Genomic DNA, 115,343 nt, shown 5'->3' with positions numbered 1-115,343 from the left:
ATGGAGCGCATTGTCCGCTGCGCGATGGACTGCAATATTCATGACGAAATAATGGCTATGCCAATGGGCTACGAAACGCTGATCAGCGAGCTGGGCGGCAGCCTCTCCGGCGGGCAGAAACAGCGTTTGCTGATTGCCCGCGCGCTCTACCGGCGGCCTAATATTCTCTTCCTGGATGAGGCAACCAGTCATCTGGATCTGGCTAACGAGGCGCATATCAACGCTTCGGTGGCGGCGCTAAAGATCACCCGCATCTTTATCGCTCATCGGCCGTCGACCATTGCCAGCGCCGATCGGGTAGTGGAGCTATAAGTTTGGGCTTCGTCAGAAGCGCTGAAAGCGCGGCGGCCCTCTCCGGCCGCGCCTAAATCAGTTTTTCTGAAAAGGCGTACTTAATCAGATCCGATGTGGACTGCAGCAGCAACTTGCGCATAGCGTTATATTTTTGCGTGGAAACCGTGCTGACGCTGCGCTGGCGCAGTTTAGCGATATCGCTAAGGCTGTGTCCCTGAGCGATTTTTCGAATCACCTCCACTTCCGCCAGGGTCAGCCTGTCCTTCGCGGCCGTTTTCTCCATCGGCGTGAGCAAGCGGCGTATGCCTGAGGAGATATAGGGCTGCTTGCCTTCCGCAAACAGATGCGTCAGCGCGCTGGTCAGCTCTTCGCCTTCATCATATTTACTGACTACGCCTGCGACCGGGTATTTTAATATTCCCTGTAAAATTGCTATGTTGCGCTGCGAAGTTAATATAATCAATTTTAGCGTTGGAAATTTCTGCGTAATACTTTTGATCTTCTCAATGCCGTCAAAAGAAAAATCGGCGCTTCCGCATGAATATTCGGTAATAAGTATATCGACCGGCTTAGCGGCAAGGCTCTGCATAAGAAGAACGCCTTCAATCGGGAAAGTGACGATCTCCGCCTGCGCAGAGAAGCAGGCGAGATAATCCCTTTCGGATCGCATTATAAAAGGGCTCTCGTCCGATAATGCTATTTTATATTTTTTCATCTAACGTCCCTTTAGTGAGCAAATTTAAAATATCATTGGCTTTCAACGCGGTAATTTAAAAACGGCCAGGCGTTTCGCTACTGATAGCTAATGGTCCAGGTTACCAGGCTGTTTGCCGTGCCGGCGGTTATCTTTTCGCCTGTCTGATAGTAGCGGGCGTAAAACGGTACTTTTATCATCGGCGAAGAGAGCGGAAAGGAAGCGACGCTGAAAGGCGTGCCTGACACCACAGGCTCTTTATCACCATTTAAAAGCTGCACGCCGACGTTGGCCGCACGGCTGTTTTCCGTCAGCGCGAAGACGCCTTTGTCTGCGAAACCCGGCACCGGCGTGCCGTTAAATTGCATCATGACGTCGAAAGAGCCGGAAAGCAGCGCTTCGCAGTTGAGCGTCAGGGCGAAAGCCGTCGTCGTGCCGGTAGCCCCCATGCCTGCTCCCAGGCCGTGCCGGCTCAGGGAATGGCTTCCCAGCGTTACCGTCAGATTGTTCATGCCGACCGTCGAGCAGGTTTCGTCCCTGACGGTAATGCCGGCGTGAGTATTCACGGCATAGAATTTCAGATCTGTACCGGCCGCTTCCGAACCAATATCAAAAATATTCAGTTTTTCCCTCGCAGCGGGTTCAGTCATGGAAGTGGAGGTTTTCACGATTTGAAAAGGCACGCTCAGCGTTACCGTATTGCAGAAGCTTTCGGCCTCACCGTTTGCGCAGGCGCCGACCCGTTTTCCCGTAGCGATAGTTTCAACATTGGTGCCCAGGCTGCCGCCGTAGCCGGTATAAAGCGTCAGGCCGTAACCCAGCTCGCCGCTTTCAATCTGCTTACGCTTGAAATAGAGCTCAGCAGCCCTGTCGCCGTAGCGCTGCGGATCGTTCAGCCTGCAGCGCAAAGCGATATTCATATTGCCGCTATAGAGCACGGTGCCTGGCGGAATCCCGGCGGAAAGATAGAGATTAAGCGAGCTGAAATCGAGCGCCGTATCCGTATCAGTTTTACTGCAATCCAGCCTGAGATCGTCTGCGGCCTGCGCGCCAGCCGCTGCCAGGCAGCAAAGTAGCGCCATCGTCGCTTGTCGTTGTCGTCTGGTCAAAATAGTCCCTCGATCGTTGCAATATCCCTTTGTCAGGCCGACTAAGGATTAGCGGTTCGTTCCTGAACACACTGCTTACTGAACTGCTCCAGCCTGCTGCTTTCTGACTTCTCCAGCTCGCTGGCGGTCAGAGTAATGCTGCAGCTGCTCTTCTGGCTACGCCCCCAAACGACCAGGAGTCTGGCCTGATCTTTATCGAGGCGGAAGTAAAGCTGGCCGCCCTGCATAACCGTGGCCAGCGAGCGGCCCTCTTCATCCTTAACTTCTGCGCCAAAGGGCAATGGGCTGCCGTCGGCCAGCGTGGCCCGAAGTAAGACAGGGCGGCCCGATACCGATTTATAACTCACTTTCATGATGGCGCCCTCAACGGGCACCACGCGCTGCGAGGTCTGCGTCAGCTCCACGTCGGCGGAAATGCCTTTAGGGTCCAGGCTCAGCTCGTTTATTTTGTAGGGCATAAGGTTGGGAACAATGGCGTGACCGCCGCTGTCCAGCACGATATCGGGATAGCCTGAAATCGTGGCGCCTTCCGCATGTTCCGCACTGACTACTGCCAGCGTGGTTGTCTGATAAGCGCTGAGCGTGAGACTATCCGCCATCAGCACCATTGAGCCGCTGAGGCCGCCGGAAGCGGAATAATAACCGTCGCCCTGGGTATAGGCCATCTGCATCGAAGTCCAGGGGCTACGGTAACTGCCGCTGAAGTTGCCGGCATAGTTATTCGTGCTATCTCTGCTTACGCCAACGTTATAGGAATACTGACTGGCGCTGCCCAGGGTGCCATGAATTGAGCTTTGCGCTCGGGTTCCCTCGCGGGCGTGAGTTGCAGAGCCGCTGAAATAGTGGTGCTGGCTTTGCGACAGGCCGCCAAGCGGTATGGAAAAATCCACGGTAAAGGTCGTTTCCGCCGCTTCGAGGGCATAGAAAACCCGTCTTGCGCTCAGGTTGTAGAGCACCCGCTCGATATGGCCGCCGTAGCCCAGCTGAAATTGGGTGTTGGTGCCGCCTTTGCGCCAGTAACTTTGCCGGTAAGCCGAGGCGTAAAAGCTGCCGTAGCGGGTGCCTAACGGCTGGGTGAAGGTAAGCGCAATCCGCTCTTTAACGGGGGTGTGCTCGTAGTCTTCGCGGCCTCTTTTTACGTAGTTATTAATATGGATCGCATCGTTATAGCTGAAGTAGCCAGCCGAGGAGCGGGAAAACGTCAGGGAAATATCGGTTTCGGTAGCGGCGACTTTTTTGTTCCAGCTGGTGCGGAAATTGAGCCCTCGTTCTTTTTTGTCGCCATATTCGGTGCGCGCGCCGGTCATGTCGACGGAAAAGGCGCCAATCGGCAGGCCAACTGCGGCGCCCAGCAGCAGAGAAGTCGCGTTATCGGTGGCCTGAACGCCGCTATAGCCGGTAAACGCATTACTGATGCCATGCTGTACGGTGGCCTGAAAAATTTTGGGCTTATACACCAGGTTATCGATGCGCGAAACGCCGGCGGTAAGCGAGTAAGAGGACATACCGGGCCGTTTGAGTCCGGCTAAAGAGGTATAGGGAACAGAAAAATATTTTTCCCTGCCGTCCGCCTCTTTTATCGTTACGTTTAAATCGCCGCCGTAGCCGGTGGGATAGAGATCGTTGATAACGAAGGCGCCTGGCGAAACGGTGGTTTCGTAAAGTTTCGTGCCGTTCTGGCTGACGGTGACCTGAGCGGTAGAGTCAGCCACGCCGCTGATTTGCGGCGCGTAGCCGCGTAAGGAATCGGGCCACATCTGCTCGACGCTTGAGAGCTGCACACCGCGAAACGCAAGCGTGTCGAACAGCTCGCCGGTGGTATTTCCTTCACCGAGCAGCAGGCGTGATTTTAGCGGCGGAATATCTTTCTGAATATAGGTGGCGATACCTTCGTAATAACGGTCGTTAGCCGACTGATTTTGCCAGTTAAAGGAACCCTCGTGGCGAAACATCCAGCCGTAAAAATTCAATCCCAGTAGCGTTCTGGCATAGGCGGAGTCATATTGCAGGTTTGGGGTAACGGAGCGGTAAGCGTTGGCGTTGTAGCTGAAATTTAACGCGTTCGCGCCGGTTTCCCACATTTCGGGCGCGACAAAGCCGCGAGCGTTGCGAACCAGACTGGCCTGGGGCAGCGTGATATCCATGCGCAGCTCGGCGGTATTCAGCTGCATTTTGCCTGTATCGAACAGCTCTGCGAAAGAGACGCAGTTTTGCTCATCGGCGACCGCCTGCTGTTTCTCCTCCGACAGCGCTTCTTTCAGCGGAAGCTTGTTCAACAGGCGCCCCGGAAAACAGGTTTTAACGCCGTCGGCAGCCTGAATCACCCTGATTTCCTCCATGCCGAAGCGCTCGCCATTGAGATAAATATCCAGGCTATAGTTTCCCGGATCGACAGGGTTTCCTTTCGAGAAGCGGGAAAGATCGCTATTCAGGCCGGTCATCCCTTTTAAAAAGGAGGCGTTAAAAGTGGCGCGGTCGGGCTCGTCAGCATAAATCTGCCGTGAAAGAAGCAAAGCGAAAAGCATCAGGCAGGCAGCGCCGCCGGCTGCTTGTTTTCCCTCGAAGCTGATCATTTTTTTATCCTTAACAAAGGCTTCTTTTACAGGTATCGGGCGAAGAGCGATATTAGTGTGAAAGCGTGGTCTCTACCTTCCTGGCGCTACCGTAATCATCAATGTAGGTGTACTCGATCTTATCCTGCGCTTTTAAGCTTTTAACCTTGCCGAGCGTAAACGTCTGCGATTCACCGGGAGCGATCATTAGCCCCTTAACGCTGCTGTAGGTTTTACCGGTCGCATCCCTGACGGTAACGGAGGCAACGTTTACGTGATAAGGAGAGCGGTTATCGCCGGAAAGCGTATTGCCGTTGCCGTTTTGTCGCCAGACGATATTTTTGGCCGCGAGATTAGCGTCTTCGCTATTCATACCGCGCGGGCGATAAAATATCTTTATTCTGCTTCTGATCGCCATCTGCAGCTTGTTTTTATCGGCGGTACTCTCATCGGTTGGCGGAATATCCAGCACGTTCAGCCAGAAAACTGACTCTTTATCGGCAGGCAGATTATCACCGGTAAACATAAGCCGCAGCGTCTGACTGCCGTGCGCTTCTATCCTGGAAACCGGCGGCATCAGGACAAAGGGAACGCGAATTTCATCCAGCGGCTGGTTCGCATCGCCACTATCAATCCAGCTCTGCACCAGCGCAGGCAGAACGCCTTTATTTTGCAGACGTACGGTAATCTCCTTTTCACCAGCCGGATAAATAACGCGCGTACCGGTAATGGTTACGCTGGCTAAAACAGGTGTTATCGTTAATGACGCGATAAAAATAGCGATAGCGGGTTTAATAACTGACAGCATAAAGGTTCCGTTAAATGGGGGAGGATCTCCCCCATTGTTTTCAGACTATCAGAGATAGGCAATAGAGTAGGTAACGGAAGTGGTCACCGTACCTGCCGTAGCTGCGCCAGTCGCGTAGTAACGGGCGGTATAGCTTAAAGAAGCATTTCCATTAGCATCAATTACCGCTGCAGAAGAGGAATCAGCTTGCTGGGCGTCACCTGCTTTAATGACTTTATTATTAACATCCACTAACTCCAGAGCAACGTTCGTTGCGTTACCGTTATTAATGAGTCGGCCATTCTCATCTACGGTGCCGCCTGCTTCAAAGAAAGCATAAGCGCCATCTTTGGTAAGATCACAATTAGCCAGGTCAATTGTAAAAGGCGTTTCACCTGCGGTGGTGCCGGCAGTGGCCAGCTGAGAAGTGGCTACGGCAGGCAGGTCAACAGTAAAGTCGCTGCTACCGGCAGGATTGACTTCGCAGGTTTGGTTGATGACTTCACCATTGAAAGTAATTGTACCGTCAGAGGCGCTGGCGTTAAAAGCCGTCAGTGCAGCGATTGCGGAGAGAGTAGAGATGAGGGTCTTTTTCATATTCATATACCATCCTTTGTTAATTAAGTTAAATAACGCGATAAAGGGCGTCAGCCTGTTTTACAAAAAACAGCTCTTACTGCCGGCGAAAAAATTATTTAAACAGTATGAGGTGACCAATATTACCCAAAGTGATGAATATATAAAAAACGTGCGGGAAGTAAAAAGCGCAGCACGCAAGTTGATCTACCAATAATTTATAGAGTTATTGCTGTTTTTACCAAAAGCGTCTTATTTATGATTTGTATAAATTAGCATCCGTTTAATAATGCACAGACATTACCTTCAGGTAAGCGGCATTTAAATCGTAAAACATCCATTATTTAACCTGAGTGATAATTAAATTTAATTTTTAGTAATATTCCGAACTCTTTTAACTTGCAAAAGAAAAGTTAGTTTAATTTTTACTTAATAGAAGAAAGGAAGGGGATTGAGCAATTGCGATAAAGGAAGAGTGACGGCGCCCGTTTCAGGGCGCCCTGGCAGGAAGTTATTTACCGATACAAAAACTGGAGAAGATGCGGCCCAGCAGATCATCGGAGGTGAACTCGCCGGTGATCTCGCTTAAGCAATGCTGCGCCACGCGCAGCTCTTCCGCCAGCAGTTCGCCCGCTTTAGCGCCCAGCAGCTGCTCCTTGCCCTGAAGTAAGTGAGTGGCTGCTAGCTCCAGCGCCTGAAGATGGCGTCGACGTGCCAGGAAGCCGCCTTCGGTATTGCCGGCAAAGCCCATCGCCGCTTTAAGGTGGTCGCGCAGCACGTCGATGCCTTCACCGGTACGTGCCGAAAGGCGAATAAGTGAGTGATTGTTCACTTCTGTTATTCCCAGCGTTTCGCCGGTAGCATCCGCTTTATTACGTACCACGGTAATCGGCAGGCTGGCGGGCAGTCGGGCGATAAAGTCCGGCCATATTTCCGCCGGCTCCGTTGCGTCTGTGGTGGTGCCGTCGACCATAAACAGCACGCGGTCGGCCTGCTCGATTTCGTGCCAGGCGCGCTCAATACCAATCCTTTCCACTTCGTCGCCCGCTTCGCGCAGGCCAGCGGTATCGATAATATGCAGCGGCATCCCGTCGATATGAATGTGCTCGCGCAGCACGTCGCGTGTGGTGCCGGCAATATCGGTGACGATCGCCGCTTCTCGTCCAGCCAGCGCGTTCAGCAGGCTGGATTTTCCGGCGTTAGGCCGACCGGCGATAACAACTTTCATGCCTTCACGCAGCAGGCTGCCCTGACGCGCCTCCGCGCGCACGCCGTCCAGCTCGGCGATAACCTGATTGAGCTGCGCTTCGATTTTGCCGTCCGACAGAAAATCGATCTCTTCATCCGGGAAGTCGATTGCCGCTTCCACATAGATTCGCAGGTGAGTGAGCGCTTCCACAAGCGCGTTGACCCGCAGCGAAAAGGCGCCCTGTAGAGAGTTCAGCGCCGAACGGGCCGCCTGCTCTGAACTGGCGTCAATCAGATCGGCGATAGCTTCGGCCTGCGCCAGGTCGAGCTTGTCGTTAAGGAAAGCGCGCTCGGAAAACTCGCCGGGACGCGCGATGCGCAGACCGGGAATAGCCACAATGCGTTTGAGCAGCAAGTCCAGAATGACCGGGCCGCCGTGGCCCTGCAGTTCCAGCACGTCTTCGCCGGTAAAGGAGTTCGGGCCAGGGAACCAGAGCGCAATCCCCTGATCCAGCGTGCTGCCGTCGGCGTCGCGAAAGGGCAGATAGTCGGCGTAGCGGGGCTTCGGCAGCTTACCCAACAGCGTCTGGGCCACCTCGGCGGCTTTGGAACCGGAAACGCGCAGAATGCCCACGCCGCCGCGGCCTGGCGGCGTCGCCTGGGCGACGATAGTCTCGCTATGACTCATGTTCGACTCTCTTTTTAAGGCAAAAAAATAAGGCGGTCATTGACCGCCTTACATAATAACGATTGTCCGCGCCGTTGGCGACGGAGCGCCCGTTAAGCTTTCTTCTTGTCGCGGCTGTGCAGACCGCGTTTTTCCAGCCCGCGGTAGATCAGCTGCTGCTGCAGAATGGTCACCAGGTTGCTGACGATGTAGTACAGCACCAGACCAGACGGGAACCACAGGAAGAACACGGTGAAGATGACCGGCATAAAGGTCATGATCTTCTGCTGCATCGGGTCGGTCACGGTGGTTGGCGACATCTTCTGGATGAAGAACATCGTCACGCCCATCAGGATCGGCAGGATGTAGTACGGGTCTTGTGCAGACAGGTCATGGATCCACAGCGCAAACGGTGCGTGACGCAGTTCGATGGAGCCCATCAGCATATAGTAGAGCGCCAGGAAGATCGGCATCTGGATAACCAGCGGCAGACAGCCGCCCAGCGGGTTCACTTTCTCCGCCTTATACAGCGCCATCATCTCCTGACTCATACGCTGCTTGTCGTCGCCTAAGCGCTCGCGCATCGCCTGAATCTTCGGCTGCAGCATACGCATTTTCGCCATCGAGGTGTACTGCGCTTTGGTCAGCGGGTACATGATGCCGCGCACGATAAAGGTGATAACGATAATGGAGAAGCCCCAGTTACCGATAAAGCTGTGCAGGAACTTCAGCAGCTTAAACAGCGGCTGCGAGATAAACCATAGCCAGCCGTAGTCGACGGTCAGGTCCAGATGCGGCGCGATAGCGGCCATCTTATCCTGAATTTCCGGGCCGACCCACAGCGTGGCGTTGAGGTTCTGCTGCGCGCCTGGCGCAACGGAAACCGGCGAGGATTTATAACCGACAGCGGCGACGCCATTACCCAGATTGCTGGTGTAAAGCGTGTTGGCGCCGTTAGTACGAGGTACCCAGGCGGTAGCGAAGTACTGCTGCAGCATAGCGACCCAACCGTTGTTGGTGCTGACGTTCAGGTTCTCGTTATCGCTGATTTTGTCGAACTTGTACTTTTCGTAGTTGGTTTCGCTGCTGGAGTAAGCCGCGCCACGGAAGGTGTGCAACGCAAAGTTGTTGCTGCCGGTATCGCGGTGCTTAGGCAGATCGATAGTCTGCTTCAGCTGACCGAACATCGCCACTTCCAGCGGTTGCTGCGTGGTGTTGTTGATCTGGTAATCCACGTCGATAGCAAACTCGCCGCGCTTCAGCACAAACGTCTTGGTATAGGTCGCGCCGTTTTCCGCCGTGAAGGTCAGGGGAATACGCAGCTCGCTCGCGCCATCGGCCAGCTCGAAGCTCTCCTGGGTCGCGGTGTAGAGAGGGCGCGCGCCGTTGGCCGGGTTATCCGGGCCGTTGCGTCCGGTCAGGCCGCTCTGTGCCTGATAGAGAAAGCCTGGCGTGGTTTCCAGCAGCTGGAAAGGCTGTGAAGAACCCAGCTTGTCCGGGTAGGTCAGCAGCTGCGCCTGTTCAATATCGCCACCGCGAGTATTGATCTGTAAAGACAGGACGTCAGTCTTAACGGTGATCGTTTTGCCCTGGCCGCTGGCGGGTACACCCTGGTTTGCGGCATCACCGGCTGCTGTCGTGTTTTGCGTGGTCTGGGTCTGCAGAGGCTGCGGAGCGTGGTCCGTCTGCCAGGCTTGCCAGATCATAAAAGACACGAACAGAAAAGCGATGAGAAAAAGATTGCGTTGCGAATCCATCGTTAATGTTCTCAGTTATCGTCGGTTTTTGGCGGCACCGGATCGTCGCCACCCGGGTTCAAAGGGTGGCATTTTAATACGCGTTTCGTCGTCAACCAACTGCCTTTTACCATGCCAAACCTGCGCAATGCCTCAATACCGTATTGCGAGCAGGTTGGATGGAACCGACAGTGGGGCCCTAAAAGCGGACTGATAACGCGTTGATAAACGCGTATCAGCGCGATCAGGAGCCGCGAGCCAGGCGACAGTGACGACGCCACATCTTCTCCAACGCTTCCATCAGCGCCTGGTTATCCAGATCGGCCACGCCTTTTTTCGCCACCACTACAAAATCCATAGCGGGCAGGTCATGCTGACGCAGGCGAAAGCTTTCGCGGGTCAATCGCTTGATCCGGTTGCGTTCATGCGCGCGCTTGACATGTTTCTTGGCGACGGTAAGACCGATGCGGGGATGCCCCAGCGAGTTCAGGCGGCCGAGGATGGTGATTTGCGGCGTACCGGCTCTTTGTGGCTGCTGGAAGACGAAAGTGAAATGAGTGGGAGTTAACAAACGTAACTCCCTGGGAAATGCGAGCTTAACCACTCAGCGGTTAGCTTTTATTACTTAGAAACGGTCAGACGTGAACGGCCTTTAGCACGACGACGTGCCAGAACCTGACGACCATTTTTTGTTGCCATACGAGCACGGAAACCATGTGAACGGTTGCGCTTCAGTACGGACGGTTGAAAAGTGCGTTTCATGGCGATTTCTACCTAAACTTGGAAAATTTCACTTATTGACGCGCTTGAAAGGTTCGAAAACCGACCGACGCCTCAGTGTATCTTTAATAAAGAGGCGGGATTGTAATAATTGTACAGTCCGGAGTCAATTTACTTCGCTTTTAAAGGCGCGTCTGGTATCCCGTTCGACCGCAAAACCAGCCGGTACGGGCCAGAGCGCAACACGCCGGGGCAGGAATTATACGGGGTCTGGGCTAAAGCGCAAGGATCGTTCAGGATCTTCAGCCGATCTTATTACAAGGCAGTTTCTTAAATAACGTGACGGCGCCTTAAATTTTTAGCTAATGCGAAGGATCCTGCATGTCTTTTGAGCGCGAACGAGTAAACTTGTCCCTGCGCGCTTTGCCCTGTGGATAAATTGGAACAAAACTGTGTAGAAAGTGAAGATCTCTGCGACGCTTTGCGCTATGATCCGCCCTTCCGTTAGCGATCCTCCGGGTCAGTCAGCGGCGGAGAAACCGCGGACAGCGGTTCGTATGTGCGTCATCTGCATGCGTCAACAATGATGAATTTATCGCTTCAGCGCCTTTTTTCTTATCGAATATTTTCGAGTGGAGTCCGCCGTGTCACTTACGCTTTGGCAACAGTGTCTTGCCCGTTTGCAGGATGAACTACCTGCCACCGAATTCAGCATGTGGATACGTCCGCTGCAGGCTGAATTGAACGACAACACGCTGGCCTTGTATGCACCAAATCGCTTTGTGCTCGATTGGGTTCGTGATAAATACCTTAATAATATCAACGGCTTGCTTAATGAATTCTGCGGAGCCGATGCGCCTCTGCTGCGTTTCGAAGTCGGCAGCAAGCCGGTGACGCGGCCGGTCAGCCAGCCGGTGATGAGCAACGCCAGCGCGCCGCCGGCGATGAACCGACCGGCGCCGGTACGTCCAAGCTGGGACAGCATGCCCGCGCCGGCGGAGCTTTCCTATCGCTCGAATGTTAACACCCGGCACAACTTCGATAACTTCGTCGAAGGTAAATCCAACCAGCTGGCGCGCGCGGCCGCTCGCCAGGTCGCGGACAATCCTGGCGGCGCCTACAACCCGCTGTTTCTTTACGGCGGCACCGGCCTGGGGAAAACTCACCTGCTGCACGCTGTGGGTAACGGCATTATGGCGCGCAAGCCCAACGCCAAAGTGGTCTATATGCACTCTGAGCGTTTCGTGCAGGATATGGTGAAGGCGCTGCAGAACAACGCGATTGAAGAGTTCAAGCGCTACTACCGTTCGGTGGACGCGCTGCTGATCGATGACATCCAGTTTTTCGCCAATAAAGAGCGTTCGCAGGAGGAGTTTTTCCATACCTTCAACGCGCTGCTGGAAGGCAATCAGCAGATCATTCTGACTTCGGATCGTTATCCTAAAGAGATCAACGGTGTCGAGGATCGTCTGAAATCCCGCTTCGGCTGGGGCCTGACGGTGGCGATCGAGCCGCCGGAACTGGAAACCCGCGTGGCGATCCTGATGAAAAAAGCGGATGAAAACGATATCCGCCTGCCGGGCGAGGTCGCCTTCTTTATTGCCAAGCGTCTGCGCTCTAACGTGCGCGAGCTGGAAGGGGCGCTGAACCGCGTGATCGCCAACGCCAACTTTACCGGCCGCGCTATCACCATCGATTTCGTGCGCGAAGCGCTGCGCGATCTGCTGGCGCTGCAGGAGAAGCTGGTCACCATCGACAATATCCAGAAAACGGTGGCGGAATATTACAAAATCAAGGTAGCCGATCTGCTTTCCAAGCGGCGTTCGCGCTCCGTCGCGCGTCCTCGCCAGATGGCGATGGCGATGGCGAAAGAGCTGACCAACCACAGCTTGCCGGAAATCGGCGATGCTTTCGGGGGTCGTGACCACACTACGGTGCTGCATGCCTGTCGTAAAATCGAACAGCTGCGTGAAGAGAGTCACGATATTAAAGAAGATTTCTCAAATCTAATCAGAACATTATCTTCCTGACGCTATGAAATTTATTGTTGAACGTGAGCACTTACTTAAACCCTTGCAGCAGGTCAGCAGCCCGCTGGGCGGCCGCCCGACGCTGCCCATCCTCGGCAATCTGCTTTTACAGGTTAACGACGGCAGCCTGCTGCTGACGGGAACGGATCTGGAAATGGAGATGGTGGCCCGCGTCGCGCTGACGCAGGATCACGAGCCGGGCGCGACCACCGTGCCGGCGCGCAAGTTTTTCGATATCTGCCGCGGCCTGCCCGAAGGCGCGGAGATCACCGTGGTGCTGGATGGCGAAAGAATGCTGGTGCGCTCCGGCCGCAGCCGTTTTTCCCTCTCCACGCTGCCCGCCAGCGACTTCCCGAACCTGGATGACTGGCAGAGCGAGGTAGAATTTACGCTGCCGCAGGCGACAATGAAGCGCCTGATCGAAGCTACGCAGTTCTCTATGGCCCATCAGGACGTGCGTTACTACCTGAACGGTATGCTGTTCGAAACGGAAGGTGAAGAGCTGCGCACCGTCGCTACCGACGGCCATCGTCTGGCGGTCTGCTCCATGCCGGTAGGCCAGTCGCTGCCGAACCACTCGGTGATCGTGCCGCGCAAGGGCGTCATTGAGCTGGTGCGCCTGCTGGACGGCGGCGAGACGCCGCTACAGGTGCAGATCGGCAGCAATAATATTCGCGCGCACGTCGGCGACTTTATCTTTACCTCCAAGCTGGTGGATGGTCGCTTCCCGGACTATCGTCGCGTGCTGCCGAAAAATCCGGACAAAACGCTGGATGCTGGTTGCGATCTGCTGAAGCAGGCTTTCTCCCGCGCGGCTATTCTCTCTAACGAGAAGTTCCGTGGCGTTCGCCTCTATATCAGCGAAAATCAGCTGAAAATCACCGCTAACAACCCGGAGCAGGAAGAGGCGGAAGAGATTCTGGATGTCACCTATGGCGGCACCGATCTCGAAATCGGTTTTAACGTCAGCTACGTGCTGGACGTGCTTAACGCGCTGAAGTGCGAGAACGTGCGCCTGTTGCTGACCGACTCCGTTTCCAGCGTGCAGATCGAAGACGCGGCCAGCCAGAGCGCGGCCTACGTCGTGATGCCAATGCGCTTGTAACGGCGCAGTTTGACCCCATATAGCAGTAAGGCGCGTCGCGTTATGGCGCGCCGTTTGGGGTCTGTTATCGGGTATACTCTGCCCTGTCTCCGTCACGCCCCGGATGTGTTCTGAATGGCTTTAACCCGCCTGCTTATCAAAGATTTTCGCAATATCGAAAACGCCGATCTGGCGCTGGCGCCCGGCTTCAATTTTTTGGTCGGCGCCAACGGCAGCGGCAAAACCAGCGTGCTGGAAGCGATCTACACGCTCGGCCACGGCCGCGCCTTCCGTAGCCTACAGGCGGGCAGAGTGATCCGCCACGACCAGGACGCTTTCGTGCTGCATGGCCGCATTGAGGGCGCGGAGCGCGAAACCACCGTCGGCCTGACCAAAAACCGCGCAGGCGACAGCAAGGTGCGGGTTGACGGCACCGACGGCCATAAGGTGGCCGAGCTGGCGCAGATGCTGCCGATGCAGCTGATCACGCCGGAAGGCTTCACGCTGCTTAACGGCGGCCCCAAATACCGGCGCGCCTATATCGACTGGGGCTGTTTCCACAACGAACGCGGCTTTTTTACCGCCTGGAGCAACCTGCGGCGGCTGCTGAAGCAGCGTAACGCGGCGCTGCGCCAGGTGACGCGCTATCAGCAGATCCGCGCCTGGGATCAGGAGCTGGCGCCGCTGGCGGAACAGATCAGCCAGTGGCGCGCCGCCTATAGCGAAGCCATCGCCGAAGACATCACCGCCACCTGCGCGCAGTTTCTGCCGGAGTTTGCGCTGAACTTCTCCTTCCAGCGCGGCTGGGATAAAGAGACAGACTATCGCGATCTGCTGGAGCGCCAGTTTGAGCGGGATCGCGCCTTAACCTATACCGCCAGCGGCCCGCACAAGGCGGACTTTCGCATTCGCGCCGACGGCACGCCGGTGGAAGATTTGCTGTCACGCGGCCAGTTAAAGCTGCTGATGTGCGCCCTGAGACTGGCGCAGGGTGAGTTTCTCACCCGACAGAACGGGCGACGCTGCCTGTATCTGATAGATGATTTTGCCTCCGAGCTGGATGAGACGCGGCGCCAACTGCTGGCCTCGCGCTTAAAAGCCACGCACGCCCAGGTTTTCGTTAGCGCTATCAGCGCTGAGCATGTGTTCGATATGGCTGACGAAAAGGGCAAGATGTTCCACGTGGAACAGGGTAAAATAGCGGTTCAACCTGAAGATTAAACGAGCGAGAAACGTTGATGTCGAATTCTTATGACTCCTCAAGTATCAAAGTTCTGAAAGGGCTGGATGCGGTACGCAAGCGCCCGGGTATGTATATCGGCGATACGGATGACGGCACCGGTCTGCACCATATGGTATTCGAGGTTGTGGACAACGCCATCGACGAAGCCCTCGCAGGTCACTGTAAAGACATTCTGGTCACTATCCACGCGGACAACTCGGTTTCCGTACAGGATGACGGCCGCGGCATTCCGACCGGCATTCATGAAGAAGAAGGCGTTTCCGCTGCGGAAGTGATCATGACCGTGCTGCACGCGGGCGGCAAATTCGATGACAACTCCTATAAAGTTTCCGGCGGTCTGCATGGCGTAGGCGTTTCGGTTGTTAACGCCCTGTCGGAAAAGCTGGAGCTGACTATCCGCCGTGAAGGCAAAGTGCATCAGCAGGTCTACGTTCACGGTGTGCCGCAGGCGCCGCTGCACGTGACGGGCGAAACCGATCTGACCGGTACGCGCGTGCGCTTCTGGCCAAGCCACGAAACCTTCACCAACGTTACCGAGTTCGAGTATGAGATCCTGGCGAAACGCCTGCGCGAGCTGTCGTTCCTGAACTCCGGCGTCTCTATCAAGCTGGAAGACAAGCGCGACGGCAAGAACGATCACTACCATTACGAAGGCGGCATCAAGGCGTTTGTGGAGTACCTGAACCGCAACAAAACGCCTATCCATCCTAACGTGTTCTATTTCTCCACCGAGAAAGACGGTATCGGCGTGGAAGTGGCGCTGCAGTGGAACGACGGTTTCCAGGAAAATATCTACTGCTTCACCAACAATATCCCGCAGCGCGACGGCGGTACGCACCTGGCCGGCTTCCGTGCGGCGATGACGCGTACCCTGAACGCCTATATGGATAAAGAAGGCTACAGCAAGAAAGCGAAAGTCAGCGCCACCGGCGACGATGCCCGCGAAGGCCTCATCGCCGTGGTATCCGTCAAGGTGCCGGATCCGAAGTTCTCCTCACAGACCAAAGATAAGCTGGTTTCCTCCGAGGTAAAATCGGCGGTGGAGCAGCAGATGAACGAGCTGCTGGCGGAGTACCTGCTGGAAAATCCGGGCGACGCTAAAATCGTGGTCGGCAAAATTATCGATGCGGCTCGCGCTCGTGAAGCGGCGCGTCGCGCACGTGAGATGACTCGTCGTAAAGGCGCGTTGGATCTGGCCGGCCTGCCGGGCAAGCTGGCGGACTGTCAGGAACGCGATCCGGCGCTGTCGGAAATCTACCTGGTGGAAGGGGATTCCGCAGGCGGTTCCGCCAAGCAGGGCCGTAACCGTAAAAACCAGGCGATCCTGCCGCTGAAGGGTAAAATCCTGAACGTGGAAAAAGCGCGCTTCGACAAGATGCTCGCCTCGCAGGAAGTCGCGACGCTGATTACCGCGCTGGGCTGCGGCATCGGCCGCGATGAATATAACCCGGACAAGCTGCGTTACCACAGCATCATCATCATGACCGATGCGGACGTGGACGGCTCGCATATTCGTACGCTGCTGCTGACCTTCTTCTATCGTCAGATGCCGGAAATCATCGAGCGCGGTCACGTCTATATCGCGCAGCCGCCGCTGTATAAAGTGAAAAAAGGCAAGCAGGAGCAGTACATCAAGGATGACGAAGCGATGGATCAGTATCAGATCGCTATCGCGCTGGATGGCGCAACGCTGCACGCCAACGCTGATGCGCCTGCGCTGGGCGGCGAGCAGCTGGAAAACCTGGTTGCCGAGTTCAACAGCACCCGCAAGATGATTAAACGCATGGAGCGCCGTTATCCGCTGGCGCTGCTGAATTCGCTTATCTACCATCCGACGCTGAGCGACATCTCCGCTGAGGCGCCGGTTCAGCAGTGGCTTGACGAGCTGGTGGCGCGCCTGAACGAAAACGAGCAGCACGGCAGCACCTATGCGGGCGTAGTGCGTGAGAACCGCGAGCTGCATATTTTCGAGCCTGTGGTGCGTATCCGTACTCACGGCGTTGATACCGACTATCCGCTGGACAGCGAATTTGTCTCCGGTGGCGAATACCGCAAGATCTGTACGCTGGGCGAGAAGCTGCGCGGCCTGATCGAGGAAGACGCCTATATTGAGCGCGGCGAGCGCCGTCAGCCGGTCGCTAACTTCGAGCAGGCGATGGACTGGCTGGTGAAAGAGTCGCGTCGCGGCCTGTCGGTACAGCGCTACAAAGGTCTGGGCGAAATGAACCCGGAGCAGCTGTGGGAAACCACCATGGATCCGGACAGCCGCCGCATGATGCGCGTAACGGTGAAGGATGCAATTGCCGCCGATCAGCTGTTTACCACGCTGATGGGCGATGCGGTCGAGCCGCGCCGCGCCTTTATCGAAGAAAATGCGCTGAAAGCCGCCAATATCGATATCTGACGGCTTCTGAAAACCGGGCGCGTCCCCGGTTAAAAACACAAGGCAGATCTTTCGATCTGCCTTTTTTAATTTTTGTGCGGTGTGCAGTCTTTATAAACGTACTGATAAAACTCGCTGTTGTTGTTGATCCCCAGCTTGCGCATGATGGCGCGTTTATGGGTACTGATCGTTTTGACGCTTAGCTGGGTCACACGGGAGATATCAGTCAGCGACAGGCCTTGCTGAATATATTTCAATACCATTGTCTGCTGCCTGCTCAACATATTGTCCCGAGGCAGGCGGTGAGGCTGAAGGTGCGAAAACGGCGACGGTGGGAAAAGCGCGGAGGTTTGACTACTGAACAGGCTGGCAAGCCGCGTTGCCGCTTCCTTTTTACTTAAGCTGATATGATGTTCTGGCCGCCAGCTCCGTTTGCCTCTGCGATACTGCGCCGCCAGGAAAATGGTGACGACACGATCCTGATTTCCCGGCCCGTTGAGGTGGCCAAAACCCCACTCTTTCTCCTCCAGCGTATCGGTAATAACGATATCCGGCAGCAGTAGCGACTGGTTTTTCTCGGCAATCATAAATACGGGCCGACTTTTCATCTCTGGCCGCCACGCCTGGGATATCAGCTCAATCGCGCCCGAAATAAAAAACCGATCCCGGCTGACAATCATTATATTCATCGTGTTCCTCCATGAATGATGTGCCGTCAGTTTGACATGATTAATTTTAAACCACACTACCTGTGTGATTTTTTATAGCTGTTGCCTGTTATTCCGATCAAAACTAAAGCGTTGTTTCCTGTTTTCACACTACCAAAGCGCCAGGGCCGGCTGAGTTTTCAGAATATCTGGCGCCTGACATCCGGAATTAGCGGCTATGATTCGTCTGGTCACTGCTGACTGAATCGCGTTAGCATAAGAGAAACCCTTAGCCCTGAGAGGAAGTTATGGCGATAAAACTGATTGCGATTGATATAGACGGCACGTTGCTTAATCCTCAGCACGAGGTTACGCCCGCCGTCAAGCGAGCTATTGGCGCGGCTCGCGACAAGGGGATCGCTATCGTGCTGGCGAGTGGCCGCCCGTTTATCGGCGTGGAGCGCTACCTGATGGAGCTGGATCTGCAGCGGGAAGGACAGTACTGCATCACCAACAACGGCGCGCTGGTGCAAAAAGCGGCCTCCGGCGACTGCGTGGCGGAAGTGACGCTGAACTTCGACGACTACCTCTACGTGGAAAAACTGGCGCGCGAGCTGGGCGTGCATTTCCAGGCGCTGACGAAATCGCTGCTGTTCACGCCCAATAAAGACATCAGCGAATACACGGTACATGAAGCTTCGCTGACCGGTATGCCGCTGCGCTACCGTGCGGTAGAAGAGATGGATAAAACCGCCACCTTCCCTAAAGTCATGATGATCGATTCGCCGGAAAAACTGGATGAGGCGATCACGCGCATCCCGCAGGAAGCTTACGATCGCTATACCATTATGAAAAGCTCGCCTTTCTTCCTGGAAGTGCTGAATAAAAAAGTCGATAAAGGCGCGGGCGTTAAGGCGCTGGCCGAGCGGTTAGGACTTTCTCGCGATGAAGTGATGGCGATTGGCGATCAGGAGAACGACCTGGCGATGCTGAAGTTCGCCGGCACTGGCGTGGCGATGGGCAACGGTATCGACGCAGTGAAGGAAGTCGCACAGTTCGTCACCAAAACGAATATGGAAGACGGTGTGGCGCACGCTATCGAGAAGTTCGCATTGTAAAAATATATGAAAGAGTGCCGTTTGCGTCGATAAGGCATTGCAGCGTAGTCGGCACTATATAACTCCTTATAAATTGACATGTTTTAAAAGCTAATACCTGTTTGATAGTTTTATTATCTATAAATTTGTTATAGATCGACTTATTATTCTGTAATTTAAATTTTAAAAGAACAATGAATAGCTTTCTTTCCATAAGATATTCTTTATGGTTTAATGATGCTTGTTATTTAGACAGTAAGTTGTTTTTTCTGATTCTCAGTAAACATAAAAATATCTCATTAATTATGTTAAGGGGGCCATCTATGGCTAGTAAAGCAAATTTAGTTAATCTTGACGCTATGATTGTAAGAGAAGATTTTTCAGCAAAGACAGATAACGATCTAAGCTTTGAATCCATTCAGAATATAGCCATGCGTGATATAGGAATGCTTTCAAATTTATTGAGAAAACCTGATTTTCAAAGGGAGACAAATCATTGGACTCCAGAACAAGTAGCTTCATTACTAAAAAGTTTTGTTACAGGAGATTTGATACCTTCAGTAATTTTATGGAGAAGCTCCTATCTTTTTGTTATTGATGGAGGTCATAGATTAAGTGTGCTGAGGGCTTGGAAAGAAGATGATTATGGTGATGGCCAAATTTCGCAAAAATATTTTGGTAATCGGATCTCAGAAGAGCAAATGAAAATTGCTGAAAAAACTAGAAAGTTAGTTAATGAAACTATAGGGAAGTGGTCTGAAATAGAGAAAAAAATGCAAGATATAAACAATAATGAGGAAGAAAGTAAAAGGCTTGCAAATGTTTATATTCGTGCATTACAGGTGCAATGGGTAAAAGGTGATTCCGATAAAGCTGAATCCTCCTTTTTTAATATAAATAAAAAAGGAACTCCGCTTGATGAAGTTGAAGAAACCTTACTCCGACATAGAAAAAAACCTATATCAATTGCGGCTCGGGCTATAATAAGAGCTGGTAAAGGGCATAGATATTGGTCTTCATTTTCTAGTGATAAAACTAAAAAAGTCGAAGAAATAGCATCGAAGCTTAATATGTCTTTATTTGACCCTGATATAAAATCTCAAATAAAAACTTTAGACCTTCCGTTAGGAGGATCTAGAGGTGTTAGACTAGCTTTAGATATTCTAATTGATCTAATATCGATTGCAATATGTAAAAATGACCTATATCAAAAAGAGTTATCACAGCAGAGCGAAGACCTAGATGGGCAAGAAACTGTTAATGTTTTAGAAAAAACGTTAAAGTTAATTAATTGGGTTACTGGCAATAATAAGGGGAGCTTGGGATTGCATCCTGCAGTTTATTTTTATAGCTCAACTGGCAGGCATGTTAATCCGATGTTTCTCGGTACAGCTTATGTAATAGCTAAAAGACTTAGATTTAATGATAAAGACTTCTTCAAAAGGTTTACGTCTATAAGGTACAATCTTGAAAAGAGTATCATAGATAATAAACCACTTATATCAGCATTAGTAAACAGAGCTGGTCACAAGCAAAGGACGAAATTTTATAGTGAGTTGTTTGAGTCTATGATTAATGTTCTTTTAGAAAAAAAGAAGGGCGATAAAGGAAAGCTTGAGTTTTCTCTTTCTCAAAGTGATATTATAGGTTTATCTCATTTTGATGGGAGTATTCTCTCAGGTTCTAGTCTTAAAACTACAAGTAAGATAAGTGATGATGATAAAAATGCTGTTTTTATTCGTACCGCATTATCTTCATCTATACCTTGTTCTATATGTAGAGGTTATTTGGATCCGTCTAAGTCTGTATCGTACGATCACATTAGAAGAGTGCAAGATGGGGGGAAAGGTACCGCAGATAATACGCAATTAACGCACCCATATTGCAACATGGCTGTAAAGAACTAGTTTTTAAATGTTCAAAAGTACCGAAATGCGGCGCAATGCATTACCCTTAGCAGCAAACCTCGCTAAGGGTAAGCACGATGGAAAAACAGCTCACTTTCGCTCAGCGCAATCACCAGCTCACGAATATCAATATCTGGACTGCCGACAGCCACTGGCTGGTCTACGACGTGCGCAGCAGCGGCGCCACCTTCAACAGCCTGACCGTTGAACGCGTCAACCTTAGCGGCCAGACCGAAATCCTCTATCAGGCCAAAGATGGCGCCCATGTTGGCGTGATCACCGTCAGTCCGGATCTGCCGCCGCGCTACGTCTGCATTCACGGGCCGGAACATCCCGACAGCCAGTGGCGCTACGACTTTCATCATCGTCGCGGCGTTATTATTCAGAACGGGCAGGTGGAAAATATGGATGCCTGTGATATCACGCCGCCCTTTACGCCCGGCGCGCTGCGCGGCGGCTCGCATGTCCACGTTTTCAGTCCCGACGGCACCAGGCTGAGCTTTACCTATAACGATCATGTGATGCACGAGCTGGACGCGAAAGCGGATTTACGCAACGTTGGCGTTGCCGTGCCTTTGCATCCCGTTTGCCCGCCGCTGCAGCATCCGCGCGAGTATGCGGGCAGCCATTTCTGTGTACTGGTCAGCACCACGACCGTCACGCCGAAACCCGGCAGCGATGAGATCAACCGGGCTTACGAAGAAGGCTGGGTTGGCGAAGAAGGCTACCTGAAAAGCGACGGTCACCGACAGCGCTGGGCGCTGGCGTTTATCGGCGACACGCTCAGCGAAAAGGGAGAAAAAGTACCGGAAGTGTTTATTGTCGATCTGCCGGAAAAAATGGCCGATTATGCGCTGGAGGGCGAGGCGCCGTTAGCCGGCACAGCCACGACGCTGCCTGCTCCGCCGCTGGGCGTAAAACAGCGCCGTCTGACCTTCACCCACGATCGCGCTTTTCCCGGCCTGGCCTCCACGCCGCGTCACTGGCTGCGCAGCTCGCCCGACGGACGCGCCATCGCTTTTTTAATGAAGGATGACAGCGGCGTGGTGCAGCTGTGGAGCGTCGCGCCTGGCGGCGGCAAGCCGCGGCAGATTACGCAGGCCGCCAGCGATATTCAGTCCGCTTTCAGCTGGCATCCGGATGGGAAATCGGTGGCTTTTATCAATGACAACAGCGTGATGCTGTGCGATACGGGCAGCGGCAAAATGCGCCGACTCACCGCGCGCAGTGCCGAAGCGCCGCTGCCGGAAGCGGTAGTCTGCTCGCCGGATGGGCGGTATGTCGCTTATCTGCGTAACGTTGAAGGCTTTCAGCAGATATTTATTGCTGACGCGGCGTATTGATTACCAGCGGCGCGGCCTGAGAAAGATTTTCATCGGTGTGATTCAGCTGTTCGCTGCGCAACACGCGTTCACGTGGCGAATCGGCGGTTTTATCGCGGCCTGAACGATAGTAGTCCCACGGCAGCAGCAGCGTATCCATCACGGCGGAAAAAGGCAGATCGATAGCGGCCAGCGGGCGCATTACCCAACCGCTGTCGCTGTCGGCGACAATTTTGGCGCTGGCGCGCGTGCCGGGGTAGTAGCCCTGATCCGGGCCGGAATGGGACATAAAGCTGGAACAGCCGCCGGTGCCCGCCAGCGACAGGCAGGCCAGCAGGCCAGCGAAACGACTTCTCTTCAGTACCATCATATTTCTCATCCCTTCAGCGGCGGCAAAACCGCTCTGCTTATGATTGTCGGTATGCAGGGAAACCCCGGCTATTCTGCGTTAGCTGATGCATGGCGCCGACAAATTCTTCCCTGAGTGTATGACATTCACACCATATTGGTTGAAAAATTTCCTCAACGAGCCCTTGAAAGCGAGGGTGATGCCACCATTTTATGCTCAGGGTCACGAAACGTATGCCGACAGGGTACGACTTTGGGCTCTGCGATCTGTCCATTGTGGAAGGTCGTCATAAAACCTCGCTGATAATCAGGAGCTATACCATGCGTAACTTTGATCTCGCCCCGCTGTACCGTTCTTCTATCGGTTTCGACCGTCTGATCAACCTGCTGGAATCTAACCAGGGTCAGAGCAACGGCGGCTATCCTCCCTACAATGTGGAGCTGGTGGCGGAGAACCATTACCGAATTACTATTGCCGTGGCCGGATTCGCGCAGAGCGAGCTGGAAATCACCGCCCACGACAACATGCTGACCGTACGCGGCGCCCATCCTGAAGAGCAGCAGGAAAAAACCTATCTCTATCAGGGCATCGCCGAGCGCAACTTCGAGCGTAAATTCCAGCTGGCCGAGCACGTCAATGTGCGCGACGCGCGGCTGGAAAATGGCCTGCTTTATATTGACCTGGAGCGCGTGGTGCCGGAAGCGAATAAACCGCGCCGCATCGAAATTCTGAAATAAGCCCAGGCAAAACAGGAAGCCGCACTTTGTGCGGCTTTATTGTTTTGCCCGAGTGCGAAAAGGCGGACGACGACTTTTCAGCGGTTGGCCAGCGGACTAAAGGCGATATTCTTACGGGCCGCACGCTGTGCGGCCTGCTATATCAGCCTTCGCCCGACTCGCGGTGCGCGCGCTCTATCTCTTCCGCCAGAATAACGATGCCTTTCTCGATTTTCTCGCTCTCCGGCACGTAGTTCATGCGCATACACTGGTGCGTGTGCGGCCATTCATGCTCCAGCCCCGGAAAGAAAAAGTGGCCCGGCACCATTAACACGCCGCGCGCTTTCAGACGCTGATAGAGGATCTCGGTGGAAATCGGCAGATCCTTAAACCAGAGCCAGAGAAAAATCGCGCCTTCCGGCTTGTGGATAAGACAGCGATCTTCCGACAGATAGCGGCGAATAACCGCGATCGTCTGCGTAACCCGCTGCTGATAAAAAGGTTTGATCACCTCTTCGGAAAGGCGCAGCAGATCGCCACGTCGGATCATCTCGTCAGCGATGGCCGGGCCGACGCTGCCGGGCGCAAGGCTGATAATGCCATTCATATTGCCGATCGCGGAGATCACCTTCTCATCGGCGATAATGATGCCGCAGCGCGAACCCGGCAGGCCGAGCTTGGAAAGGCTCATGCAGAGAATAATATTCGGGTTCCACAGCGGACGAACCTCGCTGAAGATAATGCCGGGAAAAGGCACGCCGTAGGCGTTGTCGATCAGTAGCGGCACCTCATGCTGCTGCGCCAGCGCATCCAGCTTCATCAGCTCTTCGTCGGTGATGACATTGCCGGTTGGATTGGTTGGCCGCGAGACGCAGATCAGCCCGGTATCTTCCGTAATATGCAGCTGCTCAAAGTTAACGTGATATTTGAACTGGCCTTCGGGCAGCATCTCGATATCGGGACGGGCAGAGACAAACAGCTCCTCGTCCAGCCCCGCGTCGGCGTAGCCCAGATATTCCGGCGCCAGCGGGAACAGCACGCGCTTTTTGCGGCCATCTTCACGACGACCCGCGTAAAGATTAAATAAATAGAAGAAGGCGCTCTGGCTGCCGTTGGTCAGCGCGATATTTTGCGGCCCGACCTGCCAGCCCAACTCTTCACGCAGCAGCGTGGACAGCGATTCCAGCAGCGTGCTTTTGCCTCTTGGGCCATCGTAGTTGCAGAGCGCGTCGGCCAGTTTGCCCTGGTTATGCATCTCCTGCAGCAGCTGCTGAAAATAGTCGTTCATCGCCGGGATCTGGGCCGGATTACCGCCGCCCAACATGACCGAACCGGGCGTGCGCAAGCCTTCGCCCATATCTTCCATCAGGCGAGTAATACCCGACGCGCGCGTAAATTTGTTACCGAAAGCGGAAAAGCTCATAGCGTATTAACTGCTTATCATAGGCAAGTGAGTCTTAACCTTAACGTCAGGCCAGGCGTGATGCAACGCTGATAGCGCGGCCGCGTCGGGCAGCTCGTCAACCCGCCAAAAAAGCACGAAGGTGAATCGTTTCAACCTCTCCTGCGCTTTTTTCGTTTTTCATGTCGCTGCTCATTGCCCGTATTGGTTAACAATTTGTGACCAACTGCACGACTTCTTGATAAAAATTTCTTAAAAATCTATGAGGTGACACCAGTCACAGTCCTGAACTGGCGCGCTTTGTAGGCTGGCCGCTCTTAAGCTAAATCATTTCAGCAAGGGCGAGACAAAATGAAAAAAACAATTTTGACAGGCGTGGTGATGGCGTTAATTAGCGGCCAGGCGGCGGCGCAAAGCTGGGTGCTGACCGATACGCAGGGCGTTGAAAAGGGCGACTGGCGCATCAGCAGCGAACAGCTGAAGTTTACCGGCGAGCCTTTCAGCATTCAGCAGCAGGTGCTGCACGGCGGCAAGCAGGAAGGCACAAAGGTACTGACGCTGACCAGCAAGAACGGCCTGACCATCGCGCTCAGCCCGACCCGCGGTATGGATCTGCTGCATGTAAACGGCCATGGCGTGCGGATGGGCTGGGATTCGCCGGTCGATGAAGTGGTCAATCCAGCCTATATCAATCTGGAAAGCCGTAACGGCCTGGGCTGGCTGGAAGGCTTTAACGAAATGATGGTGCGCTGCGGCTTCGAATGGACGGGCCATCCGGTCACCAAAGATGGCCGCATCTATACGCTGCACGGCAAAGCCGGCAATACGCCAGCCTCGAAAGTGGAGGTGATTGTCGATGACAAAGCGCCGCACGAGATCCGTATTCGCGGCCTGCTGAAAGAAAATACGTTTAAAAAAGCGAAGCTGGAAACCTGGACGGAGCTGCGCTACGTGCCGGGCACCGACTCCTTTACCATTCACGATGTGCTGACCAACCAGGCCGACTACCCGCACGACTACGAGATCATCTACCACAGCAACTTCGGCACGCCGATTCTGGAAGAGAACGCTCGCTTCCTGGCGGCGGTGAAATCCGTTTCGCCGTTTAATGACTACGCGAAGAAAGGGCTGGAAAACTGGCAAACCTACGGCGCGCCGACCAAAGATTTCGATGAAATGGTGTTCAACCTGCAGCCTATTGCCGACGAGAGCGGAAAAACCGTGGCCGCCGTGGTCAACAGCAAAGGCGACAAGGGCGCGTCGATAGAGTTTGATACGCGCCAGCTGTCGGTGCTGACGATGTGGAAAAACACCGATACGTTAAAACAGGGCTATGTGACAGGTATTGAACCCGGTACCAACTACGCCTATCCGGTAACGATCGAAAAAGAGCAGGGTCGGGTGAAGCAGCTGCAGCCTGGCCAGAGCACGGAATTTACCCTGACTTATTCGCTGTTGAAGGACGCCAGCGCGGTGCAGCAGGTTGAACAGCGCATTAAAACGCTACAGGGCGACAGCAAAATCAGCGTGGAGCAAAAGCCGATCGCGACCGAATAGTTCACAGCGGGAGCGAAAAGCCAGCGCTCCCGCATTAATGAAACGCTGTTTTAAAAATAATGCTCAGTTGTTTCACTAATCCGTTTTTTCCTGATTTCGATCACGGCGTTCGCTCTTTCTCCTTCGCTATAGTGTGCGCTCGGAAAACCGGGCAGGGCTGCCCTTTCTGTTACGGAGCCTTCTGACGCGCAGTCCGCCCTCTGGCTTACAGGAGCAGTTATGATTTTGGATTCATTTGATTTAAAAGGCCGCGTGGCGCTGGTGACGGGTTGTGATACGGGTCTGGGTCAGGGCATGGCGCTGGGGCTGGCGGAAGCGGGCTGCGATATTGTCGGCGTTAATATTGTCGAACCGAAAGAAACCATTGAGCGCGTTACCGCGCTTGGCCGCCGTTTCTGCAGCCTGACTGCCGATCTCGGTAAAACAGAATGCATCGAAGGCATCGTTGAGAAAGCCGTGGCGGAATTCGGCAAAATCGATATCCTGGTCAATAACGCCGGCATTATCCGTCGTGAAGACGCGATCGATTTCTCAGAGAAAGACTGGGATGACGTAATGAACCTGAATATCAAATCCGTGTTCTTTATGTCGCAGGCGGTGGCTCGTCAGTTTATTAAGCAGGGCAAAGGCGGCAAAATCATCAATATCGCCTCGATGCTCTCGTTCCAGGGCGGTATTCGCGTCCCTTCCTATACCGCTTCAAAAAGCGCGGTAATGGGCGTAACCCGGCTGCTGGCTAACGAATGGGCGAAGCATAACATCAACGTTAACGCTATCGCGCCGGGCTATATGGCGACCAACAACACCGCACAGCTGCGTGCGGATGAAAAGCGCAATGCCGATATTCTGGAGCGTATCCCGGCGGGACGCTGGGGTTTGCCTTCCGACCTGATGGGGCCGGCGGTATTCCTCGCTTCTTCAGCTTCTGACTATATCAACGGTTACACCATCGCGGTGGACGGCGGCTGGCTGGCTCGCTAAACGCCAATAAAAAACCCCGCCTCGTCAGAGGCGGGGTTTTATCTTTTTTCGGCTATTTGGCTGGCGGGGTAAACGTCACCTTAATCGGCAGTACGCCGCGATTAAGCATCAGGTTGGCCCTCACCGTTCCGCTCACTGGCTGAGTGGAGGTCAACTGGGCGGTGTAAACATTGCCGTTAACTTTTACTTCGCTGAGACGGCTGCCAGGCAGGCCGCTGATATCGAAGTTAATTAAATCTGGCAATCCTTTTACTTTCACGGCGTTATTACGCATATCCCTGGCGACGATGGTCAGCGTAATGGCGCTGACGCCGTCGGCTGGCGCGCTGCTTGAACTAACGGTAAAAGAGGAGTTGTTTACCGTCGGGTAACCCGCGTAGAAATAAACAATGATCGAACTTTTATGGCCGTCGATAGTGGCATCCACTTCCCAGCCGCCATCATGATTGCTGGTGGTGTCGAAACGCGCGGCGCCGTACTGATCCAGCGTCACCTCAGAAGGAATATTTACGCGGCTGTCGGTTGCCGTAATCGCGACCTTTCTGTTAGCAACCGGGTTGCCGTTGCTGTCTTTTACGTAGATTTCCACTCTGCTGGTAGCCGTACCGTCTGCAACTGCGCGGCCCGTCAGGCGATGCATATAAATGGAGGTCGCCTCGCCGGCGACAAAGTTGACATCGGCTTCTTTTTGGGTTGCGCCTACCTGAGCGACAACATGGCTCAGGCCCGCTTTAGTGCTGGTCACTGGCACAGACGCCTCGCCACGATCGTCCGTCATCACGCTCTGCGTGATAACAGCGTTGTTATCCGCGCTGAAAGTCACGCTCTGGTTCGCCAGCGGATTGCCCTGCGCGTCGGTAACGACGGCTTTGACCCGATCGGCGGTTTTGCCATCGGCGACGGCGTTGTCGCTCTCCACGCTCAGGCTTGCCAGGCGTACGCTTGCCGTATCGGCCGCAATGGCGACGGTGGCGGAAGGGAAGGTCATATTGCGTGCGACCGGCGTAATCGTCAGGGTTTCAGGATGCGTACCTGCGGTAACCACGGCGGTATAGCGGCCGGCGCTCTGACGGGTAAAGCCAGAGATTTTCGCTTCGTCAGCGCCCTGGACGCTTTTGGTAACGCTAATCTCTTTTTCATTGATATCCACCGGGTTGCCCAGGCCATCTTTGACGGTTAGCGTCAGCGTCTGCTGAGCGTGGCCATCCGCCGACAGCGTACTGCTGACGGGCAGCAGTGAACTGCTGTTCACGTTGATGTTCGCTTCGGTTACCGTAATTTGCGTTTCGGTACGCTTAGAGGCGTTGCCTTTTTTATCGATCGCCACGCCGCTAAGGGTATAGCTGTTCACGCCCGTCGCATCGGCATGGTAAGCCGGCAGCACGACGCTGTAATCGGTTGGGCTGTGAGCGACGATTTTACCGCCGTTGGCGATCAGCGCGGAAGCCGACCAGTTAATACGCTCCAGGCCATATTTGCTGTTAACCGAGACGTTCAGCGTTTTTTGCTCGCCGGCGGTGCCGGTAATAAGCTTCGCGGCGCTCAGCTTGATCACTTCCTCTTTGCGATACTCCAGCACGATATTGTTATTGCGGTTGACCAGATCGTAGCGGTTGCCCGCCAGGCTGCGCAGCGTCGCTACGGCGTCGCTATCCAGCTGTTTACGCCACGGCATACCGATCTGATAGTTAAGCGACAGGCCCAGCCGCGTATCGTGCTCGCCCGCTTTGCCCTGGCGCTGCTCGGCTTCCAGCGTCAACAGCGGAACAGGCGTAAAGGTCACGCCAGCGGTAATGGCGTGCGGGTTTTTCTGGCGATTATCCTTACTGAACAGCGCCACATCGTTGCCGTAATATTGCTCGTAGTTCAGCTTTGCGCCCAGCTGCGGCAGAGCCGGCAGAAACGCCTCCGTACGGATATCCCAGCCGTTGGCCGGACGCTCTTCATAGCCGGAGAAATCTTTCGAATCTTTCCAGCTGGTTAGCCGCACGTAGCCGTTGGCGGCCAGTTTGAAAAAGTCGCGCCAGTATTCGACGCCCATGCCGGAGCGAGCGTGCTGGCGGGAAAGATCGTAATCAAAGAAAGCGTTGGCGCCTGTCATAAAGCCCTGGCCAAAGTGACGGATGCCCAGACCGAGATTCGCCTGGTTGCGATCGTCGGTGCGGTGGAAGCTGCCCTGAGTGAAGATCAGGCGATCGGCACGGTCGCTCAGCGGCAGCAGCAAATCGAACTGCGAGTTTTTCAGCGAGAATTTTTTATCCGTATCCAGCTGCACGCGCGCGGTGCCGAAACGGCTCAGCCACTGCTGCGCCTGCGCACCCGCTTCGCCTGCGGCCATATTAGCGGCGGCGGAAGCGGCGCCGTTGCCGTCGAGCGCGGAACCGGCCTGGGCGGCCAGGCTGGCGGCTTTCATCGGCAGCGTGTTGTCATTATGCCAGTGTACTTTCGGCAGCGGCGAAAGCGGCACTTCCAGCTCGTCGCCAGCCTGCAGCCGATCGAAACCGTGGGCGAAGGTGCGCAGCTGGTTGAGCTTGCGCAGCGCTTCCACGCTCATATTATATTTTTGCGCTACGCTGCTGACCGTTTCGGCCTCGCCCAGAGTGTAAAGCTGGGTACGTATAGCGACGGCATCTGCCGACGGCGCCAGAAAATGCTGCTGAGCGGCGGCAAGTACGGGCGTAAAGGCGCAGGCTACCGGGAACGCGCCCTGAATAGCCACGGTCAGCCAGGTTAAACGATGCAGCCACTGCGGTTTATTATTGACTTCAGGTTTATTTTTCATGGTTTCTTCAAATTAAATAAAAGATGAGTTCAGCCAGCGTGAGCGTGCTGTTTTCATTCAGGGGTAAAAGCCATGAATAATAAATCCGGCACTCGTAGTAGCTGGCGTCAGGAATAAATAAAGCGTTTGGTAATTACGAAATCTTTCTCCTTTTTATGGGGGGGTTATTTAGGGCAAAAGCATCCCGTCAGCATGATTAATGCCGATAAGCGGGTTTCCGAATGGGCGTAGTTATATCACAATCTTAAGTTGAAACAACGCCGGACCGGCGGCGCGGTGCAGCGAGGAAATAACGAATAAGGATCTTTACGTTTCTTTTGTTTTCTTGAAATTAAACAATTTCATTACAGTGAGGTTTCTTTTGATTCATTAAAACAGGCGAGGTGGGTTATTTATTGCCGTTTTCTTAAAGTTCTGTTTGACTTATGGTTACCTGGAATGATCAGGTCGATAACAATAACCCGCTGGCTTCTTTCGATGTGAATAGCTTGCTGGTTTAGCGGATGTTTAAAATAATAAGGGAATTTTTGCGTGGTTAAGGGGTCGGGAGGCGTGACAATAAAGCGGCCCGATAATATCGGGCCGGAAAACTTATTGGGCGACTTCAGGATTAACGCAGTTTTTTTCCACGTTGCCGCTCAGCGCGGCGATCAGGTTTTCCACCGCGTCTTTTGCCATGCCATAACGCGTTTCATGCGTGGCGGAACCGATATGCGGCAGCGCCACCACGTTCGGCATAGTCAGCAGCGGCGACTCTTTCGGCAACGGCTCTTTTTCAAACACGTCCAGACCCGCAGCGTGGATCGTCCCTTCTTTCAACGCGGCGATTAGCGCTTCTTCGTCAATCACCGGGCCGCGTCCGGCATTGATCAGCACGGCGGTGTTCTTCATTTTCGCCAGTTCGTCGCGGCCGATCAGATGGTGCGTTTGCTCGGTCAGCGGCAGGCTGATGCACAAAAAGTCAGACTCTTTCAGCAGCGTATCGAGATCGCAGTACTGCGCGTCGAAACGCTGCTCCGCCTCTTCGTGATGCTTGCGGGCGTTGTAGAGGATCGGCATACCGAAACCCAGATGCGCGCGCTGCGCCAGCGCCAGGCCGATACGGCCCATTCCCAGAATGCCCATTTTTTTATGGTGCACGTCGATGCCGAACCAGTCCGCGCCGATGCTGCCCTGCCATTCGCCTTGCTTCACGCGCTCGGCGGATTCTACCACGCGGCGCGCGCTGGCGAGCACCAGCGCCATCATGGTATCGGCCACGGTTTCGGTCAGTACGGTCGGCGTATGCATCAACAGCACGCCGCGATCGGTCAGCGCCTGAATGTCAAAGTTATCCACGCCCACGGAAACGGAAGAGGCCGCGCGCAGCTTTGGCGCTTTCTTCAGGAACTCCGCATCCACCTTGCCGCCGGAGCCCAAAATGCCTTCGGCCTGCTGAAAAGCCTCCGCGTGCTGGCTCAGGGTTTCCGGGGTCAGGCCGTTGATTTCGGTTACGTTAAAATGCTCGTCGAGCTGCGAACGCAGATCTTGCGGCAGCTTCTTATACAGCACCACAGAAGGTTTCATGCTTGTCTCCCTGTTTCGTTAAGGAACGGGCCAACCGGCCCGCGCCATTAAGCGTGTTTAGCGCCATGCGGCATCGGGGGCTGCTTATTGGCTGCTGGCTTTACAATTAGCGTCAGCCAGACCGAGATAAGCAGCGATACCCCCATAAAGATATACGAAGCGGAAGGACTGCCGGTGGCGCCGTTGAGATAACCCACCACCCAGGAGCCCAGGAAAGAGCCGAGCGCGCCCATCGCATTGATCAGCGCCATCGCGCCGCCCGCCACGTTACGCGGCAGCATTTCCGGAATAATGGCAAAGAACGGCCCGTAAGGCGCATACATCGCCGCGCCGGCGATCACCAGCAGGCTAAACGACAGCCAGAAATTATTGGCGCCTACAAGGTATGAACCTAAAAACGCCAGCGCGCCAATCAGCAGCAGCGGCCAGACAAAAAGTTTACGGTTCTGCAGCTTGTCCGAGGCCCATGAAGCCAGGATCATCGCCACGGTCGCGGCCAGGTAAGGCACTGCGGAGAGCCAGCCTGCTTCCACCATGCCCATCTGCATACCGTTGCGCAGAATCGACGGCAGCCAGAGCACGAAGCCATACACGCCGATGCTCCAGGTAAAATACTGAACGCAAAGAATAATCACGTTGCGCGAGCGGAAAGCCTCGCTGTAGTTACGCACCGCTTTAATATTTTCCTGCTCTTTCTGTAACTGCGCCGCCAGCGCCGCTTTTTCATCCTCGCTCAGCCACTTCGCCTGGGCGGGCTTATCCTGCACCATAAACCACCAGGCCACCGCCCAGATGACCGCCGGAATGCCCTCGAAAATAAACATTTCCCGCCAGCCGAAAGCGTTGATCAGATAGCCGGAAACCACCGACATCCACAGCACCGTCACCGGGTTGCCCAGAATCAGAAAAGTGTTGGCGCGGGAGCGTTCCGATTTAGTAAACCAGTTGCTGATATAGATCAGCATGGCGGGCATTACCGCTGCTTCCACCACGCCCAGCACAAAGCGGATAGCCGCCAGCGCAGGAATATTGCTGACGACGCCGGTCAGCGAGGCGCAAATGCCCCACAGCACCAGGCAGACGAATACCAGTTTTTTGACGCTGCGGCGCTCGGCGTAGACGGCGCCCGGGATCTGGAAAAAGAAGTAGCCCAGGAAGAACAGGGCGCCCAGCAGCGACGACATGCCGTGCGTGATGCCCAGATCTTCGTTGATGCCCGCAGCGGAAGCGAAGCTGAAGTTGGCTCTGTCGAGGTACGCCAGGCTGTAGGTGATAAACACGATGGGCATGATATACCACCAGCGTTTAGGCGCGATTGTCTGCTTGTTCATTGTCTGTCTCCTGGTTGGCGGCGGCCGCGCTCTGTTTTGTAGGGTAGTCGCGGCTCGTTATGATTCGGTTTGCTTCAGGAATACGCTTAATAATCGCCGAGCGTTGCGCGGGTCGGCAGCCCTTCGCTGTCGCCGCTGACCTGGATCGCCAGCGAGCCGATGCGGTTGCCGCGTTTAATCGCCTGCGGCAGCGTTTTGCCTTCCAGCAGCGCGCTGATCACGCCCACGGCGAAACCATCGCCCGCGCCAACCGTATCCACGACGTTGGCGGTGCGAATTGCTTCGACCTGGCCTTTCTCGCCTTCGGCGGTTTTATACCAGGCGCCTTCGCAGCCCGTTTTGATGATGACCGCTTTCACGCCCATCGCCAGATAAAAATCGGCGATCGCTTCCGGCTGATCGTAGCCGGTAAGGATTTTGCCTTCGCCGATCCCCGGCAGCACCCAGTCGGCGTAGCCTGCCAGCGCATTGAGCTGGGTAGCCATTTCGCGCTCGCTCGACCAGAGCACGGGACGCAGATTAGGATCGAAGGAGATGGTTTTGCCCATGCGCTTCATCTCCTGTGCCGCGTGCTTCGACAGCGCCAGCGAGCTGTCGGAGATCGCCGCCGCCACGCCGCTCAGGTGCAGATGGCGCGCCGAGCCGAAGTAGTCGCGGTTAAAGTCTTCTACGGAGAGGTGGCTGGCGGCGGAGCCTTTACGAAAATATTCCACCAGCGGATCGGAGCCGTCTTCCACGCGGGATTTTAGCTGAAAGCCGGTGGCGTAGCGCGGATCGGTGGTAACCTGGCGACTGTCGACGCCCTCTTTTTCCAGCTGCTGGCGGGTAAAGCGGCCAAAGGAGTCGTCGCCCACGCGGCTGACCCAGCCAACTTTCAGGCCGAGTCGCGCCAGACCGATAGCGACGTTCAGCTCGGCGCCGGCGATGCGTTTGGTAAAGTGTTCCGCCGCCGCCAGATCGCCGGTATCGCTGGCGATAAACATCGCCATCGCCTCACCGATGGTCACCGCGTCCAGCATGCCGTTTTCATGGGTCGTCATGATCTATACCTCTGAGAGCAGTTCAACATAGTGACGGGTGACGGCCACCAGGTCGTCGCCTTCCAGCGGGAATTCAATGCCGCGCGGCACGTCGGAAGGCAGCAGCGCCAGCGTTTCTCGCCACAGATTATCGGCGTTATCCAGCGCGATTGCGCGCCAGCCGTCGGCGGCCGATGCGGCGGCTTTCACATGCACGTAGGTAACGAAGCGCGCCAGCCGTGTCGCTGCCTGCACGGGACTGTCATCCACCCACAGCCAGTTGCCCATATCGAAGGTCATGCCGACAGGCGCGTCGTCGTTAAAATAATTTTCGATGGCCGCCAGCGTGCCGCAGTCGGTCTGGTCGTTTTCCACCACCAGCTGCAGAGGCAGATCACGCAGCGACGAACAATCGACGCCGCGCTGATAGTGGCCTAATGAATATTTTATCAGGCGCGCGTTTAATTGCTCTGCCTCGCCGAGGTGGCGTGCCAGGTTGGGATTCAGCGTGCCTTCTTCGGTAAACAGCGCTTCCGGTACGGAATAGAACGTTATCAGGCCAGCGTCGCTGATAGTCTTGCCCAGCGTGGAGAGCTGCTGCAGCTCCGCTTCGCTGAATAATTCGCGACGGATTTCAATACCGTCCGCGCCTGCGGCGGCAACAATCGGCACCACGGCCTGCTGGCCGCCCAGCTCTTTAAGACGATCGTGGCCATAGGCGGCCGTCACAATAATAATTTGGGGTTTCATCTTTTCCTCCACCCTGACGTTACAAAAACGTTAATTGGAACCGGTTCCAATGAAAAGGGGCGGCGTGCGCTTTTATGATCGCGCTCACGCTGTGAATAATTATTTGGAAATTTATTGGAAAAGCGTCACGCGGCGGTCTGGAGCAACCACCGCACGACAGAAAAGCGTGGAGATCAGGCGAACCTGGTGGAACTGCGAACAATCAGCTCGCCGGAGAAAAGCTGTTCACCGGGCGGCGATTCGTCGCCTTCAATGCGACGGATAACCTGCTCCAGCGCGGCGTAGCCGATCTGCTGCGTCGGCTGTTTCAGCGTGGTGATGCCGCCGCCGGCCAGTTCCGACCAGACCAGCTCGTCAAAACCCAGCAGGCCTAAATCTTTGCCCCAGTTCAGCTTCAGGCGACGGAAGCTGCGCGCAATCTGCAGCGTCAGCGCGCCGTTAACCGCCAGCACGGCGCAGCGATGGTGGCGATGGCGCTGCCAGAAATCGTGCAGCAGCCGATCCAGCCGTTCGCTGTCGTTGAGCGACACTTCCGCCTGTTCCGCATGGCGCTGCGGATGAAGCGCCATTGTCTCCCGGAAAGCCTTCAGGCGCTCATGGCGGGTATTCACGGTGCCCAGCGGCTCGGTGATAAACAGGATTGCCGCGAAATCCTCTTCGATCAGATGCGTGGTGACCTGCGTAGCGGCTTCATGGTTGTTCAGGCCGACCACGTCGCAGGCAAAATCGGGGATTTTGCGGTCGATCAGCACCATCGGCAGCAGCGACTGCTGCAGGTGGCTCAGCGCCTCTTCGCGCATCCCCACGGCGTTAACGACAATGCCCTCAACCTGATAGCTGCTGAGCAAATTCAGGTAGTGCTGCTCCTGATCCACTTCGTTGTTGGTGTTGCACATCAGCAGGGTAAAGCCCTGCGCGCGGCAGGCCGCCTCAATGCCGCACATCACGTCGACAGAGTAGGGATTGGTGATATCCGCGATAATCAGGCCTATTAATCTGGTGCGCCCGCGCTTGAGGCCGCGCGCCATCTGGCTGGGTCGATAGTTGAGTTCGGCGATAGCGGTTTCAATCCGCTGTTTCAGGTCGGCGGAAAGAAGATGCTGCTCGCCATTGAGATAGCGAGAAACGCTGGTTTTACCAGTATTTGCTTTTTTGGCAACGTCGCTGATTGTCGCGCGTGCGGCCTTGCGGTTCATGGCGATCCTTGAACGAGTAAAAAGAGAGCAGCCATTACTGGGCTTAAATCAAAAGATAGCGGGTAATGGCGGAAAGCGGATCCGGCCATCATAAAGCATAAAAACGTGCTCGCCCACGGTCGGGCGCACAATACAGAAAAGCCGGACAGAGGCTGTCCGGCTTCTTCAGCGTTACTGCAGCGGGCTGAGGGTGATTTCCACGCGACGGTTCTGCGCTTTGCCTGCGGCGGTGCTGTTGGAGGCGATCGGATTGTCCGGGCCCATGCCGCCGGTGCGGATACGGTTGGTCGCCACGCCCTGGCTAATCAGCGAGCTGGCCACGCTGTCGGCGCGCTGCTGCGACAGCGTCATGTTCAGCTGGCGGCTGCCGGTGCTGTCGGTATAGCCGATAATGTTGACGGCGGTTTTCGGATACTCTTTCAGCACCATCGCCACGCCGGTCAGGGTATTGGCGCCTGCAGGCTTCAGCGAGGCGCTGCTGCTGTCGAAGGTGACGTTATTCGGCATATTCAGCACGATATTGTCGCCCTGACGGGTAACGCTAACGCCGGTGCCGCGCATTTTTTCCCGCAGTTTGGCTTCCTGCACGTCCATGTAGTAGCCCGCGCCGCCGCCCAGCGCCGCGCCGGCTGCTGCGCCAATCAACGCGCCTTTACCGCGATCTTTCTTGGAGGAGGAGAGCACGCCGACACCTGCGCCCAGTGCCGCGCCCAGTCCGGCGCCGATGCCGGCCTTGCCTGCCTGGCGTTCGCCGGTGTAAGGATTAGTGGTGCAACCCGACAGGGCAATGGTGCCGCTCAAAACCAGAGCGAGAGTAACAAAACGTTTTTTCATTAATAGCGGTTCCTGAACAGCGAGAGGCAAAAATTGCCTGAAAAAAAGCGATTATGCCGTCGCCGCCGGGAAAAAAAACCGTGTCGTGCTCCTAAATTGTAAAGAGACGCTACCCGAGGTTGTCGGGATGGCGGAAACAGTTGGTAGTATGATCGACCAGCAGCCCGCAGGCCTGCATAAATGAGTAACAGGTGGTCGTACCAACGAATTTAAAGCCGCGCTTTTTCAGCGCCTTAGACATAGCGTCCGAAACCGCGCTGAAGGTCGGCGCCTGACGATAATCGCCGTAGCGGTGCAGCTGCGGCTGGTGGTCGACAAACTGCCAGATAAAGTCAGCGAAATTTTCGCCAGCCGCCGCCATTGCCAGCAGCGCGCGTGCGTTGGCGACAATGGCCGTGAGCTTGCCGCGATGGCGGATCAGGCCGCTATCCTGCATCAGCCGATCGATATCGCTGTCGTTCATCTTCGCCACCTGCTCAGGATCGAAACTGCAGAAAGCCAGCCGGTAGTTTTCCCGCTTTTTCAGCACGGTCAGCCAGGAGAGGCCCGCCATTTGCCCTTCCAGGCAGAGCATCTCAAACAGCGCATGCGCGTCGGTTATCGCTACGCCCCATTCCGTATCGTGATAGGCCAGATAGAGCGGGTCCTGAGTCACCCAGCCGCAGCGTTGCATAAGTAAAGCTCCTTCATTGACCATAAAAGTAGCGGGCGCCTTAGTCATCCCACACCTGCCTCGTTTTGATGGAAGTTGTGCTCCACCACAACAGCAGCGCCAGCAAGGCTATCGCGCCCAGCGTGGCGAACGCCGCGCCGTAAGAGTAGCGCGCGGCAATCAGGCCGGTTATGGCGGGGCTCAGGGCGGCTCCGATGCCCTGCATCAACATCACCACGCTCTGGCCCGCGTTGACATGCCCGCTGCCTCGCAGCAGGGAAACCACGTAGCCAGGCACCGCCACCCCCAGGATCCCGGCCGCAAGGCCGTCGAATATCTGCACGGGGATAACAAACAGAGGCGCAGAAAACGCCGAGGCTATCGCCGCCCGCAGCGGCAGGATCAGCAGCGCCGCCATAATAAGACGCGGATAGCCGTATTTTTCCACGCATCCTGACACATAAATCGCGACCGGCACCATGACCAGCTGCGAAATAACAACGGTCGCGGCCGCATAAAGACCGGGATTAACGGTACCGGCCATGGAGGCCGCGCGCATGCTCAACATCGGCAGCAGCGCCGCGTTCGCCAGGTGAAAAAGCAGCAGCGTCAGGCCGGTAAAAAACAGGGCAGGCTGGCGCGCCAGCTGCCACAGGCTCATCGATTCAGGGTTCTGATGGCGCTCTTCCAGGCCTCGTGCGACATCGTCGTCAATATCTTCGCTACGGATAGCCAGCGCGGCGGTGGCAGCGCAAACGGCCATCGCGGTCATCAGGATAAATACCGTGCCTAATCCCCAGAACCAGGCAGCGAAACCGGCGCAAACCGCGGCCAGCGTATTGCCTGCATGGCTCCAGGCCTCATTTCGTCCCATCTGGCGATGAAAAGCCTGCTGGCCGGTCAGCCCCAGCGTGATCCCGGAGACGGTTGGGCCGATAAACGCCGCCGCAACGCCTACGACAACCTGCGAAAACATCACCGTCCAGGCCTGATTGCTGTACCAAAGCAGCAGCGTCGCGACGGTAATCACCAGGCAGCCCAGCAGCACTATCACTCTTTTATGGCGCGTGGCATCGGCAATCACGCCCGCCGGCAAGGTGGCCAGCAGCCCCGCTATGCCGCCGCAGGTCATCACAAAGCCAATTTCATCCGGACTCCAGTGTCGGCCGGTCAAAAAAATACCTAAAAAAGGGCCTAAACCGTCCCTGACATCAGCCAAAAAAAAGCTCATCAGACAAAGAGCCTGAAGCGATCGTGGCGACATGCATATTTCCTGTGTTGGCGGCGAGAAATTTCGGCACGATACAGCATGGCAGCGAAAGCCATTTTTGGGTATACCCGCCGCAGAGATCTGCAGCGCCAGCGCCCTGAATGCCGCCCGGGCGTCAGCGCGCGTTTCTCAGGTGAGCGGCAACGCCCGTTCGCCAGACCGCTACAGCGCGCTCTCCGGCACCGCATGCGCCGTGTTAGGCGGCGGCTCGGCGGTGAATTTCTCCACCTCCAGCTGCGCCATCTGACCACAGTTGCCCTGCGCCAGCCGCGAGCTGCCGAGATCGAAAGTCAGGCAGTTGACGTTGCCGTTTTTACACAGCGTCTTCGGCTCGCTGGCATCGGCGGGATCGTACCATGCGCCTTCGCTGATGCGCACCACGCCCGGCCGAACATCCGCGGTGACGCGCGCGCCGACCAGAATCTGTCCGCGATCGTTAAAGGCTCTGACCAGATCGCCGGAGCGAATACCTCTGGCTTCGGCATCCTGTGGATGGATCAGCATCGCCTCGCGGTCGCTGACGGCGTATTTCTGACGCAGCGGCGTGTTATCCAGCTGGGAGTGCAGGCGATTGATCGGATGCGCAGTGTTGAGCGACAGCGGATAGCGCTGCGCCTGCGGGCTGCCGTGCCACTCATGCGGCGGTTGCCAGCCAGGCAGGCCCGCGCAGTCGTCGTAGCGCATCGCGGCGATAGTTTTGGAGTAGATTTCAATTTTTCCGCTGGGCGTGCCGAGCGGGTTAAGCAGCGGATCGGCGCGGTAATCGGCAAAGCGCACCCACTGTTTATTCTCTGGCGGCACGGGGAAGCGAATATAGTTATTGGACTGCCAGAACAGATCGAACGGCGGCAGCGGCACGCCGGCGTTTCTGGCCTGCTGCTTCATGCCGTCATACAGTTTTTTCAGCCACTGCATTTCGTCCCGTCCTTCGGTAAAGGCCTGTTCCAGGCCCAGCCTGGCCGCGATCGCCCGGAAAATGTCAAAATCGCTGCGCGCTTCATGCTGCGGCGGCACGCACTGGCGCATCGGGAAGAGATAGAGCTGCGAATAGTCGCCGCCCATATCCATATCGTTGCGCTCGTAGCTGGTGGTGCAGGGCAGCACGATATCGGCATGCCTGGCGGTGGCCGTCCAGTAAGGTTCATGCACCACGATGGTTTCCGGACGTTGCCAGGCCTGCAGCAGATTATTGGTGTCCTGGTGATGGTGGAAAGGATTGCCGCCCGCCACGTAAACCATTTTGACGTCGGGATAAGTGGTTTCTTTGCCGTTGAAAGCGATAGTTTTACCGGGATTGGCGAGGCAGTCGGCGATACGCGCCACGGGGATCGGCGGCGGCGAACCGGCGGGCGCGGCGCCCGCGCTGATACCAGACAGAATGCCGCCACGCGCCGTCGGGCTGCCGCCGGAAGAGTAGTGGTAGCTGAAGCCGAAACCGCCGCCCGGCAGCCCGATCTGCCCGAGCATGGCGGCCAGCGTCACCAGCAGCCAGTGCGGCTGCTCGCCGCGGTGCTGGCGCTGAATGCCCCAGCCGGCCATGATCATGGTGCGCTGACTCGCCATTCGTCTTGCCAGCTGGCGCAGCTGCTCCGGCGCGACGCCGCAGATCTCGCTCGCCCATTCCGCGCTTTTGACCACGCCGTCGCTTTCGCCCAGCAGGTAGGCGCGAAACTTCTCAAAACCGGTGGTGTAACGGGCGAGAAAAGCTTCGTCATGGCGTTTCTCCACCAGCAGCGTATGCGCCAGGCCGAGGATCATCGCGGCATCGGTATAGGCTTTCGGCGCGATCCATTCGGCATTCAGCGCTTTGGCGCTGTCGGTGCGCACGGGATCGATACAGATAACCGGCGTGCCTTTGGCGGCCAGCGCCTGAAAACCTTCCAGCCCAACGTGATCCGGCACGTTCCAGCTATTTTTTAGCGTCACCAGCGGATTGCAGCCCCACAGCACTACCAGCTCGCTGTTTTCCACCACCACTGGCCAGCTGGTCTGCTGCTCGTAAACCTCCATCGATCCAACCACGTGCGACATAATCACCTGCGCGGCGCCGGTAGAGTAATCGCCGCTGTAGCCCAGGAAGCCGCCCGCAAGGTTCATCAGGCGATGCAACAGCGCGCGACAGTTATGCAGCATCCCGGTGCTTTTCCAGCCGTAGGAACCGGCATAGATAGCGGATGGGCCATGTTCCCGCTGCAGCCTGCTGATTTCACCGGCGACCAGCTCCGTCGCCTTTTCCCAGCTGACTTTTACCCACTTGTCGCGACCACGCAGCGTGGTATCGCCGCCAGGCCCGTGTTCCAGCCAGCCCTGGCGCACCATTGGCGCGGTGATGCGGTTAGCAGCATGAACCTGATAAGGCGCCATAGTAATCAGCTCGTCAGGTGCGGGATCGTCCTGTACCGGCTGCACGCCGACCATTTTGCCGTTCTCCACCAGCGCTTCGAAAGCGCCCCAGTGCGCGGCGGTCAGAATACCTTTGCGGGCGGGCCTGAGCGCCGTAAACAGCGGCATCGCCTGGCTGACGGCCTGCGCCAGCGCGGATTTGGCGTAGATCAGATCGAGCGAGCCAGCCGCCAGCAGCGCGCCGCTCGCGGCCAGAAAGTGGCGGCGGCTGACGCCGGAACCGTTATTCTTCATGATGTTCTCCCTGTTCAGCCGGCTTCATATCGCTGGCGTGTTCCTGAACGTAGCGCGTCAGCAGGCGCAGCTGCTCCGTATCCAACGAGGTGCGCGACGCCATTCCCTTGATCACGCCCGTCCACTGATTGGCCGTGTAGCGATCGGGCGCGGTCAGTCCGTGGCAGCCGGTGCAGTTAGCGGTCATCAGGCTGGCGGCGTACTGCCAGAGTTGCTGCCGATCGGCGATCAGCGTGTCGCTGGCGACTTGTAGCCGCAGCGAAACACGATGCCAGCGCGTATCCGTCTGGCTTTCCTGCTCCGTAGCGAGGATTTTTATCTGCGGCGCGGCTTCTGGCGCGATTATCGCGCTGATCACGCGTTTGCCTTTGGCTGCGTAAATGGCGCCGGTCACGCCTTCCTGCTGCCAGCCTCGCAGCTCGGCTTCCGTGCGACCGTTTTCATGTCGCAAAGGAAAGAGTTCGGCCGCCGGAAACAGCGTACCGGCGGCAAGATTATCGTCGGAAGAGAGCGTAAATGGCTGCGTGCTGATGGCATAAAGCGGACGAGTATCGGTTTTGTCGGCGGCAGCCAGCGCGGTTAGCTGCGCCGCGCCGGAAGCGTTGCTGGCACGCATATCGGGCAGGATATGCGCTACGCCGCGATGGCAGTCGATACAGGTTTCACCGCTTTTGATGGCGACGGGATGCGCTTTCCTCGCCTCGGGCCGCTGCTCCAGTATATCCATCGCGGCATAGCTGTGGCAGCTACGGCAGGTCGCGGAGTCTTCAGCCTTCATCTTTCGCCATACCGATTCCGCCATCGCCAGCTTGTGGGCGTTGTATCGCTCTTCGGTCGCCAGTTTGCCGGTCAGTTCGCCCAGCAGATCCTTACTTGCGGCCAGCTTGGTCATCATATAAGCCGCAGGCTGAGTGGGAATATGGCAGTCGGCGCAGTCGGCGCGAATACCGGCGTGATTCTGGAAGTGGACGCTGCCCTGATACTCCGCCAGCGGCCGCTGCATACTGTGGCAGGAGACGCAAAAAGCGGTGTCGCTGGTCTTATGCAGCGCCACCGCGCTGCCCGCGACGATCGCCAGCACGGCCATCGTTACCAGCAGGGCTAACAGCGCGAGCGGCCAGCGGCGCTTGCGGAAACTATTCATATAAACTCCTGTAATTTATGGATATCCTTGCCATATAAAAAGCAAAGCTTACTTATCCCATAAAACGGGCTGGCTAAATTTGTGGCGAATCAATAAGGCGGTAATTTGTGAAGTGAAAGTGATGTAACGCGCGGCACGCGGTTTTTGCGAGAGGTTTATGACTGGTCGTTTTCGCGCAGAATGATGGGTTTTGCTCTGTAAAGACGGCTGGCTGAGTGGCTAATTTCGGAAACGCAGTCCCCAGCCCGGCGTTTTGTCGGAATTAATCATAGAGCCAGCGACCCGCTTTGGCTGATTCAGCAAACATTTTTACCGTCAGCGGCTTCCGGGTTTGCTTAACCGGCTTTTGTGTAAACCATTTTCGGAAAAACCATGGGATTTCCCAGGGATAATAGTTCTCAATATTTAACGTGGAAACGTCGATATTGAAATTATCTGAGTATTTATCAATCGCCGGTATTAAATCTTCTGCGTCAGCAAACTCTTGTAAAACGGTGTCCATTTCCAGCGGAACGTTTTTAACCCCTAAATATTTAATTACGGGTAATTCTTCGCGAAAAAAATTCAGAACTTTGTCGTTTATTACCATAACTTATCGTTTCCTCGGGCTATTCTGTTATAATTTTTTGTTGCTTTAAATGCTATGGTAACGACATCAGAACCTGTTATGAACCAACCCAATACAGGAATCGCCCGGCCCACAAAGGCACCTAAATTATTTACATATTTAAACTTCAAATTTCTGGCGCTGGCATTTGTCAGACTGGGCAGCCTGAATGGGAGTTCTATGTTCAGATAGCGGCGTGACATTTCCGATGCAATTGAGGTTCCTTTAGTTGTGCCTGCCGGCTTTCCTCTTGTCGGACGCTCAGGCTGTCCCAATACGATGCATGCAGCGGCCAAAAGATCGGACACATTCAGCTGCTCATGAACCGCATCAAGAAAAACCCAAAAAAAGAGTTCTCCGGCAGAGAGATTATAAATTCCTTTATAAAAATAAGTTCCATTTAGTTCTTCAATCGTATCCATATTTACCATCCATGTTTGCAATTAATCCTGACTCGATTTCCTGCAGGCGGAATAGACACATCGAGCTGATACGTTGACCTTATAATAAAATTACGCCTGCGATGCAAACAAGTAATTGCAGCGCGCGGACTTTCCCGCGAAATGCTGTCTGCATTTTATTTTTACGACTGTGGCGGCGCGCGGCATAACCTGCAGCCGCTTACGCGATATAGGCAAGGCCCTTGTCCGAACAACAAAGGCCTTATTGAGAATTCAGGATGCGGGCGGCACCGTACGGGCGAAGCTCTCCCGCTGGAACATTTTCTCCGTCAGCTTCACCAGCGCAGGGCGATCCACGCACCAGTTAGGGATCACGCGGCGAAAATTCAGGAAACCAATCAGGCAGGCGACGGCGATATCCGCCACGTTAATGTTGTCGCTGTTAATGGTCACGCCTTTGGCCGCCTCTTTTTCCAGCGCATCCAGGCCGCGCTGAATTTTTTCGCGCTGGCGCAGCAGCTGGCTTTCCATCTGCAGCTCCGGCGGCCGCATCTGCTCGCGCAGCAGGATCACGCCCGCGTCGCCGATGCCGTCCGCCAGCGCTTCCAGCTGCTGTACCTTCAGCGCCGCCAGGCGGTCGTCCGGCATCAGCGCGGGCGCGATATCCAGCTGCTCCAGATAAGCGGCAATGATATGGGAGTCGTACCAGACCTCCTCCGGGCTGACCACCAGCGCAGGCACTTTGCCCAGCGGGTTATAGCGCGGCACGTGGCTCTCGTCGGTCCACGGCGACTCGTTGATAAATTCGAAAGTGATGCCTTTTTCCAGCAGGATCACCGAAATTTTCCGCACAAAAGGACTGGTATAGCTGCCGATTAGTTTCATTACGCAAATTCTCCCTTCGGGACCGGTTGCAGATTATTCTCCCGGAAACAGGAATGGATTCAGGCTGCTGCGGGAAAAGCCTTCCTGTTCCATTCGCGCGTCCAGCACCAGCGAGGCAAGGTCGTCGGCGACCGGCTCCACGGCCGGATCTTTTTCCTGATAAAGCAGTTTGATATAGGTGCCGCAGTCGCCGCAGCTCTCTGCTTTAACCGGCGCGCCTTCGCTTTCCAGCGACCAATAATGCAGATCCTGCGTCTCTTCGCAGTTGCTGCATCTGGCGCGCACCACATGCCATTCGCTTTCGCAAAGGTTGCAGTGCAGATAGCGCAGGCCGCCCTGCTGCGTATCCATATGCACCACGCCGGAAACCGGCACGCTGCCGCAAACCGGACAAAACTGCCGCTGTTCGCCATATTCGGCGCGCGCTTTGCCGGGGATCAGCGCCGCCATCTGCGCCCAGTAAATCGAGAGCGCCGCCCAGACAAAAGGCGATTTATCGCTGGCGATCTGCGTAAAGTCGTTGGCGAACAGCGCGCTGGCCATCGCCTCCAGCTCCGGCGCCGATGCTTTTTCCAGGTTTTCCAGCACCGCCAGCGCCTGGCCGGACATCTCCGGCTTCAGCTCGGCGATCAGCGAATGCAGCAGCCGCTGCCAGTGCGCATCGCGCGGCAGCGTTTCGATATCCAGCGGCGGCTTGCCGATACGTGCGGCTTCCGCCAGACGCGCCTGCAAATCGAGCCGCAGAGGATGATCGTAGAGCACGATCTCCTGTGCGCTGGCGATAACGGCCGCGAAGCGCAGATAGTCGCCCAGCGGATTTTTCGCCGCCAGCTGACGCAGTCTCGCGGCGCGGCGGGCATACAAATTTTTCAGCCTGGGGAAAAGTAACGGCGGAATCATCTCCGCCGTTTTTATTTCGCCTTTTTCCAGCTGCTCCTGCGGGATTATGCGAATAGTCATCAGGGATTCCTGTTATTTAGGCTGCCGCTGGCGGAGCGTGCGATACCAGCGTGGATGATGCTTATGCGCCCAGCGGTCGGTTACCCAGCCTTCCACCATCGCGGTCAGCGTTCCCTTTACCCACAGAGCGGCGTAAACGTGAACCATAATCACGATAATCAGGCCGACAGCCGCAACGGAGTGAACCAGCAGCGCCAGGCGGATCGTCGGGATGGAGAAAGCGTCCGCGAACCAGGGCCGCCAAATCACAATACCGCTGGCCAACAGCAGCAGCAGGCTGGCGATAGCGGCCCAGAAAACGCACTTCTGTCCAAAATTATAGCGTCCGGTATCGCCAACTTCCTCGTTCAGGGCAATTTTATGAATATTTTTCGCCCACAGCAGATCCTCGCGCTCTGGTAGATTGTGTCGCCAGTAGCGAAAAAACATCAGCAGAAAGGCGAAAAACATCACCGTGCCGATAAAGGGATGCAGCAGGCGCGCCAGCTGCGGCGTGCCCAATATCTGCATCAGCCAGTTCAGCGAGGGAAAGAAAAAGCCCAGGCCGCTGACAGTGGCGAAAATAAAGCACAGGGCGACTATCCAGTGATTGATGCGTTCCGGCGCGCTGTAGCGCTGAATGCGATTGCGCTTCATGGCTGTTCCTCTCTGTCATTATGCTCTTCTTCTTCAACCCGGTTAGGGCCGACGCCCACGTAGTGAAACAGGCTGGCGGCAAAGGTGGCGGCGAAGCCGATAGCGGCCAGCGGTTTCCAGACGCCTTTCCAGAACGTGACCGCCGGGCTGATGCAGGGATTTTCCGGCAGGCCGTGATAGAGCTGAGGCTCGTTGGCGTGGTGCAGCACGTACATCACATGAGTGCCGCCGACGCCGGCGGGATCGTACAGCCCGGCGTTGGCGTAGCCGCGAGATTTCAGTTCGCTGACGCGTTCCGCCGCCAGCTGCTGCATCGCCTCTTTGCTGCCGAAATGGATCGCGCCGGTCGGGCAGGTTTTCACGCAGGCGGGTTCCTGACCTACGGCCACGCGATCGACGCACAGCGTGCACTTATAGGCGCGATTGTCCTCTTTATTCAGGCGCGGCACGTTGAACGGGCAGCCCGCGATGCAGTAACCGCAGCCGATGCAGTGTTCCGACTGAAAATCGACGATGCCGTTGGCGTACTGAATAATCGCGCCCGCCGCCGGGCAGGCCTTAAGGCAGCCGGGATCGGCGCAGTGCATACAGCCATCCTTGCGGATTAGCCACTCCAGCTTGCCGTGCGCTTCCGTTTCCGAAAAACGCATCACCGTCCAGGCTTTGGCGCTTAAATCGGTGGGGTTATCGTAAACGCCCTGATTGCTGCCGACCTCTTCGCGGATATCGTTCCATTCAGAGCAGGCAACCTGACAGGCTTTGCAGCCGATACAGGTGGTGACGTCGATTAGCTTCGCCACCTCCTGCTGATGATCCCTTGCCCGTGGCGGCGGCGTAGCGCTGTTGGTGGCGGAACGACGGAGAATATTTTGTGTTTGCAGTGACATAAGCTTCCTCAGATTCTCTCGACGTTGACAAGAAAGGCCTTATATTCCGGCGTTTGCGAGTTGGCGTCGCCGACCGACGGCGTCAGCGTGTTGGCGAGAAAGCCCTTTTTAGCGCTGCCCTCGAAGCCCCAGTGGCAGGGAATGCCGATGGTATCGACCATTTTGCCGTCGATCGGCAGCCGCCGCAGACGTTTGGTCACCACTGCTTTCGCTTTGATATAGCCACGCTTAGAGCTGACCCTGACCCAATCGCCCGCCTTAATGCCTTTTTCCGCCGCCAGCTCCGCGCCAATCTCGACAAACTGTTCCGGCTGCGCGATAGCGTTCAGCAGCGCGTGCTTGGTCCAGTGGCGGAAAAGCTCGGTAATGGAGTAAGTGGTGGCGACGCAGGGGAACCGATCGGCACGGCCCAGCGCGGCGGCGTCCGCTTTAAACAATCGCGCGACGGGGCTGTAGACCACGGCGGGATGTAGCGGATTGGTGCCGGTAGGGCTTTCCATCGGTTCGTAATGCTCGGGGAAAGGCCCGTCGCTGAGCTTATCGAGCGCGAAAAGATGGCCCATGCCGTCCGGCAGCATAATAAAGGGCCCGATTTTCTGCTGCGGCGGCGCAGTAACGGGATAATCCGGCACGTCCAGGCCCTGCCAGCGCTGGCCATTCCACTCCAGCAGCGGTCGTCGGGGATCCCAGGCTTTGCCCTGCGCGTCGGCCGAGGCGCGGTTGTAAAGAATGCGGCGATTCAGCGGCCAGGCCCAGGCCCAGCCGTTGACCGCGCCCAAACCGGACGGATCGGCATTGTCGCGTCGCGCCATCTGATTGCCGCTTTCCGTCCAGCTGCCCGCGTAGATCCAGCAGGCGCAGGCGGTGGTGCCGTCATCCCGCAGCTCGGCGAAAGAGTTGATCTGCTGGCCTTTTTTCAGGATCACCCGACCTTCGGCGTCCACAATGTCCGCCAGCGCTTTGCCGTTGTTCTCGCGCGCCACCTCTTCCGGCGCGGGCGACCAGGGATCGCTGTAGTCCCAGTTCATCGCCAGCAGCGGCTCCGGCGCGGTGCCGCCTTCGCGGCGGTAGAGTTCGCGCAGGCGCAGAAAGATATTGCCCAGAATGCGGCCGTCGTGCAGCGCTTCGCCCGGCGGCTCGGCGGCGGCCCAGTGCCACTGCAGGCAGCGCGAAGAGTTGGCGACGGCGCCTTCTTCTTCGGCAAAGCAGGAGGAAGGCAGGCGGAAGACTTCCGTCTGGATGGCGGCGGGATCGACATCGTTAAACTCGTCGTGACGCTGCCAGAAGCTGGCGGTTTCCGTGCTGAGCGGATCGATCACCACCATATATTTCAGCGTGGAGAAAGCGCGGATCGCTTTGTTTTTATCCGGGAAGGCGGCCAGCGGATTAAAACCCTGAATCAGGTAGCCGTTGAGTTTTCCCTGCGTCATCATTTCAGCCTGGGTCAGGCAGTCATAGTTTTTATCCCACTTTGGCAGCCAGTCGAAGCCCCAGCTGTTCTCCTTTTGCGCGCGATCGCCGTAGAAGCTCTTCATCAGGCTGACGAAAAATTTCGGCGTATTCTGCCAGTAGTTGACCTGATCCGGTAGGATACCGCCAGGCGTGACCTGCTGCAGATAGCTTTCCAGCGTGGTCTGCTTTTCAGACGGCAGCGTCAGATAGCCCGGCAGGCTTTGCGAAAGCAGACCCAGATCGGTGAAACCCTGCACGTTGGAGTGGCCGCGCAGCGCGTTGATGCCGCCGCCCATCATGCCGATATTGCCCAGCAGCAGCTGTACGATAGCCGCCGCGCGGATAATCTGCGAACCGTTGGAATGGTGCGTCCAGCCCAGCGCGTAAAGGATGCTGGCAGTGCGGTCGGCAACGCTGGTTTCGGCAAGTAGCTGGCATATTTGCAGAAAATCTTCCTGCGAGGTGCCGCAAATGCGATGAACCAGCTCCGGCGTGTAGCGACTGGCATGCGCTTTCAGCAGGTTCAGGACGCAGCGTGGATGGCTCAGCGAATCATCGCGCCTGGCGTGGCCCTGTTCATCCCGCTCGTACTGCCAGCCCGTTTTATCGTACTGGCGCGTAGCCGCGTCGTAACCGCTGAACAGACCTTCGTCAAAAGCATAGTTTTCGCTAACAATCAGCGCAGCGTTGGTGAAATTCCTGACATATTCCCACTGAACGTGCTCGTACGTCAGCAGATAGTTGACCACGCCCATCAGGAAAGCGGCATCGCTGCCGGCGCGGATTGGGGCGTAGAGATCGGCCATCGCCGCCGAGCGGTTAAAGCGTGGGTCCACTACAACAACTTTCGCGCCGTTGCGAATTTTCGCCTCTGTCACCCATTTAAAGCCCACCGGATGCGCTTCCGCCGGATTACCGCCCATAATCAGGATCAGGTTGGCGTTTTTGATATCGGTCCAGTTGTTGGTCATGGCGCCGCGGCCGAAGGTCGGCGCCAGCGCCGAGACGGTGGAGCCGTGGCAGAGCCGCGCCTGGTTATCAATCGCCAGCATGCCCAGCGCGCGGGCGAACTTCTGATCGAGTAGCCCGGTTTCGTTGCTGGCCGCCGAAGAGCAGAGCATACCTGTGGTCAGCCAGCGGTTGACGGTGACGCCTGCGGCATTCCTGATCTGAAAATTGGCGTCGCGATCGTCCTTCATCAAACGGGCGATGCGGGTAAAGGCTTCCTCCCAGCTGATACGCTGCCAGCGATCCGATCCGGGCGCGCGGTACTCCGGATACTTCAGACGCTGTTTGCTGTGGATATAATCCAGCACGCCGGCGCCTTTGGGACAGAGCGAACCGCGGCTGACCGGATGATCGGGATCGCCTTCAATATGATAAATAGAGGAAACGGCATTTTTTGCGCCGTCGCCGAGGCTGTAGATCAGCATGCCGCAGCCTACCGAGCAGTAGGTGCAGTTATTGCGGGTTTCGCGGCCGCGGAGGAGTTTATATTGGCGGATTGCGCCTGCGGCGGGCAGCGGCGTAAAGCCGAGCAGGGCCAGGGAAGTGCCTGCCATGCCGCCCGCGCAGATTTTAAAAAAGCTTCGTCTGTTTACCTGCATCTTATTTGCCTGCGTTTCTTTCCATGAGCGGGCAAAATAACAGTATGCAAAGTGCAAAAATTGACACGGATCAAACAGGGTTCTTTTTGTGCTTTTTGCCGCGATAAAACAATTTTGCGCTGATTATTGTTTTGCGGTCGATCGATCGCGGGTTCAGAATTGCAGGCGCAAAGTGACGGCGGGCAAGAAAGGTGAGCGAAATGAGTCAATCAGATAAACAGGATCGGGCGGGCGTCAGTCAGGTTGCGGTCTGGCAGCGCGACGCGCTGGAGACGGCGCAGCAAGACTGGCTGGCGGATGAAGTGCCGGTGGCGCTGGTCTATAACGGCATCTCGCACGTGGTGATGATGGCCACGCCGAAAGATCTTGAGGCTTTCGCCCTCGGTTTTTCCCTCTCGGAAGGGATAATCAGCTCGCCTGGCGATATCTACGGCATAGAGATTCAGCCCTCCTGCGGCGGCCTTGAGGTACAGGTAGAGCTTTCCAGCCGCCGTTTTATGGGGCTGAAGGAGCAGCGCCGCGCGATGGCGGGCCGTACCGGCTGCGGCGTTTGCGGCGTGGAGCAGCTGGCGGAAATCGGCAAGCCCATAACGCCGCTGCCTTTTACTCAGACCTTCGCGCTGGATCAGCTGGATACGGCGCTGGCGCAGCTGAAAAGCTATCAGCCCGTCGGCCAGCTTACCGGCTGCACGCATGCGGCGGCCTGGATCGCGCCGGACGGCAATCTGGCAGGCGGTTGTGAAGATGTGGGTCGCCACGTCGCGCTGGATAAGCTGCTGGGCTTGCGCAGCCGCCAGCAGAGCTGGCAGCAGGGCGCGGTGCTGGTTTCCAGCCGCGCCAGCTACGAGATGGTGCAGAAATCGGCGATGTGCGGCGTGGAGATCCTGTTTGCGGTTTCCGCCGCGACAAAACTGGCGGTCGAGGTCGCGCAGCGCAGCAACCTGACGCTCGTGGGCTTCAGCAAGCCGGGCCGCGCCACTGTCTATACGCATCCGCAGCGGCTGGTTTAAGCCACCACGATCTTCGGCAGCGCTCTTTCGAGTTCAACCAACGCCTGCGCGCCTGTCGCGCCGCTGTCGGTCACCAATACCGCAATCTGCTCAATGCTGGCGTACTGCATCCGGCTGCTGAGGCCCAGCTTGCTGTGATCGGCTAACAGGATGGTCTGGCTGGCCTGGCGAACCATCGCGCGAGCGATAGCGGCTTCGTAAGGATGGAAACTGCTGGCGCCGTTTTTGCTGTCGATAGCGGTTGGCGACAGCATCGCCACGTCCGCCCGATAGCGGCAAATCTCCTCTATGGTCAGTTCGCCGCGCGTTTCCTGCGCGCCCGCCTGCATCGCGCCGCCGAGCAGGATAACGCTGCTATTCAGCTGTTCGCCTTCTTCAGCGGCGGCAAGCTTTAGCGCGGCCTGCAGACTATTGGTGATAATGGTCAGGCCGGACATGGTGCGTAGCTCTTCCGCCAGCATGGTCGTGGTGCTGCCCGCGTCGACAAACAGCGTCTGGCCCGGTTTTAACAGCCCGACGGCGGCGCGCGCGATAGCGCGTTTTTCTCTGGCGCGCGCTGCGCTGCGCACGGTCAGCGGCGGCTCCGCTGGCGTACCGACAGCCATCAGGCCGCCATGTACGCGACGAGCGGCGCCCAACGCTTCCAGCTCGATAATATCCCGCCTGGCCGTTTCGCGTGACACGCCTAACTCATTGATAATACGCTCGGTGCTGACATGGCCGAGCGTGGCCAGCAGCGCGCGGATGCGGTGCAGACGCGTTTCCTGAAGCATAACGAATTCCCTTAACCGAAGAGTATTTACAGCCTATCCGACAAACGCTCGCCGTGCATGTGTATTTAATTGTATTTGTGTATTTAGTTGCATTTTAGCAAAAAGGCGTCATGATGAAAACAGATGGGCCGCCGCCCTCCATCCTTTCGCAACGGGAGTTCTCATGGCTACACGTTCGACCATTATGGATACCAATAGCTTTCGCGCAGAGCACGCCGCTGGCCTGGACGCCGGAACGCGCGAGTTGACCGATAAACGCAGCCGGGTGCTGGGCGAATCCTACCGTCTGTTCTACCGCAAGCCGGTGCATCTGGTGCGGGGCAAAGGGCAATATTTATGGGATGCGGCCGGCGAAAAATATCTGGATGCCTATAACAATGTCGCCAGCATCGGCCATTGCCATCCAGCGGTGATCGACGCGGTTTATCAGCAGATGCAGCAGCTGAATACCCATACGCGCTATCTGCACGAGCGCATCCTCGACTATTCCGAAGATCTGTTGGCCACGATGCCTGGCGAGATCGATCGCGCCATGTATATGTGTACCGGCTCGGAGGCGAACGATCTGGCTATTCGCGTGGCGCGCGCCTACAGCGGCGGCACCGGCATTATCGTCAGTCAGGAAGCCTATCACGGCACCAGCGATCTCACTTCCGGCGTTTCTCCCGCTTTGGGTTCCGGTCAGCCGCTGGCGGCGACTACCCGTCTGGTGGCGCCGCCCGATCGCTATCGCGTTACCGCGCCGGATTTGGGCGACTGGTTCGCTAATGAAATCCAGAAGCAGATTGACGACATGGCGGCGCACGGCATTAAGTTCGCCGGTTTCCTCGCCGATTCGATCTTCTCCTCCGACGGCGTGTTGCCCGGGCCGAAAGGTTTTCTGCAAAAGGCGATCGAGGTGGTGCATAAAAACGGCGGCATTTTTATCGCCGATGAAGTGCAGCCCGGTTTTGCCCGTACCGGCGAGGCGTTCTGGGGATTCGCGCGGCACGATGTCGTGCCCGATATCGTCACTACCGGCAAACCGATGGGCAACGGCATTCCCGTTTCCGCACTGCTGGCGAAAAGCGACGTGCTGGCCGCCTTCAGCGACAGCATTCCCTACTTTAATACCTTCGGCGGCAATCCGGTGGCGATGGCGGCGGCGCAGGCGGTGCTCAAAGTCATTAAAGAGGAGCGGCTGCAGGAACACAGTCGCCTTGTCGGTGCAAAACTGCTTAAAGAGCTGCAGACGCTACAGGAGAAGTATGAATGCGTGGGCGACGTGCGCGGCGCGGGTCTGTTTATCGGTTTCGAGCTGGTGAAAGAGAAAAGCAGCAAAACGCCAGACAAGCAGCTGGCGCTGGACGTGACCGAAAAGCTGCGGGAGAACCGCGTGCTGACCTCGGTGGCCGGGCCGTTCGGCAACGTGCTGAAGCTGCGTCCGCCGCTGGCTTTTCAGGAAAGCGATATCGACTGGCTGGTCGGCGCGCTGGATAAATCCCTTAGCGCGGCGCTGCGTTAGGTGGAAAAGAGGGAGCAGCTGTCGCCGCGTTCCCTCTTTACCGGGCTATCGGGGATTGTGCGGAAAGTCACTTATCGCGTGTCAACGCATTTTTCGCGGTGAGCCTGAGGAGCAATCTTCGCCTCGCAGACGATATTCAGGGTCGTCATATAAAGACAAACATATTTCCGGTTGAAACGACGGTTTACAGCTGAAAACAAAGGGGTATTATCAAACGCATCATAGACAGGGAGAAAATAAATGGATATTGCATTGCTTGATATGATGCGCTCAGGAAGAAATAAAAATTGGGCGGAAACAATGGTTAACCTTGAGGCGAGAAAGCTGATCAACACAGCGAATACGCTGTCCGCTTTCCATCTCCGGGATGGGTTAACCCGAATGAAGTTTGTTCAGGAGATAAAAGAGTTCGTCGAACAGCAATTCGCCATGGCGCGACGAGCAAAGTCAGACGAAGAGTGCATAAGATGTATTAAAAATTTAAGGGATGAAGCGGAAAATCTTCAGGAACAGGACAGAATGCTGCGTACGAGGGCGGCGAAACTTTACGCTAAGGTGGAGTTTGTCCGGGAAAATAACAAAATTGTGGGTTACGTCATTTCTGCTGTGAATGTGGTTTTGTCAGGTGTTGAAATAGCTGTTGGTCTAACCCTCATAGGTTCTATGACGCCTTTGGGCGTTCTGGCTGGTGCAGTTCTGGTTACTGATGGTACAAACGGTATAAGTAAAGAAATTGCGCACTACGCGATGAATAACAAAAAATCGGAAGGTTTAATTGCTGATGCTGCTATGTCTACAGCTGAATTCATGGGATTCAGTCGTAATAGCGGGCTGGGAATCTATAAATCAATCTCGCTTGCTGCAAATGCATATAGCCTATTCGGTTTGTTCAAACGCCCTGGAACCTGGCGTTTATTTCGATATCTGCCTGCCGATTATTACAGGAAAGTCAGCACCATGAGCCGTCCAAAGCTTACAATGAAAATTGTCGGGTATGGTGTTAAAGCTAAGGTTATATTTGACCTGATGTCCGTTACTGACGCGGTTCAGAATTAATCGTTAACCTGCGATAGCGCCATGACTTGTAGGCAAGTTTTGCTGGCGTTAAATACCATATTAAAGGCAATACAATAGCAAGTGTGGCCGCAAGCGTGATACTGGTATCTACGGATGCCAGTACCAGCGTCAGGGCAAGTATGATAAAGGCCGTAATAGTAATCCACTTTGAGGCATTAAAGCGGTTAGCAAGATCATGGGTTACGGAATCGAGCGATCCCCCATAATTGGCAATATTGTTCTTCAGTTTTTGTAACTCTTCATAGCTAAAGCCAGACTTAAGCAGCTCTGCATCGCTTACTTTCATAACATTCCACCTTCTATCCCTAAATGTAGACTCTTATTTGCAGCAATTATACATAAAAATTCAGGGCAAATCTGGATCAGATTCAATCATTGCCTGGTAATTTTTTATAAGTAAAACATAAATTTATATGTACAGAGTCATTTTACATGAATGGCTCCCGAACTCAGGTAATAAAAAACCCGCTGTTACGCGGGCTAGCGTCACCGATTAGAGAAACCATTGCGGCTGCACACCGAACCGATCCGAAAGCACCTTGATGTGTGAGATCGTCAGGGAGCGCTGGCCAAAGAGAATCTTGTATCCCGTCCCCCTCGCGGATTCGGAGCACAGGAGCAAGCGGCGGGCGATTTCATTAAATTGGGAATGAGCCATGCCATTGTCGTCTTTGGTTCTCATGAGAATACAATCACGTACCTGATCAGCAAGTCCTCATAATCAGCCATATTCTTTACGCCGCTGCGGTTTCCTGCGAAAAGCTGGCTTCCATCCGCGCCCAGGCTTCGTTCATATCTTCCGCCAGGCTGAACAAGCCGGAAGTGCCGACGATAAACACATCCACGCCGGAGGCCGCAATCTGCTTAAAGGTGCCGGCGTTGCAGGAGCCGTCGATCTCGGTGAGATAGCGCCAGTTATGCTGTTCGCGCAGGCGGATCAGCTGGCGGATTTTATCCAGCGTCTGCGGAATAAATGGCTGTCCGGCAAAGCCGGGATCCACCGACATTACCGTAATCTTATCCAGCAGATGCGCGTACTCCATAATAGCCTGCGCGGGCGTCGCCGGATTAAGCACTACGCCGCAGCGTTTGCCGGCCTGTTTAATCTGCGTCAGCAGGCGGAAAATCTTATTATTCGCCGTTTCAGGATGAAAGCTGATAATATCCGCGCCCGCCTCCAGGCACATAGGAATAATATCTTCCGGGTGATTAACCATCAGATGCACATCGATCGGCACGTCGGTTATTCTGCGCAGGTTTTCAATAAAGAAAGGCGACAGCGTAATATTCTTCACATAGCTGCCATCCATAATATCGACATGATAGAAAGCGGCTTTGTCATTCATCGCCTCAATTTGCTCGCGAAAGCGGGTTAAATCCATACACATCAGTGAAGGTGAAAATTTCGCGTTCATATTCATTTTCCTGTGGTCAGGTCTTAATGAAAGAGGGCAATCAGTTTGCCGAGAATAATGCCCACTACGCCGAAGTCCGCGTCGCCGAAGGTGGTGGAGGCGAAGCCGAGATCGCCCATCAGCGGCAGCAGAATAGCGGGCAGGAAGGAGATCAGCAGGCCCTGGACGAAAGCGCCGATCATTGCGCCGCGTCGGCCGCCGGTGATATTGCCGTAGACGCCAGCGGTGGCGCCGCAGAAGAAGTGCGGCACCAGGCCAGGCACGATCACGCTCAGCCCGAACAGCGGACAAAGGAACATGCTGATCAGACCGGCGGCGAAGCTGCACAAAAAGCCGATAATCACCGCGTTAGGCGCAAAGGGGAAGACGGTCGGGCAGTCGAGCGCCGGTTTGGCATCTTTCACCAGTTTATCGGCGATGCCTTTGAAGGCCGGAACGATTTCCGCAATCACCATGCGCACGCCGGCCAGGATGATATAGACGCCAGCGGCAAAGGTGATGGACTGAATAATGGCGAACACCAGGAAGTTCTGGCCGCCGCTGACCTGGCTTTCGGTAAACTCTTTGCCAGCGATCAGCACCAGCGCCACAAACAGAATCATCATGGTTAAAGAGATCGCCACCGAAGAATCCCGCAGAAAATTCAGCGATTTCGGCACCTTAAGCTCTTCCGTGGAAGGACTGCCTTTGCCGACGACCTTGCCGACCAGCGCGGCCAGCAGATAGCCGGTAGAGCCGAAATGACCCAGCGCCAGATCGTCAGAGCGCGTAATTTTACGGGTAAACGGCTGCAGAATAGCAGGGCAAACCACCATCATCGCGCCGAGGATCAGCGAGCCGGTGGCGACCAGCCAGAAGCCGCTAAAGCCGCCGACCGACAAAATTACCGCCAGCATCGCGGACATATATAACGTATGGTGGCCGGTCAGAAAGATATATTTCAGCGGCGTGATCCGCGCCAGCACGATATTAATCAGCATACCGAACACCATAATCATCGCGGTGGCCGTGCCGTAATTCTTCTGCGCCAGCGCCGCCATTGCGTCGGTGTTGGGCACTACGCCCTGAATATTAAAAGAGTGTTCAAACAGCTGGCTAAAGATGGTCAGCGTGGCGGCGATTAAATTCGCACCCGCAATCAGAATCAAAAAGCCCATAATGGTTTTCAGCGTGCCAGAAATCACTTCTGAAAACGCTTTTTTCTGCAGCAATAAGCCGATCAGTGAAAAAAGGCCGACCAAAATCGCTGGCGTTCCAAGAACGTCCTTAATAATAAACTGAAGCATAAACGACTCCGTGCGTTTGAAGTGCCGCGTTTTTATAAGTGTTCGGCCAGGATCTCTTTAATTCTGGCGTTATCCAGCAGGTTATTCAGGCCGAATATCTGCGCGTCGTGATCGGCGAGCCGGTCGGCAATATCCTGCGCGCTTAAGATTAAATCCGCCTGTTCCGAACGGGCGGTGGTTAAATCGGTATGGCTGACCTCCGCTGTTTTACCTAATTCGGCGAGGATTTTTTTCACGTTCATTTCGACGATAAAACTGCTGCCTAATCCATTACCACAAACAATCAGCACTTTTTTCATAAGGTTTTCTCCATGGAGGAATCGCTAACGGCAGCCGCGAGGGCTGGCAGGGTAGTCGCCGACAGCAGCTGCTGCAGGCGGGAATCGTCGCTGAACAGCTCGGCCAGCTCGCCGATCATTTTGATGTGCTCTTCGCCGGAGACGGCGCTAAGCAGGATCACCACATAAACGGGGTCGTTCTCTTCGCTGGCGAAACTGACGCCCTGATTAACGCGCAGCAGCGAGAGCGCATTTTTTAGCGCGCCTTCTTCCGGACGCGCATGCGGCATCGCCAGGCCGGGCGCGAGCACGTAATAAGGGCCAAGCTCGGCGTGAGAACGAAAGATCGCTTCCAGATAATCGGGCGCGATGGCCTCTCTGGCCAGCAGCGGTGCGGCCGCCTGACGGATTGCTTCCTGCCAGTTGCTGACGCTTTCGGTTAGCTGAATAGTTTCAGGATGAAGCCAGTTCGACAGCATAATCGCTCTCCGGTGATTGTCTCGCCTGCACTTTAGGCGGTTTTCTGCGCGCTTTTCCGTGACTGCCGTCGCAAAAGTTAGCGCTAACATCAATAATGTTAAATTTTGTGTTATCGCTAACATTTTTAACGCCGCTTTCTGGCGAGGAGAAGCGTGACGCGCTGATAATTGCCGGGAAAAGGTGGCCGGGGTAGTGAGCTGCGCGGCTTCGCAGAACGCGCAAAGGATCGCTTTTAACGTGGCGCGACGGGAGATTTGGTTTTAAGCTGCGTCCAGTTGAAACAGCTGGCTGCAGGAGAATGCATGGCAGAAAAACGGCGGCGCAGTACCGGGAAAAGTACGCTGGCCGATGTCGCCCGACTGGTTGGCGTCAGTACGATGACGGCATCACGCGCGCTGCGGATGCCGGAAAAAGTCTCTTCCGACATTCGCGAAAAAATCGATGCGGCGATAGCCGAGCTGGGCTATGTGCCTAACGTGCAGGCGCGCAATCTGGCTTCGGCTTCCTCAAAGCTGATCGCTATGGTGGTGCCCTCTTTCGCCACGCCGGGCTGTGCGGCGGTGTCGGAAGCGCTGCAGGAGATACTGCGGCCGCAGGGATACAACATGATGCTGGCCGAAGCCAGGCATTCGGCGGCTGGCGAAAACGACCTGATCGAAATGCTGCTCTCTTATAATCCGGCCGCGATGGTGCATTTTAACTTCGATAACGTGGAAACCGCGCACCGCTTATTAAGCAATTCTGGCTTGCCGGTGATGGATATCGGCGGCGTGCATCACGATTCGGCGGGCATCAGTATCGGCGTTGATTATGCTAAGGCGATCCGGCAGCTGATACAGGCGCTGGTGGAGAAGGGGTTTCGTCATCCGGGTTTGCTCTGTACGCAAACCAGCAACACGATTTTCGCCCAGCTGCTGAATGGCTGGCACAGCGGTATGCTGGCGCATAATCTGTCGCCGCATCGCGTGGTCACCTCGCCGCAGCCGCCGGGCTTCGCGACCGGCCATGCGCTGCTGGCGGATATCCGTCTGACCTGGCCCGAAATCGACGTGCTGATCTGCACGACTGACGAGGTCGCGTGCGGCGCGATTATGGCCTGTCATGCTGCCGGAATCGATATTCCCAGCCAGCTTGCCGTGGCGAGTATCGGCGGCGGTCATCTTTCAGCCGTTTGCTCTCCGCCATTGACCACCGTGACTTTGCCCTACGCCGAAATGGGCAGGCTGGCCGGCAAGCGCCTGCTGGCCGCTCTGCAGGGCGAAGATTTACCGGTATGGAACGAGCTGCCGGTAGAGCTGAAGCTGCGCGCCAGCACCGGGAAGCTATAGGAGGAAAAATCAGGAAAAAATACCCTGGGCGATGCCGACAATATCAGCGGCAGGCCATCTGTAATTGCCAGGGTAAAACGTAAAGCAGCAGCGCTAAGGCCAGAGAGCCTGGCGGCGGCGCATCGGTTGTCGATTATATCCCCATAAACGTCGGGGCATTGATAACCCTTTTCCAGATCATTAATTTAACTATAATGATCCGACTGCTTACGCGGCACTCCATCGGGACGTGCTGCTCAAAAAACCAATGGAGATGATGAACATGAGTTATTCACTGCCATCCCTGCCTTACGCATACGACGCACTGGAACCGCATTTCGACAAGCAGACGATGGAAATCCATCATACCAAACACCACCAGACCTACGTGAACAACGCCAACGCGGCGCTGGAAGGTACCGAATTCGCAAACCTGCCGGTTGAAGAACTGATCACCAAACTGGATCAGGTGCCTGCCGACAAGAAAACCGTGCTGCGTAACAACGCGGGCGGCCACGCTAACCACAGCTTTTTCTGGAAAGGCCTGAAAACCGGCACCACGCTGGGCGGCGAGCTGAAAGCGGCAATCGAAAAAGAGTTCGGCAGCGTTGAAGCGTTTAAAGAAGCTTTTGAAAAAGCGGCCGCTACCCGTTTCGGCTCCGGCTGGGCGTGGCTGGTGAAGAAAGACGGCAAGCTGGCCGTGGTTTCTACCGCTAACCAGGACAGCCCGCTGATGGGCGAAGCGATTTCTGGCGCTTCCGGCACGCCAATTATCGGTCTGGACGTGTGGGAACACGCTTACTACCTGAAATATCAGAACAAACGCCCTGACTACATCAAGGCGTTCTGGGAAGTGGTTAACTGGGATGTAGCGGCGGAAAACTTCGCTGCGGCTAAATAAGCCCAACCGCTTTTCTGTCAGACCGACGGCCCTGGCCGTCGGTTTTTTTTCGCCTGACGCGGTAAAAACCGCCCCGAAGGGCGGCTGGCTTACCTGCCCGTTACGCTGATAGTTATCGCCAGCGAATTGCCGGAAATAGTCCAGCTTCCTTTGCCGACTGACCACAGCGCGCCGGTAACAATGAGCACAATACAGATGTATCGTTTCATTGTGCGATCCCTGCACAGAATCGCTTCGCGGCGTCACCGCCGGTGATAACGTCACGAAAACAAGCACGGGAGAGTGCCTGTCGTTACGATCGTTGGACATCCTCTCCTGAAACCGGCGCCCGTTTGCTAAGACGGCGGAAAGGGCCGTTGAAAGAATAAACAGTTCGCCTGCCTGAAACCTTGACATCATCATGGGTATAGGCGATTATTTCGCCACGGGAGAGTGCTTGTTACATTGATAACAACACCTTGCTGCAAAGGCCGCTAACCGGAGCAGCGCAAAGAAACCGCCATCAGGGCGGTTTTTTTGTTTCTGCTGTTTCGCAATCTGCGGAAAAAACTATCTTGAAAAGCCGCTGAAAGGGTAAACAGCTTACCTGCCTGAAACCTTGACATCATCATGGGTATAGGTGATTATTTCGCCGCGGGGGTGTGCTTGTGTTGCAGTGACAACAAAGCCCTGCTGCAAAGGCCGCTAACCGATGCAGCACAAAGAAACCGCCACTACGGCGGTTTTTTTGTTTCTGCTCTCTGCTTTTTCTCCTCTCTTTTCTCTATTCCACCTGATTTTCTCGCCGTCACGATCGAGTGAAACACTAGCTAACCTCGCCATTACCTTTGTTTATGCTGCGTAACAAGATATCGTTAGTTTTAACCGCTTAAATGTCTGGGCGTCTGGATGGCTAATAACATTTCGTGTTAGCTTATACGCTTTCGTTCGTTGCCCGCCGTGATAAAGCATTAAAAAATAGAGCGGTTTCCCGGCCTGAGAGTGATTGCTATGACCGCAGTGAACCACCTTGAAATGCGGCAGATCGCCATCGCTTTTGGCGGTTTTGCTGCGCTTAACCACGTCGATTTTCGCCTTGATGGTGGCAGCGTCCATGCGCTGACGGGCGCGAACGGGGCCGGAAAATCCACGCTGATGGCCGTGTTGTCCGGCGCGTATGCGCATTACAGCGGCGAAATTCTGCTGGACGGCAAGCCGGTAACTATCCGCTCGCCGCGCGACGCGAAGCGGCTGGGCATCCATCTTGTACAGCAGGAAGTGGATGTGGCGCTGGTGCCGACGCTGAGCGTGGCGGAAAACATCATGCTGGATCGACTGGCCGAAGGCGGTCAGCTTTACAACTGGCGTGAAATCCGTAGTCAGGCCCGCGCGCTGCTGGCGCAGCTGGAAGTTTCTCTGGATGTCAGGCGCCGCATCGACCAGTGCACCCTGGCGGAAAAACAGCAGATCTTACTGGCTCGCGCGCTTTCTCATCACTGCCGTTTCCTGATTCTGGACGAGCCGACGGCGCCGCTGGATCAGCACGAGAGCGAACGTCTGTTCGCGGTGGTTCGCCGCCTGCAAAAAAGCGGTATTGGCGTGGTGTTTATCTCTCATCGCATTCATGAACTGCGCGCTATCTGCGATCGGCTTACGGTGCTGCGTGATGGACGCCTGATTGAAACGCTGCCGATGAGCGCGCTGAGCGGCGAGCAGATTGTGGAAAAGATGCTGGGCCACCAGTTAGAGGAGATTTATCCGCCGCGACGGCCGGTTCACAGCGATGAAACGCTGCTGCAGATCGAGGCGCTGCATGATGATGCGCTGCTGCACAATATCTCTTTAACGTTACGCAAAGGCGAGATTCTGGGCATCGCTGGCCTGGCTGGCGCGGGGAAAACAGAGTTGTGCAAAGCGCTGTTCGGCGCCCGCGACAGCCGTATCGGGCGAGGCGAGCTGCATGGCAAGCCCTGGAAACCCTCCACGCCTTCTGCCGCAGTCGCCAACGGCATGGCGCTAATCCCGGAAGAGCGCCGTAAAGAGGGCATCTTTATCGACGAATCGGTGGCGATGAACCTTAGCATCAGCGCGGACAACAGCTTTTCTCGCTGGGGGCTTTTCGGCCATAACCAGGCCTGGCGCTGGGCCGAGGAAATTATCCATAAGCTGGGCGTGCGCACCACTGGCCCGCAGCAGACCTTACGCCGCCTTTCCGGCGGCAATCAGCAGAAGGTGGCCATCGGCAAATGGTTACGTAACGACGCTGACGTACTGATTTTCGACGAGCCGACCAAAGGCGTCGATATCAAAGCCAAAACCGATCTTTTTACGCTGATCGACACGCTGGCCCGCCAGGGAAAGGGAATTATCTACGCATCGGGCGAGTTTGCCGAACTGGTAGGCCTGTGCGATCGCATCTGCGTATTGTGGGACGGCAAAATCGTGGCGGAGATGGACGCGCATCAGGCTGACGAAGAGACGCTTTTACTTTATTCCACCGGAGGAACGCCTGCGTGAGCAGCAAAGAACTTTCCCTGAAGGCGACGCCATTGCGGCGTCACCAGCTGTTCGAATTTCTCTATAAATGGGGAATGTTGCTGACGGTCGCGGTCTTGATCGCCGCTTTCGGTCTGGCCTCAGACAGCTTTCTTGAGCTGAATAACATCATCAATATCTTGCGCGCCATCGCTATTGTCACGGTGATAGCCGTAGGCGTATCGATCTCGCTGACGATCGGCGGTTTCGATCTCTCGGTCGGTTCCACGGCTTCGCTGGCGAACTCGCTGGTGATCTCGCTGTTCGTCTGGTACGGCTTCGGCTCGACCACGGCGATAGCCCTGACGCTGCTGCTCTGCACGCTGGTCGGCTTATTCAACGCCTTTCTGATCGTAGTGCTGAAGATCCCCGATATGCTGGCAACGCTGGCGAGTCTGTTTATCGTGCAGGGCGTGGCGATGACTTACAGTTTTGGCGGCTCTATCACGGAAAACATGGTGATGCCGAGCGGCGATATGGCGGAAGGCGCGATCCCGCCAGGCTTCTCGCTGCTGGGTCAGGTGCCGACCATCGTCATTATTATGCTGGCGGTAACCGTTGTGGCGCAGCTTGGCCTGTCGCTGACAAAACATGGGCGCCGCATGTACGCCATTGGCGGCAATGCGGAAGCGGCGCGCCTTTCCGGTATTCGCACCCATCGCTACCGCGTGCTGGCCTACGTGCTCGCCTCGCTGCTGGCCGGGCTGGGCGGCATTCTGCTGGCTTCGCGCATTGGTTCGTCACAGGTTAACGCCGGCGGCGGCTATCTGATGGACGCCGTCGCGGCGGCCTGGATTGGGCTGTCGCTGGCCGGTTCCGGCAAGCCCAACGCGCTGGGTACGCTGCTTGGCGCGGTGATTCTGGGCGTGTTGCAAAATGGCCTGGTCATGCTGTCGGTGCCTTACTACGCCATGGATATTATTAAAGGTCTGGTGCTGGCGGTAGCGCTGGCAATCACTTACATTCAGCGCCGCCAGGCGTAGGGATAACGATGAAAACTTTCACTCTTTCACTGCTGGCGATCGGCCTGCTCTCCAGCGCCACCGCTTTCGCCGATACGCCTGCTGTTCCGGCGGCCATCGCCAGTCACGACGGCCCAATCCGCGTCGCCGTTATTCGCAACCTGGGGTCGGACGACAACACTACCCAGTTTGTCGCTGGCGCTATTCAACAGGGACGTCAGCTGGGCTTTAAGGTCAGCACCTTTTTAAGCAACGGCGACGACGCGCGTTTCCAGGATTTTGTGAATCAGGCTATCAGCCAGAAATATGACGGCATTATTCTGTCGCACGGCAAAGATCCCTACTCTACGGCGCTGGTAAAGCGCATTGCCGACGCGGGCATTAAGGTGTCGGTGTTCGATACGCCGGTTAATCAGCCGGTAGCGGGCGTTACCGTCACCGCGCAGGATGACGCGTCGCTGGCGCAGCTCTCGCTCGATCGCCTGATCAAAGACAGCGGCGGCAAAGCCAATATCGTCAAGCTGTGGGTCGCTGGTTTTCCGGCGATGGAGCGCCGCCAGGTAGTGTATGAAAAAGTGCTGAAAGCGAATCCGGGCATTCATCAGCTGGAGTCTGTCGGCGCAGTCTCTTCCGATGTACAGGGCGACACCGCCAATAAAGTCGGTGCGATCCTCGCCAAGTACCCTAAAGGCAAGATTGACGCTATCTGGGCTTCCTGGGACGCCTTCGCGCAGGGCGCCAGCAAGGCGCTGCAGGAAAACGGCCGCACCGAAATTAAAATCTACAGCATCGACGCCTCTAACCAGGATCTGCAGCTGATGCGCGAGAAAAACAGTCCGTGGAAGCAGACAGTGGCGGTAGACAGCAAGCTGATCGGCGCCGTCAACATGCGGCTGATAGCGAATAAGCTGGCAGGCGAGGCGACACCGGCCGCTTATCAGTTTAAAGCCTCTGCCATCTCACAGGAGCAGCTGGCGGGCCAGAGCGTCAACGTCGCCACGCTGAACAAGATTATCCCGGGCTGGGGCGAGTCGAACGATTTTGTCGCGCCGTGGTTCGCCACCCTCGCGGAAAAATACGCAAAAAAATAAAAATGAGGAAAAGGCCCGCGAATGCGGGCTTTTTTTTGCCCTCAAAAAAGTCCGCGCTGTTTCTGCTGAGATCGTTGTTTACCTCGCCGTCGGTAAATTCATTGAATGCAATCGCCCCTGAGGTTATATTTTTCGCCACATTTTTTGATTTAAAGCCTCTTTGTTAAAATGAGGTGTAGACTTTGAAATATTAATAAGTTTATTTTGTTTGGCGAATAAAAATAAATACCTGCATTATTGGGTAATTTTAAATCTAATATATTTTATATAGGGTATAAAAATGGCAGTCCACCACTAATTTTCTCTGTTTGTAAAAACTCGAATGAAAAGACACTGGCCGCCAGCTTTGCGGTTGGGGTGGCGGTATGTGCGCCAACACATACCGCCCGTCGTCTCATTCATTTTATTTTCTGACGGAAAATGACCAATCATGAAAACGACAAAATCGATACTAGCAGGTGTTGCGGTTTCGCTCACCCCTTTGATGCCGCCTGAGGTTCGGGCCGCTTTTACAGAGAACGTAATCGCCGGGATACAGGTAACCGGCGAAGCCATTGACGGCAGCGGCGATAACAGTACGCAACAGGTCTACGGCACCGCTGCGGAGACAGTAATCCATGCCGGTGGCAAACAGATAATTCAGGCCGGCGGCGTGGTCGACGGCACGGTCGTCAATAGCGGCGGCACGCTGCAAAACCACGGCGGCGAGGATAACGACGTCGTGGTAAAGCCGGGCGGCGTCTTCACCCTGACGGGCCAGGCGGATAGCTATGCTGTTTCAAATCGCGCGCTGATTGAAGCTGGCGCAGCCGTGACCATTAATAACTACGTGAATACCAATAACTGGCTAATGGATGCCAGTTATAATGACTATCTTATTTTGCATGGCGCCAGTTCGATAATGAATAATACCGTGATTAATTCAGGAAAGCTCTGGATCCTGACCGGCACGGCAATCAATTCCACTTTGAATAGCGGTAATTTTGTTAACTTGCAGGGTAAAGACATTAATACGGTTATCAACGGCGGCGTTTATTTTTTGGGTGGCGCCACCGAAGCCTGGTCTGAAAATTTAACTATCAATAACGGCGCCTATGGGAATCTTAATTCCGGCACTATTAATAATGCCACCATAAACGGTTCGCTAATTGTTATGCCTAACCGTATTAATCCAGATACTTTGTCCTCTTTGCAGGGAACCATCGCCGTTAATGACGGCGCGCGGCTTATTATTGAAACCGGTGCCGATACCGGCAGCGCGGTCTACAGCGTTTCTGGTCTAATCGAACTTACCAGCAACGTCGGCTTGCCCGGCAAGTATGACTTTGCGCTTGGCGATGTCGCGCTGGCGGGTGGCACCGTCGCTTATGATACCTGCGGCTATTCTGTGCTGACGATGAAAACGCTTTCCGGCAGCGGCACTTTCCTGATGAACACCCGTCTCGCAGCACTGCAGGGCGATTTTCTCGCCGTTACAGGCAGCGCTGAGGGTAATTTCGAACTTTACGTCAGCGATAGCGGCGCCAGCCCGGCCAGCGACAAAGCACTGCAGGTCATCCAGACAGGCGGCGGCGAGGCGAGGTTTATCCTGGCGAACAGCGGCCACGTTGTGGATCTGGGAACTTACCAATATTACCTGGTGGCTGACGGCAAGGGCGGCTGGCTGCTGGCGCCGCGACCGGCCGAAGAACAGGACGTCGAGCCTTCTCCGGCGGAAGGAGAAGAGCAGGGCATTGAGCCGTCCCCGACGGAAGAGGCGGACATCCCCGACGACAATCAGCCGGATACGGATGCCGGAACAGAGACGCCGCCGGAAACTGCTAAGGACTATGCTATCTCGCCTGCCACTTCAGCTGTGCTGTCTGTAGCGACTGTCGATCCGCTGTTGTTCCGTCAGGAACTGGAAACGCTCGGCGAGCATTTAACTGCTGTCGACTCCTCCGTACACGATTACAGCTTCTGGGGCATGACAAATACTGGTCGGCTGAACGTCAGCGATAAGGCGGGCGCGGACTATCGTCTGCGGCTGAACTCGCTGACAATCGGCGCCGATCGCGCCTGGCGCGGCGAAAGCAGCCTGGCGCTACAGGGGCTGTTTTTCAGCTATGGCCGCAGCGATATGCGTTTTCGCGGTAGGGGGATCGGCAAAGCGGATATCGATAGCTGGTCTGGCGGCCTTTACGGTAGCTGGCGGCATGACGCGGGTTACTGGCTGGACGGCACGCTTAAACTGAATCGTTTTACGCATGAGATACGCGCCCGGATGTCCGGCGGCGGCGCGGCTGAGGGCCGCTATAACAGCGCCGGCGTCGGCGCCAGCGCGAAAGCCGGGAAGGATTTTGCCGTAGCGGCGGCCAGGATCACGCCGTGGCTTGCCGTTACCGGTTTTAACGGCAAAAGCAGCGAGTTATCGTTGAATAACGGTATGCGGGCGCGGATCGGCTCGCAGCGATCGCTGACGGCTGCGGCAGGCGTCAGGGTTGAAACGCTGGCGCGGATGGGTCCGATCGGACTCTATCCCTGGGCGGATATCAGCGTGGAAAGGGAAACGGTGCGCAGCAATCGCGTAAGGGTAAACGACGATGCGTTCCGCAACGATTTGAGTGGCAGCCGCGGCGTTTATCGCGTGGGCCTGCGGGCGGAGCCGTCGCCAACCTTCTCTGTGCATATGGGCGCCGGCTATATGCAAGGGCAACACGTAGCGTCGCCCTGGAACGTAACGGCAGGATTTAACTGGCGTTTTTAAGCCGGCGTGAACGGGCGCAAACGCGCCCGCTTATTCCTTAAAAGGCGGTTTTGGCGAAGCCTGTCACTTCTTTCAGGCCCATCTCACGGCCCAGCGCGGTCATGGGATGCACCACAATCAGGCCGCGCACGCTTTTCTTCAGCGCGCCCATATTAGCCTGCTCTTTTTTGGTGATAGCGCGATTAAAGGGCAGCTGCTTCAGCTTCTGCGCCTCTTTACTCAGCTTCTGCTCGCGTACGCCGCGCAGGCGCTCCAGCTCGACGACCAGCTTCTCTTTTTCTTTCAGCAGTTCGCCCAGCTTTTCCGCCTCGCCAGATTCCAGCAGCTGCGGCTCTTTACGCGTCAGGGCGTCCAGCTTGTCGCTAAGCGTTTTAATTTCTGTCTGGATTTGTTCTTTCATCATTATTAACCGTTGTGTGATTCATGAGGGCAAGGATACACGAAAGCGCCGGCAAGAGCAGGAAGCGCGGCTACTTTTTAAAAGCCTGGCGGGTACCGATAGGGGCGATCAGTCCGGTCAGCGACAGCACCAGCGTCGAGCGCACCACCTGCTGGTAGCGCTGCTGCAGCATGGCGTTCAGTGCGGCATCGTCGCTGCTGAAGTCGGGGCGCGGAGGCAGCGAGTCGACGCAGTGCAGCTCGCCGAAAGGGCCGAGCAGTTCGTCATCGGTGAAACGGTAGTCGACGCCTTCGTCGTTCAGCGCCTCGCGCAGCGCCAGCAGGAGTTCGGCGTCTTCATATTCGTTGCGGCCGATCACGCCCAGGCCATAGACCAGCTTCAGCCTGACCGAGAGTTCGCCCAGCGGTCCGTTGCCGAGCAGCAGCGGCTCCACCGCATATTTTACGGCGTAGTCATCCTTGCGGAACACCTGCACCACCAGCAAATCGACCGCTTCGCCCAGCAGCTCGACGGCCGCAGCGAAAAAGCTTCTGGCCGTACGCCCGGCGTTCAGGCGCTCCAGCACCCGATTTTCAAAAGCCTGGGGTTGTTCCATAAAAGCCTGCATCATTTATCCGTAACATCCTGGTCAGAAAAGGCCAACCGGGCCGAACGCGGCGGCCCGGCTGGCCGTTACGCCATGTCGTGCCAGGCCGCGACGACCGCTTTCACCACTTCGCTCTCCGCTTCAAGGCCGGAAACCTGCGCCAGCGTCGCCTGCACGCCCAGACGATCGATCAGATCGGCCAGCTCCTGCGCCTGCGGGTCCTGATCGCTGCGGTAGTGCAGCGCGGCGGCGATACCTTTCACCAGGTTAGCGTGCGGCAGCTGATACTCCAGCGTGCCCAGCGTCGGCTTGATCAGGCGATCGCCCGCGCTCAGCTTGCGCAGCGGCTGGCGACCTACACGCTCCACATCATCCTGCAGATAAGGGTTTTCAAAACGACCCAGAATTTTTTGAATATAGGCCGCATGTTTCTCCGCCTCGAAGCCGTAGCGCTTGATCAGCACCGCGCCGCTCTCTTCCATCGCGCCTTTTACGATCGCGCGCACTTTCTCATCCAGAATGGCGTCGCGGATCGTCGCGTGGCCCGCAAGCTGGCCAAGATAGGCGGTAATCGCGTGGCCGGTATTCAGCGTGAACAGCTTGCGCTCGACAAAAGCCATCAGGTTATCGGTCAGCTCCATGCCGGGAATGGCTGGCGGCTCGCCTTTAAACTGGGTCTGGTCGACGATCCATTCGCTGAAGGTTTCTACCGTCACTTCCAGCGGATCGGTGGTGCCGGCGGCGGATGGCGGCACGATGCGGTCTACGGCGGAGTCGACAAAGCCGACGTTCGCTTCCACCCAGGCGTGATGCTGCTCAGGTAAGGCTTTCAGCACGTGGCCTTTCAGCTGGCTGGTGCCGCGCACCATGTTTTCGCAGGCGATGATATTCAGCGGGCGCTCGTTGCCGCTTTCCTGACGGCGTACCAGCCCTTTGGCGATGCCGCCCGCGATACGCTCCAGAATTTGTGGGCCGACTGCCGTAGTGAGCAAGTCCACTTCCGCAATCAGCGGGATAATGTCGTCGCTGGCGCTGTTGACCGCGTTCACGCCCTTAACGGTTTCTACCTGCGCCTGTTCACCGACAACATGCACCGGATATTCGTGACGAGCGTTCAGCGCGTCCAGTACCGTCTGGTTAACGTCGGCGAAAGTGAGCTGTACGCCAGCGTCCGCCAGCAGCTTGCCGATAAAACCGCGGCCGATATTACCGGCGCCAAAGTGAAGAGCTTTCATAATTTTTCCCATATTGATGAAAGGCCGGACACGCCCGACCCGAAAAGAGAGCCGGGCATGCCCGGCCCTGGGGTAATTTGTAGTCTGAGACGCTTACGCTGGCTGTTTGCCTGACAGCAGATCCAGAACTTCCTGCACGTCGTTGGTGGTGGCGAGACGAGCGATAGTGCTGTCGTCATCCAGCGCGTTGGTCAGGCTGGTAATCACCTGAATATGCTCGTTATTGCGAGCCGCGATGCCGATGACCAGCTTAGCGATATCCTCTTCATCTTCGCCAAAGCGCACGCCCTGCGGATACTGACAGAATACGATACCCGTTTTCAGCACGCGATCTTTCGCTTCGATGGTGCCATGCGGCACGGCGATGGATTCGCCCAGATAGGTTGGCGTCAGCTTCTCGCGATCCAGCATCGCCTGCACATATTCTGGCTCGACATAGCCGCCTTTCACCAGCTGCTCGCCTGCGAAGCGGATCGCCTGCTCTTTATCCGTAGCGTGATTGCCGAGGAAGATATTGCTCGCGCCCAGTTTAAAGAGATGCTGCTGGCCGTCGTCATAGCTGTCGCTCAGCGCGGCGGTAACTTTTTCACGATGGCCTTCGCTGCGGTTCGCCTGCACCAGACGCGCCGTCAGGTCGGTGTAAAGGCCGCTGTCCAGGAAGTTGGTCAGCGAAATATGCTGCGCGTGTGGCGCCTGGCGGATCGCGCGCTCGGTGAGATCGCGATGGGTAATGACCAGATCCACATCGCCCGGCAGGTTATTGATGGCGGTATTGGTCACGGAGATATTGCTCAGACCCGCGTCGTTAACCTTTTTACGCAGCACGCCTGCGCCCATGGCGCTGGAGCCCATGCCCGCGTCGCAGGCCACGATGATTTTACGCACGTGGCTCAGATCGCCGTTGATGCCGTCGGTTGCAGAAGCGGTAGAGACGGTCTGGCCTTTGGACTGCGCTTTCATCTCGTTAACGCGACGCGCTGCCGCTTCGATATCGTCATCTTCTTTCACCTTGCTGGTTTTCAGCAGGACGGCGGAAACCACGAAGGAAACGGCGAAAGCAGCGACGATAGCGGCGATATTCGCGAAGTAGGCGCCTTTTGGCGTCATCGCCAGCACCGCCAGAATAGAGCCTGGCGAAGCCGGAGAAACCAGGCCGCCGTTCAGCAGCGTCAGCGTAAAGACGCCGGTCATGCCGCCCAGAATCACGGCGATAATCAGGCGCGGATTCATCAGCACATACGGGAAGTAGATTTCGTGAATACCGCCCAGGAAGTGGATGATCGCCGCGCCGCCTGCAGACTGTTTGGCGTTGCCGCGGCCAAAGAACATATAGGCCATCAGCACGCCCATACCAGGACCTGGGTTCGCCTCAATCAGGAAGAAGATAGATTTACCGGCTTCGCTGGCCTGCTGGATGCCCAGCGGCGAAAAGATACCGTGGTTGATGGCGTTGTTCAGGAACAGGATCTTCGCCGGCTCGACGAAAATAGAGGTCAGCGGCAGCAGATTGGTCTGCACCATCAGGTTGACGCCTGCGGCGAGAATATGCGACAGACCTTCCACCAGCGGGCCGATAGCCAGGAAAGCCAGAATCGCCAGCAGCATACCGATGATACCGGCGGAGAAGTTGTTGACCAGCATCTCGAAGCCGCTTTTGATTTTACCGTCAACGACCTGGTCGAACTTTTTAATCGCCCAGCCGCCCAGCGGCCCGACAATCATCGAGCCGAGGAACATCGGCATATCCGCGCCGACGATCACGCCCATAGTAGTAATCGCGCCAACCACGCCGCCGCGATCGCCGCCGACCAGACGACCGCCGGTATAGCCGATCAGCAACGGCAGCAGATAGGTGATCATCGGGCCGACCAGCTTGGCCATGGTTTCATTCGGCAGCCAGCCGGTAGGAATAAACAGCGCCGTGATAATACCCCAGGCGATAAACGCGCCGATGTTTGGCATTACCATGTTGCTCAGAAAGCGACCAAAGTTTTGCACTTTAATCTTGATATCTGATGAGGACATACAAGCACACCCCTTATTGGTACGCGCCGACAAGAGAGCGCGCTGAATTTTGTTTAAAACATTGCCCTGTGCAGGCGGACTCTAGCACGCGTTTTTGACGCTGCGTAGTCAGGGTACGAAGTGTGATCGAAATCACCGGATGAAGCGGTAATCGGGGGCTTGTTTAGTGATATGGGTCACGTAAAGGAGAGAAAATCGCCGGAATCTGTCTGATAATTAATCGGGTGGCAGGGTTGTATGTGATTGATATCACACTTTTATCGGCGGACTTTATGCTTAATACGTGATGTAGTTCACAAATTATTTTTAGCGGCGGGCGTTATCGTCTGCTGGCGAAACGGGTCGCAAAGCGCGCGACCCGAATCGAGAGAACTTACTGACTCTGCAGCGCGTTTTGCGCCTGGCCGAGCGCCTGAGCGTTGGCGGAGATATTGCTCATCAGCGTGTTGTACTGCGTAGCCTGCTGCTGGCTGGGGAACTGCACGGTCTGACCGTTGAAAGTCACCTGCGATCCCTGCTGCTGCAGGAAGTCGCCCGTTTGTACCGCGTCCTGACTCAGCTTCTGCAGAGCGGGCAGCAGAGGCAGCAGCGTGGTGGCCGGCTGCGTGACGACCTTGTTATAGAGGTTGTCATACACCGTTTTCAGCTCCGCTGGCTGCTTCAGCCCTGCTTTGCTGCTGTCGGCCTGGGTTTTCGCCGTCTGGATCTGCTGCGCCAGCACGTCCAGCGAACCGCTGGCCTGACGAAGAGACTCGCGGCGGGTCAGGTAGTCCTGCGGCGTGCGGATAGCGGAAAGCTCATCCACCACCGGCTTCAGGCCGCTGTCGATCGCGCGGTTAACCTGTTGGGTAAAGCCGTAAACAATCGCGTAGTCGCTGGCGTAATTGCCGAAGCGCTGTTTCTGATCCTCACTGAGCGCGGGCAGATGTTCGCCGCTGCGCATCGCCGTATTTTGCAGAAAATCGATAAAGGCTTTGCGCTGATCCGCTTCTTTATCGCCGCAGCCCGCCAGCTGAAAAACCAGCAGCAGTGCGATAAAAGGCGCCAGCAGGCGCGTCCAGCCGCGAAGGGTTCCTGTCGTCATCGGAAGTAACTCCTGTAATAAAAGGCTTACAAGCAAAAGGGCGACCTGTGTCGCCCCTGAAGAATAGTTCGCCTGGTGAGAATACGGCAAACTGTTGCCGAACCGTGAATAAATTTTATCAGGCCAGCTGCGGCTAACGATCTCCGTCGGTATATGACATATTTATGAATCGCATCACAAAACCATAAGTTTATCTTCTGACGATGAAACTTCACACGGGGAACTTTCACTCAGGGTTATCGTTGTGCGATGGGAAGCGGTGGTACTCATTTCACAAGGTTATAGCGTGCTGACGCCCGGCGTCGGCTTATTCGCAGCAGATAATCTATGGAGTGAGTAACATGGTCAATCACGTAGGCGGTCATGGGCGTCCTGTCGCCCCCGATCTTAATCAGAACGCAATGCAGCTGCAGCAGCGCGGCGCACAGGCGGCAAACGCTACGGCGGGCGTGGACGGCGCTGGCGAGGGGCGGCGACAGGAGATCGACCGCATCGCGCATCTGCTGGAGAACCATTTTCCGGGCGGAGCGGAAATCCGCAACCACCTGCATCAGAAAGCGACGGTGCTGTATGACGAAATCGGCCACGATGTCGATGATGTGAAAGCGACGCTCGCCAAAGCCGAAATGCTCGATCAGATTACCTCATTGCTCGAAGGCGGCGCTAACGCGCTTGGCTACGCGCTTTCCGGCGTGCCGGGAGATCTTATCGGTAAGGGGATCGCACAGCATCTGGGCCTGCAGCCAGGTACGCCAATGCACGATTTTGCCACGGGTATGGCGGGCGGCGTTACCGCAGTAGGGATGAAAGCGGTGCTGGAAAAAGTGCTCGATACCAGCCTGAAAGACACCAAATGGCTGCAGGCCGATGCGGAAAAGCTGGAGCCTTTTATGCAGGAAGTGATGAAAAAGCGGGACGGCGCCTTACACAAGATTGGTCAGGCGGGGATGGGCGGCCTGGGCTTTGATGCCCGTAACGTTATCACCGGCGGGCTTGCCGCCGGCACCCAGACGCTGCAAGAAAACGATCCGCGCAATCCGCCTGTGGGCATTCTTGCCGGCGCGGCAAAGCCGGGCTATATCGCCAATCAGTCCGTGGGTACCGTACTGACCGTGGCGGCAGGCTCCATGAGCGCCGTCGTACAGAATAAATACAATAAACTCCACGGCCCTGAATTCCTGTTTGGCCGCAGCGACTGGAAAGAGCGCTATAGCGCGCTGACCGATACTTCCGTTTCGGGTCAGCTGGTTAACGGGGCGAAAAACCGGGTCGCCACCGTGGCGAAAGATGCGGCGACTCTGCAGAAATGGGGAGCCGGTTTTGCCAACCTGCTCACCATCAATCAGCTGGCTGAAATGGTGGCGCTGGGCGCCGGACTTGGCGGCACCAATATCGCGAAGAGCGCCGCGCGCGACGGCGTGATGAAAGCCGCCATCGGCAATATGCCCATCAGCCCGCAGGATTTACTGACTAATCCGGCGTTCCGTGCTTTGCGGGAAGGCGCCGCGCAGGCGGCTAACTTGCCCACCGCCGCCCTGGCTTACTTCGGGCAGGGACTGGCAGGCGTGGGATCGTCGGCTGCAAAAAATCTTATGAAAAACGCCGCCATGAATGTCTACAGCAATGTGCGACAGGCTCACGCAACTAACACCGGCGCGGCGAACGCGGATAGCGATAGCCATTCATCAGCGATAACCGGGCAGGATGTTCCACTACCGGCGAGCCGGGCTTCATCAACGGTCACCGGGCAGGATGTTCCGCTGCCGTCAAGCCGGGCTTCATCAACGGTCACCGGACAGGATGTTCCGCTGCCGTCGAGCCGTGCCTCATCAACGGTCACCGGACAGGATGTTCCGCTGCCGTCGAGCCGTGCCTCATCAATAGCTACCGGGCAGGATGTTCCGTTACCGTCGAGTCGCGCTTCATCGATAGCTACCGGACAGGATGTTCCGCTGCCGTCGAGCCGTGCCTCATCAATAGCTACCGGGCAGGATGTTCCGCTGCCGTCGAGCCGGGCTTCATCGATAGCTACCGGACAGGATGTTCCGCTGCCGTCGAGCCGGGCTTCATCGATAGCTACCGGACAGGATGTTCCGTTGCCTTCCAGTGGCGACAGTTCGACAGCCGCTACGCCACATTCGGCAGAGAGCCGCAGCCCGACGCCGACCGGCTCGCAGAATGAGATGCTGGCGCAGCAGCTGGCCGAACGCATCGGTAAAATGGCGTCTCCATCGGATAAAACGGTTTAAAGGGCAGTAAAGCCAGAAAAAGCCGCGCCGGATTGGGCGCGGCCTCGCTCATCTTAAAAAACCAGCGCCTGCCCATCTTTGCGGCTTTCGGTGGCGGCGATCCAGAAGCCCTGCGGATCGCGGACGATCGCCTGCGCGCCGCCGAAGCTATAGGTTTGCAGCGGGTCTTCCACCACGATGTGATGGCCCATAGCGCGCAGCGCAGCGATCGTATTGCGATCGAACGCCGGCTCTACGATCACTTCCCGACCTTCCACCACTCGCCAGCGCGGCGCATCGATAGCCGCCTGAGGATTCTGCTTGTGCAGCATAATGCGCAGCGCCATCTGTAAATGTCCCTGCGCCTGCATCGGGCCGCCCATCACGCCGAACGACATCAGCGGCTGGCCGTCGCCATCCAGCGCGAAGGCCGGAATAATGGTATGGAAGGCGCGTTTGTTTGCCGCCACCACGTTGGGATGCGTCTCTTCCAGCACAAACCCTGCGCCGCGATTCTGCAGACTGATACCGGTATCGGGCACCACGACGCCAGAGCCGAAACCCATATAGTTGGACTGAATAAAAGAGACCATCATGCCGCTGGCATCGGCGGTGGAGAGATAGACCGTGCCGCTTTGCTGCGGCGCGCCAAAGGTGAAATCACCGGCCTGATTAGGGTCGATCAGCGCGGCGCGCTGCTTAAGATAGTCGTCGCTCAGCAGCAGTTCCGCCGGAAACGCCATATGCTCTTCATCGGCGATATAGCGCTCCAGATCCACCAGCGCCAGCTTCATCGCCTCGATGGAAAGATGCAGCCACTGCACGGAATCGGGCTCGTAGCGGCCGATATCCCACTGCTCCAGAATGCCCAGCGCCATCAGCGTGGCGATGCCCTGGCCGTTGGGCGGCAGCTCCTGCACCGAACCGCCTGCGAAAGGACGGGAAAGCAGCGTTACCCAGTCGGCGCGATGGTTTTTCAGATCGTCCAGCGTCAGGGCCGCGCCGTGCTCTTTGGCGAAGGCGGCGATCTTTTCCGCCAGCTCGCCGCGATAAAAAGCTTCGCCGTTGCTGGCGGCGATTTTCTCCAGCGTCGCGGCCTGGCAGGGATTGCGGAACAGCTCGCCCACGCGCGGCGGACGCCCTTCTGGCGCGAAACAGGCGCTGAAACCTGGCTGGTCGCGCAGCTTCTCATAACCGCGCTGCCACAGATGGCCGATCAGCGGCGAAACCGGGAAGCCGTTGCGCGCATAGTCGATGGCGGGCTGCGCCAGCGTGGTCAGCGGCAGCGTGCCGAAGCGTTCCGCCAGCTCGACCCAGGCGGAAACCGCGCCCGGCACGGTCACGGAATCCCAGCCGATCTCCGGCATCGCCTGCAGATGGGCGAACGTCTCGCGCGACCAGGCGGCAGGCGCGCGGCCTGATGCGTTCAGCGCGTGCAGCTCGTTGCCGTCCCAGACAATAGCGAAAGCGTCGCTGCCGATGCCGTTGCCCGTCGGTTCCACCACGGTCAGCGCGATAGCGGTAGCGACCGCCGCGTCTACCGCGTTGCCGCCCAGCTGCAGCATTTTAATTCCGGCCTGCGCCGCCAGCGGCTGCGAGGCGGCCACGGCGTTGCGGCCCATCATCGGCACGCGGTAAGAAGGGTAGCCCACGTTAAAATCACTGATTCCACTCATAGCGGTTCCTTAGAATTAATCGTTGCGCGGATCGAGCGCGTCGCGCAGTCCGTCGCCCAGCAAGTTAAAGCCCTGCACAATCAGAAAAATGGCGAGGCCAGGAAAGATCGACATCCAGGGCGCCTGCTCCAGAAAGCCTTTAGCGGTATTGAGCATCGCGCCCCAGGAAGGATTGGGCGGCTGCTGGCCCAGGCCCAGAAACGACAGGCTCGCTTCGGTAATAATGGCAGAGGCTATCGCGAGCGTGGCCTGCACCAGGATCGGCGACAGTACGTTGGGCAGCACGTAGCGCAGCACTATCCAGCGGTCAGGCAGGCCGATGGCGCGCGCGCCGTCGATATATTCTTCGTTGCGGATAGCGATAACCTGGCCGCGCGTCAGCCGGGCGAAAATCGGCATGGCGGAGAGGCCGATAGCGATCATCGCGTTGCCCAGGCTGGGGCCGAGAAAAGCGCCCAGCGCAATCGCCAAAATCAGAAACGGGCAGGCCAGCAGCGCTTCGATAAAGCGCGAGATCACACCGTCCCAAATCCCCTGCCAGTAGCCGGCGATCAGCCCCAGCGGCACGCCGATCAGAATGGCGATGGCGACCGAAATGCAGCCCGCCAGCAGCGAGGTGCGCGCGCCCCAAACCATCCGCGACAGAATATCGCGGCCTAACTCGTCGGTGCCGAACCAGTGCAGCGCGGATGGCGCTTTGCGCACCGCCAGAAAGTCCGCTTTAATCGGATCGAACGGCGTCAGCCAGGGCGCCAGCAGCGCCACGGCCACAAACAGCGTGACGATAACCGCGCCGATCATCGCGCTTTTATTGCCGAGAAATTTCTTCAGCACCCGATTGGCGGGTTTGCGCAGCGGCGCCGCGCCGCCCGCCGTCAGAACTTCGCTCATGGTCAGCCTCGCATTTTCGGGTTAATCAGCACGTAGAGCACGTCGGCCAGCAGGTTCAGCAGCAGAAAACCAATAGCGACCACCAGCACCACGCCTTGCACCACGGCGTAGTCGCGGTTGAAGACCGCGTCGACGATCATTTTGCCGAAGCCGGGCAGGGTAAAAACCTGCTCGGTCAGCACCGCGCCGCCCAGCAGCTCGCCGAACAGCAGCGTGGTCAGGGTAATCACCGGCACCAGCGCGTTGCGGAAAGCGTGCTTCAGGATCACCGTTTTCGGCAGCAGCCCTTTGGCCTTCGCCGTGCGGATATAGTCCGCCTTCAGCACCGCGATCATCGACGCGCGGGTATGGCGCATCAGCGTGGCGGCCAGGCCGGTGCCGAGTACCAGCGCGGGCAGCAGCAGCGTTTTCAGGTTCTGCGCCAGCCCTTCGCTGATGCTGACGTAGCCGGAAGCGGGCAGCCACTGCAGATGAACGGAAAAGAGCAGGATCAGCAAGATACCCAGCCAGAAGTGCGGCACCGAAATACCGGAGAGCGCCGCGAAATTGGTGGCGTGATCGACCCAGCTGTTTTTCCGCACCGCCGCGGCGATGCCCAGGCTGATGCCGACCAGCAGCGCCACGATCATCGCCAGCAGCGACAGCTCCAGCGTTACCGGCAGCTTGCTGGCGATAAGCTTAGTGACCGGCTCCTGAGTCCGCAGCGAGGTGCCCAAATCGCCCTGCAATGCGCTGCCCAGCCAGTGGAAATACTGCACGGGCAGCGGATCGTTCAGGTGATAGTGCTCCCGCAGCTGGGCTATCACCGCCGGATCGCGCTCTTCGCCCGCCATCGCCAGAATGGGATCGCCCGGCAGCAGCTTTTGCAGCGAGAAAACCATGATGCTGACCAGCAGTAGCGTCGGGATCGCCAGCAGCAGGCGTTTAAAAATCAGTTCCGGCATAATTGCTCCCGCTTGTTACTGCGCCATTTGCACACCGGCCAGGCGTACCAGCCCGTCCGGCCAGGCCTTAAAGCCCTGCAGTTTGTTGCTCATGCCGAAAATGCGCGGCTCAAAATAGAGGTAAGCGATCGGCATATCGGTTTGCAGCTGATGAACCACCTTGTCGTAAAGCGCCTGCCGCGCGGCCTTGTCGTTGGTGCGACGCGCTTCGGTCAGCCACTGGTCAACCTGCGGGCTGGCGTAGCGGCCATCGTTGAGCGTGCCTTTGCTGTCGATAAACGAAAAGATGCTGCCGTCGGGATCGGGACGGCCCGACCAGCCTGAGAGGCTGAGCTGGTAGTCGCCGCGCTGCTGGCGATCCAGCAGGGTAGCGAACTCGCTCATCTGCAGATTGACGTTAAAACCGGCCTCGCCGACCATCGCCTGAATCACCTGGCCGACCTGCTGGGAAGTCGGGTTATTGGTGACCAGCAGCGTCACGTTAATCGGCGTTTTCACGCCTGCGGCGGCCAGCAGCGCTTTGGCTTTTTCCACATCACGCGCGGGAACTGGCAGATTGACGTGATAAGGGCTGACGGGTGAAAACGCCTGATTCGCAGGCGTGTACTGGCCTTCAAACGCCACCTGGTTTAGCGCGTCGCGATCGATAGCCAGCGAAAACGCCTCGCGCACGCGGGCATCTTTAGCGAACGGATTATCGGGCGCGACCTTGCCGTTGGCGATGTTAAAGGTAATGCCCTGATAGCCAAGCCCGGTGACTTTCACCAGGCTCAGGCGGCTGTCGGCGAGCACCGTTTTCACGTCGCTGGCGGCGATGCCTTCGGTAAGATCCAGATCGCCCGAGCGCAGGTTAGCCAGCCGCACCGAGGCGTCCGGAATCGGCAGAAACACCACTTTGTCAAAGTGATACGCGCCTTTGTTCCAGTAGTTTTCAAAGCGCTTCAGCACGATGCGATCCTGCTGCACGCGGCTGTCGAACTGATAAGGCCCGGAGCAGACCGGATGCGTGGCGAAATCGGGCTTCGCGGCGGCCTGCGGCGCCAGCATCGCGCCGGCGCGGTCGCTGAGCTGGCTGAGCAATGCGGCATCAGCGTTCTTCAGATGAAAAACCACCTGCGAAGGCGAGGTCACCTCCACCGACTCAATGGAAGAGATTTCGCTTTTACGCAGCGAGCCGGGCAGCGTCAGCGCGCGCTCGATATTGAACTTCACCGCCGCTGCGTCAAATTTTTCGCCATCCTGGAAGGTGACGCCCTGGCGCAGATTCATGGTCAGCGTTTTGCCGTCGTCGCTCCATTTCCAGTCGGTGGCGAGGCCCGGCACAATCTGCAGTTTCTCATCAATATCTACCAGACGGTCGCACATGGCGGCAAACACAAAGCGGCCATAGTAGGTACGGGCAAGGTGCGGATCGAGCATATCGGGATCGGCGCCCAGGCCGATGCGCAGCGTGCTTTCCGCCTGCGCGGAGAGGCTTCCCAACAGCAACAGGCTGCCGGCAGCGGTTAATAACTTATGGCGTAGCTTCATGGCGTCACTTCTCCAGAGAGGGATAAAGAGCGGCTTGCCACCGCCCGATCGAACAGCGCGCGGCGGCGCAGAAAAGCTTCAGAAGGCGGCGTAACGGCAATCATGCTGCGATCGCGATTAATCTCCTGCCAGCGGTGACAGGCGACCTGGCGACCACCTGCAATAATCTGCTGGATCGGTTCCAGCAGGCGGCATTCGTCGCTGACGTGCGGACAGCGCGTATGGAAACGGCAGCCGGAAGGCGGCGCGGCCGGGTTGGGCAAATCGCCCTGTAATACCGGGATCTGGCGGGCGGCGCCGGGCCGCAGACGTGGCGCGGAGGCGATCAGCGCCTGGGTATAGGGATGCAGCGGCGCGTCGAAAATCTCCTCTACCGTCGCCAGCTCGACAATCTGCCCCAGATACATCACCGCCACGCGGTCGCTCATATGGCGGATGACGCCCAGGCCGTGCGCCACCACGATCAGCGTCAGGCCGAACTGTTGCTTCAGGCTTTCCAGCAGATTGACCACCTGCGCCTGCACCGAGACGTCCAGCGCGGAAACCGGTTCGTCGCCCAGCAGCAGTTTCGGCCCGGAGGCCAGCGCGCGCGCAATGCCGATACGCTGGCGCTGGCCGCCGGAAAACTCGTGCGGATAGCGGCGCGCCCAGGCGGCGGGCAGCCCGACGGTTTGCAGCAGATCGACCACTTTTTGCTGCCGATCGCTGGCCGAAAGCGATTCGTGCAGCCATAAAGGCTCGCCGACGATGCGCTCTACGGTCATGCGCGGGTTCAGCGAGGCGAACGGGTCCTGAAAGATAATCTGCAGTTCGCGGCGCAGCTGGTTCAGGCGCGCGCCGCTGGCGCGGGTAATCTCTTCGCCCTGATAGAAAACTTCGCCCTGCGAAGGCTTCAGCAGCCGCAGCAGCAGGCGGCCCAGCGTTGATTTGCCGGAGCCGGATTCGCCGACGATGGCCAGGGTTTCGCCCGGCATCACCTTCAGGGAGATACGGTCGACCGCCGTAACCTGCGTATTGCGCTTAAACAGGCGCGTTGGCCCGGCGAAGCGCTTGCTTAAATCGGTGCATTCGAGAATGGGCTGAGTCATGCGTATTCTCCTGAAGTAACGTGCTCTTCCAGCGGCGCGCGAAAACAGGCGACCTGGTGACGCGGGCCAAGATTTTTCAGCGAGGGCTTGTGCTGACGGCAGCGCGGTTGCACGAAAGGGCAGCGGGTAGCGAAGCGGCAGCCCGCCGGCATCTGCTCAGGCAGCGGCACGGCGCCGGGAATGGTGGCGAGCGTTTCGGCGCGCGCGTCAGGATTGGGGATAGAACCCATCAGGCCGATGGTGTAAGGATGCTGCGGATCGTTGAAGATTTCCGCCACGTCGCCGGTTTCCACTACCTGTCCGGCGTACATCACCGCCACGCGCTGCGCCACTTCCGCCACCACGCCTAAATCGTGCGTGATCATCAGCACCGCCGTGCCGGTTTCCTGCTGCAGCTTGTTCAGCAGCGCGAGGATTTGCGCCTGGATGGTCACGTCGAGCGCGGTAGTCGGCTCATCGGCGATCAGCAGCTTAGGCCGGTTAATCAGCGCCATTGCAATCATCACGCGCTGGCGCATCCCGCCGGAGAGCTGGTGTGGATAAGCTTTCAGCCGCATTTCCGCTGCCGGGATCTGCACCTTTTCCAGGAGGGTCAGCGCGCTCGCCATCGCCTCGCGTTTGCCGACGTGATGGTGGCGCATCACGGCTTCGCTTAGCTGATCGCCCAGCGTAAAAGAGGGGTTCAGCGAGGTCATCGGCTCCTGAAAAATCATCGCCAGCTGGTTGCCGCGCAGGTCGGCGTAATCGCGCGGCGTTAGCGTGCGCAGATCGCGGTCAAGAAAGGTCATCGTGCCCTGACGGATTTCCGCGCTGTCGGGCAGCAGGCCCATCAGCGCCAGCGAAGTAATGCTTTTGCCGCAGCCGGATTCGCCGACCAGCGCGAGGGTTTCGCCCGCCTGCACCTGGAGCGAAATATCATCCAGCACGCTGACCGGCGATCCCTTAAACCTGACGTTAAGCTGGCGCAGATCCAGCACCGGAGCGGTAGCGCTCATAGCCGATCCTCCTCACCGCAGTTAATGGCTTCAATCAGCGCCTGTTGCAGCGCCAGTAGGTGTTCGCGCATCGCCGTCGCCGCTTCCTGCGGCTGTCGGCTGGCGATAGCGTCCGCCAGCCGCTGATGGTGATGGTCATAGCTGTGCAGACGATCGGCGGTGCGCGCCAGCTCACGCAGATGCTGCCAGCCCGGCTCGCGGCGCACGGCGTCGACCGCGTCGAACAGGCCCAGCAGCAGGTGATTGCCCGCCGCTTCGGCAATGGCGCGATGAAAAGCGCTGTCCCACAGCTCGTGCTGGTCGCCGTCCTCCAGCGCGATCTGCTGCATACGCTCCAGCAGCCGCCGCATCAGCGCGATCTGCTCGCCGCTGGCGCGCAGGGCGGCCAGACGCGCCAGTCCAGGCTCAAGCTGGATACGCGCCTCCATGACTTCCAGCAGGTTGGAGCGCTGCGGCAAATCCTGCAGCACCAGAGGCTGCACCGGCGCGGCGGGGCCGACGAAGGTGCCTTTGCCCTGTTTACGCCAGATGCGGCCTTCCTCTTCCAGCACGTCCAGCGCCCGACGAATTTCGCGGCGGCCTACGGTAAAGCGTTCCGCCAGCTCGCGTTCGCCGGGCAGCGGCTGGGTTGGCTGCAGGCTCTGCTGCTGGATTAGCTGGCGCAGCTGCTCCAGCGCGCTATGTGAACTGATGGACTGCGGCGTATCACTCATAATTGGTTCGCTTCTTTACTTTGTGATCCCACGTGCGGACGGCATGAAAGCGCTGGCTCAGCCGAGGCACGTTCCCCACAGAAACAGAGGCAAAAAGCGAACCACTATTGAAGTGGTTCGGGTGAATTCGGATTTTTTTTACATAAGCCTATGAATTGAATAGAGAACAATCTCAGAGAGCGGAACGGCAATGCAACGCTGAAAAGTTGAAATGCTTGCTTATGGTGCGGTAGCGCTCTTCGTTAGTGCGCACATCATGCCAGGCTGGTGTACAGGATTAGCCAGATTATTGAGGAGCAGCCTTTTGCGCCAGCCTGCCCGCAGATTGTCGATAGCGTGCTGGTAAGGGTTGCTGTCGCCAGAAGAGAGCTTTGCCTCGAAGTCAGACGTGGAGCGTCACGCAAACCTGCATCCTGCGTGTTGTAAAAAACAGGTTCGTTCATAAAGTCGCGCGGATAGCGCCAATTGTTAAAGGCGTTATCCATTACCCTGTGCTGTAATCGTTACCACCTCAGGCCGCGTCTGACGCGGTCTGAAGCGTCATCAACGCCTGTAAAAATTTTTGGCGTGCAGGATTAAAAAATAGTCAAAAAATGGAGCGCAAAAGTTTGCGTTTGCGCCCATACTAAAAATCCTGGCGTTTTCCTGCGCTGTCTCGTTCTTGTTGAGCTCCTCAGGCTGTTGTCCGCCAGCATTCAGGGTCCGGGTCTCGGATCCTCCCTCTGGTTGTTCACATTTCGTGATTTTTATGAGGAGTGTTCTATGGAAGTTAAAGACCCAATGGGTGAGTTGTTGTCCAGTCTTGAGCACATTGTGCTTACGCGTGAAATTATCCAGGCCGCTCCCGCATTAAAGGGTGAAGTATCCATGCCCGAACCAAAACGCATTCGGGAAATCACCGGCATGGAAGTAGACGAGTTCGCCCTGGCGATGGGCGTGAGTGTTTCTTCGGTTAAAAGTTGGGAAGCCAAGCGCAGCAAACCGTCGCGTAGCGCCCAGAAGCTGATGCTGTTGATCCAATCTAATCCTTGTCTCAGCCGTGAGCTGCTGGGGTAGTAGAAAAAGCGGGACGCATTAAACTTAAGTTGATTAAATAAAATGTGATAGCTGCGAAACCCGCCATCTGGCGGGTTTTATGTTTTCAGGCTTTCTTCCTTTTACAATTGCGGCTTGCCGCCGTCAGCGCATTTCTTTACCCTACGCCGCTTTTGCAACAGGGGACAAGCACATGCAGGTTAAAGGCCTGGCAGCAAAATCTGCCAACACTTCTCTCGAACCTTTCGAATTCCACCGCCGCGAGCCTCAGGCTGGCGACGTGCATATCGATATTCACTACTGCGGCGTTTGCCACTCCGATCTGCATATGGCGCGCAACGAATGGGGCGTCAGCGAGTTTCCGCTGGTGCCGGGCCATGAAATTGTCGGCCGCGTGATTAGCGTTGGTCACGACGTTACCGCTTTTAAAGCGGGCGATCTGGTTGGCGTCGGCGTCATGGTGGATTCCTGCGGCCACTGCTCGCAGTGCAGCCAGGGCGAAGAGCAGTATTGCGAAGCGGGCTTCACCGCCACCTATAACGGCGAAGAAAAAGTTATCGGCGGCAAAACCTTCGGCGGCTATTCCGACAGCATCGTCGTGGACAGCAAGTTCGTGGTCAGGGTGCCGGAAAATCTGGAACTCAGCGCGGTCGCGCCGCTGCTGTGTGCGGGCGTCACCACCTGGTCGCCGCTGAAACACTGGAACATCCAGCCAGGGCAGCGCGTCGGCGTGATTGGTCTGGGCGGCCTGGGCCATATGGCGGTCAAACTGGCGAGCGCGCTGGGCGCGGAAGTGGTGCTGTTTACTACCACGCCTGCTAAAGGCGAAGACGCGCTGCGCCTGGGCGCCAGCAAAGTCGTGGTATCAAAAGATGCGGAGCAAATGGCCGCGCAGGCCAACAGCCTCGACTTTATTCTCGACTGCGTAGCCGCGCCGCACGATCTCGATCCTTATCTCCACACGTTGAAAACCAATGGTCACCTGGTGCTGGTCGGTATCCCGGACGCGCCGCACAAGTCGCCGAACGTGACGCCAATCGTCTTTAAGCGCCTGAGCATTTCCGGCACCTCCATCGGCAGCATTCAGGAAACGCAGCAGATGCTCGATTTCTGTGGCGAACACAATATCGTTTCTGATGTGGAAGTGATCCGCCTGGCTGAGGTGGAAACGGCGTTTGAGCGGATGCTGAAAGGCGACGTGAAGTATCGCTTTGTGATTGATATGAAGGCGAACTAAGCCGCTTTTATTGCCAAAGATGGCAAAATTGAATGGGCGGAGTTATCCGCCCATTTTCAATGGTCAGCCGGAACCTTACGGCCTACTGCAGCAGTGAAATATCCGCTACCTGCAGGAACAGCTCGCGCAGTTTAGTCAGCAGCGTCAGACGGTTAATCCGCACTTCTTTCTCTTCCGCGTTCACCATCACCTTCTCAAAGAAGTTATCCACGGCGGTACGCAGCTGCGCCAGCTCGATCAGCGCATCCTGATAGCGGCCTTCCGCGAAGTATGGCGCCAGCTTGCTGCTTAAAGCGGAGACGTAGGTCGCCAGCTGGATCTCTTCGTTTTCCTTCAGCAATGATGCCTGCACGCTGTCGTTCAGCGGCTCGCTTGCTTTCGCCAGGATGTTGGAAACGCGCTTGTTGGCCGCTGCCAGCGCCGCTGCTTCCTCCAGCGTGCGGAAGTGGGAAACGGCTTTCATACGGGCGTTAAAGTCTGCCGGACGAGTAGGGCGACGGGCCAGCACGGCCTGAATGGTGTCGACGCTGTGGCCCTCTTCCTGATACCAGGTACGGAAACGGCCCAGCATAAAGTCGATTACCTCGTCGACCACTTTGGCGTTGCTCAACTTGCTGCCGTAGAGGCGTACCGCTTCTTCAGTCAGGGTTTGCAGATCCAGCGACAGGTTTTTCTCGACGATGATACGCAGCACGCCCAGCGCGGCGCGGCGCAGCGCGAACGGGTCTTTATCGCCTTTCGGATGCTGGCCGATGCCGAAAATGCCCGCCAGCGTATCCATCTTGTCGGCAATCGCCAGCGCGCAGGCGACCGGGTTAGACGGCAGATCGTCGCCCGCGAAGCGCGGTTGATACTGCTCGTTCAGCGCGACGGCCACATCTTCCGCTTCGCCGTCGTGACGCGCGTAGTGCATACCCATTACGCCCTGAGTGTCGGTGAACTCGAACACCATATTGGTCATCAGGTCGCATTTGGACAGCAGGCCAGCGCGCGTGGCGTGATTGACGTCCGCGCCGATCTGCGCGGCAATCCAGCCAGCCAGCGCCTGGATGCGATCGGTTTTATCGCGCAGCGTGCCCAGCTCTTTCTGGAACAGCACCGTTTCCAGACGCGGCAGATTATCTTCCAGACGCTGTTTGCGGTCGGTATTAAAGAAGAACTCCGCATCGGCCAGACGCGGACGCACCACTTTTTCATTACCGGCGATAATCTGCGACGGATCTTTCGACTCGATGTTGGTTACGAAGATAAAGTTCGGCAGCAGCTTGCCCGCGTCGTCATAGACCGGGAAGTATTTCTGATCGCCCTTCATGGTGTAGACCAGCGCTTCCGCCGGCACCGCCAGGAATTTCTCTTCGAATTTCGCGGTCAGCACCACCGGCCACTCGACCAGCGAGGCAACTTCTTCCAGCAGGCTGTCGCTGAGATCGGCATGGCCGCCGATGTTGCGCGCCGCCGCTTCGGCATCGGCTTTGATCTGCGCTTTACGCGCTTCGAAATCGGCCTGCACCTTGCCGCGCTCCAGCAGGATCTGCGGGTATTGATCGGCGTTGTCGATAGTGAATTCCGGCTCGCCCATAAAGCGGTGGCCGCGAAGCGTACGACCGGATTCAATGCCCAGAATGGTGGCAGGAATGCTCTCTTCGCCCAGCAGCAGCGTGACGGTATGCACTGGACGCACAAACTGCACGTCGGAATCGCCCCAGCGCATCAGTTTCGGGATCGGCAGCTTCGCCAGCGAGTTAGCCACCATCGCAGGCAGCAGCGACTGCGCGCTTTCGCCTTTGACGTGGGCGCGGTAGAGCAGCCATTCGCCTTTGTCGGTGCTCAGGCGCTCGGCCTGATCCACGGTGATGCCGCAGCCGCGCGCCCAGCCTTCGGCGGCTTTGGTGGCGACGCCGTTAGCGTCGAACGCGGCGGCGATGGCCGGGCCGCGTTTTTCGACTTCGCGATCCGGCTGCGCGGCGCTTAAGCTGGCGACTTTCACCGCCAGGCGGCGCGGCGCCGCGTACCAGTTTACTTCGCCGTGCGTCAGGCCAGCGCCATCCAGCTCGGCTGTCAGGTTAGCGGCAAAGGATTCGGCCAGGCTGCGCAGCGCCTTTGGCGGCAGCTCTTCGGTGCCGATCTCCACCAGAAATGTTTTTTCAGTCATGGCTGCCTCTTATTTTTTCTTGCACATCGGGAAGCCCAGCGCCTCGCGAGACGCATAGTAGGCTTCAGCCACGGCTTTGGTCAGGGTGCGGATACGCAGAATATAGCGCTGACGTTCGGTCACGGAGATCGCCTTGCGCGCGTCCAGCAGGTTAAAGGTATGGCCCGCCTTCAGAATGCGTTCATAGGCCGGCAGCGGCAGCGGTTTTTCCAGCTCCAGCAGCGATTTAGCTTCTTTCTCGTACTGCTCGAAGCAGGTAAACAGGAAGTCGACGTCCGCATGTTCGAAGTTATAGGTCGACTGCTCCACTTCATTCTGATGGAAGACGTCGCCGTAGGTGGTTTTCCCCAGCGGGCCGTCGCTCCAGACCAGATCGTAGACGCTGTCCACGCCCTGGATATACATCGCCAGACGCTCCAGGCCATAGGTGATTTCGCCGGTCACCGGCTTGCACTCCAGGCCGCCGACCTGCTGGAAGTAGGTGAACTGCGTCACTTCCATGCCGTTCAGCCAGACTTCCCAGCCCAGGCCCCAGGCGCCCAGCGTTGGGTTTTCCCAGTTATCTTCCACAAAGCGGATATCGTGGATGGTCGGATCCATACCCAGCTCTTTCAGCGAGCCCAGGTAGAGTTCCTGAATATTGTCCGGCGACGGCTTGATGATCACCTGGAACTGATAGTAGTGCTGCAGGCGGTTCGGGTTTTCGCCGTAGCGGCCGTCGGTCGGACGGCGGGAAGGCTGCACGTAGGCGGCCGCGATTGGCTCCGGCCCCAGCGCGCGCAGACAGGTTATCGGGTGAGAGGTGCCCGCGCCGACTTCCATATCCAGCGGCTGCACGATGGTGCAGCCCTGGCGTGCCCAGTAATCCTGTAAGGTCAGGATCAGACCCTGAAATGTCTTGGTATCAAACTTTTGCATGTTGTTTTCGCACGCGAGACGGTTTTAAAAGTGGGCGCCAGTATACCCTTTGACCGTGGGTTAGTCAGCCCGATGTTGGGCGAAGAGAGCCGTAATCCGTGGCAGTAGCGCCTGTGGCGCGGCAACTCTGCCGATAGCGGCCTCTCCGGCCGCCGCCGTTTGGGGATCGGTCGCCGGAAAAAGCCGTTTCTTTTCTGCCGCCGGTTTGGCCAATCCTGCTGATTCCGTTAATCGACTATGCTACGGTTAAAAACCATTAACTATCATCAGGATAAAAATGATGCTTGTCAGAACCTGGCACGGCTGCGTGCCGCTAAAGCACGCGGAGGCTTTCAGTCGTCATCTTGACGAAACCGGCGTACGGCATGCTCAACAAACGCCAGGCAATAAAGGCGCGTTTGTGCGCAGAGAAACGCAGGGCGAATGGGAACATTTTTTCCTGGCAACTTACTGGCGCGATCTCGCCGCGGTTAAAGCGTTTGCCGGAGAGGACTATCATGTTGCCGTCACCTATGAGGATGACGAGAAGTTTGAGCTGTTGTCGGATCCTTATGTTTTTCAGCACGAAGTAGAATCCGTCGCCGCTCTCTGAGCATGATAGCTGCGTCAGGCCCTGAGGCTTCAAGCGGAGGAAACGACCGGAATGAGCGATCTGATGGAGAGACTCGCTAACCTTTTTATCTACTGGCCGAAGAGCGCCGTAAAAAAGATACGCGTAAGGCGAAGCCTGCGAGGCATCGCTTTTCGCAAAATGCCGGTGATCAATGCGGCTAAAAAGCGTGCCGCATCAGAAGACCAGCACGGCCCTGACCGCTTTTGACGCCTGAAAAGCGCAGGGCGTCAAATTATTGCTGTGAATGTTGTTGGAAAATTGCCATCCGGCTACCCTCTGATACGCGTTGATGCGAGAAGAGGGAAAAAATGAAGCAAAAGATAGCCTGGATAGATAACCTGCGCGCGGTGGCCTGCCTGATGGTAATTATGATCCACACCACCACCTGGTATATTACTAACGCGCCAAAAGTGGGAGAGCATACGTGGGATCTCTCTAACCTGCTTAACTCCGCCTCGCGAGTCTGCGTCCCGCTCTTTTTTATGATTTCCGGCTTTCTGTTCTTCGGCGAACGCAGCGCGCAGGGACGCCATTTTCTGCGCATCGCGCTCTGCCTGCTGTTTTACAGCGCGGTGGCGCTGGCCTATATCACCTGGCTGACGCCGATAAGCCAGAACATCTCGCTGCGGCTGCTTTTTCAGAAGCCCGTTTTTTATCACCTGTGGTTTTTCTTCGCGATTATCGCGGTTTATCTGCTTTCGCCGCTGATTCAGGTTAAAAACGTGCGCGCGGGCTATTTAGCGGCGGCGACGCTGGTGCTGGCGGTTTTAGCCAACCCCAATACGGTGGATCAGTCTGTTGGGCATTTTCAGTGGCTGCCGCTGAACCTCTATATTAATGGCGACAGCTTCTACTACATGCTGTATGCGCTGTTTGGCCGCGCGCTCGGCACGATGGATACCGGCGGACGCGCCGTTAGCTGGCTGGCCGGCTCTGTTTTTCTCGCCTGTGTGGCGGTTATCGCGGCAGGCACGAAAAGGCAGATGGCGATTAACGGCGCCTTTGCCGATACCTGGTATCTCTACTGCGGCCCAGCGGTATTTATCGCGGCGGTCAGCCTGCTGATTCTGTTTAAAAACGCGCTGAATACGCATATTTTGCCGATTTTAGGCGTTATATCCCGTCACTCTCTGCCGATTTACGGCTTCCACGCGCTGTTTATCCATTTTATGCGCACGCATCATCTCGATCACACCGATCGGCCGCTGATCGATATTCCGCTGGTGTTTACGCTGACGCTGCTGGGTAGCCTGCTGCTGTCGCTGGCGCTGCGCAGAATCGATAAGCGGCACTTTGTCAGTTAGCGCAGGCGATTTCGCCGTAGCCCATCACCTCTAACAGCTGGCGCGCCTGCTGCACCGCGTCCTGGCGGTGCGCGATGCCCATCTTCTGATAGAGGTTGCGGATATGGGTTTTAATGGTGGTGGCGGCCACGTCCAGCTCGCCGGCTATCTGCTCGTTGCTGTAACCGGAGTAGATTAGCCCCAGCACCTGCCACTCCCGCTGGGTTAACGGGCTGGTGCGGATCAGCTCCGGCACCTGCGGATGGGTCAGCAGTTTATTCACAAACGCTTCGTCGAAGTGCGCGAACTTGTGACGATGGTGCTGGTTCAGCTCGCGCAGGATCTGCTGCGCGCGCCGCTGCTCCAGCTCCGGCAGCAGGTTTAGCTGCAGCAGCTGCCTTAGCTGCTGCGCCATCATTTCGCCTTCAATCACAAAATGGCTGATAAAACCGGTACGGTTCGCCAGGCTCAGCGCTTCAATCAGCGCCCGCTGCGCCTCGCTTTTTCGGCCCGTTCGCCAGTAGAGCAGGTTGCTCAGCAGCAGATTGCGGTTGAGATCGCTGATCAGCTGCAGCCTGCGCGCCTCGCTGGTCAGCTCGTCCAGCACCACTTCCGCCTCGCTGAACTGCTCCAGCAGAATTTGAACCCGCGCAATGGATCGCCACTGGCCCTGCTGAAAATGGTTGTCCGCCACGCCTGGCTTGCGGGTCTGCTGGAGCCAGCGCTGGGCGGCGGCCTGATTGCCGGTCAGCTGCCAGTAAATCACCCGGCTTTTATCGGTGTTGGTGATCCAGTCGATATGGTACTGGCCGGTTTTCATCAGATTTTCGCAGCGCTGCAGATAATGGTGCGCGTTATCAAGCTGACCGCGCGCCAGCGCGCACTTGGCCAGCATCGCCAGGCACTGCAGCTGCTGCTGCGGCTGGAAATTACTTAATACTTCCAGTCCCTGACGCGCGGCGTGCTCGGCATCCTCCAGCCTTGACCATGACCAGAGCACCTGGGAACGCAGGCGCAGCAGGAACTCGTGCATCGGCAGCTGTTCAAGATGCTGTTCCGCCACCAGCTCGAAGGCGCGATCCTGCATTTCGAAAGCGGCCTGTAAAAAGCCCTGCGCGATCAAAATCTCACTCTGCTGCAGCAGCGCCCACAGCGCGTAGTGATAGACCTGATAGCGCCTGGCTATCTGCTCTGTTTGCTGCATCAGCGGCAGCGCGCGGGCTAAATTCCCTTTGCAGTGCTGGATCTCTCCGGTTACCGAAGTGGCGACGATGCGGCTGTAAAAGCTGTCGTGCGGTAAAAAATGCAGCGCTTGCGTAGCCAGCTTTCCGGCTTCCTCCTCGCGGCCATCGTTGATCGCCACCTGGGCGCGAAGGGCGTTGAATTCGGCATCCAGCTCCGGCGTCATCGGGATATCTCTCTGCCGCATTTCGCTTTCCGCCTGGCAAAGCAGCGCCTCGACCTCGGCGTAGCGATGCTGGCTCTGAATCAGCCAGGCCTGCAGCAGCACCAGCCTGGGATTGACGATCAGCTGCTCGTAGCGCAGCGCGTTCAAACACTCTTCCAGCAGAGCCAGCTCGCTCTGGTTGAACAGCGCCCAGGCGTGCTGCAGCAGAATATCCCGCAGCATATCGGTATCTTCCGCGCCCAGCGCGTGATGAATGGCCTCGGCCGGAAAACCCTGCGCCAGCCAGCCTTCCGCAGCGGCGCGATGAATCGCAGGCAGTTCGGCAGCCAGCTCCCACTGGCAGCGCTGGCGCAGAAAAGAGGCGAACAGAGGATGAAAATTAAACCACTCGCCGCTGCCGTCCATGCGGTGAATAAACAGGCCCTGGCTCTCCAGCGCCTCCAGACGCTGCTGCCCGTTGTCGCCGCCGGTCAGGCGGACGATCAGTGCGTCATTCATTGACCGTAGCAGAGAGCAGCGCAGCAGAAAATCGCGGACGGGCCGATCGACGCGATCCAGCACCTCCTCCACCAGATATTGCGACAGATGGCTGGCGTTCAGGCCGGTCAGCTTACGGGCGGAATGCTGTGTGGATTGCAGTGCCGGCGTGGAAGAGTGGCTGGCCGACAGGGCGATCAGCTGTAGCGCGGTCGCCCAGCCGGCGACGTCATCACACAGCCGGTTGCTGTCCGCTTCGGCGATCGGCTCCTTCAGCCGACAGTCAAAAAACCGCTGCGTTTCGCTGTGGGTAAACGCCAGCTCGGAAACCATCAGCTCAAGCAGCTGGCCGCGCACGCGTAGATTAGCGATGCCCAGCGGCGGCAGGGTTCGCGACAGGATCACCAGCGAGAAATTTTCCGGCTGGTGGCGCAGGAAAAACCGCATCCCGTCATGGATATCCGCATTCGAAATCAGGTGGTAGTCGTCGATCACCAGCAGCAGCGGCTGGTGCCACTCGGCCAGCTCGACAAAGAGCTGCGCAAACAGCGTGTTCAGGCTGGCGTACTGATGCTTCTGGCTTAAGGCTTCGCTTTTCACGCAGTGGCCGTCGGTGGCCTGCTGAATGGCGGCGATCAGATAGCTGGCGAAGCGCTCCGGCTGATTGTCGCTCTCATCCAGCGAATACCAGCCCAACGCGTTTTTCCCGGCCGCCCAGTGCGCGACCAGCGTGGTTTTGCCATAGCCCGCCGGGCTGGTGACCAGCGTCAGCCGGTGCGCCGGCACGGCTGACAGCCTGTTGAGTAAACGTTCGCGTACCACCGTGTCTTGCAGCCGTACCGGGCGGCTCAGTTTCGAAGGGATAAGCATGATGTTGGGTTCTTCCAGCAGCGTCAGCGAGGGGCGATTAATTATTTCAAAGCCCGTAATTAATCAATTTTTCTAAAGTCCGCCTCTAATCCGTTGATTGCAAGCAGGATAGATTTTTATGTTGCATTTAGTCGTACTTCGTCACATTTTTCAAACAGTCTCCGCCGTCTCGCTCGCCTACGCCCTGTCGCTCCTCCCTTGCTAATCCTTTTCAGGATGATGCTCTGCCCTGGTGGAATGGGCAGCATGGCGCTATTCAGGGACTATGAGGAAAAGTCATGCAGGCTACATTTGATCAAAAAGCGTTTTTGGCCGCGCTGGAGCGCCAGCGGCAAGGGATGGGGCTACGCCCGCAGGAGATGACGCGGCGACAGTGGTGGCACGCGGTCAGCGCTGCGCTGGCCGAACAGCTCAACCGCCTGACGATGGCCGCGCCAGCCGGGCAGCAGCGCCACGTTAACTATATCTCTATGGAATTTCTGATCGGTCGGCTGACCGGCAACAATCTGTTGAATCTCGGCTGGCTCGATCAGGTCGGCGAACTCCTGCAGCAGCAGGGCGTTGAGCTGGTCGACGTGCTGGAGCAGGAGATCGATCCCGCGCTGGGAAACGGCGGCCTGGGACGGCTGGCGGCCTGTTTTCTGGATGCGATGGCTACCGTTAGCCAGCCCGCGACTGGCTACGGGCTGAATTATCAATATGGGCTGTTTCGCCAGTCTTTTTGCGACGGCGCGCAGCAGGAAGCGCCGGACAGCTGGCAGCGCGACAGCTATCCCTGGTTCCGGCGCAACGAGTCGCTGGCCGTCAGCGTCGGCTTTGGCGGCAAGCTGGTGAAAGACGCGGCGGGACGCGAACAGTGGCAGCCAGCCTTTTCGCTGCGAGGCGAAGCGGGCGATCTGCCGGTTACGGGCTATCAGAACGGCGTTGTCCAGCCGCTGCGGCTGTGGCAGGCGAGCGCGCCGCAGCCTTTCGATTTGGGCCTGTTTAACGACGGCGAGTTTCTGAAGGCGGAGCGACAGGGCGTAGAAGCGGAAAAGCTCACTAAGGTGCTCTATCCCAACGATAACCACCAGGCGGGCAAGCGCCTGCGCCTGATGCAGCAATATTTCCAGTGCGCCTGTTCGGTCGCGGATATTTTGCGCCGCCATCACGCCGCCGGTCGGAAAATTGAAGCGCTGCCGCGCTATGAAGTGATCCAGCTTAACGACACTCATCCCACCATCGCCATTCCGGAACTGCTGAGAATTCTGCTGGATGAACACCAGCTTGAGTGGGACGCGGCCTGGTCAGTGGTCAGCCGCACGTTTGCCTATACCAACCATACGCTGATGCCGGAAGCGCTGGAGTGCTGGGACGAGAAACTGGTGCGCAGCCTGCTGCCGCGCCACTTCTCGCTGATTAAGCAGATCAACGCGCGCTTTAAAAAACAGGTGGAGCAGCGCTGGCCGGGCGACAAGGCGATCTGGGAAAAGGTCGCCGTCCATCATGGCGGCCAGGTACGGATGGCGAATCTTTGCGTGGTCAGCGGTTTTGCCGTCAACGGCGTCGCCGCGCTGCATTCCAATCTGGTGGTAAAAGATCTCTTTCCGGAATATTACGAGCTGTGGCCGGAAAAATTCCATAACGTCACCAACGGCATCACGCCGCGCCGCTGGCTGAAGCAGTGCAATCCAGCGCTGGCCGAGCTGATCGACAGCAAGCTCAACGTCGAATGGGCAACGGATCTGGACGCTTTAAAAGGGCTGGAGGCGTTCGCCGACGACACCCGTTTTCAGCAGCGCTACCGGCAGATCAAGCGAGCCAACAAAGAGCGGCTGGCGGCTTACGTGCAGCAAACGATGGGCATCACGCTTAACCCGGAAGCGATCTTCGACGTACAGATCAAACGCCTGCATGAGTACAAGCGCCAGCATCTGAACCTGCTGCATATTCTCTCGCTCTACCGCCAGATTCGGGATAACCCGCAGCTGGAGCTGGCGCCGCGCGTGTTCCTGTTTGGCGCGAAAGCCGCGCCGGGCTACTACCTGGCGAAAAACATCATCTATGCCATCAACAAAGTGGCGGAGAAGATTAATCAGGACCCGCTGGTCGGCGATCGCCTGAAAGTGGTGTTTATTCCTGACTACAAGGTGTCGGTGGCCGAGCTGATTGTGCCGGCGGCGGATGTTTCCGAGCAAATTTCCACGGCGGGCAAAGAGGCTTCCGGCACCGGCAATATGAAGCTGGCGCTGAACGGCGCGCTGACCGTCGGCACGCTCGACGGCGCCAACGTGGAGATAGCGGAGCAGGTCGGCAGCGAACATCTCTTTATCTTCGGTCATACCGTTGACGAAGTGAAAGCGCGGCTGCGCAAAGGCTATAAGCCGCTGAGCGTGCGTAAAAAAGACAAGCATCTCAACAGCCTGCTGACGGAGCTGGAAAACGGCTTCTTCAGCGACGGCGATAAAGAAGCCTTCAGGCCGATGCTGGATAGCCTGCTCAACGGCGGCGATCCCTATCTGGTGCTGGCGGATTTCGCCAGCTACTGCGACGCCCAGCGGCAGGTCGAAACGCTGTGGCGCGATCCGCAGCAGTGGACGCGCAGCACGATCCTGAACACCGCCAGAACAGGCATGTTCAGCGCCGATCGCGCTATCCGCGACTATCAACAGCGGATCTGGCAGGCGAAGCGCTGAGGGGAAGCTATGGAAGAGAACGCACTGGAGCAGGCCGCCAGCGAAGCAGGCATCGCCGCCGGGTTTATCGATGCTCACGGCAAGCCGCAGGCGATTGCGGCGGAAACCCGGCGCGAGCTGTTGCAGGCGATGGGCTGGCAGGCTGGCCGCCAGCCGTCGTCACGTCCCGTTCCGGCGGTAAAAGTGTTTACCCGCGGCGGACGTTTTGCGCTGCCGATCGACGGAGAAGGCGAATACTTCTGGCAGCTTCGCGAGGAACAGGGCGGCGCGCGACAGGGCAGAGTCAATGGCAAAATGACGCTGACGCTGCCGGAGAGCCTGCCTGGCGGCTATCACCAGTTAACGCTGAGCCAGGCCGGGCAAAGCTGGGCGTGCCGGTTAATAGTGGCGCCCAAACGCTGTTACGAGCCGGAAGCCCTGCTGGCGGGGAAAAAACTCTGGGGTGTCTGCGTGCAGCTTTATACGCTGCGCTCCGCGCGGAACTGGGGCATTGGCGATTTCGGTGATTTATCGACGCTGGTGCAAGGTATCGCCGATCGCGGCGGCGCCTTTGTTGGCCTTAATCCGCTGCACGCGCTCTGTCCCGGCAATCCGGAAGCGGCCAGTCCTTACAGCCCTTCGTCCCGCCGCTGGCTGAACGTCATCTATATCGATGTCAACGCGGTAGCGGATTTTCACGCCAGCGCGGCGGCGCAGCGCTGGTGGCGTGCTTTCGCCACGCAGCAGGCTTTGCAGGCGGCGCGCGAGGCCGCGCTGGTGGATTACGCTCAGGTGATGGCGCTGAAGCTGAAGGCGCTGCGGTTCGCCTGGCCGCAGTTTCTTAGCCGCGATGGGCAGGATAGCGAGCGGCAGGCTTTCGCCCGGTTTATGGCAGAAGGCGGAGAAAGCCTCTGGTTTCAGGCAGCGTTCGACGCGCTCTGTGCGCATTTTCAGCAGAAAACGGGTGAAGCGCAGGGTTGGGATCGCTGGCCGGAAGCGTACCGCGAGGCGCGCAGTCCGGCAGTGCGCGCCTTTTGCGAACAGCACGCATCGGAGGTGGAGTTTTATCTCTGGCTGCAGTGGCTGGCCGCGACGCAGCTGGCGCAGTGCTATCAGAGCAGCCGCCGGATGCCGACCGGGCTTTACCGCGATCTGGCGGTCGGCGTGGCTGCTGACGGCGCCGAAACCTGGAGCGACGGCGAGCTTTACTGCCTTAACGCTTCGGTCGGCGCGCCGCCTGATATTCTGGGGCCAAAAGGGCAGGACTGGGGTCTGCGCCCGATGGACCCGCGCACGCTGATCGATCGGGCTTATCAGCCTTTTATCGAGCTGTTGCGATCGAACATGATCCACTGCGGCGCGCTGCGGATCGATCATGTTATGGCGCTGCTGCGCCTGTGGTGGATCCCGGCAGGCAAAACGGCGGATAAGGGCGCCTATGTTCACTATCCGGTCGACGATCTGCTGGCGATTCTGGCGCTGGAGAGCCAGCGGCATCGTTGCATGGTGATTGGTGAAGACCTGGGCACGGTGCCGCCGGAGATCGTCAGCAAGCTGCGGGAAAAAGGTATCTATTCTTACAAAGTGCTCTGGTTTGAGCGCGACAAGCAAAACCAGTTCCGCGCGCCGCAATCCTGGCCGCCGCAGGCGATGGCGACGCTGACCACGCACGATCTGCCGACGCTGCGCGGCTACTGGCAAAGCGACGACCTGACGCTGGGGGAAAAGCTGGGGCTTTATCCGGATAAAACGGTGCTGCGGGCGCTGTATGCCGACAGAAAAAGCGCGCGGCAAAGCCTGCTGGCAAGCCTGCGTCACTATAACTGTCTGCCGCCGGAGAGCGCTTGTGAAGAGGCCGGGCTGACGCTGGCAGTGCGTCGCGGCCTGCAGCGCTACGTGGCCGACAGCGCCAGCGCCCTGCTGGGGCTGCAGCCGGAAGACTGGCTGGATATGGCGACGCCGGTTAACGTGCCCGGCACCAGCAGTGAATACCCGAACTGGCGGCGTAAGCTCAGCCTGACGCTGGAGGAGATGTTCGCCGATGCGGAGGTCAACGAGTTAATCCGCGATGTGGACAGGCGACGCCGCAAGGTGTCTGTGGAGTGACTGGGGCGGCCTGCGGGCCGCCTCAGATTGCTAACAATATGCTATTCAGCGCGGGCTTTCCTGCGTGGCGCTTCGGCTATGGCATTTCAAATAACTGGTTTAAGAGATTTGGTCTCTCCCGTACCCGGTAAGTGCTGGGTTATCAGCCAGCCGATGACGCTTTTATGAATTTAATCCGAGAGCGGCTCTGTTTAAATAGCCGTGACTGCACGGGGGGTTATTTTAACAAAACCGGTGCGTGCACAGGCTGTTCTGTCTTTTACCCTATCTATCATGAAACGTTTGCTTTTGGTACAGAGCGAACGGAACGGCGGGGCTGAGGGGCCGCTTTGAGTGAAGAGCGGACAGTGGTTTAATGTCAGCAATGATATTTACTAACTCTACCTCGCTCTTGTGAAGTCTGTAAAAAAGCAAGTAGAAAACTCCGCTGGCGGTAAATCGCATTCGGTTAAGGCTTCCGCTGCCATAGTTTTACCGAAAGAATGAAAAAGGATGATAAAACGGTATAAATTATTATTTTCAGCATATGTGAAAGCTAATGACCCTTAGTGGCCCCAGTGATTCGGGGTGATTGACGCGTTCGTCAAATTTGGGTAATATTACTTTTGAGCGAGAAGCCGACTGCATCAGGGTGCAACAGTCGGTGGAAGGACCCCATAGAATCCCTGAATTCTGTGCCAGGGTGAAACCTCACACCTCCCGCCTGAAGGTGTAAAATAACCAGGCCCAGATTCGATAGGCCGCCATTGAAAAATGGCGGCTTTTTTATTGCCTTTTATAAAGCAAAGTACCCTGACGATGTTTATTGAGGCTTTTCGCGTCAGTATGCATAAAATTCCAGAGCACTTTTCCTTCCCATGGAGCCACCACAACCAGCATCTGCTGTTTCTGCCGGTATGCGCCGATAAAAAGATAGCGTACCTGCTCATCGTCATACATGGTTTCCCATACTTCATACGGATTTTCAAGCGTATCCAGCGCAAGAAGTACATAGCGTTCACGAGCATCAAGACGCTTTTCGACAATATGTTCCAGCTTGTCTCTAAGAATGTTAAGCGTACCGATAATTGTCTCTTTGGGGACGATCAGCATTTCCGGTTCAGTAAAACCCATATGCAGCTCCAGCAGGGTGACTGCAGCTTCAACACTGTCTCCGGCTTCAATTTCCGGTGTCGGATCCAACCTGAATTTGCTCTCCAGTTCGCGCAGGTCAGGAAGCTCTAAATCTCTGAATGTATTTAACCCTTTTTTCGCACGCGCCACGCTGCTCTTATCCTTGATCGGCTTACATAAGAGGGCCATTTTATCATGTTCTGCGATGTTCTGGTTTATTGGCGTTTTACCGAATGCCCGGGCAGGGGCGTAAAAAAACCGCCTCGCGGAGGCGGCAACCAAATTAAGTTTAGCGGAGGAGAGTCAGCCTTACGGGTCACATTGAGATGATACTGGATGCAAAAGGCACAGCCGTTGAGTTGAGATGCGCGGACCCGCTTATCAACACTCTGAAGCGGCCCCGCAGGCCGCCTTTTTTAAAATCCTATCCCTTAACGCCGCCTGCGGTTAATCCGCCGACCAGCCAGCGCTGGGCGATCAGAAACACGGCGGTAATCGGAATCGCGGAGAGGATCGCGGCGGCGGCGAAATCGCCCCACAGATAGTTCTGCGGATTCAGATACTGCTGCATCCCGACCGCCAGCGTATAGCTGTTGACGTCGCGCAGCAGCAGCGAAGCCACCGGCACTTCGGTGATGGCGGCGATAAACGACAGGATAAACACCACCGCCAGAATCGGCACCGACAGCGGCAGCAGCACCAGCCGGAACGCCTGCCACGGCGTCGCGCCGTCCAGCGCCGCCGCTTCCTCCAGCGAGCCGTCGATCGATTCAAAGTAGCCTTTGATCGTCCAGACATGCAGCGCGATACCGCCCATATAGGCGAAAATCACGCCGCCGTGCGTGTTCAGCCCCAGGAAAGGCACATAGATGCCCAGCCGATCGAACAGCGCATAGAGCGCCACCAGCGACAGCACCGCCGGAAACATCTGGAAAATCAGCATCCCTTTCAGCAGCGGGCTTTTGCCGCGAAACTTCATGCGCGCGAAGGCGTAAGCGCAGGTGGTGGAGAGCGCCACGATGCCGAGGGCGGTAATGGTCGCTATCTTCACCGAGTTCCACAGCCACAGCATCACCGGAAACGGCGGCGGCGTCACCGTGCCGTTATCGTTGGTCACCGCGATACCCAGCGCCAGCTTCCAGTGATCCCACGAAACGGTTTCCGGGATCAGGCTGCCCGTAGCGAAATTGCCGGGCCGCAGCGAAATGGCGAAAACCATCAGCAGCGGAAACAGGATCAGCGCCAGAAAGCCCAGCAGCAGCAGATGCGTTATCAGCAGCCGCAGCCGCTGCGATTTCGGTTTAACCATAGCCATAGTGATTCCTTAATCGAATTTCATGCGTGAGGCTTTCAGATTGATCACTGCCAGCGCGCCCACCAGCAGGAAAACCAGCGTGGCGATAGCCGCCGCCAGACCGAAGTCCTGTCCGCCGCCGCCCTCAAAGGCGATGCGCCAGGTATAGCTGACCAGCAGATCGGTGTGGCCTGCCGGCGTGGTGGTGCCGATACGATCCGGCCCGCCGTTGGTCAGCAGCTGGATCAGCACGAAGTTATTAAAGTTAAAGGCGAAGCTGGCGATCATCAGCGGCGTCAGCGGCTTGATCAGCAGCGGCAGCGTAATCAAAAAGAAATTCTGCACCGGCGTCGCGCCGTCCATTGCCGAAGCCTCATAAAGATCGTCAGGAATGGCTTTCAGCAGCCCCATACACAAAATCATCATGTAGGGATAGCCGAGCCAGGTGTTGACGATAATCAGCATCGCTTTGGCGGTCAGCGGATCGCTGAACCAGGCGGGCTTGATGCCGAACAGGCTGCCGAGCAGCAGGTTGATTTCGCCGAAGCTCTGATTAAATAAACCTTTGAAAATCAGTATCGAAATAAAAGCGGGCACCGCGTAAGGCAGGATCAGCAGCATACGATAGACCGCCTTGCCTTTCAGCGCTTCCCACTGCACCACGCACGCCAGCACCATGCCCAGCGCCGTGGTAAACAGCACCGTCAGCAGCGAGAAAATCACCGTCCAGACAAAGATCGACAGAAACGGCTTCTGAATACCGGCGTCCTGAAAAACGCGCAGGAAGTTTTGCCAGCCGATATTCACGGTGAAACCGGGACTGAGGCGCTGCTGGCCGTCCGCCGACTGATAGAAGCCGGTGCTCATCTCGGGATGGTAAACTTTCCCGCTCTGGCTGTCGGTCAGCGTTTTGCCATCCTCGCCCAGCTGATAAAGCGGCTGCGCGCCGGAGAACTGCCGCAGCGAGCTCATCCGCAGCCGCGTTCCGTCGGCGAGTTCAGCGGTGAGCTGTCCCAGCGCCTGGCGGTTCTGGGTAATGATCCGCAGCCCGGCTTTCTCGCCCGTCGGCGCGGCCTGCTGCGTCATCGGCAGCGTTTGCGGCGCTGAAGGCGTGAAAGCGAAGGGCGGCGACACCAGCAGCTGGTCGCCGTCGGGCGAAGCGAGCGTCAGCCGCCACTTCTCTTCCGTGGGATAAAGCGAGAAATTCCAGACCTTATCCGCGACAAACTGCCTTTGCAGCAGCACTTCCCGCGCGCGTTCGAAAGTGAGCTGGTGCAGGCTGCTGTAATTGGTAAAGGCGATAGCCAGCGTGCAGACCAGCGGGAACAGCACAAACAGCGCCATACCGGCCAGGCCGGGATAGATATAGCGCCAGGTGTAGGCGCGCCGGTTGCCGTAAATAAACAGGCCGAGGCCGGAAAGCAGCAGCGTCAGTATGGCGAAGAGATACTCTCCCTGCGCGTACATCAGCACGATTAAATAGCCAGCCAGCAGCGCAAACAGGGTAATAAGAGAGCCGCTGAGCACGCGGCTTAGCGGGGATCGGCGGTCAGATCGGCTAATGTGGGCCAGAGGCATGGCGCTATCCTTTTCGACGTGGGCCGCCGTAGAAGCGGCCCCTTGTTCAGCGAAGACTATCGGGCGATACGTGTTTCAACATCTTTCAGCGCCTGCGGCACGGTCTGGCGACCGTTGACGGCGTTGACGATGGCGCTGCGTTCGGCATACCAGAAGGCGCTCATCTGCGGGATATTCGGCATGATTTCGCCGTTTTTCGAGTTAGCCATGGTGGCGGCGATGCGGGGATCTTTCTCCAGCTGCGTCTGATAAGATTTCAACGCCACCGCGCCCAGCGGCTTATCTTTATTCATCACCGCCAGCCCGTCGTCGGTAATCAGATAGTTTTCCAGAAACTCCTTCGCCAGCTCTTTATTCGGGCTGGCGGCGTTGATGCCCGCAGTCAGCACACCGACAAACGGCCGGGAAGGCTTGCCGTGGAAGGTCGGCAGCGGGGCGACGCCATAGTTGATCTTACTTTTATCCAGGTTGGCCCAGGCCCAGGGGCCGTCGATGGTCAGCGCCGTCTGGCCTTTATTAAAGGCGGCTTCGGCAATCGAATAGTCGGTGTCGGCGCTGATATGCTTGTTCTTCACCAAATCGACGATGAACTGTAAACCCGCCTGCGATCCCGCGTTATTCACGCCGGTATTTTTCGTGTCATATTTGCCGTCGACATATTTAAAGGCGTAGCCGCCGTCAGCGGCGATAACCGGCCAGGTGAAATAGGGCTCCTGCAGGTTCCACATAATGGCGCTTTTCCCTTCGGCGCGCAGCGTCTTGTCCAGCGCCGGGATCTCTTCCCAGGTTTTCGGCGGCGCTTTCACCAGGTCTTTGTTGTAAATCAGCGACAGCGATTCCACCGCGACCGGATAGCCGATCAGCTTGCCGTTAAAGGTCACGGCATCCCAGGTGAACGGAAAGATCTTCTCTTTAAACGCCTTGTCCGGGCTGACTTCCGCCACCAGGCCAGACTGCGCATAGCCGCCAAAACGGTCGTGCGCCCAGAAAATAATATCGGGGCCGTCGCCGGTAGCGGCGACCTGAGGATATTTCTCTTCCAGCTTGTCCGGGTGTTCGACCGTCACCTTGATGCCGGTATCCTGTTCGAATTTCTTTCCTACCTCCGCCAGGCCGTTATAGCCCTTGTCGCCGTTGATCCAGATCACCAGCTTGCCTTCTTCGATTTTGGCGATGGCGGCGGAAGAGAGCGCCAGCGTCGCCAGCGCCGACAGCGACAGCGCGTGCTTAACCAGAGTTTTAACAGTGAGCATGATCGAGTCCTTATAACCGTGGGGACGAAAAGTGGGTAGAGGCCAGTGTGCGGCCAGGCGGGGCTGACTTCATCCTCCCCCGATCTACGCCCCTGGGGCGCAAACTGTGACCTCGCCTGCACGCCTGCGGGCAACCCGCGCCGCTTTACCTTGATAGCCAACGTTTTTTGCAAGGCGGATCACAAATTTGTCGCGCCGCTCGCCAGCACGGTCAGCGGAAGGCGTTTTTTCTCCGCCCCGCTTCTCCGCCAGCAAAAACCGCACGGCGGAGGATTACGCCCGAGCGCCGCGACGGCATGCTGCGGGGTAATGAATGTCTGACGGATGGAAAGGAGTGCAGGATGGCGAACGTTTCCCTTAGCGGCGTCTGTAAAGTCTTTGGCGACACCGCCATTTCCAGCGATATCAATCTGGAGATTGAACAGGGCGAGTTTGTGGTCTTCGTCGGGCCGTCCGGTTGCGGTAAATCGACGTTGCTGCGGATGATCGCCGGCCTGGAAGAGATCAGCGCCGGCGAGCTGAAAATCGGCGGCAAACGCATGAATGAAGTGCCGCCAGCTGAGCGCGGCATCGGCATGGTGTTTCAGTCTTACGCGCTCTATCCCCATCTGACGGTGGCCGAGAATATGTCTTTCGGCCTGAAGCTGGCGCGCGCCAAAAAAGAGGAAACCGAGCGGCGGGTTGGTCAGGTGTCGGAAATCCTGCAATTGGCCCACCTGCTGGATCGCCGTCCGAAAGCGCTTTCCGGCGGCCAGCGGCAGCGCGTGGCGATTGGCCGCACGCTGGTGGCGGAACCCACGGTGTTTCTGCTGGATGAGCCGCTTTCCAATCTGGACGCCGCGCTGCGCGTGCAGATGCGCATTGAGATTTCGCGTCTGCACAAGCGCCTGAAGCGCACGATGATTTACGTTACTCACGATCAGGTAGAGGCGATGACGCTGGCCGACAAAATCGTGGTGCTCAACGCCGGTCGCATTGTGCAGATCGGTCGACCGCTGGCGCTCTATCACTATCCCGCCAATCGCTTTGTCGCCGGGTTTATCGGCTCGCCCAGAATGAATTTCCTGCCGGTGAAGGTGATCGCGGTCGAACCCGAGCGCGTTCAGGTCGAGCTGCCCGACGGTCAGTGGGTCTGGCTGAGCGTGCGCGGCGACGGCGTCGTGCCCGGCAGCAACCTGTCGCTGGGTATCCGGCCGGAACATCTTCTGCCGGGCGAAGAGGCGGAAGTCAGGCTGGCGGGCGAGGTACAGGTGGTCGAGCAGCTGGGCAACGAGACGCAGATCCATATCCAAATTCCGGCTATCCGTCAGAACCTGGTCTACCGCCAGAATGACGTGGTGCTGGTTGAAGAAGGCGCAACCTTCGCCATCGGCCTGCCGCCGCACCGCTGTCATCTGTTCCGTGAAGACGGAACGGCCTGCCGTCGGCTGCATCCCGAGCCAGGCGTGTAAATCCCCTACAGGAGACAATAATGATAACTCTACGCAATTCCACCCTGGCGCTGGCAGTGGCAGGCGCGCTTTCCAGTCAGGCGATGGCGGTCGATTTCACCGGCTATGCCCGCTCCGGGATCGGCTGGTCCGGCAGCGGCGGCGAACAGCAGTGTTTTAAAGCCACGGGCGCGGAAAGCAAATACCGCCTGGGCAACGAGTGCGAAACCTACGCGGAGTTGAAGCTTGGCCAGGAAGTGTGGAAACAGGGGGATAAGAGCTTCTATTTTGATACCAACGTCGCCTATTCCGTCTCGCAGCAGAACGACTGGGAAGCGACCGATCCGGCTTTCCGCGAGGCCAACGTCAAGGGCAAAAACCTGATTGAATGGCTGCCCGGTTCGACCATCTGGGCCGGTAAGCGCTTCTATCAGCGTCACGACGTACACATGATCGACTTCTACTACTGGGATATCTCCGGCCCTGGCGCAGGCCTGGAAGATGTTGACGTCGGCTTCGGCAAGCTCTCTTTCGCCGCCACGCGCAACACCGAAAGCGGCGGCTCTTTTGGCTATATCGCCGACCAGCGTGACGAGCTGCCGACTTCGAACGACGTCTTCGATGTGCGTCTGGCGGGCCTGCAAACCAACCCTGGCGGCGTGCTGGAGCTGGGCGTGGATTATGGTCGAGCTAACGCGCGCGATGGCTACTCGCTGGCCGACGATGCCACCAAAGACGGCTGGCTGCTGACGGCCGAACATACGCAGAGCATTTACAACGGCTATAACAAGCTGGTGTTGCAGTACGCGGCGGATTCGATGACGGCTGAAAGCACCGGCACGGCAAACGGCCATTCAAGCGGCGCGGCGATCAACAACAACGGCAGCATGGTGCGCGTGCTTGACCACGGCGCGCTGGACTTCAACGACAAATGGGGACTGATGTACGTAGCGATGTATCAGGATGTCGACCGCGACAACAGCAACGGCACCACCTGGTATACCGTCGGCGTGCGGCCGATGTACAAGTGGACGCCGATTATGAGCACGCTGCTGGAAGTGGGCTACGACAACGTCAAATCGCAGCGCACCGGCGATCGCAACGGCCAGTATAAAGTGACGCTGGCGCAGCAGTGGCAGGCGGGCGACAGCATCTGGTCGCGTCCAGCCATCCGCGTCTTCGCCACCTACGCCAACTGGGACGAAAAATGGGGCTATGACACCGACAGCGGCGTCAACAACGGCCTGGCGATGAACGATACTTCCGCCCGCACTTTCAGCCGTGGCAACGACGATGAAGTCACCTTCGGCGCGCAGATGGAAGTCTGGTGGTAAGCAAAAGGAAACCCTGATGAAAAAAACGCTGCTGTCTCTGTGTCTGTCGCTGGGCCTGCTCGCCGGCGCGCAGGCTGCCCAAACGGACGCCTCCGCCGCGCCGAAAATTTCGGCGCAGACCTTACATAACCTTAGCTGGACGCCGCTGGTGCCGCCGGTCACGCAGGAAGTAACGCTCGGCGGCACGAAGATCGATCAGGGCGAGATTCAGGGCGCCGTCGCGGCCTTCTCGCTGCCTGCCGATCGCGGATCGCTGGAAATCGTGCTGACCAGTCTGGTTACCGGGAAAACGGTCTATGCGCCGAATGTGCTGGTACTGGATGAACAGATGCGGCCAGCGGCGTTCTATCCCGCCAGCTATTTTCCCTATGAAAAGCCGGGGCTGGTTTCCAGCGATCGGCTGGAAGGCACGCTGAAGCTGACGCCGGCGCTGGGGCAGAAGCAGATCTACCTGCTGGTTTACACCACGCAGCGGGATTTGCAGAGCACCACGCAGATGGTGAATCCGGCCAAAGCCTATGCGGCGGGCGTTGGCAACGCGGTGCCGGATATTCCCGATCCGGTGGCGCGCCATACGCCTGTGGGGACGCTCAGCCTGAAAGTCAGCGCCGAGCAGAAAGCCGGTAACGTGATGATTGGGCAACTCTTCCCTTCATCCGAACCCGCGGCCGCGCCGGCAATGATTGGCGATACTGCCAAACCGGCGCCGGAGGCGAAACCGGCGGAGCCGATGCTGGCGGAATCAGACGACTATTTTAACGGCGCGATTAAAAAGGCCGTGCAGGCGGGAGAGATAGATAAAGCGCTGAAGCTTTTGTCCGAGGCCGAGCGGCTGGGATCGAAAACCGCCCGTAAAACCTTTATCGACAGCGTTAAGCGTTAACAAAGCGGCGGCGGGCTGGCTACGCCTGCCAGCGCTGAAGCGCACGCTTCAGCTGGCGGGAGGAAGAAAACCCTGCCGCCAGCGCCGCTCTTTCCGCGCCTTCGCCCTGCTGCAGTCGCTGGCGGGCCAGCGCCAGCCTCAGCTGTTCATGATAATCCCGCACGCTAATCCCTAAATGGTGCCTGAAGAGACGCGTCAGATGACGCGAACTGACGTGTACGCGTGCGGCGATCTCTTCCAGCGGCCAGTTCCGTTCCGGTTCGCCAATCAGCAAATCCTGGGTGCGGTGGATCGCCGGATTGATATGGTTGCGGTGACGCAGCCACGGCGAAAGCTGGGGATCGTCGCCCGAACGGCGGAACCAGACTACCATTTCCCGCGCTACCGCCAGCGCCGTCTGCGGGCCGCAGAGGCGATGAATCAGATGCAGCGCCAGATCGATGCCCGCAGTAATGCCCGCACTGGTATAGATGTTGCGATCTTCCACAAAAATGCGCGCTTCTTCGATAATCGCGGTGGGTTCAGCACTTTTTAGCCGCTGGATAACCTCATGATGAGTGGTGCAGCGCACGCCGTGAAGCAGGCCGCTGCGCGCCGCCAGCACGGAACCGGAACAAACGCACACCAGCTTAATCTGCCCGGCATGGATGGCGGGCTGCTGGCGCATCAGCCAGTGCTGCGCCGCGATGGCCTGCGGCGTGTCGAAAGCGACGCTGGAGTCCGCTACGCCGGGGATCACCAGCAGGCTGTCGGCGGGCAAGGCTTCCGGCAGCGGCTCCACTTGTCCTATGGTCATGCCGGTAGAGGTCGGCACGCTCTCCTGCGGGCCGATATAGCGCAGGCTGAACGCGCCGTCCGCCAGCTGAAGCGTCTCCGCCGGGCCGGTCATATCCAGCGTCATCACGCCGGGCAGCGTCAGGAACCAGACGGGAATAGTCATCTTTTTTGTTCTCCAGGACGCGCCGGTCTTACGCCAGCGTTTGTAAGGTTTCTGCGACGGTAGCGACAGTGGCGAAGCGGTTCGCCAGCACGCTTTCGGTACGGTGACGCAAATCGGCAATGCTTAGCGTAATTCCCTGATGGGTAATGGGAAAAGTTAAAGTCGCTTCGGTAACGTAAGTCACGTTGTAGCCCAGATCGGAGGCGACGCGGGCAGTGGTTTCACAGCACTGTTCGGTACGAAGGCCGCTGATAATCAGGTTTTTGACCTGGCGTTCGCGCAGCCAGGCATCCAGGCCGGAATCGGTCAGCGCGTTATGCACATGTTTCCGCACCGTCGCCGCCGCCTGGTGGCGCAGAAAAGGCAGGCGTTTCACCAGGCCTGAAGCCAGCGAAAACGGCCCATCCTGTTCCACGTGAAAAACATCCACCACGGGGATTTTCCGCGCTTCGCAACCGGCAATAAGCTGGCTGAGCCGCTGCTCAAAGTCGGGCGTTTCCGCCGTTTCCAGATAGCCACGGTGATAGAAAGACTGCTGAGCGTCAATCACTAACAGAACGGTTGCGGTCATTTTGGGACTCCGGTTAACAGGAAGAGAACGCCATCATGACAAGGGATGCGCGCGGGCAGAAGGCCAGAAACGGACAGGATCGGGTGTGGAAGGGACAAGGCGGCCTCTTGCGAAGCCGCCAGAAGTTGCTGACAGATTTGTAGCTAAATAGCAGGTCGCTTGCCGATTGATGAATAGCAGCCTGAGGCGAAGCGTGATGAGCTATGGATGCCCAACCTCAGGCGGCTAGCGCCCGACCATCGCCTGTAATGCCGCCGGATAGCGTTCGCCGACGATCTGTACTTTTTCCAGCGCCGCGCCGATTTTCCGCAGATCGCTTTGATCCAGCACGATCGCCGTCGCCGCCAGGTTCTCCTCCAGCCGGTGCAGCTTAGTGGTACCGGGAATTGGCGCTATCCACGGCTTCTGCGCCAGCAGCCAGGCCAGCGCGATCTGTGCGGGCGTCACGCTTTTCTCTGCCGCCAGCTCCGTCAGCAGCGTCACCAGCTTCTCATTGGCTTCCAGCGCCTCTGCGGCGAAACGCGGCACCTTACTGCGGAAATCGTCCTCGCCAAAGGTGGTTCCCGCCTTAAAGGCGCCGGTCAGAAAGCCTTTGCCTAACGGGCTGAACGGCACAAAACCGATCCCCAGCTCTTCCAGCAGCGGGATAATCTCCTGCTCCGGTTCACGCCACCATAGCGAGTATTCGCTTTGCAGCGCCGCGACCGGCTGTACCGCATGGGCGCGACGAATGGTGCTGGCGCCCGCTTCGGAAAGGCCAAAATGTTTTACTTTGCCCTCCGCGATCAGATCCTTCACCGCGCCCGCGACCTCTTCGATCGGCACTTCAGGATCGACCCGATGCTGGTACAGCAGATCGATAACGTCCGTTTTCAGCCTGCGCAGCGAGCCTTCCACGGCCTTGCGGATATGTTCCGGTCGGCTGTTCAGTCCCTGCTGCTGGTGATTGTCGTCAAACGCGAAACCGAATTTGGTGGCGATAACCACGCGATCGCGATACGGCTTCAGCGCTTCGCCGACCACTTCTTCATTCAGATAAGGGCCGTAAACTTCCGCCGTATCAAAGAAGGTAACGCCACGCTCAACGGCGGCGCGGATCAGCTCAACGGCCTGTTTGGTTTCGGTGGCCGGGCCATAGCCGAAACTCAGGCCCATACAGCCCAAACCCAGCGCCGACACTTCCAGCCCGGACTTGCCCAGCATACGTTTTTGCATTGGTAAACTCCTCGCTGTTATCTGAGAGCCTGATGGCGTAAAACCACCAGGCACGTTATCCCATCTCTGTGGGATCGAGTGCAAAAAGCATAACCTGGCCAGATTGAGCTGATTAGAGGCCGTCATCAGCAAGCCTTTATTAGTGTGATTCATCAATCGCGTTAAGCGGCTGGATAAAACCTAATCGCGCGAGGCTGCCTGATGAAAAAGCAGGCGTTATCAGCAGCCTGCGCTGGCGGAACTAGCGGAATAACGCCAGATTGCCGGTCAGCCTGCTGATTTTCTTTTTCGGGCCGATCAGGCCGATTGCCACCAGTTCGATATTTTCACTGCTGGCGGCAGCAATCTTTTCTCCGTACTCCTCATAGGTCTTGCAGGACTGCGCCAGCGCGCTGAAAGGCATGGCGTAAATTGCTTCTTCTTCACTGGCGGCGCGTTGCAGCTCCCGAATATAGTCGCCGGAAGCCAGCAGCACGGGCAAGGGACTGGAGATGACGCCGGGATAGTTGATCTCATCCGCGCTCCGCCTGTCCGGGCCGACCAGAATTTCCGTAGTGCGGCCAAAGCTGATGCCAATCACGCTGGCGGCGTTTATCGCCAGGCCTGCCGGCAAATCCTTATTAATAACAATGGTGCAGCGATGCTGGCTGGCGTCGAAATGCATTTTTTACTCCTCGTGTAACAGGCCGATATTTTATCGGTGGCGGCGTTCTCTGATCGTGGCGCTGCCCGAAGGCGAACGTCGCGCTCGTGATGGATGGCGTGCGATATAGCGGGATCTATTCTGCCCGGCAAACAGCGGAAAGTGCTGCCTTTATCACTTGCCTGCTCCGCTGCTTTGGGAAAAAATGACCGATTAAACAGGCTAAACAGCAAGGAATATCCCCATATGGCGTTGGACAGGACAGAAATAAAGATATTGCGGCAGCTACAGGCTGATGCCCGCATAACCAATCAGGCGCTGGCGGAAAAAGTCGGCGTGTCGCCTTCTCCCTGCTGGCGCAAAGTCCACAGCCTGGAAGAGGAGAAAGTTATTCTCGGCTACCGTGCGGTGCTGGATCGTAAAAAGATCGGACTGGGCGTGATGGTTTTTGTGCGGGTGGTTATCGACAGCCACAGCGAAACCGAAGCGCGAAAATTCGAGGAGGAGGTCGCCGCGCTGGAGAATGTTGTCTCCTGTTACAGCATCGGCGGCGATGCCGACTTCCTGCTGCAGGTGGTGGCGCAGGATCTGGATTCCTACGCCGATTTCGCCATGTCGGTTATCCGGCGTCTGCCTGGTATCAAAGAGATGCAAAGCATGTTTGTGCTGAAAGAGATTAAACCGCTGGCGGCGCTGCCGATTACAAGTCAGAAACCGTAACGCTTGCGACCTGCTGATATCGGCAGGCCCGGCATTACGCCAATAAAAAGCGCTAAATTTTTCCTGTTATCTGGTTTCTTATTATTTAGCGGATAGAAAATGAAATGCGCTTTTTAAAACCAAAAGCGCCAATGATTTAACAGTAAATAGGTAGCCAAAAGAATGGTGATAAATTTATTTCTAACTCCTTGATTTGAAAATGATAATGTTTCATATTAACGTGACGAACGTCTTACTCCAGGATAAAATCCTGTGTGTTATCCTAATTTGGAATATTCATTTTAGTGAAAAACAGCGTCAAAGCCGCACCGATTTTTTGGGTTTGTTATATAAATGTATCCCCGGTTGCCTTGTGAACAAAAGACATCAGATGTTTATTCTATTTTCACGTTTGTGATTAGATGGATGTTTTTATCTTTTGATTTTGTAGCAAAGCACTTAATTTTTTATATCAAATATGTAATATTAAAGTGGTAAGATTTTATGCGCGTCTTCTTATACCGGAGGCAACCGTTGGGAAAGGTGATTGCAGGTTACTATATTGGACAATACGTCCAGTTTGATTTAAACCATCGTAGAATTTCCAATTTTGACAAGAAAAACCACAGCGCAATTAAAGAGTATTTGCTGCGGGATACCATGCTGCGTTTGCTGCTTTTCCTTTTACAGAACGCCAATGATAATGTGGTGCCGCTGAAAGATATCCTTTACCACGTCTGGGATCGCCAGGGATTGCAATCCTCCAGCCAGCGTTTGTGGCAGGTTATGCAGCTGCTGCAGCTCCGGCTGCTGTCACTGCACGTGCCGCCTGATTTTATTACCTATTGTCGCACGGCGGAAGGAAAAGGCGTCCGTCTGAAAGGCAGTATGATAAAACCCTATTATTTACAGAAAACAGTTGGTTCTGTTTAAATTTATCCAGAAATGTAATCAGATAAAAATCACGAGGCAGCCGGGCTATTTATATATCTTTGGGCTTTGCCTGGTATTTTTAAAATATATTTAATGCTTACAATAATAATTAGCGCTACGCCTGCGCAGGCTTGCTGCGTCTTATTCTTCCAGGGATATGCTTTCTAAAAACAGTCAGCTCCATTTAAAACTATATTGGTGAAAAAAATGAACCTGGAATTAATTATCAAAGATGCTGGCGGTAAAGTTATTGCCAAACATCCCCTGGTTTCAAAACAGCCTCTTTCCCTGACGCCGCCTGCGGGCGCCTCTACTTTTGAAGTACACAGCAATGACGGCAATATCCCACCAAAAATCCAGGCGAGCAAAACCGCTAACGGCATGAAGCTGGAATGGGCAGACGAGGCTACGGACGAAAATTACCAGGTTCTGCTGGAAAATTATTCGCCTGACACGCCGCCCGTGATCACCGCTTCCGGTACGGACGGCACGGTTTACGCCTTTGATTACGATACGTCTGCGAGCGTTTATGAGCTGGCCGATGGCACCGAAGGACTGCTGGCGACGGACAGCAGCGGCGTGACGCTGGCGGCGGGCGGCTCTCTGGCTGGCGCTGCGCTGCTGATTGGCCTGGGCGTGGCGAATCATTCAGGCGGTGGCGGCGGTGGCGGTTCTTCCTCCAGTACCGAAGAGAACGCGGCCAGTCGCTCTACGGTGCTGACCGACGATAACGGCAATATTATTGGCGATGGCGGCACGATCAATGACAATACGCCAACCTTCAGCGGCGAAGGCATGTTGCCTGGTTCCGTGGTAACTATCAGCGACAACGGTGTGGTGATCGGCGAAACCGTGGCGGATGAAAACGGACGCTGGAGCTTTACACCGGAACAACCGCTGGCGGACGGCGACCACGCTATCGTGATTGACGGGACGCAAGCGGACGGCACCCCCATCAGCGAAAACGTAAATGTCATTGTCGATAGCCAGGGCAGCGACGGCACCAGTAACACCGAAAATGGTAATAACGGCGGCGAAGATGGGCTGAACGATGGCAGCGTCGATCCCATCGAGGTCGCGCCGGTTGTAGTTGTCACCGACGACAGCGGCAGCGTTATCAACAGCGGCGCCGCCACCAGCGACACCACGCCAACCTTTAGCGGCAGCAACTACCAGCCGGGCAGCGCGGTGATCCTGAGCGAAAACGGCGTAACGCTGCGCGAAATTACGGTGGATGAGAACGGTAGCTGGACAGTTACGCTCGAAGCGCAGCCGGAAGGCGCCCACAGCATCACGATTACCGGTACCGGCCTTAACGGCGCAGGCAGCAGCAACGATTTTGAACTGCTCGTCGATATCACTGCGCCGGAGGCCGTCGATACTTCAGACGTGGTGATTACCGATGAAAACGGCAACGCTATCGAACCTGGCAGCCCGAACTCAAACGCCACGCCAACCTTTAACGGCGACGGTGAGGAGCCGGGCAGCACTGTGATAATCAGCGACGGCGACGAGGTTATCGGCGAAGTCGTTGTAGGCGACGACGGCAGCTGGAGTTTTACGCCGGACGAACCGCTGGCGGACGGCGATCACGATATTTCCTTTGAAGTGGTGGACGAGGCGGGCAACGGCAGCGGCCCGTCCGATCCAATCGACTATCCTGTCGACACCACCGCGCCGGAAACGGTGGATACCTCCGGCGTGACGATTACCGATGAAAACGGTAACGCCATCGAACCGGGAACGCCGAACTCCAACAACACGCCGACCTTCAGCGGCGACGCGGAACCAGGCAGCACTGTGATAATCAGCGACGGCGACGAGGTTATCGGCGAAGTCGTTGTAGGCGACGACGGCAGCTGGAGCTTTACGCCGGACGAACCGCTGGCGGACGGCGATCACGATATCTCTTTTGAAGTGGTGGACGAGGCGGGCAACGGCAGCGGCCCGTCCGACCCGATCGACTATCCTGTCGACACCACGGCGCCGGAAGCGGTGGACAGTTCCGGCGTGACGATTACCGATGAAAACGGCAACGCCATCGAACCGGGAACGCCGAACTCCAACAACACGCCGACCTTCAGCGGTGACGCGGAGCCGGGCAGCACTGTGATAATCAGCGACGGCGACGAGGTTATCGGCGAAGTCGTTGTAGGCGACGACGGCAGCTGGAGCTTTACGCCGGATGAACCGCTGGCGGACGGCGATCACGATATCTCCTTTGAAGTGGTGGACGAAGCGGGCAACGGCAGCGGCCCGTCCGATCCAATCGACTATCCTGTCGACACTACGGCACCGGAAGCGGTGGATACCTCCGGCGTGACGATTACCGATGAAAACGGCAACACCATCGAACCCGGCAGCCCGTCTTCCAATACAACGCCAACCTTCAGCGGCGACGCGGAGCCGGGCAGCACCGTGGTGGTCAGCGACGGCGACGAGGTAATCGGTGAAGCGGTGGTGGATGAAGACGGCAGCTGGAGCTTCACGCCGGACGAGCCGCTGGCGGACGGCGATCACGATATCTCCTTTGAAGTGGTGGACGAAGCGGGCAACAGCAGCGGCCCGTCCGACCCGATCGACTATCCTGTCGACACCACGGCGCCGGAAGCGGTGGACAGTTCCGGCGTGGTAATTACCGACGAAGAAGGCAACGTGATTGAGCCGGGCAGCCCGAACTCAAATACCACGCCGACCTTCAGCGGCAGCGGTGCCGAGCCGGGCGCGACGGTGGTGGTCAGCGACGGCGACACCGTGTTGGGCGAAGCCACGGTTGCCGAAGATGGCAGCTGGAGCTTCACGCCGGACGAGCCGCTGGCGGACGGCGATCACAATATCGCTTTCGAAGTGGTGGACGAAGCGGGTAACAGCAGCGCGCCTTCCGATCCGATTGATTACACAGTCGATACCACCGCACCGGAAGGCATTGACGTGGCAGGCGTGATCGTCACCGATGCGGAAGGCAACGCCATCGAACCGGGCGCGCCTTCAGCAAATACCACGCCGACCTTCATCGGCAGCGGTGCCGAGCCGGGCGCGACGGTGGTGGTCAGCGACGGCGACACCGTGCTGGGCGAAGCCACGGTTGCCGAAGACGGCAGCTGGAGCTTTACGCCGGACGAGCCGCTGGCGGACGGCGATCACGATATCTCCTTTGAAGTGGTGGACGAGGCGGGCAACGGCAGCGGCCCGTCCGACCCGATCGACTATCCTGTCGACACCACCGCGCCGGAAACGGTGGATACCTCCGGCGTGACGATTACCGATGAAAACGGTAACGCCATCGAACCGGGAACGCCGAACTCCAACAACACGCCGACCTTCAGCGGCGACGCGGAACCAGGCAGCACTGTGGTGGTGAGCGATGGCGATGAGGTTATTGGCGAAGTTGTGGTGGGCGAAGACGGCAGCTGGAGCTTCACGCCGGACGAACCGCTGGCGGACGGCGATCACAATATCTCCTTCGAGGTTGTGGATGAAGCGGGCAACGGCAGCGGCCCGTCCGATCCAATCGACTATCCCGTCGACACCACCGCGCCGGAAGCGGTGGACAGTTCCGGCGTGGTAATTACCGATGAAGAAGGTAATGTGATTGAGCCGGGCAGCCCGAACTCAAATACCACGCCAACCTTCAGCGGCAACGGCGCGGAGCCGGGCGCGACGGTGGTGGTCAGCGACGGCGACACCGTGCTGGGCGAAGCCACGGTTGCCGAAGACGGCAGCTGGAGCTTTACGCCGGACGAGCCGCTGGCGGAAGGCGATCACGATATCTCTTTCGAAGTGGTGGACGAGGCGGGCAACAGCAGCGGCCCGTCCGATCCAATCGACTATCCCGTCGACACCACCGCGCCGGAAGCGGTGGACAGTTCCGGCGTGGTAATTACCGATGCGGAAGGTAACGCCATCGAACCGGGCGCGCCCTCCTCAGTGACCACGCCGACCTTCAGCGGCAGCGCTGAACCGGGCACGACGATAGTGGTCAGCGACGGCGACACCGTGCTGGGCGAAGCCACGGTTGCCGAAGACGGCAGCTGGAGCTTCACGCCGGACGAGCCGCTGGCGGAAGGCGATCACGATATCTCCTTTGAAGTGGTGGACGAAGCGGGCAACAGCAGCGCGCCTTCCGATCCGATCGACTACACCGTCGACACCACGGCGCCGGAAGGCATTGATGCCGCGGCTGTGGCCATCACCGACGCCGAGGGCAACGTCATTGAGCCGGGCGCGCCTTCCTCAGTGACCACGCCGACCTTCAGCGGCAGCGCTGAACCGGGCACGACGATAGTGGTCAGCGACGGCGACACCGTG

94 protein-coding genes and 1 pseudogene (1 of these 95 cut by a window edge) are annotated in these 115,343 nt (G+C 57.2%); 34 read left to right on the top strand and 61 right to left on the bottom strand.

Going from position 1 to position 115,343, the window contains the following annotated elements:
* Positions 1–312: the final stretch of a peptidase domain-containing ABC transporter gene (locus tag MKZ79_RS16510; RefSeq protein ID WP_336143662.1), read on the top strand. 1,785 nt of this gene lie to the left of the window's left edge; the window shows 312 of its 2,097 coding nt (coding positions 1,786–2,097); the start codon falls outside the window, past its left edge; it ends in the stop codon at positions 310–312.
* 52 nt (positions 313–364) lie between these two features.
* On the opposite strand, the gene MKZ79_RS16505 is transcribed toward MKZ79_RS16510, so the two are convergent.
* The 10 genes from MKZ79_RS16505 to rpmH all read right to left on the bottom strand — a co-directional run bounded on the left by MKZ79_RS16505 (position 365) and on the right by rpmH (position 10,365).
* The gene (locus MKZ79_RS16505; RefSeq protein ID WP_336143661.1) at positions 365–964 is read right to left on the bottom strand and encodes a response regulator transcription factor; all 600 of its coding nucleotides are present in this window, start codon (positions 962–964) and stop codon (positions 365–367) included.
* Positions 965–1,086: 122 nt separating this feature from the next.
* On the bottom strand, positions 1,087–2,097 hold the full coding sequence (locus tag MKZ79_RS16500) for a fimbrial protein (RefSeq protein ID WP_336143660.1): 1,011 nt from the start codon (positions 2,095–2,097) through the stop codon (positions 1,087–1,089).
* A 41-nt stretch (positions 2,098–2,138) separates the two neighbouring features.
* Positions 2,139–4,670 (bottom strand): fimbria/pilus outer membrane usher protein, encoded by a 2,532-nt coding sequence (locus MKZ79_RS16495; RefSeq protein ID WP_336143659.1) that lies wholly within the window; start codon positions 4,668–4,670, stop codon positions 2,139–2,141.
* 52 nt (positions 4,671–4,722) lie between these two features.
* Positions 4,723–5,457: a fimbrial biogenesis chaperone gene (locus MKZ79_RS16490; protein WP_336143658.1), complete on the bottom strand. Its 735-nt coding sequence runs from the start codon at positions 5,455–5,457 to the stop codon at positions 4,723–4,725.
* Between the two features lie 48 nt (positions 5,458–5,505).
* Complete coding sequence (locus tag MKZ79_RS16485; RefSeq protein ID WP_336143657.1) at positions 5,506–6,039, bottom strand: fimbrial protein; 534 nt, start codon at positions 6,037–6,039, stop codon at positions 5,506–5,508.
* Between the two features lie 484 nt (positions 6,040–6,523).
* A complete protein-coding gene (gene mnmE / locus MKZ79_RS16480; protein WP_336143656.1) occupies positions 6,524–7,888 on the bottom strand; it encodes a tRNA uridine-5-carboxymethylaminomethyl(34) synthesis GTPase MnmE in 1,365 nt (454 codons plus the stop codon).
* A gap of 92 nt (positions 7,889–7,980) precedes the next feature.
* Positions 7,981–9,624 (bottom strand): membrane protein insertase YidC, encoded by a 1,644-nt coding sequence (gene yidC, locus MKZ79_RS16475; protein ID WP_336143655.1) that lies wholly within the window; start codon positions 9,622–9,624, stop codon positions 7,981–7,983.
* Between the two features lie 11 nt (positions 9,625–9,635).
* Complete coding sequence (gene yidD / locus MKZ79_RS16470; RefSeq protein WP_147200474.1) at positions 9,636–9,884, bottom strand: membrane protein insertion efficiency factor YidD; 249 nt, start codon at positions 9,882–9,884, stop codon at positions 9,636–9,638.
* Positions 9,848–10,207 carry a ribonuclease P protein component gene (gene rnpA, locus MKZ79_RS16465; protein WP_336143653.1) on the bottom strand — a complete coding sequence of 120 codons (360 nt, stop codon included), beginning with the start codon at positions 10,205–10,207 and terminating at the stop codon, positions 9,848–9,850. The genes yidD and rnpA overlap by 37 nt, the downstream gene beginning before the upstream one ends.
* A gap of 17 nt (positions 10,208–10,224) precedes the next feature.
* Positions 10,225–10,365 carry a 50S ribosomal protein L34 gene (gene rpmH, locus MKZ79_RS16460; protein WP_003849659.1) on the bottom strand — a complete coding sequence of 47 codons (141 nt, stop codon included), beginning with the start codon at positions 10,363–10,365 and terminating at the stop codon, positions 10,225–10,227.
* A 602-nt stretch (positions 10,366–10,967) separates the two neighbouring features.
* Between rpmH and dnaA the strand changes: the two genes are divergently transcribed.
* The 4 genes from dnaA (at position 10,968) to gyrB (ending at position 17,084) form a co-directional block, all read left to right on the top strand.
* Positions 10,968–12,353, top strand: coding sequence for a chromosomal replication initiator protein DnaA (dnaA, locus tag MKZ79_RS16455; RefSeq protein ID WP_336143649.1), 1,386 nt, complete (start codon positions 10,968–10,970; stop codon positions 12,351–12,353).
* A 4-nt stretch (positions 12,354–12,357) separates the two neighbouring features.
* Positions 12,358–13,458 carry a DNA polymerase III subunit beta gene (dnaN, locus tag MKZ79_RS16450; RefSeq protein ID WP_336143648.1) on the top strand — a complete coding sequence of 367 codons (1,101 nt, stop codon included), beginning with the start codon at positions 12,358–12,360 and terminating at the stop codon, positions 13,456–13,458.
* 114 nt (positions 13,459–13,572) lie between these two features.
* Entirely contained in the window at positions 13,573–14,658 is a 1,086-nt protein-coding gene (gene recF / locus MKZ79_RS16445) for a DNA replication/repair protein RecF (protein ID WP_336143647.1), read from the top strand.
* A 17-nt stretch (positions 14,659–14,675) separates the two neighbouring features.
* A complete protein-coding gene (gene gyrB, locus MKZ79_RS16440; protein ID WP_336143645.1) occupies positions 14,676–17,084 on the top strand; it encodes a DNA topoisomerase (ATP-hydrolyzing) subunit B in 2,409 nt (802 codons plus the stop codon).
* Between the two features lie 65 nt (positions 17,085–17,149).
* On the opposite strand, the gene MKZ79_RS16435 is transcribed toward gyrB, so the two are convergent.
* Positions 17,150–17,752: a helix-turn-helix transcriptional regulator gene (locus tag MKZ79_RS16435; protein WP_336143643.1), complete on the bottom strand. Its 603-nt coding sequence runs from the start codon at positions 17,750–17,752 to the stop codon at positions 17,150–17,152.
* A gap of 266 nt (positions 17,753–18,018) precedes the next feature.
* Here MKZ79_RS16435 and yidA point away from each other — a divergent pair, with 266 nt between their 5' ends.
* From yidA to MKZ79_RS16420, 3 genes are all read left to right on the top strand, one after another.
* The gene (yidA, locus tag MKZ79_RS16430) at positions 18,019–18,828 is read left to right on the top strand and encodes a sugar-phosphatase (protein ID WP_336143641.1); all 810 of its coding nucleotides are present in this window, start codon (positions 18,019–18,021) and stop codon (positions 18,826–18,828) included.
* 302 nt (positions 18,829–19,130) lie between these two features.
* Positions 19,131–20,714: a GmrSD restriction endonuclease domain-containing protein gene (locus tag MKZ79_RS16425; RefSeq protein ID WP_336143640.1), complete on the top strand. Its 1,584-nt coding sequence runs from the start codon at positions 19,131–19,133 to the stop codon at positions 20,712–20,714.
* Between the two features lie 77 nt (positions 20,715–20,791).
* Positions 20,792–22,057, top strand: a complete 1,266-nt coding sequence (locus tag MKZ79_RS16420; protein WP_336143639.1) for a DUF3748 domain-containing protein — start codon at positions 20,792–20,794, stop codon at positions 22,055–22,057.
* On the opposite strand, the gene MKZ79_RS16415 is transcribed toward MKZ79_RS16420, so the two are convergent.
* Positions 22,035–22,406 (bottom strand): YceK/YidQ family lipoprotein, encoded by a 372-nt coding sequence (locus MKZ79_RS16415; RefSeq protein WP_336143638.1) that lies wholly within the window; start codon positions 22,404–22,406, stop codon positions 22,035–22,037. The genes MKZ79_RS16420 and MKZ79_RS16415 overlap by 23 nt on opposite strands.
* A gap of 299 nt (positions 22,407–22,705) precedes the next feature.
* On the opposite strand from MKZ79_RS16415, the gene ibpA reads away from it, so the two are divergent.
* Entirely contained in the window at positions 22,706–23,122 is a 417-nt protein-coding gene (gene ibpA, locus MKZ79_RS16410) for a small heat shock chaperone IbpA (RefSeq protein WP_336143636.1), read from the top strand.
* 142 nt (positions 23,123–23,264) lie between these two features.
* Here ibpA and MKZ79_RS16405 read toward each other — a convergent pair whose 3' ends face one another.
* On the bottom strand, positions 23,265–24,524 hold the full coding sequence (locus tag MKZ79_RS16405; RefSeq protein WP_336143634.1) for a valine--pyruvate transaminase: 1,260 nt from the start codon (positions 24,522–24,524) through the stop codon (positions 23,265–23,267).
* A 330-nt stretch (positions 24,525–24,854) separates the two neighbouring features.
* Between MKZ79_RS16405 and MKZ79_RS16400 the strand changes: the two genes are divergently transcribed.
* A complete protein-coding gene (locus MKZ79_RS16400; protein WP_336143633.1) occupies positions 24,855–26,060 on the top strand; it encodes an aldose 1-epimerase family protein in 1,206 nt (401 codons plus the stop codon).
* A gap of 219 nt (positions 26,061–26,279) precedes the next feature.
* Entirely contained in the window at positions 26,280–27,041 is a 762-nt protein-coding gene (gene kduD / locus MKZ79_RS16395; protein ID WP_336143632.1) for a 2-dehydro-3-deoxy-D-gluconate 5-dehydrogenase KduD, read from the top strand.
* Between the two features lie 52 nt (positions 27,042–27,093).
* On the opposite strand, the gene MKZ79_RS16390 is transcribed toward kduD, so the two are convergent.
* The 18 genes from MKZ79_RS16390 to fdnG form a co-directional block, all read right to left on the bottom strand.
* Entirely contained in the window at positions 27,094–29,823 is a 2,730-nt protein-coding gene (locus MKZ79_RS16390; protein ID WP_336143629.1) for an inverse autotransporter beta domain-containing protein, read from the bottom strand.
* Positions 29,824–30,414: 591 nt separating this feature from the next.
* Positions 30,415–31,389, bottom strand: a complete 975-nt coding sequence (ghrB, locus tag MKZ79_RS16385; RefSeq protein ID WP_336143628.1) for a glyoxylate/hydroxypyruvate reductase GhrB — start codon at positions 31,387–31,389, stop codon at positions 30,415–30,417.
* A 47-nt stretch (positions 31,390–31,436) separates the two neighbouring features.
* Positions 31,437–32,720, bottom strand: a complete 1,284-nt coding sequence (locus MKZ79_RS16380; RefSeq protein ID WP_336143627.1) for an MFS transporter — start codon at positions 32,718–32,720, stop codon at positions 31,437–31,439.
* 86 nt (positions 32,721–32,806) lie between these two features.
* Positions 32,807–33,760, bottom strand: a complete 954-nt coding sequence (locus tag MKZ79_RS16375; RefSeq protein ID WP_336143625.1) for a sugar kinase — start codon at positions 33,758–33,760, stop codon at positions 32,807–32,809.
* A gap of 3 nt (positions 33,761–33,763) precedes the next feature.
* Complete coding sequence (locus MKZ79_RS16370) at positions 33,764–34,489, bottom strand: sugar phosphate isomerase/epimerase family protein (RefSeq protein WP_336143623.1); 726 nt, start codon at positions 34,487–34,489, stop codon at positions 33,764–33,766.
* Between the two features lie 173 nt (positions 34,490–34,662).
* Positions 34,663–35,685 carry a LacI family DNA-binding transcriptional regulator gene (locus MKZ79_RS16365; protein ID WP_336143621.1) on the bottom strand — a complete coding sequence of 341 codons (1,023 nt, stop codon included), beginning with the start codon at positions 35,683–35,685 and terminating at the stop codon, positions 34,663–34,665.
* A 171-nt stretch (positions 35,686–35,856) separates the two neighbouring features.
* The gene (locus tag MKZ79_RS16360) at positions 35,857–36,519 is read right to left on the bottom strand and encodes an OmpA family lipoprotein (protein WP_336143619.1); all 663 of its coding nucleotides are present in this window, start codon (positions 36,517–36,519) and stop codon (positions 35,857–35,859) included.
* Positions 36,520–36,628: 109 nt separating this feature from the next.
* The gene (locus MKZ79_RS16355) at positions 36,629–37,192 is read right to left on the bottom strand and encodes a DNA-3-methyladenine glycosylase I (RefSeq protein ID WP_336143618.1); all 564 of its coding nucleotides are present in this window, start codon (positions 37,190–37,192) and stop codon (positions 36,629–36,631) included.
* A gap of 40 nt (positions 37,193–37,232) precedes the next feature.
* Positions 37,233–38,435, bottom strand: a complete 1,203-nt coding sequence (locus tag MKZ79_RS16350; RefSeq protein ID WP_336143617.1) for an MFS transporter — start codon at positions 38,433–38,435, stop codon at positions 37,233–37,235.
* A 168-nt stretch (positions 38,436–38,603) separates the two neighbouring features.
* Positions 38,604–41,078 (bottom strand): trimethylamine-N-oxide reductase TorA, encoded by a 2,475-nt coding sequence (gene torA, locus MKZ79_RS16345; RefSeq protein ID WP_336143616.1) that lies wholly within the window; start codon positions 41,076–41,078, stop codon positions 38,604–38,606.
* A complete protein-coding gene (locus MKZ79_RS16340; RefSeq protein WP_336143614.1) occupies positions 41,068–42,222 on the bottom strand; it encodes a NapC/NirT family cytochrome c in 1,155 nt (384 codons plus the stop codon). The genes torA and MKZ79_RS16340 overlap by 11 nt, the downstream gene beginning before the upstream one ends.
* Before the next feature lie 262 nt (positions 42,223–42,484).
* On the bottom strand, positions 42,485–42,811 hold the full coding sequence (locus MKZ79_RS16335) for a DUF1493 family protein (RefSeq protein WP_336143613.1): 327 nt from the start codon (positions 42,809–42,811) through the stop codon (positions 42,485–42,487).
* Positions 42,805–43,251: an STM2901 family protein gene (locus MKZ79_RS16330; RefSeq protein WP_336143612.1), complete on the bottom strand. Its 447-nt coding sequence runs from the start codon at positions 43,249–43,251 to the stop codon at positions 42,805–42,807. Before MKZ79_RS16330 ends, MKZ79_RS16335 begins: the two co-directional genes overlap by 7 nt.
* A 252-nt stretch (positions 43,252–43,503) precedes the next feature.
* On the bottom strand, positions 43,504–44,115 hold the full coding sequence (locus MKZ79_RS16325; RefSeq protein ID WP_336143611.1) for a glutathione S-transferase: 612 nt from the start codon (positions 44,113–44,115) through the stop codon (positions 43,504–43,506).
* 33 nt (positions 44,116–44,148) lie between these two features.
* Complete coding sequence (gene fdhE / locus MKZ79_RS16320) at positions 44,149–45,075, bottom strand: formate dehydrogenase accessory protein FdhE (protein ID WP_336143610.1); 927 nt, start codon at positions 45,073–45,075, stop codon at positions 44,149–44,151.
* A gap of 12 nt (positions 45,076–45,087) precedes the next feature.
* Positions 45,088–45,711 carry a formate dehydrogenase cytochrome b556 subunit gene (fdoI, locus tag MKZ79_RS16315; RefSeq protein ID WP_336143609.1) on the bottom strand — a complete coding sequence of 208 codons (624 nt, stop codon included), beginning with the start codon at positions 45,709–45,711 and terminating at the stop codon, positions 45,088–45,090.
* On the bottom strand, positions 45,708–46,598 hold the full coding sequence (fdxH, locus tag MKZ79_RS16310; protein WP_336143608.1) for a formate dehydrogenase subunit beta: 891 nt from the start codon (positions 46,596–46,598) through the stop codon (positions 45,708–45,710). The genes fdoI and fdxH overlap by 4 nt, the downstream gene beginning before the upstream one ends.
* An 8-nt stretch (positions 46,599–46,606) precedes the next feature.
* Positions 46,607–49,657 carry a formate dehydrogenase-N subunit alpha gene (fdnG, locus tag MKZ79_RS16305; RefSeq protein WP_336143607.1) on the bottom strand — a complete coding sequence of 1,017 codons (3,051 nt, stop codon included), beginning with the start codon at positions 49,655–49,657 and terminating at the stop codon, positions 46,607–46,609.
* A 200-nt stretch (positions 49,658–49,857) separates the two neighbouring features.
* Between fdnG and fdhD the strand changes: the two genes are divergently transcribed.
* Positions 49,858–50,667 (top strand): formate dehydrogenase accessory sulfurtransferase FdhD, encoded by an 810-nt coding sequence (gene fdhD, locus MKZ79_RS16300; RefSeq protein ID WP_336143606.1) that lies wholly within the window; start codon positions 49,858–49,860, stop codon positions 50,665–50,667.
* Here the strand turns inward: fdhD and MKZ79_RS16295 are convergent.
* Positions 50,664–51,440 carry a DeoR/GlpR family DNA-binding transcription regulator gene (locus MKZ79_RS16295; protein WP_336143605.1) on the bottom strand — a complete coding sequence of 259 codons (777 nt, stop codon included), beginning with the start codon at positions 51,438–51,440 and terminating at the stop codon, positions 50,664–50,666. The two genes, fdhD and MKZ79_RS16295, sit on opposite strands and share 4 nt — an antisense overlap.
* Before the next feature lie 163 nt (positions 51,441–51,603).
* Between MKZ79_RS16295 and MKZ79_RS16290 the strand changes: the two genes are divergently transcribed.
* Positions 51,604–52,944 (top strand): aspartate aminotransferase family protein, encoded by a 1,341-nt coding sequence (locus MKZ79_RS16290; RefSeq protein WP_336143603.1) that lies wholly within the window; start codon positions 51,604–51,606, stop codon positions 52,942–52,944.
* A 240-nt stretch (positions 52,945–53,184) separates the two neighbouring features.
* The gene (locus MKZ79_RS16285) at positions 53,185–54,000 is read left to right on the top strand and encodes a DUF4225 domain-containing protein (protein WP_336143602.1); all 816 of its coding nucleotides are present in this window, start codon (positions 53,185–53,187) and stop codon (positions 53,998–54,000) included.
* Here the strand turns inward: MKZ79_RS16285 and MKZ79_RS16280 are convergent.
* The 6 genes and pseudogenes from MKZ79_RS16280 to MKZ79_RS16255 all read right to left on the bottom strand — a co-directional run bounded on the left by MKZ79_RS16280 (position 53,978) and on the right by MKZ79_RS16255 (position 57,479).
* A complete protein-coding gene (locus MKZ79_RS16280; protein WP_336143601.1) occupies positions 53,978–54,307 on the bottom strand; it encodes a hypothetical protein in 330 nt (109 codons plus the stop codon). The two genes, MKZ79_RS16285 and MKZ79_RS16280, sit on opposite strands and share 23 nt — an antisense overlap.
* 207 nt (positions 54,308–54,514) lie before the next feature.
* Positions 54,515–54,604: pseudogene (locus tag MKZ79_RS16275) on the bottom strand (transcriptional regulator); the annotation flags it as partial.
* Between the two features lie 151 nt (positions 54,605–54,755).
* Positions 54,756–55,436 (bottom strand): D-allulose 6-phosphate 3-epimerase, encoded by a 681-nt coding sequence (gene alsE, locus MKZ79_RS16270; protein ID WP_336143600.1) that lies wholly within the window; start codon positions 55,434–55,436, stop codon positions 54,756–54,758.
* A gap of 23 nt (positions 55,437–55,459) precedes the next feature.
* Positions 55,460–56,722 (bottom strand): PTS ascorbate transporter subunit IIC, encoded by a 1,263-nt coding sequence (locus MKZ79_RS16265; RefSeq protein WP_336143599.1) that lies wholly within the window; start codon positions 56,720–56,722, stop codon positions 55,460–55,462.
* 32 nt (positions 56,723–56,754) lie between these two features.
* On the bottom strand, positions 56,755–57,021 hold the full coding sequence (locus MKZ79_RS16260) for a PTS sugar transporter subunit IIB (RefSeq protein WP_336143597.1): 267 nt from the start codon (positions 57,019–57,021) through the stop codon (positions 56,755–56,757).
* Entirely contained in the window at positions 57,018–57,479 is a 462-nt protein-coding gene (locus MKZ79_RS16255) for a PTS sugar transporter subunit IIA (protein WP_336143596.1), read from the bottom strand. Before MKZ79_RS16255 ends, MKZ79_RS16260 begins: the two co-directional genes overlap by 4 nt.
* Positions 57,480–57,782: 303 nt before the next feature.
* On the opposite strand from MKZ79_RS16255, the gene MKZ79_RS16250 reads away from it, so the two are divergent.
* The 6 genes from MKZ79_RS16250 (at position 57,783) to MKZ79_RS16225 (ending at position 67,001) form a co-directional block, all read left to right on the top strand.
* Complete coding sequence (locus MKZ79_RS16250) at positions 57,783–58,808, top strand: LacI family DNA-binding transcriptional regulator (RefSeq protein WP_336143595.1); 1,026 nt, start codon at positions 57,783–57,785, stop codon at positions 58,806–58,808.
* 262 nt (positions 58,809–59,070) lie between these two features.
* Positions 59,071–59,688: a superoxide dismutase [Mn] gene (sodA, locus tag MKZ79_RS16245; RefSeq protein WP_336143594.1), complete on the top strand. Its 618-nt coding sequence runs from the start codon at positions 59,071–59,073 to the stop codon at positions 59,686–59,688.
* A gap of 990 nt (positions 59,689–60,678) precedes the next feature.
* The gene (locus tag MKZ79_RS16240; RefSeq protein WP_336143593.1) at positions 60,679–62,184 is read left to right on the top strand and encodes a sugar ABC transporter ATP-binding protein; all 1,506 of its coding nucleotides are present in this window, start codon (positions 60,679–60,681) and stop codon (positions 62,182–62,184) included.
* The gene (locus MKZ79_RS16235) at positions 62,181–63,185 is read left to right on the top strand and encodes an ABC transporter permease (RefSeq protein WP_336143592.1); all 1,005 of its coding nucleotides are present in this window, start codon (positions 62,181–62,183) and stop codon (positions 63,183–63,185) included. Before MKZ79_RS16240 ends, MKZ79_RS16235 begins: the two co-directional genes overlap by 4 nt.
* Positions 63,186–63,193: 8 nt before the next feature.
* Positions 63,194–64,255 (top strand): sugar ABC transporter substrate-binding protein, encoded by a 1,062-nt coding sequence (locus MKZ79_RS16230; protein WP_336143591.1) that lies wholly within the window; start codon positions 63,194–63,196, stop codon positions 64,253–64,255.
* 430 nt (positions 64,256–64,685) lie between these two features.
* On the top strand, positions 64,686–67,001 hold the full coding sequence (locus tag MKZ79_RS16225; RefSeq protein WP_336143590.1) for an autotransporter outer membrane beta-barrel domain-containing protein: 2,316 nt from the start codon (positions 64,686–64,688) through the stop codon (positions 66,999–67,001).
* A 37-nt stretch (positions 67,002–67,038) separates the two neighbouring features.
* Here MKZ79_RS16225 and MKZ79_RS16220 read toward each other — a convergent pair whose 3' ends face one another.
* The 5 genes from MKZ79_RS16220 to MKZ79_RS16200 form a co-directional block, all read right to left on the bottom strand.
* Positions 67,039–67,401, bottom strand: coding sequence for a YibL family ribosome-associated protein (locus MKZ79_RS16220; RefSeq protein WP_336143732.1), 363 nt, complete (start codon positions 67,399–67,401; stop codon positions 67,039–67,041).
* A gap of 70 nt (positions 67,402–67,471) precedes the next feature.
* Positions 67,472–68,011, bottom strand: coding sequence for an MltR family transcriptional regulator (locus MKZ79_RS16215; protein WP_336143589.1), 540 nt, complete (start codon positions 68,009–68,011; stop codon positions 67,472–67,474).
* Between the two features lie 62 nt (positions 68,012–68,073).
* A complete protein-coding gene (gene mtlD / locus MKZ79_RS16210; RefSeq protein ID WP_336143588.1) occupies positions 68,074–69,222 on the bottom strand; it encodes a mannitol-1-phosphate 5-dehydrogenase in 1,149 nt (382 codons plus the stop codon).
* Between the two features lie 93 nt (positions 69,223–69,315).
* Positions 69,316–71,247: a PTS mannitol transporter subunit IICBA gene (locus MKZ79_RS16205; protein ID WP_336143587.1), complete on the bottom strand. Its 1,932-nt coding sequence runs from the start codon at positions 71,245–71,247 to the stop codon at positions 69,316–69,318.
* A 373-nt stretch (positions 71,248–71,620) separates the two neighbouring features.
* Positions 71,621–72,331: a DUF3053 domain-containing protein gene (locus MKZ79_RS16200; RefSeq protein WP_336143586.1), complete on the bottom strand. Its 711-nt coding sequence runs from the start codon at positions 72,329–72,331 to the stop codon at positions 71,621–71,623.
* Positions 72,332–72,672: 341 nt separating this feature from the next.
* Between MKZ79_RS16200 and MKZ79_RS16195 the strand changes: the two genes are divergently transcribed.
* Positions 72,673–74,580, top strand: a complete 1,908-nt coding sequence (locus MKZ79_RS16195; protein ID WP_336143585.1) for a hypothetical protein — start codon at positions 72,673–72,675, stop codon at positions 74,578–74,580.
* A 53-nt stretch (positions 74,581–74,633) separates the two neighbouring features.
* Here MKZ79_RS16195 and MKZ79_RS16190 read toward each other — a convergent pair whose 3' ends face one another.
* Genes MKZ79_RS16190 through MKZ79_RS16160 form a run of 7 tightly spaced genes read right to left on the bottom strand, consistent with a single transcriptional unit; the run spans position 74,634 to position 82,396 of the window.
* Positions 74,634–76,235, bottom strand: a complete 1,602-nt coding sequence (locus MKZ79_RS16190; RefSeq protein ID WP_336143584.1) for a gamma-glutamyltransferase family protein — start codon at positions 76,233–76,235, stop codon at positions 74,634–74,636.
* Between the two features lie 15 nt (positions 76,236–76,250).
* Positions 76,251–77,126 (bottom strand): ABC transporter permease, encoded by an 876-nt coding sequence (locus MKZ79_RS16185; protein WP_336143583.1) that lies wholly within the window; start codon positions 77,124–77,126, stop codon positions 76,251–76,253.
* A 2-nt stretch (positions 77,127–77,128) separates the two neighbouring features.
* Positions 77,129–78,070, bottom strand: a complete 942-nt coding sequence (locus MKZ79_RS16180; RefSeq protein WP_336143582.1) for an ABC transporter permease — start codon at positions 78,068–78,070, stop codon at positions 77,129–77,131.
* Between the two features lie 15 nt (positions 78,071–78,085).
* Complete coding sequence (locus MKZ79_RS16175; RefSeq protein ID WP_336143580.1) at positions 78,086–79,600, bottom strand: ABC transporter substrate-binding protein; 1,515 nt, start codon at positions 79,598–79,600, stop codon at positions 78,086–78,088.
* Positions 79,597–80,688, bottom strand: a complete 1,092-nt coding sequence (locus MKZ79_RS16170; RefSeq protein ID WP_336143579.1) for an ABC transporter ATP-binding protein — start codon at positions 80,686–80,688, stop codon at positions 79,597–79,599. Before MKZ79_RS16170 ends, MKZ79_RS16175 begins: the two co-directional genes overlap by 4 nt.
* The gene (locus tag MKZ79_RS16165; RefSeq protein WP_336143578.1) at positions 80,685–81,683 is read right to left on the bottom strand and encodes an ABC transporter ATP-binding protein; all 999 of its coding nucleotides are present in this window, start codon (positions 81,681–81,683) and stop codon (positions 80,685–80,687) included. Before MKZ79_RS16165 ends, MKZ79_RS16170 begins: the two co-directional genes overlap by 4 nt.
* A complete protein-coding gene (locus tag MKZ79_RS16160; protein ID WP_336143577.1) occupies positions 81,680–82,396 on the bottom strand; it encodes a FadR/GntR family transcriptional regulator in 717 nt (238 codons plus the stop codon). The genes MKZ79_RS16165 and MKZ79_RS16160 overlap by 4 nt, the downstream gene beginning before the upstream one ends.
* Positions 82,397–83,158: 762 nt before the next feature.
* Between MKZ79_RS16160 and MKZ79_RS16155 the strand changes: the two genes are divergently transcribed.
* Both MKZ79_RS16155 and MKZ79_RS16150 read left to right on the top strand, forming a co-directional pair.
* Entirely contained in the window at positions 83,159–83,452 is a 294-nt protein-coding gene (locus tag MKZ79_RS16155; RefSeq protein WP_312043625.1) for an HTH-type transcriptional regulator, read from the top strand.
* Positions 83,453–83,624: 172 nt separating this feature from the next.
* Entirely contained in the window at positions 83,625–84,668 is a 1,044-nt protein-coding gene (locus MKZ79_RS16150; protein ID WP_336143576.1) for an NAD(P)-dependent alcohol dehydrogenase, read from the top strand.
* Between the two features lie 82 nt (positions 84,669–84,750).
* Here MKZ79_RS16150 and glyS read toward each other — a convergent pair whose 3' ends face one another.
* Both glyS and glyQ read right to left on the bottom strand, forming a co-directional pair.
* The gene (gene glyS / locus MKZ79_RS16145; protein WP_336143575.1) at positions 84,751–86,820 is read right to left on the bottom strand and encodes a glycine--tRNA ligase subunit beta; all 2,070 of its coding nucleotides are present in this window, start codon (positions 86,818–86,820) and stop codon (positions 84,751–84,753) included.
* Positions 86,821–86,829: 9 nt separating this feature from the next.
* Positions 86,830–87,738, bottom strand: a complete 909-nt coding sequence (gene glyQ / locus MKZ79_RS16140) for a glycine--tRNA ligase subunit alpha (RefSeq protein WP_336143574.1) — start codon at positions 87,736–87,738, stop codon at positions 86,830–86,832.
* A gap of 280 nt (positions 87,739–88,018) precedes the next feature.
* On the opposite strand from glyQ, the gene MKZ79_RS16135 reads away from it, so the two are divergent.
* From MKZ79_RS16135 to MKZ79_RS16125, 3 genes are all read left to right on the top strand, one after another.
* A complete protein-coding gene (locus MKZ79_RS16135) occupies positions 88,019–88,330 on the top strand; it encodes a hypothetical protein (RefSeq protein WP_336143731.1) in 312 nt (103 codons plus the stop codon).
* A gap of 51 nt (positions 88,331–88,381) precedes the next feature.
* The gene (locus MKZ79_RS16130; RefSeq protein WP_336143573.1) at positions 88,382–88,558 is read left to right on the top strand and encodes a hypothetical protein; all 177 of its coding nucleotides are present in this window, start codon (positions 88,382–88,384) and stop codon (positions 88,556–88,558) included.
* A 101-nt stretch (positions 88,559–88,659) separates the two neighbouring features.
* Entirely contained in the window at positions 88,660–89,655 is a 996-nt protein-coding gene (locus MKZ79_RS16125; protein WP_336143572.1) for an acyltransferase, read from the top strand.
* Here the strand turns inward: MKZ79_RS16125 and malT are convergent.
* Positions 89,648–92,389 carry an HTH-type transcriptional regulator MalT gene (gene malT, locus MKZ79_RS16120; protein WP_336143571.1) on the bottom strand — a complete coding sequence of 914 codons (2,742 nt, stop codon included), beginning with the start codon at positions 92,387–92,389 and terminating at the stop codon, positions 89,648–89,650. The genes MKZ79_RS16125 and malT overlap by 8 nt on opposite strands.
* Before the next feature lie 278 nt (positions 92,390–92,667).
* Here malT and malP point away from each other — a divergent pair, with 278 nt between their 5' ends.
* Positions 92,668–95,064, top strand: coding sequence for a maltodextrin phosphorylase (gene malP / locus MKZ79_RS16115; protein ID WP_336143570.1), 2,397 nt, complete (start codon positions 92,668–92,670; stop codon positions 95,062–95,064).
* Positions 95,065–95,073: 9 nt separating this feature from the next.
* Entirely contained in the window at positions 95,074–97,149 is a 2,076-nt protein-coding gene (gene malQ / locus MKZ79_RS16110; RefSeq protein ID WP_336143569.1) for a 4-alpha-glucanotransferase, read from the top strand.
* A gap of 765 nt (positions 97,150–97,914) precedes the next feature.
* On the opposite strand, the gene MKZ79_RS16105 is transcribed toward malQ, so the two are convergent.
* The 4 genes from MKZ79_RS16105 to malE form a co-directional block, all read right to left on the bottom strand.
* Positions 97,915–98,412: a PBECR2 nuclease fold domain-containing protein gene (locus MKZ79_RS16105; RefSeq protein WP_336143568.1), complete on the bottom strand. Its 498-nt coding sequence runs from the start codon at positions 98,410–98,412 to the stop codon at positions 97,915–97,917.
* A gap of 274 nt (positions 98,413–98,686) precedes the next feature.
* Positions 98,687–99,577, bottom strand: a complete 891-nt coding sequence (gene malG / locus MKZ79_RS16100) for a maltose ABC transporter permease MalG (protein ID WP_336143567.1) — start codon at positions 99,575–99,577, stop codon at positions 98,687–98,689.
* Positions 99,578–99,586: 9 nt separating this feature from the next.
* Complete coding sequence (gene malF, locus MKZ79_RS16095; RefSeq protein ID WP_336143566.1) at positions 99,587–101,134, bottom strand: maltose ABC transporter permease MalF; 1,548 nt, start codon at positions 101,132–101,134, stop codon at positions 99,587–99,589.
* A gap of 56 nt (positions 101,135–101,190) precedes the next feature.
* On the bottom strand, positions 101,191–102,387 hold the full coding sequence (gene malE, locus MKZ79_RS16090) for a maltose/maltodextrin ABC transporter substrate-binding protein MalE (RefSeq protein ID WP_336143565.1): 1,197 nt from the start codon (positions 102,385–102,387) through the stop codon (positions 101,191–101,193).
* A gap of 341 nt (positions 102,388–102,728) precedes the next feature.
* Here malE and malK point away from each other — a divergent pair, with 341 nt between their 5' ends.
* Genes malK through malM form a run of 3 tightly spaced genes read left to right on the top strand, consistent with a single transcriptional unit; the run spans position 102,729 to position 106,034 of the window.
* Positions 102,729–103,838, top strand: a complete 1,110-nt coding sequence (malK, locus tag MKZ79_RS16085; protein ID WP_336143564.1) for a maltose/maltodextrin ABC transporter ATP-binding protein MalK — start codon at positions 102,729–102,731, stop codon at positions 103,836–103,838.
* Between the two features lie 20 nt (positions 103,839–103,858).
* Positions 103,859–105,151, top strand: coding sequence for a maltoporin (locus MKZ79_RS16080; protein ID WP_336143563.1), 1,293 nt, complete (start codon positions 103,859–103,861; stop codon positions 105,149–105,151).
* Between the two features lie 16 nt (positions 105,152–105,167).
* Positions 105,168–106,034, top strand: a complete 867-nt coding sequence (gene malM / locus MKZ79_RS16075) for a maltose operon protein MalM (RefSeq protein WP_336143562.1) — start codon at positions 105,168–105,170, stop codon at positions 106,032–106,034.
* 19 nt (positions 106,035–106,053) lie between these two features.
* Here the strand turns inward: malM and MKZ79_RS16070 are convergent, their stop codons facing one another.
* The 4 genes from MKZ79_RS16070 to MKZ79_RS16055 form a co-directional block, all read right to left on the bottom strand.
* Entirely contained in the window at positions 106,054–106,974 is a 921-nt protein-coding gene (locus MKZ79_RS16070) for a GlxA family transcriptional regulator (RefSeq protein WP_336143561.1), read from the bottom strand.
* Positions 106,975–107,002: 28 nt separating this feature from the next.
* On the bottom strand, positions 107,003–107,545 hold the full coding sequence (locus MKZ79_RS16065; protein ID WP_336143560.1) for a cysteine hydrolase family protein: 543 nt from the start codon (positions 107,543–107,545) through the stop codon (positions 107,003–107,005).
* A gap of 225 nt (positions 107,546–107,770) precedes the next feature.
* A complete protein-coding gene (locus MKZ79_RS16060; protein ID WP_336143559.1) occupies positions 107,771–108,760 on the bottom strand; it encodes an aldo/keto reductase in 990 nt (329 codons plus the stop codon).
* 241 nt (positions 108,761–109,001) lie between these two features.
* Entirely contained in the window at positions 109,002–109,424 is a 423-nt protein-coding gene (locus MKZ79_RS16055) for a DUF2000 domain-containing protein (protein ID WP_336143558.1), read from the bottom strand.
* Between the two features lie 225 nt (positions 109,425–109,649).
* On the opposite strand from MKZ79_RS16055, the gene MKZ79_RS16050 reads away from it, so the two are divergent.
* The 3 genes from MKZ79_RS16050 to MKZ79_RS16040 form a co-directional block, all read left to right on the top strand.
* Complete coding sequence (locus tag MKZ79_RS16050) at positions 109,650–110,123, top strand: Lrp/AsnC family transcriptional regulator (RefSeq protein ID WP_336143557.1); 474 nt, start codon at positions 109,650–109,652, stop codon at positions 110,121–110,123.
* Positions 110,124–110,606: 483 nt separating this feature from the next.
* Positions 110,607–111,035: a hypothetical protein gene (locus tag MKZ79_RS16045; RefSeq protein WP_336143555.1), complete on the top strand. Its 429-nt coding sequence runs from the start codon at positions 110,607–110,609 to the stop codon at positions 111,033–111,035.
* Between the two features lie 207 nt (positions 111,036–111,242).
* A partial coding sequence (locus tag MKZ79_RS16040; RefSeq protein WP_336143552.1) for an Ig-like domain-containing protein occupies positions 111,243–115,343 on the top strand: 4,101 nt, incomplete at its 3' end.

Origin of the sequence: Erwinia sp. CGal63, from assembly GCF_037026505.1 — a bacterium.
Classification (GTDB): Bacteria; Pseudomonadota; Gammaproteobacteria; order Enterobacterales; family Enterobacteriaceae; genus Erwinia.
Note: the sequence above shows the minus strand (reverse complement) of the source record. Positions and strands in the feature narration are given on the sequence as shown.

What these genes read in the sequence shown, in the direction of transcription:
- MKZ79_RS16505 (WP_336143661.1), bottom strand. Translation starts at nt 964, where the DNA reads ATGCGATCCGAAAGGGATTATCTCGCCTGCTTCTCTGCGCAGGCGGAG.
- MKZ79_RS16495 (WP_336143659.1), bottom strand. Translation starts at nt 4,670, where the DNA reads ATGATCAGCTTCGAGGGAAAACAAGCAGCCGGCGGCGCTGCCTGCCTG.
- MKZ79_RS16490 (WP_336143658.1), bottom strand. Translation starts at nt 5,457, where the DNA reads ATGCTGTCAGTTATTAAACCCGCTATCGCTATTTTTATCGCGTCATTA.
- MKZ79_RS16485 (WP_336143657.1), bottom strand. Translation starts at nt 6,039, where the DNA reads ATGAATATGAAAAAGACCCTCATCTCTACTCTCTCCGCAATCGCTGCA.
- mnmE (WP_336143656.1), bottom strand. Translation starts at nt 7,888, where the DNA reads ATGAGTCATAGCGAGACTATCGTCGCCCAGGCGACGCCGCCAGGCCGC.
- yidC (WP_336143655.1), bottom strand. Translation starts at nt 9,624, where the DNA reads ATGGATTCGCAACGCAATCTTTTTCTCATCGCTTTTCTGTTCGTGTCT.
- rpmH (WP_003849659.1), bottom strand. Translation starts at nt 10,365, where the DNA reads ATGAAACGCACTTTTCAACCGTCCGTACTGAAGCGCAACCGTTCACAT.
- dnaN (WP_336143648.1), top strand. Translation starts at nt 12,358, where the DNA reads ATGAAATTTATTGTTGAACGTGAGCACTTACTTAAACCCTTGCAGCAG.
- recF (WP_336143647.1), top strand. Translation starts at nt 13,573, where the DNA reads ATGGCTTTAACCCGCCTGCTTATCAAAGATTTTCGCAATATCGAAAAC.
- gyrB (WP_336143645.1), top strand. Translation starts at nt 14,676, where the DNA reads ATGTCGAATTCTTATGACTCCTCAAGTATCAAAGTTCTGAAAGGGCTG.
- MKZ79_RS16435 (WP_336143643.1), bottom strand. Translation starts at nt 17,752, where the DNA reads ATGAATATAATGATTGTCAGCCGGGATCGGTTTTTTATTTCGGGCGCG.
- yidA (WP_336143641.1), top strand. Translation starts at nt 18,019, where the DNA reads ATGGCGATAAAACTGATTGCGATTGATATAGACGGCACGTTGCTTAAT.
- MKZ79_RS16425 (WP_336143640.1), top strand. Translation starts at nt 19,131, where the DNA reads ATGGCTAGTAAAGCAAATTTAGTTAATCTTGACGCTATGATTGTAAGA.
- MKZ79_RS16420 (WP_336143639.1), top strand. Translation starts at nt 20,792, where the DNA reads ATGGAAAAACAGCTCACTTTCGCTCAGCGCAATCACCAGCTCACGAAT.
- MKZ79_RS16415 (WP_336143638.1), bottom strand. Translation starts at nt 22,406, where the DNA reads ATGATGGTACTGAAGAGAAGTCGTTTCGCTGGCCTGCTGGCCTGCCTG.
- ibpA (WP_336143636.1), top strand. Translation starts at nt 22,706, where the DNA reads ATGCGTAACTTTGATCTCGCCCCGCTGTACCGTTCTTCTATCGGTTTC.
- MKZ79_RS16405 (WP_336143634.1), bottom strand. Translation starts at nt 24,524, where the DNA reads ATGAGCTTTTCCGCTTTCGGTAACAAATTTACGCGCGCGTCGGGTATT.
- MKZ79_RS16400 (WP_336143633.1), top strand. Translation starts at nt 24,855, where the DNA reads ATGAAAAAAACAATTTTGACAGGCGTGGTGATGGCGTTAATTAGCGGC.
- kduD (WP_336143632.1), top strand. Translation starts at nt 26,280, where the DNA reads ATGATTTTGGATTCATTTGATTTAAAAGGCCGCGTGGCGCTGGTGACG.
- MKZ79_RS16390 (WP_336143629.1), bottom strand. Translation starts at nt 29,823, where the DNA reads ATGAAAAATAAACCTGAAGTCAATAATAAACCGCAGTGGCTGCATCGT.
- ghrB (WP_336143628.1), bottom strand. Translation starts at nt 31,389, where the DNA reads ATGAAACCTTCTGTGGTGCTGTATAAGAAGCTGCCGCAAGATCTGCGT.
- MKZ79_RS16380 (WP_336143627.1), bottom strand. Translation starts at nt 32,720, where the DNA reads ATGAACAAGCAGACAATCGCGCCTAAACGCTGGTGGTATATCATGCCC.
- MKZ79_RS16375 (WP_336143625.1), bottom strand. Translation starts at nt 33,760, where the DNA reads ATGACGACCCATGAAAACGGCATGCTGGACGCGGTGACCATCGGTGAG.
- MKZ79_RS16370 (WP_336143623.1), bottom strand. Translation starts at nt 34,489, where the DNA reads ATGAAACCCCAAATTATTATTGTGACGGCCGCCTATGGCCACGATCGT.
- MKZ79_RS16365 (WP_336143621.1), bottom strand. Translation starts at nt 35,685, where the DNA reads ATGAACCGCAAGGCCGCACGCGCGACAATCAGCGACGTTGCCAAAAAA.
- MKZ79_RS16360 (WP_336143619.1), bottom strand. Translation starts at nt 36,519, where the DNA reads ATGAAAAAACGTTTTGTTACTCTCGCTCTGGTTTTGAGCGGCACCATT.
- MKZ79_RS16355 (WP_336143618.1), bottom strand. Translation starts at nt 37,192, where the DNA reads ATGCAACGCTGCGGCTGGGTGACTCAGGACCCGCTCTATCTGGCCTAT.
- MKZ79_RS16350 (WP_336143617.1), bottom strand. Translation starts at nt 38,435, where the DNA reads ATGTCGCCACGATCGCTTCAGGCTCTTTGTCTGATGAGCTTTTTTTTG.
- torA (WP_336143616.1), bottom strand. Translation starts at nt 41,078, where the DNA reads ATGAAGAATAACGGTTCCGGCGTCAGCCGCCGCCACTTTCTGGCCGCG.
- MKZ79_RS16340 (WP_336143614.1), bottom strand. Translation starts at nt 42,222, where the DNA reads ATGAATAGTTTCCGCAAGCGCCGCTGGCCGCTCGCGCTGTTAGCCCTG.
- MKZ79_RS16335 (WP_336143613.1), bottom strand. Translation starts at nt 42,811, where the DNA reads ATGGTAATAAACGACAAAGTTCTGAATTTTTTTCGCGAAGAATTACCC.
- MKZ79_RS16330 (WP_336143612.1), bottom strand. Translation starts at nt 43,251, where the DNA reads ATGGATACGATTGAAGAACTAAATGGAACTTATTTTTATAAAGGAATT.
- MKZ79_RS16325 (WP_336143611.1), bottom strand. Translation starts at nt 44,115, where the DNA reads ATGAAACTAATCGGCAGCTATACCAGTCCTTTTGTGCGGAAAATTTCG.
- fdhE (WP_336143610.1), bottom strand. Translation starts at nt 45,075, where the DNA reads ATGACTATTCGCATAATCCCGCAGGAGCAGCTGGAAAAAGGCGAAATA.
- fdoI (WP_336143609.1), bottom strand. Translation starts at nt 45,711, where the DNA reads ATGAAGCGCAATCGCATTCAGCGCTACAGCGCGCCGGAACGCATCAAT.
- fdxH (WP_336143608.1), bottom strand. Translation starts at nt 46,598, where the DNA reads ATGTCACTGCAAACACAAAATATTCTCCGTCGTTCCGCCACCAACAGC.
- fdnG (WP_336143607.1), bottom strand. Translation starts at nt 49,657, where the DNA reads ATGCAGGTAAACAGACGAAGCTTTTTTAAAATCTGCGCGGGCGGCATG.
- fdhD (WP_336143606.1), top strand. Translation starts at nt 49,858, where the DNA reads ATGAGTCAATCAGATAAACAGGATCGGGCGGGCGTCAGTCAGGTTGCG.
- MKZ79_RS16295 (WP_336143605.1), bottom strand. Translation starts at nt 51,440, where the DNA reads ATGCTTCAGGAAACGCGTCTGCACCGCATCCGCGCGCTGCTGGCCACG.
- MKZ79_RS16290 (WP_336143603.1), top strand. Translation starts at nt 51,604, where the DNA reads ATGGCTACACGTTCGACCATTATGGATACCAATAGCTTTCGCGCAGAG.
- MKZ79_RS16285 (WP_336143602.1), top strand. Translation starts at nt 53,185, where the DNA reads ATGGATATTGCATTGCTTGATATGATGCGCTCAGGAAGAAATAAAAAT.
- MKZ79_RS16280 (WP_336143601.1), bottom strand. Translation starts at nt 54,307, where the DNA reads ATGAAAGTAAGCGATGCAGAGCTGCTTAAGTCTGGCTTTAGCTATGAA.
- alsE (WP_336143600.1), bottom strand. Translation starts at nt 55,436, where the DNA reads ATGAACGCGAAATTTTCACCTTCACTGATGTGTATGGATTTAACCCGC.
- MKZ79_RS16265 (WP_336143599.1), bottom strand. Translation starts at nt 56,722, where the DNA reads ATGCTTCAGTTTATTATTAAGGACGTTCTTGGAACGCCAGCGATTTTG.
- MKZ79_RS16260 (WP_336143597.1), bottom strand. Translation starts at nt 57,021, where the DNA reads ATGAAAAAAGTGCTGATTGTTTGTGGTAATGGATTAGGCAGCAGTTTT.
- MKZ79_RS16255 (WP_336143596.1), bottom strand. Translation starts at nt 57,479, where the DNA reads ATGCTGTCGAACTGGCTTCATCCTGAAACTATTCAGCTAACCGAAAGC.
- MKZ79_RS16250 (WP_336143595.1), top strand. Translation starts at nt 57,783, where the DNA reads ATGGCAGAAAAACGGCGGCGCAGTACCGGGAAAAGTACGCTGGCCGAT.
- sodA (WP_336143594.1), top strand. Translation starts at nt 59,071, where the DNA reads ATGAGTTATTCACTGCCATCCCTGCCTTACGCATACGACGCACTGGAA.
- MKZ79_RS16240 (WP_336143593.1), top strand. Translation starts at nt 60,679, where the DNA reads ATGACCGCAGTGAACCACCTTGAAATGCGGCAGATCGCCATCGCTTTT.
- MKZ79_RS16230 (WP_336143591.1), top strand. Translation starts at nt 63,194, where the DNA reads ATGAAAACTTTCACTCTTTCACTGCTGGCGATCGGCCTGCTCTCCAGC.
- MKZ79_RS16225 (WP_336143590.1), top strand. Translation starts at nt 64,686, where the DNA reads ATGAAAACGACAAAATCGATACTAGCAGGTGTTGCGGTTTCGCTCACC.
- MKZ79_RS16220 (WP_336143732.1), bottom strand. Translation starts at nt 67,401, where the DNA reads ATGAAAGAACAAATCCAGACAGAAATTAAAACGCTTAGCGACAAGCTG.
- MKZ79_RS16215 (WP_336143589.1), bottom strand. Translation starts at nt 68,011, where the DNA reads ATGATGCAGGCTTTTATGGAACAACCCCAGGCTTTTGAAAATCGGGTG.
- mtlD (WP_336143588.1), bottom strand. Translation starts at nt 69,222, where the DNA reads ATGAAAGCTCTTCACTTTGGCGCCGGTAATATCGGCCGCGGTTTTATC.
- MKZ79_RS16205 (WP_336143587.1), bottom strand. Translation starts at nt 71,247, where the DNA reads ATGTCCTCATCAGATATCAAGATTAAAGTGCAAAACTTTGGTCGCTTT.
- MKZ79_RS16200 (WP_336143586.1), bottom strand. Translation starts at nt 72,331, where the DNA reads ATGACGACAGGAACCCTTCGCGGCTGGACGCGCCTGCTGGCGCCTTTT.
- MKZ79_RS16195 (WP_336143585.1), top strand. Translation starts at nt 72,673, where the DNA reads ATGGTCAATCACGTAGGCGGTCATGGGCGTCCTGTCGCCCCCGATCTT.
- MKZ79_RS16190 (WP_336143584.1), bottom strand. Translation starts at nt 76,235, where the DNA reads ATGAGTGGAATCAGTGATTTTAACGTGGGCTACCCTTCTTACCGCGTG.
- MKZ79_RS16185 (WP_336143583.1), bottom strand. Translation starts at nt 77,126, where the DNA reads ATGAGCGAAGTTCTGACGGCGGGCGGCGCGGCGCCGCTGCGCAAACCC.
- MKZ79_RS16180 (WP_336143582.1), bottom strand. Translation starts at nt 78,070, where the DNA reads ATGCCGGAACTGATTTTTAAACGCCTGCTGCTGGCGATCCCGACGCTA.
- MKZ79_RS16175 (WP_336143580.1), bottom strand. Translation starts at nt 79,600, where the DNA reads ATGAAGCTACGCCATAAGTTATTAACCGCTGCCGGCAGCCTGTTGCTG.
- MKZ79_RS16170 (WP_336143579.1), bottom strand. Translation starts at nt 80,688, where the DNA reads ATGACTCAGCCCATTCTCGAATGCACCGATTTAAGCAAGCGCTTCGCC.
- MKZ79_RS16165 (WP_336143578.1), bottom strand. Translation starts at nt 81,683, where the DNA reads ATGAGCGCTACCGCTCCGGTGCTGGATCTGCGCCAGCTTAACGTCAGG.
- MKZ79_RS16160 (WP_336143577.1), bottom strand. Translation starts at nt 82,396, where the DNA reads ATGAGTGATACGCCGCAGTCCATCAGTTCACATAGCGCGCTGGAGCAG.
- MKZ79_RS16155 (WP_312043625.1), top strand. Translation starts at nt 83,159, where the DNA reads ATGGAAGTTAAAGACCCAATGGGTGAGTTGTTGTCCAGTCTTGAGCAC.
- MKZ79_RS16150 (WP_336143576.1), top strand. Translation starts at nt 83,625, where the DNA reads ATGCAGGTTAAAGGCCTGGCAGCAAAATCTGCCAACACTTCTCTCGAA.
- glyS (WP_336143575.1), bottom strand. Translation starts at nt 86,820, where the DNA reads ATGACTGAAAAAACATTTCTGGTGGAGATCGGCACCGAAGAGCTGCCG.
- glyQ (WP_336143574.1), bottom strand. Translation starts at nt 87,738, where the DNA reads ATGCAAAAGTTTGATACCAAGACATTTCAGGGTCTGATCCTGACCTTA.
- MKZ79_RS16135 (WP_336143731.1), top strand. Translation starts at nt 88,019, where the DNA reads ATGCTTGTCAGAACCTGGCACGGCTGCGTGCCGCTAAAGCACGCGGAG.
- MKZ79_RS16130 (WP_336143573.1), top strand. Translation starts at nt 88,382, where the DNA reads ATGAGCGATCTGATGGAGAGACTCGCTAACCTTTTTATCTACTGGCCG.
- MKZ79_RS16125 (WP_336143572.1), top strand. Translation starts at nt 88,660, where the DNA reads ATGAAGCAAAAGATAGCCTGGATAGATAACCTGCGCGCGGTGGCCTGC.
- malT (WP_336143571.1), bottom strand. Translation starts at nt 92,389, where the DNA reads ATGCTTATCCCTTCGAAACTGAGCCGCCCGGTACGGCTGCAAGACACG.
- malP (WP_336143570.1), top strand. Translation starts at nt 92,668, where the DNA reads ATGCAGGCTACATTTGATCAAAAAGCGTTTTTGGCCGCGCTGGAGCGC.
- malQ (WP_336143569.1), top strand. Translation starts at nt 95,074, where the DNA reads ATGGAAGAGAACGCACTGGAGCAGGCCGCCAGCGAAGCAGGCATCGCC.
- malG (WP_336143567.1), bottom strand. Translation starts at nt 99,577, where the DNA reads ATGGCTATGGTTAAACCGAAATCGCAGCGGCTGCGGCTGCTGATAACG.
- malF (WP_336143566.1), bottom strand. Translation starts at nt 101,134, where the DNA reads ATGCCTCTGGCCCACATTAGCCGATCTGACCGCCGATCCCCGCTAAGC.
- malE (WP_336143565.1), bottom strand. Translation starts at nt 102,387, where the DNA reads ATGCTCACTGTTAAAACTCTGGTTAAGCACGCGCTGTCGCTGTCGGCG.
- malK (WP_336143564.1), top strand. Translation starts at nt 102,729, where the DNA reads ATGGCGAACGTTTCCCTTAGCGGCGTCTGTAAAGTCTTTGGCGACACC.
- MKZ79_RS16080 (WP_336143563.1), top strand. Translation starts at nt 103,859, where the DNA reads ATGATAACTCTACGCAATTCCACCCTGGCGCTGGCAGTGGCAGGCGCG.
- malM (WP_336143562.1), top strand. Translation starts at nt 105,168, where the DNA reads ATGAAAAAAACGCTGCTGTCTCTGTGTCTGTCGCTGGGCCTGCTCGCC.
- MKZ79_RS16070 (WP_336143561.1), bottom strand. Translation starts at nt 106,974, where the DNA reads ATGACTATTCCCGTCTGGTTCCTGACGCTGCCCGGCGTGATGACGCTG.
- MKZ79_RS16065 (WP_336143560.1), bottom strand. Translation starts at nt 107,545, where the DNA reads ATGACCGCAACCGTTCTGTTAGTGATTGACGCTCAGCAGTCTTTCTAT.
- MKZ79_RS16060 (WP_336143559.1), bottom strand. Translation starts at nt 108,760, where the DNA reads ATGCAAAAACGTATGCTGGGCAAGTCCGGGCTGGAAGTGTCGGCGCTG.
- MKZ79_RS16055 (WP_336143558.1), bottom strand. Translation starts at nt 109,424, where the DNA reads ATGCATTTCGACGCCAGCCAGCATCGCTGCACCATTGTTATTAATAAG.
- MKZ79_RS16050 (WP_336143557.1), top strand. Translation starts at nt 109,650, where the DNA reads ATGGCGTTGGACAGGACAGAAATAAAGATATTGCGGCAGCTACAGGCT.
- MKZ79_RS16045 (WP_336143555.1), top strand. Translation starts at nt 110,607, where the DNA reads ATGCGCGTCTTCTTATACCGGAGGCAACCGTTGGGAAAGGTGATTGCA.